The sequence below is a fragment of the Pseudenhygromyxa sp. WMMC2535 genome (assembly GCF_011083025.2).
This window is the reverse complement of the sequence record NZ_JABJWV010000001.1, coordinates 8981109-9096451: the sequence shown is the minus strand read 5'-3', so window position 1 is coordinate 9096451 and position 115343 is coordinate 8981109. Positions and strand designations below refer to the sequence as shown.

Below are 115343 nucleotides of genomic sequence, written 5' to 3'. Positions count from 1 at the left end.
ACCAACGACCCCGACGAGCCGCGCGTGGAGCTGGGCTACTCGATCCGCGGCGTGACCCCGCCGCGGCCGCACCCGGATCTCGAGCAGGCCAACGCGAAGGGGGAGTGAGCGCTAGGAGTCCGTGGTGGAACCCAGCGAGGTGTCGTGTTGGGTTTGACCACGGGCTCCTAGCCCGCGCGCGGGTGCGGCCCCGAGACGTCGGCGCCGAGGTTGATCGGCACCGGCGTGAAGTCGCGGACGTAGCCCTCGCCCGGGTGCAGCAGGTCGGTGAGCATGGCCGAGAACAGCCGGCCGTCCATGGGCTTGCGGACCGAGCGGGTCGGCCCGGCGCCGATCATCCGCTGGACCGTGGGGTCCGTGGGCTGGTCGGAGAGCAGGATCACCGGCATCTCGGGGAAGAGCTCGCGGACGGTCTTGAACAGCCGGGCGGCGTCGGCTCCCTCGAGCTCGAGGTCGAGGATCAGCAGGTCGACCTTGTCGCCCATCTCGGTCAGCAGGGGCGTCGCGCCCTTGACGTCGCTGGTGCAGATCGGCTTGCACTCGGTGGCCTCGAGCAGCTCCTCGAATTCGTCGAGGGCGTCCTGGTCGTCGGTGAGCACGACGACCACGGGGCCCTTGCCGTCGCCGCCGAGCACCGGCCAGGGCTTGTGGCTGCCCTCTTTCTTGTCCTCGGCGGCGGCCAGGGGCAGCAGCAAAGTGAAGGTGGTGCCCGCGCCCAGCTCGCTCTCGACGAGCACGCGGCCGTGGTGGCGGGTGACGGTGCCCATGACCATGGCCAGGCCCAGGCCGCTGCCCGAGCCCACCGCCTTGGTGGTGAAGAAGGGGTCGAAGATCTGCTCGATGTGCTCGGTGTCGATGCCGGTCCCGGTGTCGGCGACGGTGACCACGGCGCTGCGCTGGGTGTCGTCGCGGCTGATGTCCTCGATCTCGCTGTCCTTGTCCTCCTTGGGCGAGCGGCTGCTGGTCGCCAGCGAGATGGTGATCTCGCCGCCCTCGGGCATGGCGTCGACGGCGTTGAACACCAAGTTGGCGATGGCCTGCTGGAAGAGCACGCGGTCGACGTCCACGGAGACGTTGCGGGCGAGGTCGACCTTGAGGCGGACGTTGCCCGGGAGGCTCTTGGACAGCACGGGCAGGATCTGAGCCTGGAGCAGCTGGCGGAGGTTGGAGCGGACCGGCTGGAAGGTGCCCTGGCGGGTGTAGGTGAGCAGGGCGCCGGTGATCGAGGCCGCGGCGGCGGCCGAGTCGAGGATGCGCTGGCCGTAGCGCCGGGTCTGATCGGGGTTGGACACGCCCTCGGCGATGAGCTCGGCGTGGCCGCGGATCGGGGTGAGGATGTTGTTGAGCTCGTGGGCCAGGCCCGAGGCCATGGTGCCCACGGTCTTGAGCTTCTGGGCTTCGAAGAGCTGCTCGCGGGACAGCTCGAGCTCGTCCATCTTGCTCTGGAGCTTGATCGCCAGCTCCTCGCGCTCGTGCTCGAGCTCGCCGATGGCCGCGCGGATCTTGCCGTCGAGGGTGCGCTGGCGGTGGTGCAGGGCGACGCCCAGGCCGATGGGGACCAGCAAGAACACGATGGTCACCGGCAGCGGGTAGCTGTTGGACTCGGTGTGCAGGCCGATGGACAGCGAGGGCTCGCCGCCGCCCCAGGTGAACAGCGAGACGAGGGCGTAGCCGGCGAGGAGCGTGAGCCACTGGGGGCGGACGAGGATCGTGGCCCAGGTCAGCATGACCAGCACGCTGCTGAGCGCGGCGGCGGCCTGGAGCTCGCCCGCCACGGGCAGGACGATGTTGAGGGCGCAGAATGTGACCGCCGCGGCCCACAGGGCATGGTGCCCGCGGTCGCGGAGCACGAAGGCCAGCCACGCGACGACGGCGCTGATGACCAGGAAGACATAGCTGACCAGCATCGTCGCGTAGTCGCCACTGACGAGCTCGACCAGGGCCATCAGGGAGCAGCACAGGGCCGGGACCAGGAAGAGCAGCGAGTTGCTGCGGCGCAGGGCGGGGGACTCGACCACGTCCTCGGCCGAGACCAGATCGTCGTGGCTCGAGCCGTGCTCCTGGGAGGCTGGGCGCGCCGGCTCTCGGCTACTCGCTGGGGTGCGCGAGCCCGAGCTGGGCTCGTCTCGCTCTAGGTTCCCGTCGTCATCGGCGTGGGAGCCCGACTCCTCGCGGTTACGGGCTAGCGGAGCGTCGGTCTCGGCCATTGGCGAAAGTCTAACAGCCAAACGCGTTGTCCAGGGCACGCCGTGACCACGCTGAGTTTCGAGATCCTGCCATGTGGCGTAGTGGATCCATCATGGTCAAAAGACCGCGATGATCACAGCGGCGGGCGGCGATCTGGCACTGGGCGATCCCCTCGGCGCACGCGGACGAGGGCGCCGGGGTCGGCGGCGTGCTCGTGGACGATGAGCCAGCCGGGGGGCAAGGCGGGCGTGGCGAGCTCGAAGACTCGCCTGGCGTCCCTCGGCGAGAGGTTGATGCAGCCGTGGCTGGCGCGGTGGCCGAAGAGGTTGTGCCAGTACGACGCGTGCAGCGCGTAGCGTCCGTCGAAGTACATCGTCCAGGGCACGGCCTCGACGTAGTAGGGGTCGTCGGCGCTGGGCAGGCTCGCCATCTTACCGTAGGCCCACTTGGTCTCGACGCGATAGAGGCCCAGGGGCGTGCGATCGCCTGCGCGACCCGAGGAGATCAGGGTTGCAAAGATCGGCTGATCTTCGCGCCAGATCGTGAGCACCTGCTGGTCGAGGTCGATGTCGAGGAGCAGCTGGCCGGCGAGGATCGGCGCCTCGGTGTCGGGGCCCTGGGGGAGCAGGCGGCGGATGTCTTCGGCGGACAACCAGCCCGCGGGGGAGCCGTGGTCCGGCGCGACTTCGAACCACTCGGCGTCGGCCTGTGCCTGGCCGTCGGCGGCGCGCAGGTAGACGGTGTCGTGGTAGCGCACGCGGCCCACGGCGGGGGCGTCGGGATCGGGGCGCTCGCGGATCTCGGTCTTCCAGCGCACGGCCCAGGCGAGGGTCAGGCCCGCGGGCACGGGGGCGGCGACGAGGTCGCGGCCAGAGAACTCGCTGGGCTCGAATTCTTCGAGGCCCTCGGCGGGGACGACCCGGCGGCGATCATCGACGAGCACGGGGGCGCCGCGGTTGTACTTGGTGCGCACGAAGGCGTAGCTGCCGTAGGCCGGGCGTTCGTCGACCGGCGCCTCGCCGGCGTTGTACTGGCGCAAGCTGCGGTAGACGGGCAGGGCGGGCGTGCCTTCGCGCTCGTGGTCGCGGTGGCGGACGTAGATGAAGGGCAGCAGCGCGTCCTCGGCGAGCTCGGGCAGGGCGCGAGGGGCCTGCTCGCTGGGCTCGGTGCGGTCGAGGCAGGCCCAGCCGGCGTCGGCGACCTGGGCCCAGCGCGCGCGGCAGTCGGGGCCCTCGCTGGTCGCGTAGACGGCGAAGGTCTCGCGCGCGGGGATGCGCCCGCGCCGGGCCGCGTCGGTGCTGGGCTCGGCGTAGACCAGGCGGGTGCGCTTGGCGAGGCGATGCTCGATGGGCGCGCCGAGGGTCGAGGGGGGCTTGTAGGGCCGGCGCGGGGCTTCGCTCTGAGCCTGGGTGTCCGCGGGCTGGGCGTCCGTGGGCTGGGCGTCCGCCGCTGGGCGCTCGCGCTCGGGTGCGCGCGATGGCTCGTCGCCTGTATCGCCGGCCGAGCGCGAGCGCGAGCCGTCGTGGTGGCAGGCGCTCGCGAGCGCGAAGGAGACCAGCCAGGCGCCGAGTCGAAGTCCTCCCCTGGCGGCCGAGCTCATGCGTGCGCGCGCGTGCACCCACTGGGTATGCCACACGAGGCCGCGGCAGTGGGAGCCAGCGCCGTCAGGGGGACGGCCGCCGGTTTAGGCCGATTGTTTGACACCCTCGGCGTGGCCTGCGGCGTGGCGCGCCCCGAGGTAGCCAAAGATCAGCGCCGGGCCGATGGTCGAGCCCGCGCCGGGGTAGGTGCGGCCCATGACCGAGGCCGTGGTGTTGCCGGCGGCGTAGAGCCCTTTGATGACCGCGCCCTTCGTGTCGAGCACGCGGGCGTGCTCGTCGGTGAGCAGCCCGCCTTTGGTCCCGAGGTCGCCAGGGACGAGCTTGATGGCCATGAACGGCCCCTTCTCGATCGTCCCCAGGTTGGGGTTGGGCGCGACCGAGGGATCTCCGTAGTAGTTGTCGTAGACCGTGCGCCCGCGGCCAAAGTCGGCGTCGACGCCCGAGGCGGCGAAGCCGTTGAAGCGCTCGATGGTCGCCGAGAAGGTGTCGACGTCCACGCCCATTTTCTCGGCGAGGGCGGGGAGGGTGTCGGCCTGGACCGCGATGCCCTCCTCGAAGTAGGGCTTGGCGCCGGCCATGAAGGGGTTGAAGAGGTAGCGTCGGCGGTTGCGGGCGTCGAGGACCATCCAGCTCGGGTTGGTGGTCGCGTCCTTGGCGTGCTCGAGCATGGCGTGGCCAAAGTCGACGTAGCTCGTGGACTCGTTGACGTAGCGCTGGCCGTCCTGGTCGACGACCAGGCAGTAGGGCATGGAGCGCTCGGAGACGATGAACACCGGGCCCGTCTTGCTGTTGGCGGGCACGGCCGGTCCCCACCAGGCGTCGTCCATCAGCGCCAGGTCGGCGCCGATCTCGATCCCCGCCGCGATCGCGCTGCCGTCGTCGGCCTTCGATGCCGACGAGTAGCCGTCGATGCCGTGGTACTTCTGGCGCCAGGCCTTGTTGTGGGCGAAGCCGCCGGCGCCGAGCATCACGCCCCTGGTCGCGCGGATCCGGCGGACACCTCGCGCGCTCCCGACCTCGACACCGACGACCTCGCCGTCCTCGAGCACCAGCTTCTTCACCGGCGTGTTCAGGCGGATCTCGGTGCCCTGGCCGTTGCGCGCGATGTGCATCAGCGACGACGAGAGCGCCAAGCCGAAGCCGTAGAGCTTGCGGAAGGTGAGCAGCCCGGCGAGCGTGCGCAGCACGAGCTGGACCCCGCGGACGAAGCCGCTGACCGTCGACCACGCGCGCGCCAGCAGCCACACGTCGTCGGTCTTGATCGGCAGGGGCGGGAGCTCCTTGCGCGCGTGCTCGAACCACGGCCCGAGCTTGCGGACGTTGAAGGGCTCGCTCTCGATCGAGCGCCCGCCCGCCATGCCGCCGGGGAGGTCCGGGTAGTAGTCGGGGTAGTTCCTGGACACGGACCACCGCATGCCCAGGCGCGCGAGCAGCTCGTAGACCCTGGGCACGGCCGCGATGTAGGCCTTGCGCCGCGCCAGCGACGACGCAGGTCCGACCTCCTCGGGGGAGCCCACGCAGTGATCGAGGTAGGTCAGCGCGGCCTGCTCGGAGTCCTGGAGCCCGATCGTGGACATCCCGGGGTGCGTCGGGAACCACACCCCGCCGCCGCTCATCGCCGTGGTGCCGCCCCACTTGTCGGAGGACTCGACGACGAGCACCGAGAGCCCCGCGTCACTCGCGGTGATGGCGGCCGCCATGGCCGCGGCGCCGGTGCCAGCTACCAAAAAGTCGATCTCTTCATCCCACTCGCGCATCTCGGCCTCTCTCGCTCTCTCGTACGCCTTCAAACGGACACATGTGTCCGCTTCGAGTTCTAGCGCTGCGCGCCGCGGCCCGCCACGGCAAAACGCTCGCTGCGGCGGGTGCCAGGCAAATGGCGGGTGGTGTCGTCTGCGCGGCTTAGAAGCGTGCGCCTATCCGTGCCATACTCCGCCGCGAATGAGCGGCTTCTCCAGCAGCGACAGCTACATCGTTTCCGACGAGCTCGCCAAGGCCGTGGACGTGGCCGTGGCCATCGGGCGCCCCTTGCTGATCAAGGGTGAGCCGGGCACGGGCAAGACCCTGCTCGCCGTCGATCTCGCCCGTCAGCTCGGCCTCGACCTCCTGCGCTGGCAGGTCAAGTCGACGACCAAGGCCGTCGAGGGCCTCTACCAGTACGACACCGTCAAGCGCCTGCACGACAGCCGCTTCAACGACGGCGACGTCGGCGACATCGAGAAGTACATCGAGCTCGGTCCCCTTGGCCGCTCCTTCGAGCTCGAGCGCCAGACCGTGGTGCTGATCGACGAGATCGACAAGGCCGACCTCGAGTTCCCCAACGACCTGCTCCACGAGCTCGACGCCATGAGCTTCACCATCGCCGAGACCGGGCGCACGGTGACGGCGGGCAAGCGGCCGATCGTGGTCATCACCAGCAACAACGAGAAGGAGCTCCCCGACGCCTTCTTGCGCCGCTGCGTGTTCCACTGGATCGCCTTTCCGGAGCGCGAGCTGATGGCCCAGATCGTCGCCGTGCACCACCCCAACATCGAAGACGAGCTACTCGCCGCGGCGCTCGAGTCCTTCTACCGCCTGCGCGCGATCGAGGGCCTGCGCAAGCCGCCGAGCACCAGCGAGCTGATCGACTGGATCGCCGCGCTGCGCCACGCCGACATCGACCCCGCCAAGCTGCTCGGGGCCGGGCTGCCCTTCATGGGTGTGCTGCTCAAGAAGGAGCAGGACGTGACCTTGGTCGAGCGCGAGGCCCAGGGCGGCGGCTCGCGGCGCGGTGGCGGCCGCGGGTGGTCGTGACCAGGACCGACGCCAACGCAGAGGCAGCGAGGGGCCGGGGCGTCCCGCTCTTCCTCGACTTCTTCTACAAGCTGCGCGCGCGCGGCCTGAAGGTCAGCGCGCACAACTGGCTGGCCCTGCTCGAGGCCCTGGCCGCGGGTCTGCACGACTCGAGCCTCGACGGCTTCTACGCCGTGGCGCGCTGCATCCTCGTCAACGACGAGGGCGACTACGACGGTTTCGACCTCGCCTTCGCCGAGACCTTCAAGGGCCTGGTCGCCGACCTCGAGCAGGTCGCCAGCCAGCTCGAGGCGTGGCTGCGCGACCCCAAGCAGCTCGCCTTCCTCGACCCGGCCCTGCGCGAGGCGATCGAGACCATGGGCATCGAGGAGCTGCGCCGTCAGCTGCTCGAGCGCCTGGCCGAGCAAAAGGAGCGCCACGAGGGCGGCAACCGATGGATCGGCACGGGCGGGACCTCGCCCTTCGGGACCGGCGGCCAGCACCCCTCGGGCGTGCGCATCGGCGGCGGCGGCGGGCGCTCGGCCATGGCCGTGGCCGACGCGCGGCGCTTTCGTGAGCTGCGCAAGGACCTGATCCTCGACACCCGGCAGATGGGCACGGCGCTGCGTCGCCTGCGTCGCCTCCAGCGCAAGGGCGCGATCGAAGAGCTCGATCTCGAGGGCACCGTCGACGAGACCGCGCGCAACTGCGGCGACCTCGAGATCGTCATGCGCCCGCCGCGAAAGAACGACGTGCGCATGCTGCTGCTCCTCGACGTGGGCGGGAGCATGGATCCGCACGCCGAGACCGTCAGCCGGCTGTTCTCGGCGGCGCACCAGCACGGCGGCTTCAAGGAGCTCGAGTCCTACTACTTCCACAACTGCGTCTACTCCAAGGTCTACGAGGACGCCGCGTTCTCGAAGCCAGTGACGATCGACTCGCTGATCCGCAGCAAGGACGCCAACTGGTACCTGGTCCTGGTCGGCGACGCGTGGATGCACCCCGGCGAGCTGCTGATGACCAGCTCGAGCTTCTGGAGCATGGACGCGGCGCCCAGCGGCCTGCGCTGCCTGGCCAAGCTCTCCGATCACTTCACGCGCTCGGCATGGATCAACCCCGAGCCGCCGCGGCTGTGGGAGGCGCCGACGATCAGCGAGATCCGCCGGGTGTTCGAGATGTTCCCGCTGACCCTCACGGGGCTCGGGGAGATGGTCGAGCACATGCGCCGGCCGCCGCAGCCAGCCCGGCGGGCGCACGTGGGGCGGGTCCTGCGGGACGGCGAGTGAGCCGCCCGCGGCCGCGCGCACGGGTTCTCGTCAGTAGCGCGTGCGCTCGAACTTGAAGCGCCGCCCGGTGGAGAAGACCTTGTCGAGGTCCCCGTCAGCGATGAAGTACTGGAAGATCGAGCCCGAGCCATAGGCGGTGTTTGCTCGGCAGACCCCGACCGCGGCGGTCAGCGGGAGGTCGACGACGTACTCGATGATCCCAGAGCGGAAGCCGTGCTCGGGGTGCGGGCGGACCTGCGCCATGCGCCAAAGGGTCTCGGCGAAGCGGTAGGCCTGGGTCTCGGTGTAGGCGCCGGTGACCTCGCGCGCGTCCTGCTCGCTGAAGAAGTAGTTCGAGATGTTGACGTTCCCCTTGTTCGCACCCTGCCAGAGCTTGGTCATGGGCGGGACCTCGAGGGCGATCCACGTGTCGACGGAGTAGCCTCCGCTGCGCTGGTTTTGGGCTGCGATGGCGGTGACGTCCATGCGCAGATGGTCTCACCGTGCTCGGGAGGCCGTCGAGATCCGTCTTGGGTCACAGTCGGATCTCGACGGCTCTACAAGTGGCACTTGCTGCACCTCGAGCTCGGTGGCAGGTCCGGCCCCGAGCCCGGAGGAGGGGCCGGCTCAGACCTGCCCGGGCAGGTCGCCGCTGTGCTCGAGGTAGCGCACGCGTGCCTCCTCGATGACCTCGCGGGCGCGCAGCGGCCCGGCGATCACGTCGACCTCGACGGTCTTGCCCTCGAGCTGCTTGTAGTCCTCGAAGAAGCGCTGGAGCTCGCGCTGGCGGTGCCCCGGGAGCTGATCGATGTGGGTGAAGCTCGCGTACTCGGGGTCGTGGACGTGGACCGCGATGATCTTCTCGTCGGCCTGGCCGTCGTCGAGCATGTTCAAGATGCCGATCGGTCGGGCCTCGAGCAGGCTCATGGGCACGACGGGCTCCTGCATCCACACGAGCACGTCGAGGGGATCGTCGTCCTCGCCGAGGGTCTGGGGGATGAAGCCGTAGTTGGCCGGGTAGACGACCGAGGAGTAGAGGATGCGGTCGACCTTGATGAGCCCCGTGGTCTTGTCGAGCTCGTACTTGACCTTGCTGCCCTTGGGGATCTCGATGATCGTCCGAACTTCGCGTGGCGCGTCAGCGCCGATGTTCACGTCGTGCCAGGGATGGGACATGGGAATTCGGGGAGGATACTCCCTCGTGTGCGAGGGGCATGCGCCAGCTCTCGTCAACATGGCTAGGAGGCTGCTGACGCACACCTAGAGCCCGGCGCGGTCCCCGGAAGCGCACAAAGTGCAGTGGAAGGCGAGGCGCTGCGTGGCAAAATCCGCGGGATGTCCGAGGAACGTGACGACGCGCCCGCAGGGGAGTCGCTGGAGGCGCCGGCCGAGCCGGCCTCCGCGCAGGGGGAAGAGCAAGCCAAAGCGCAGCTACATGAGACCTTGCTTCATGGGGCGCCGACCTCCGTCGAGCGTCGGCCCGACAGCCGCTGGGTCTACCCGCTGTGGGGCATCTTGTTGGTCAGCCTGTTCGTGGCCTTCCACAGCGCGACGCTGCTGGTCTGGAACCTGCCGGGCAAGGGGCTCTCGAAGCAGTTCAACAAGGACTTCCTCGACAAGAGCTACGGCCGCAAGTACGTGAGCGCGGCGCGGCTGAGCCAGAGCTGGGCGATGTTCGCCCCCAACCCCAACCGCAGCAACACCTTCATGCGGGTGTTCGTGGAGGACCAGGACGGACAGCTGTGGGACTTCGAGCAGGACATCTGGGAGGAGGACCGCTACCCCTACTGGTTCTACGACCGGCGCGGCAAGGTCAACCGCCGGCTCGACGGCAAGAAGCACTACCAGCGCATCTACGGCGCCTGGGTGTGCCGCGAGTGGGAGCGCCAGCACGAGGGCGTGCCGCCCAAGTCGGTGACCTTCATCAAGCGCTGGACGAAGATCCCCGCCCCCAATCAGGTGATCGAAAAGGGCGGCTGGAACCAGTGGGAGGCGGAGTACAAGCAAAAGGAGCAGGAGACGATCACCTGCAAGACCACGGTCAACGCCCAGCTCCCGCCCGAGCTGCGCGAGCGCTACGGGCTCTCGCCCGAGGGTGAGAACGACTTCCGCCACGTGCGTCACAAGACCTGGTGGGACAAGGCCGAGGACGAGCGCAAGAAGGCCGAGCGCCAGGCCGAGACGGAGGCCCGCCGGGCCAAGTGGCAAGAAGAGCGCGAGGAGCGAGAGGCTGCCCGCGAGGAGCAGACCCCTGGGAAGGGGAGCCGTGGCGCGCTCCGGGCCAAGCGCGTGGGCTCGGCGCCCATCGATCCCCGCGGACCGATCGCCGAGCCGGACAGCGACGACGAGGCCGAGGTCGACGAGCCCGAGGCGGAGCAGAGCCCCGACGAGGGCGACGCGGACGTCGGCAACTAGCGTTCGCACGAAGAAGAAGAGGCCGCGGATCGATCGTTCGCGGCCTTTTCTTTTGGTTTCCCGCCGGACCAGCGGATCCTCGGGTCAGTGGAGGTCGAGTTGGATGGCGTCGCATCGAGTACACTCGGTGTCAATGTCTGCGATCTCGTTTCGACCTTGGCCGCGTTGGCTCCTGCTCGGGTGCGCGACCTTGCTGTCTGTGTCTTGCCGTGGGGACGATCCCGAGGCGGAGGGATCGAGCTGTGGCGCGAGCGGCTCGAACTGTGGCGAGAGCGGCGAGAGCGGCGGAGATGAAGAGGTTGGCAGCGACACCACGGGCACAGGCACGGAGACCGGGGAGGGCACGGAGACCGGGGAGGGCACGGAGACCGGGGAGGGCACGGAGACCACCGGGTCCGAGGGCGACGCGCGGATCTGGGGGCGCTTCGAGTCGGGCGGGCCGGTGCTCGAGTGCGGTCAGGTCAAGGACGACTGGCAGGCGGCGGACGGCCCGCTGCTGCGCATGGCGTTCGACCTGTGCGGGGACGACATGGACGCGCTCGCGCAGACGATCGTCGCCAACCTCGACGCGATCGCTGCCCGCGACGGCCGGGCTCTGCTCGTCCTCTACCAGGGCATCAACTTGCCCGAGAGCTGGCTGGCGCAGTGCGAGACCTTCGCCCTCGACAGCGGCGACTTTCAGGGCGATCTCTGCCTGCCCTGGGACCCCAGCTATCAGCAGCTGCTCGGCGAGGCGCTCGAGGGCCAGCTCGGGCCGGCGCTCGCGGGCCACGAGGCGCTGGCGGGGGTCTATTTCACGATCTCGACAATGACCAACGGGGCCGAGATGCACTTTCGTGTCGAGCGCGACAGCTTCCCCGCCGAGCCCGAGGCGGGGGCGCTGACCGCCGCCTACCTCTCGGTCATGGACGCTTACCAGGCCGCCTTCGACGCGCCGATCGTGTTCGAGGCCGGGCACTGCATCTTCGACATGCCCGGGGCGGACGAGGCCGACGTCGACTGCGACACGCCGCTGGCGCTCTATCACCACGCCCGAGACAATTACGGGGCGGCGGCGACTGGGATCGCGCTGTGGAATTGCGCGGAGCGCTTTTGGCACGGGCCGACGGCCAGCGAGGATCACGTCCGGCCGCTGCTGGAGGAGGCGACGGCCGACGGCGTGAGCATGGGCTGCCAGACCGTCGGAAACTTCACCAACCAGGCCTGCCGCTTCAGCGACCCGGCCGTGGGCGACTACGGCACGCTGATGGGGGTCGGGCAGTCGGCGACCTGCATACCCACCGGAGGCAACGACGCCGAGGCGGCGTGCGTCGACACCTTGAACTGGTTTGCCGGGGCGTCGTCGCAGTCGCCGACGAGCGTGGCGCTCGAGGGGACCTGGGTGGAGTCGTGGTCCGCCGACACGCAGCCCCAGACGGGGATCAACGCCACGAGCGCGGCCTGTGAGGCGGCGGTCGATGTGTTCGCGCAGCCATTGCCGTGAGGGCGGCGGCGAGAGAGCGCGCGGCCCCGGGTTGCGGCCTGAATTTCGTGGCACAATCCGCGGCGTGGCTGCTTCCCACGCCGACACCGCCGCCCCTGCGCGAGCGGAGCCCTCGCTGCAAGAGTCCCTGCTCCACGGCGCGCCGACGCCGAGCGAGCGCAAGCCCGAGCGTCGCTGGGCCTACCCGCTGTGGGGCATCTTGCTGGTCAGCCTGTTCGTGGCCTTGCACAGCGCGGCGCTGCTGGTCTGGAACCTGCCGGGCAAGGGCCTGTCGGGGAAGTTCAACAAGGAGTTCCTCGACAAGAGCCACGGCCGCGACTACATCGACGCGGCCTGGCTGAACCAGAGCTGGGGGATGTTTGCCCCCAACCCGCCGCGCAGCAACACCTTCGTGCTGGTCTTCGTCGAGGATCAGGACGGGCAGATGTGGGACTTCGAGCAAGACATCTGGGGGGAGGATCGCTACCCTTATTGGTTCTACGATCGGCGTGGCAAGATCAACCGGCGGATCGACGGCAAGAAGCACTATCAGCGCATCTACGGCGCCTGGGTTTGCCGCGAGTGGGAGCGCCAAAACGGGGGCGTGCCGCCCAAGTCGGTGCTCTTCGTCAAGCGGTGGAGCAAGACGCCCACGGAGGACCAGGTGATCGAGCAGGGCGGCTGGGAGCAGTGGGCCGAGTGGCGGCAGAGCCAGCAGGAGACGATCACCTGCAAGACCACCGTCAACGCCCAGCTGCCGCCCGAGCTGCGCGAGCGCTACGGCTTCTCGCCCGAGGGCGACAACGAGTTTCGTCCGGTGCGCCTGCAGACCTGGTGGGACAAGGCCGAGCGCGCCCGCTCCCGCGCCGAGGCTCAGGGTGACGATGAAGACGAAGACGACGGCGACGGCGACGGCGAGTAGGGCAAGGGCATAGGGGGCCACCGGGCGGACCAGGGAGTCGATCGTGTTGGTCGCTACCCGGCGCCAGGCCACGTCGTCGACGTAGACCGTCAGCGTCGGCGACGTAGGCGAGCGGCGACTTGGCGAGGGGGAAGCGCTGGAACAATCGCCCATATCCACACGGAGTCATGCATACCCCCCAATTGTCCTGGCAAGAATCCACGGACCATTTTGAACTCTCCTCCGTGGGCTGGTACCCTGACAGAGACATGTTCACATCAAAAGCTTGGCGCGCGAGCGCGATCCTCTCTGTGTTTCTCTTCTCGGCCTGCTCAGACGGCAGAGGCGATGACTCGTCCTGCCAAGTCGGGACCCTCGACTGCTCCTGCAGTCCCGAAGGCCAGTGTTTCGGCGAACTCAGCTGCCAAAGCGGAGTCTGCGTCGACCCTGCCTCCAACGACTCGGCAGAGCCGAGCGCCGACACATCAGGTGGCTCTGATACGTCGGACAGTTCTGACACTTCGACTAGCTCTGGCACCACGAGCAGCGCCGACACATCGGACACCAACAGCTGCGCACCCGAGTTGACGAATTGCGATGGAGAATGCGTCGACCTAATGTCGGACAGCAACAACTGCGGAGCATGTGATAAAATCTGCGACATAACTATCGAAAGTGGTGGATGCGAGAGCGGAGTCTGCCTTCCCGCACTAACTGATTGCATCGAGGCAGCCGACCAAATCCTCAGCTGCGATCAAATCTGTGCGAATGAAGGAAAGACCTGTGCTGAAAGTGGGTGCAAGTTCAATTGGAACACATCCACATATGTCTGGCATATCGCTCTTCCGGTTTGCGAAGATGGAGAACTCGGTCAATTCGTCAATGCAGCCTGCACACACCCTCAGGAGAAATTCGCGGACTACTACCGCTGCTGCTGCCAACAACCCTGACATCACACCACCTCCCGAGCCCGGACCTTCACCGTCCCCCGCTCCGGCAGCGCCCGGTGGTCGTTGTCGCTCGGCGCTCGCAGTGGGTCCACCACAGCTTCGGCCTCGCTCCTCGCCACGGAGCCGCCAAGACGCACCTGAGGGCGCGCCTTCAAACCGGTCGCCGCTCTAGAGCGGTCCGAGGACCAGCGCCCAGAGATCGAGGATGATGAACACCGCCATCCCCGTGGCCAGCGCCGAGATCGCGGTGCGCCCGGCGGTCCACGGCTCGTCCTCGTCGATGCGCGCGAACATCGGCACGCTGACCACGAAGAAGCAGGCGTAGAAGACCGAGCCCCAGGCGAGCATGCGGCCGCGGTCGAGGTATTCGAACACGTCCTCGAGGGCGGGGATGGCCATGAAGAAGGTCTCGGCGAAGGCCGTGGCGTAGGCGAGCACGACCAGGGCGACCACGCGGCCGAGGGTGCCGAGCTCGAAGCGCGTCCGTAGCCAGCGCAAGGTCACGGTCATGGCCACGTGGTAGGTCATGAAGTAGGCCAGGGTCAGCGGGTACAAGAAGAGCGGGACCTCGCGGCCGCCGCCGAGCAGGCCGGGGTCGAGGGGGTCGCCGGTGCCGACGAGCGCGGCCTGGAGGTTCCACTGCGTGGGGAAGCGGTAGCGCATGCCCAGCACGTCGAAGAAGTAGTGGGTGAAGAAGTAGCTGCCGATGAACACGAAGATCGCGTTCCACAGGTTCAGCCGTAGCCAGACGCTGCGCCAAAAGGGCTGGGCGGGCTGGGCGGGCTGATCAGGGCCGGGCTTGCGGGCGCCCAGCATGGGCACGAGGATCATCGGCGCGGCCACGGCGGTGCCGAAGAGCATGAAGCCCGGATCCCCCCAGCGGCGATAGATGCCGCTGAGCATGACCACCGCCATGAAGGTGATCCAAACGGGGGTGTAGAACAGGTAAAAGCGCTCGGCGGCGGCTTTTTGCGGGTTGCTGGACAACCATCGCGCGCTGGATGACCTGGGGAGCTCGTCCACGCTGCGAGGGTAACAGGCGTAGGCGCTCCCCGAGCTGGCTTCAGTGGCTACTGGCGGGCGACGGGCACCAGGTTCTTGCGCGCCGCGTCCTCGGGCGGCTGCTTGGCGGCGGCGATGTGCGCCAGGACCTTGGGCATGGCCGCCTCGGGGCAGGCTCCGTCGGCCCAGCTGACCTGACGGACGTGCTCCCAGCCCGGCAAGAAGGCCCAGTTGATCCCGTTGGCCCGGCTCCACATCGCCCCCTCGACCCCGGGGATCGGCTCGGACGCGAAGTCGGGCAGGCGCAGGTGCTTTTTCATGCGCAGGTCGTGGTCGGCCACGGCGTCGCTGATGGAGGTGGCCTGGACCCGGGAGGCGCGCAGCGACAGGGGGGAGCGGTCTTCGACGCCGTGGAGGTAGTAGTAGCCGCAGCTTTGTTGCAGCGACTCGCCCAGGTAGAGCTGGTGACCGCAAAGCTCGCGGATCACCTCGGCGTCGAAGCCGGTCTCCTGGGGGCAGCACTCGGGCTCCGGGAGCTTGGGGGCGTAGAGCCGGCACACGCCGTTGCTCTCGTCGGGGCGGCCGCTGCCGGGGGCGGGGCCCTCGGGGAGCTGCGTGGGGGCGTCCTCGCTGACGTAGAGGTCGCTGGTGTCACGGACGACCCGCTCGTCCTCCTCGGAGACCACGGGGACCGGGGAGCCCGGCTCGTACTCGGGCTTGTCGACCTTGGCAGGGCAGGCGCTCAGGAGCAGGGCGCCGGAGGCCGCGAGGAGCACGCGAGCCGCACCTGCAGGTCGGCCTGCAGGTCGGGAGGATTCGATGGATCGGGGGGCTGCCGCGGCCATGGTCGGTGTTGTGAGTAGCGCTCTTGCGCGCGCGGGCGCAAGGGGGCGGCATCCAACGCCGGCAGGTTCGCGCGCTTACGCCTCCCCCGCCTGGGCTCGGCCGGACGCGGTGGGCTCAGCGGGTGAGGGGTCCGCGAGGTCGCCGCCGCCTCGGCGCCAGCGCAGGGATGGCCAGGAGCAAGAGCAAGAGGCCGCCAGCGCCTCCGAGTCCGCCGAGTCCGCCGAGTCCTCGGCGCGCGGCGGAGCTGGCAGCGCAGGCGCAGCCGTCGTCGAGCACCGGGGCGTCCTCGCCGATGCTCACGTCGAAGCTCAGCGTGGCCTCGTTGCCGGCCGCGTCGCGCAGGACCAGGTCGAAGGTCCACTCGCCCACGGGCATGCCCTGGATCTCGAAGCTCGGGTCCGCGGCGCGGCGCAGCTGGGGCTCGTCGATCAGCCCGGGCACGGCGATCTCGAGCTCGTAGACCTGGGGGTGGAGGTCGTCGTGGACCTCGAGGATCACGTCGAAGGTCGCCGGCCCCTGGGCGTAGTAGCCGTCGTAGGGCGAGACCAGCTCGAGGGTCGGCGCGCGATCGTCGACGTAGGGGTTGCCAAACAGGAGCTTGAGGGTGGCGACGTCGTTTTGAAAGTCCGAGAGCCCGCACAGCTCGAGGTTGATCTCGGGGCAGCTGGGCTCCTCGGTGGGCGTGAACTGCACGTCGTCGACGATCTGCGCGCAGCCGTCGAGGTATTTGACGAGGGTGTTGTCCCCGGCTGGAGACATCATCGTGTTCTCGAGGCCGAGGTGGTCGAAGCCCCAGGTGTGCGCCGACTCGTGCATCGCCGTGGACGCGCCGCCGTTGACCCAGTCGGCCCGCTCGCCGTCGAGGAAGACGTAGGCGATCTGGTTGGGCAGGTCGTCCCAGCAGTCGCCCGCCGGCGCCCGTCCGAGGGCCTCCTCTTCGACCGAGTCCCCGCCGTAGACGACCATCATGTAGGGCTCGTCGTAGGGCGGCCGCTCGCCGGTGATGCGGATGCCGAAGTCCGTGGCCAGCGAGCGCATGGCGTCGAGGATCGCCACGCGCTGGGCGAAGGTCCCGCTCCAGGGATCGAAGGTGGTGTTCTTCTTGAGCCAGTGGCAGTTCTCGTGGCTGTTCGAGGGCGAGCACTCGCCGATCTCGACGCCGTCGAAGTTGACGAAGATCGTGGTCGAGGTGCCGACCTTGCGACGCGGCGAGGCGGCCTGCGGGGCGTAGTCCCGCGGCTCGAAGGGCAGGGGGACGGCGTCGTCGTAGGGGACGGGGGCGCGCTCGGGAGACACACTCGCCGATGAAGGCGCGCCCGCCGATGGAGATGAAGAGGTGGAGGCCGCGGCAGGGACCGAGCGCTGCCCGTGCTCCGGCGGGAGCGGATGCAGCATGCGGAGCTCGGGCTCGCCCGCGAGCAGCGCGGCGAGGGCGAGGGCATGCGAGAGGACCGCCATGGGCCCGTGCACGATAGCAGGCTCTCCCCCGGCGGCCCATGCGAGCGGGGGGAGAGCCCGGGGCAGGGGGAGACGCGGCGCTCGGACGCTCAGCCCTCGGCCTGGGCGCCGTGCTCCAGGAGGTAGCTGGTGAGCGCCTGGATATAGGGCGCCCACGCCTCGAGCTGCGGCACGTGACCGACGCCGTCGATCTCGACCAGGGTCGCCTTGGGGATGGCGCGCTCGGCCGCCCGACCCAGCGCCGGGTAGTCACCCAAGGTCGCGGCGACCTCGGGCGAGGCCGCGCCCTTGTTGAGCGCGGTGCGATCGCGCTGGCCGATGATCAGCAGGGTCGGGACGCGCAGGTCGGGGAACTCGTGGACCACGGGCTGCGTGAAGATCATGTCGTAGTGCAGGGCCGAGACCGTGGCGATGCGCTCGCGGTCGGGGCCGGTGGCCCACCCGGCCTGGATGTCGAGCAGGGGATCGTACTCGGGCTTCCACTGCCCGTCGAAGTAGCTGGTCTGCATATAGGCCTTGATGCTCTCGGGCGTGGCCTTCAGGTTGCGGGCCTTCCACTCGTCCACGGATACGTAGGGGACCTCGCGCTTCCAGTCCTCGAGGCCGATCGGGTTGACCAGGGCCAGGGCGCTGACGCGCTCGGGGAACATCAGCGCCATGCGGGTGCCGACCATGCCGCCCATGGAGTGGCCGACGAGGGCGGTCTGCTCGATCTCCAGCGCGTCGAGGAGCGCGAGGGTCAGCGAGGACAACATTTGAAAGCTATATTGGACGTCGATCGGCTTGCTCGATTTGCCAAAGCCGAGCTGGTCGGGGATGACCACGCGAAAGCCCTGCGCGCTCAGGGCCTTCGCGGTGTCGGCCCAATAGGCGCCGGAGAAATTCTTGCCGTGGAGCAGCGTGACGGTGGCGCCGTTGGGCTCGCTGGGCTCGATGTCCATATAGGCGATGGACACGACCTGGCCCTGGACCTCGGCCGAGAAGGTCTCGACCGGGAAGGGGTAGTCGTAGCCGCTGAGCATCGCGTCGAGGCCGGCGGAGGGCTCGGCCTGGGAGGGCTCGGCGGCGTCGGCAGAGGGCTCGCCTGCCTCGGCCTCGCAGGGGCAAGCGGGGGCCTCGGTGGTGGGGCAGGGGGCAGCGCAGCCGATCACGGCCAGGGCGAAGAACGCGGGCAAGAAACGCACGCGCCCGTGATGCCAGCTGAGCCGGGCCTGTCAACGCTGATCCAGTTTGTCCGCCCACGAGCGGCGCGCCGGCGTCAGCAGCGGGCTTCGATCCACTCGTAGACGCTGCGCATCACCGGCGCGCGCAGCTCCTCGGGCTCGTTGTGGAGCTCGTGGTAGTAGCCCGGCCAGACCTCGAGGCTCTGATCCCGGCCGACGGGGTCGGGCAAGCTGGCGAAGATGCGCTCGGTCTCCCGGTGATCGCAGATGAGATCGCCGGTGCCCACGTACCAGTGCATGGGCACCTCGATGCCACCGACCTCGGCGTCGACCCGGGCGATCCCGTCTTCCATGGCCACGGCCCAGCCGGGGGTCACGGGGCGGACGCGCCGGGGGTCGGCGGCGTAGCGGGCGACCTCCTCGGGGTCACGACAAATTGTCTCGGGCTCGAGGCCGGTGGGGACGGGGAGGCGGGGGAGGAGCTTGGCGGCGAGGCGGGTGAGCTGGCGCTTGAGCGGCCCGACCTTCAGCGCCAGGCCGAGCAAGGGTGAACTGATCACCACCCCGCGAAGGTCGATCTCGTGCTGGTGATCGAGCAGGTAGGTGAGGGTGATGAGGCCCCCCATGCTGTGGCCGAATAGAAACCAAGGTAGGGACTGAGGGCCTTGGGCCTCCCCGAGCGTGTCGACCTGGTGGCGAATGACCGCGAGGAGATCGCTCGCGTAGGTCTCGAAGCGATCGACATAGCCAGGGGCGCCGCCGCTGCGACCCTGGCCGCGGTGGTCGACCCCAAACACCAGGCCCCCCCGCTCGCCGAGCTCGCGAGCGACGCGGTCGTAACGGGAGACATGCTCGCCTTGACCGTGGACAGCGCACACGACGAAGCGGGGGGTCCCGGCGGGAGACCAGCGCTCGCCGTGGAGCCTGACGCCGTCGTTCGTGGTGAGGTGAAAGCGCTCTGTCACCGAGGGAGTATGCCACGCAATTTCGACCTAGGAAGATCGTGCTGTTGGACCTGTAGCCAAGCTCATGGTCGCAAGGCTGGGACATGGGGAAAAAGACGGGGCTGGTCAGACTGCGATACTCTGTGCACCCCCTACGAGGAGAACCCCCACCGATGAAGGACACACTGATCAAAGCGTTGATGTTCGCGCTGCCCCTGGGCATCGCTGCCCCGGCCATGGCCGCGCCACCCAAGATTATCGCCGAGGACTTCGACGCCGCGCCGACCGAGGAAGAGGCCCTCGACGACAACATCTTGCTGGTCATCGAGCTGCCGATCGCCGCCGACGGTGCGCGCGAGGCTGGCCTCGACGAAGAGGAGCTCGCCGAGGCCCTCGAGGCCGCGCGCCAAGCTGCGCTCTCGGCCGGCTACATGGCGCAGGCCATCGACGAGGAGGCCACTGAGGTCCGGACCAAGGGCAAGGGCAAGCGCAAGGCCTTCGGGCATTGGGTCAAGCATCAGATCGCCGAGGGCGCGCGCGGCAAGGACCTCGCCGATCGCGTCAAGGATCGCGAGATCGAGCCCAAGGAGCTGACCGACGACGAGAAGGCCGAGCTCGACAAGAAGATCAAGGCCGTCGGCGAGAAGCGTCGCGAGCGTCGCAAGAAGGTCGACGACATGCGCGAGAAGCTGCGTGAGGAGGGCAAGAAGCCCGAGCTCACCGGGCGCGAGCGCCACGAAGAGATGATGAAGAAGGCCGCCGAGCGTCACGAAGAGGCGCGCGAGGCCTACAAGAAGCACAAGAAGACCCCGGGCAAGCCTGGCGCCCAGCCCGACGACAAGAAGCCCGAGGATCACCCGCCCGGCGAGAAGCCCGAGGGTAGCCCCGACGACAAGGCTGGCCCCGGTCCCGAGGGCAAGCCCGGCGAGCCCGACAAGGCCCCCGGCGACAAGGTCGACGGCAAGCACGACGCTCACCAAGAGCACGTCGACGATCGCCGCGGCAAGGTCGACGACAAGAAGGACGCCAAGAAGGACGACAAGAAGGACGCCAAGAAGGACGACAAGGCCGGCCCCGCTGGTCCTGGCAACAAGAAGGCTCCGGGCAAGAAGTGAGGACGGAGGACATCATGCGTACGTCGATCAAGACCATCATCTTCGGGTTCGCGCTGACCCTCGCCGCTTGTGACGGCGGAGAGAAGGCCAACAACGACAAGGGCGGCGAGGCCAAGACCGCCGCCAAGGCCGACGGCGGCGACAAGGCTGCCGCCGAGGCCGGTGACCAGGCCGCCGCGGGCGAAGAGGTTGCCGCTGCCGAGGAGGCCGTGGCCTTGGATCCCAAGGTCGAGAAGGCCGTCACCGTCGCCAACAAGATCGCCGCCGACCCGAGCTCGGCCGACGACATCCTGGCCGAGGCGGGCATGGACCGCGAGGGCTTCGAGGAGCTGCTCTACGAGATCGCTCGCGACCCCGAGCTGTCCAAGAGCTACGCCGTGGCGCGCGAGACCTAGGCGCCGCCTGCCCAGGTCTTCCACTTGGGCCGATGCGGCCAGCTCGCGGTGCGTTCGCGGGCTGGCCGCATTTCTTTTGTGGCGCGGCCGGATCTTCATGGGTCTCCCCGCGCCACCCCGCGTCCTGGCTCCGCTATCGGCACCGTGGCTGTAAAGTTTATGAAAAGTTAGTGATTTCAGGTTCTTGGCCAGGAGGGCGTGATCTTTGGCGAGGCCTTGCTTAGCTTTGTCCCCTTGGCCCGGAAGAAGAAGAAACGCCAGCTCGGAGACGAGCTGCTCGAGGACAACCGCAAGGCCCTGCACGACTTCGAGATCATCGAGGAGCACGAGGCTGGGATCGTCCTCGAGGGTAGCGAGGTGAAGTCGATCCGCGACGGTCGGATCAGCCTCAAAGAGGCGTTCTGTCAGTTCCGCAAGGACGAGCTCTACCTGCTCCAGGCGCATATCTCCGAATTCCCTCAGGCCCACGCCCGCAACCACCCGCCACTGCGTGCCCGCAAGCTGCTCTTGCACCGTCGCCAGCTCGACACGCTCTTCGACGCGGTCAAGCAGCAGGGCCTGGCGATCATCCCCCTGGCCGTCTACCTCAAGGATCGGCGGATCAAGCTGCTGATCGGCCTCGGTCGCGGCAAGAAGGTCCACGACAAGCGGGCGGCGATCAAAGAGCGCGAGCAGAAGCGAGAGATGCAGCGGGCGATCCGCGAGCAGGGGCGCTGAGGAGCGAGATGCCGGCCGGTGATCAGGCGGCGGGGTCCGAGGCAGCGCGGCCCGAGCTGGGCGAGGGCGCGCTCGAGGAGCTCGACGCTCTGCTCGCGCTGGCGAGCGCGGGACCCCTGGGTGTCGACGCGTGCCTGCGCATGGCGGCCCTGGTCGAGCAGGTCCCCGGGCGCGCGCCGAAGGTCGCCAGCGCGCTCGGGCGTCAGCGCGACGCGGCGGCGGTCGAGGGCCTGCTGGCGCTGCCGGTGGACACCCGCGGCGTGGTCGAGGGGCTCTACGCGGCGCTGCGCTGCGGCGCGCGTCGAGAGCAGGCCGCCGGCGGGCAGGCGCCGAGGATGATCGCCCTCGAATTTCGCAGCTCACGATCCCGGCGCTTCCCGCGTCTGGTCGAGCGCGCGCACGAGGCCTTTGGTGGCCGCCTCGAGCGCCTGCGCATCGATGACGTGATCCACTACCGCGTCGCGTTGCTCGACGCCGAGCCGGGGGGCGAGGGCGAGGGCGGAGAGGATGCCGACGCGCTTGCCCCGGCGGCCTCGCTGCGCCGACGGGTGCAGCCCCTCGAGCTCGATCTGCTCGGGCTGCACCGCGACATGCAGCGCCTGCGCGGCGTCCGGCTGTGGCTCAACGGCTGGCGCTTCGACGACGGCGGCCCGCTGCGCCCGGCGGCCCGCGAGCCCTTGCTGCGCGGGTGGTTGGAGGGAGTGCTCGAGGGGTGAGCGCCTACGCCGGACGGGCGATCGTGGACCTCGCGCTCGAGCGTCGGCTGCGGCGAGGGCTGCGGGCAGGGCAGCGCGCGCTGGTCTTGCTGACCGCCGAGGACCAGCGCGCGCTGGCCGTGGGCGAGCGCCTCGGCGAGGTCTTGGACTGGCCGGTTCACACCTGGTCGGCGGCCTCGGGGGTCGACGGCAGCGGGCGCGAGGCCGAGCTCTCTGGCCTGCTGGCGCGACTGCTCGACGGCGTTGGCGTTGGTGTTGGTGTTGACGCCGAGGGCGGGGCGGACAGCCTGTGGCTGCTCTTCGACGCCGGCGAGGCGCTGCGCGGCGCGGCGGATCTGCGCCGCGTTCGCGAGCTCGCCCAGCGCAGCGCCGGCCCTACCTTGATCTTCGTCGAGCGCGAGCCCGGGCGGCTGGCCGCGCTGCCCGAGCTCGGCGTCGAGCGCCTGGCCCTGCCCGACGCCGACCAGCTCGGCGAGCGCCTGGCGTGGATCGCTGGCCAGCTGCCCGAAGAGCACGCCGAGCTGAGCGCCTGCCTGCGCGCGAACGAGGCCGCGCTGGCCCGAGCCGGCGTGGGTCTGGAGCTCGCGCGCTTCGATCGCCTGATCGCCGAGGCCGCGCTGGCCTGCCCGCCCCAGGCCGCGGCGCTGCTCGAGTTCATCGCGCGCCACAAGCCCGACGCCCTCGCCCACGACGGCCTGCTCGAGCCCACGCACTCGGTCCCCGCCGCCGAGCTCGGCGGCCTCGATCGCTACCGCAGCTGGCTGGCCCGCCGCGCCCTGGCCCTCGCGCCCGCGGCCCGCGACGCCGGCATCCCGGCGCCCCGGGGCGTGCTCCTCGTCGGCGTGCAGGGCTGCGGCAAGAGCCTGGCCGCGCGGGCCTCGGCGGACCTGCTCGGCCTGGCGCTGGTCCGCCTCGATCTCGGGCGGCTCTTTGGCGGCACCGTGGGCGAGAGCGAGGCCAACCTGCGCCGGGTCACGGCCACGGTCGAGCGCATGGCGCCGGTGGTCTTGTGGGTCGACGAGATCGACAAGGGCCTCGCCGGGGTCGAGGGCGGGCGCAGCGACGCGGGCACGGCCGCGCGGGTCGTGGGCGCCCTGCTGACCTGGCTGCAAGAGCGCGAGCAGGCCGTGTTCGTGGTCGCCACCGCCAACCGCGTCGCGGGCCTGCCCCCGGAGCTCCTGCGCCGCGGTCGCCTCGACGAGCTCTTCTTCGTCGACCTCCCCGACGCGGACCAGCGCGCACAGATCCTGGCGATCCACCTCGAGGCCAAGGCCATGCGCGAGCTCGGCGTGGCCCCGCCCCTGGCCGATCCTCGCGCGCGCTACCTCGAGCTCGCCCGCGCCGCCGATGGCTACTCCGGCGCCGAGCTCGAGGCCGCGCTGATCGAGGCCCGTCTGGCCGCCTTCGCCCGCGGGGAGCCGCTGGCCGCCGCCGATCTCGAGGCCGCGCTGGCCGAGGCCGTCCCGCTCTCGCGCAGCCACGCCGAGGCGATTGCGAGCCTGCGGGCCTGGGCCGAGGGCCGCGCTCGCCTGGCCTGAAGCGCGGCCGAGCCGACGCAGGATCCTCGCGCGCGCTTGGTCCCGCCGCGAGGATCGTGCACCCTCGCGGTGTGGGGGACTTCTTCAGCAACCTCTCCATCGGCTCGGAGCACCTGAGCCAGACCGAGCTGGTCAGCCGGATCCTCGGCACGCTGGTCACCTTGGGGGTGCTGTGGATGCTGCGCAAGCTGGTGCTGCGCGTGGCCAGGGCGCGCCTGGGTGAAGAGCCGACCAAGCTCTACCACTGGCGCAAGGGCACGGCCTACACCGCCTACGGCCTGGCCTTCTTGATGGTCGGGGTGATCTGGCTGGAGAGCTTCGCCTCGCTCGCAACCATCGTCGGTCTGGTCTCGGCGGGCCTGGCCGTCGCCCTCAAGGACCTGCTCATGAACCTCGCGGGCTGGGTCTTCATCTTGTGGCGCAAGCCCTTCGTGCCCGGTCAGCGCATCGCGCTGGGCGACTTCCGCGGCGACGTGGTCGATCAGGGCGCGTTCACCTTCAGCTTGATGGAGATCGGTCAGTGGGTGAACGCCGACGAGCGCACCGGCAGGCTGCTCCACGTGCCCAACGGCCTGGTGTTCACCGAGGTCCTCGCCAACTACAACCAGGGCTGGTTCGACCTGATCTGGAACGAGCTCTCGGTGACCGTGACCTTCGAGAGCGACTGGCGCTCGGCCAAGGCGATCATGGTGGAGATCGCCGAGCGCCGGGGCACCGTGCACAGCGACCAGGCCCAGGCGGCGATCCGCGATCACGCCTCGCAGTATCTGGTCTTCGACACCAGGGTCGCGCCGCGGGTCTATTCTTCGGTCCTCGACTCCGGCGTGGGCCTGACCCTGCGCTATCTGTGCAACCCCTTCGAGCGCCGGCGCACGGCCGAGGTGATCTGGGAGGACGTGCTCGACGCCTTCCACGAGCGCGCGGACATCGACTTCGCCTACCCGACCACGCGCTTTTACGACAACGTGCGCGAGGGCAAGGACGAGGCCCGGGCCGCGCCCTAGTGTGCGCGGCAGAGGACTTGAAGGGCCCCAGGCCTGGAGCACCGGCCGCTGACTTCGTTGCTCGTCAGTCATTTGTGCCCGACAAACTCCCTCCTCGCGCCTCGTCAGCGACCGGCGGTCCGGCGCCTGAGACCCTTCAAGTCCTCTGGCGCGCACACTAGGGATGACGAGGTCCGATACGACCGACGGGAAGGTGTCGCCGCCTCGGATGGGTACCGCGGCACAGGCCGCCGCGATGGCGGTCGAGGATGTCATCAAGCTCGCGTCCGAGGGTCGTCCGCGAATGCCGATCTTCCAGCGTGATTTCAGGTGGGAGGCCAAGGATCGTCGCGATTTGCTCGACAGCATCTACCGCGGTTATCCGGTCGGCACCTTGCTCCTCTGGAAGAACCCGCCGTCCACTGTAGCCCCGTCGAGTAGGGAGGGGGGACGAGCGCTGGGCGGAGCGGTGAGCGGGCCGCCGGGAGGTGGAGATCGATACCTCGTCATCGATGGACAGCAGCGGCTGACGACGCTCTGGGAGGGGCTTGGTCGTGCGCCCGCGCTGGGCGAGGTCGCGCTCGTGTTCGACATCGAGCGCGAGGAGGTCATCAGCCGTCCGCTCACACCCGACGAGATCGAGGGGCGCCCACCGCAGCGTGAGGGCACGGGCCTGCCGCAGGTACCCCTCCATCTGGTGCTCGACGCGGCGCTGTTGTCGGCGTGGGTTCCGCCGTGGATGTCGCTCGAGGACAAGCGCCGCTACTTTGAGCTCGGCAAGCGCATTCGCGAGCACAAGCTGGGCCTCTACATCGTCGAACACGCCGAGATCGACGCGCTCAGGCATGTGTTCGACCGGGTCAACTCGACGGGCAAGTCCATGCGCCGTGATGAGGTGTTCAACGCGCTGATCTGGTCGCAGGTATCTCGAGGGGGCAATACGGGCCTCGCGCTCGTCAACGCAGAGCTCGCGGAGCTCGGGTTTGGGGAGATCCCGCACCTCACGATTTTGAAGGCTTTCGAGGCGATTCGAGGTGGCAAGGTCGGCAAGCTCGATCCGAGGAAGCTCGAAGTCGTCGACGCTGAAGCGGATCTCATCCGCACCGCCAAGGCTCTGCGTGCGACCGTGGCGTTCTTGCGTGGCACCGCCCACGTCCCCCATGTGGCGGTTCGGCCGTACGAGCTGCCCATCGTCGTGCTGGCGCGCTTCTTCGCGCTTCACCCGGCTCCCAGTGAGCGGAGCTTGATCTTGCTGCGTCGGTGGCTGTGGCGTGGCTCGCTCGGGGAGCGCCTCGGAGGCGCCTCGGGTTCGATGCAGCAGCACGTGGACGACGTGAGGGCGGACGAGGCGGAGTCGGTGCAGGCGCTGCTGCGGCGGACGGGCTCACCCGAGGGCCTGTCCTTCGACGACGACGAGTGGAGCAAGACGAGCGCTTCCGGCATGGCGACCGCTCGCGGGAAGGCGATGGTCTGTGCGCTCATCGCCCAGTGGCCGCGTAGTCTGCGGACGGGGGAGCGGCTGGACGCGGGCGACCTGTTTCGCAACGGCTCGAGTGATGGCGTGCAGCCAATCCTGCGTGACTCGGCCAGCGGAGCGCACCGTGGCCGTGGAATGGTCAACAAGCTGCTGCACCCACCTGGTACCACCGCGAGGGCGCTCATCTTGGAGTGCACCGATGAGGCCGCGCTCGTCTCTCATGGGATCGACGCCAAAGCACGCGAGGCGCTGCGCCAGGGAAATGTCGAGGCCTTCTATGACCGCCGGGAGCGAGCCCTCCGGCGCTCGGTCGAGGCATTCTTCGCGCGGCACGTCGAGCTGGAGCGTGACGACGCTCCATCGATCGCCATGTTGGCGAGGCGCAGCGCATGAGCGCTCGCGTGCTGCTGGGGAATGTCGTCGTTGGAGAGCTTCGCCCGGACGCTGCCTCCGGCCAGACGGCCCTCGAGTTTGACGCCACCTACGCTGCGTCCGCCTCGCGTCCCGTGCTCGGGCGATGGTTCGAAGACCAGCTGATCGATCCACCGCGCACCTTTCGCGGCTCGCCGCTGCCGAACTACTTTCGAAACCTGCTCCCACCTCCCGCCGGAGGACAAGTACGCGTGGGAGGACTTCGAACTCGGGTGGAGCCACTACGGGAGCGTGGGCAGCGTCATCTATGCGCTGTGTGGTGAGGACGACTTTTTGAAATACATGCGTCGCCTCGCGTTCATGGTGCTGTCGGGAAACGCCGACGCGCACCTCAAGAATTGGGCGCTCTTTTACCCGGATGGCGTGAGGCCGCGGCTCGCTCCGGTGTACGATGTCGTCTCGACGGTCGTGTACTCGTCGATTCACACGCACACTGCGCTGCGTTGGTATGAGCCACCCACACCCACGATGGAGCGGCCGATGCAACTGGTCGACGTGTCTTTGGACGAACTCTTGACGGTAGCGTCGCTGTCGCCAGTCGATACTTCACGGGTGATGGATGATCTCGAGGCGTTCATCCGCGAGGTTCGGGGTGTATGGATAGATGTCGCGGCCACTGCGCCCGCTGTGGTGCGGGACCGGGTCACGGCTCATCTCGCCGCGTCCAAGCTTCAGTAGCTGCTGTAGCTGCTACTGTCGGCGCGGATGTCGGCCCTCGAAGCCCCCCAGGTCTCCCGCGCACGCAGCACGCTGCTCTCGATCACCTGCGCCCTCGGCCTCGCGGTGGCGGGCTGCGAGCGCGCCCAGGAGAGCCGGGCGCCGGGCGCCGATCCTGCGTCGACGCAGGACGCCTGCGAGGGCGCGCAGCTGCTGTCGCGCGAGTGGACGCTGGCGCGCCGCGACGCCCTGGCGGCCGCGCTCGCCGGGCTGCGCGGGGAGTGGCCGGGCGTGGCCCTGGCGAGGATCGACGCGCGCGTGGCCGCGGCCGAGGAGTCGTGGTCGGCGGCCTATCGCCAGACCTGCGCGGGCGAGGACCAGGCGGAGCTCGAGCGCGCCGAGCAGGCGCAGCGCTGCCTGGACGCCCAGGTCTGGGCGCTCGTCGCCCTCGCCGAGCTGATCACCGAGGCGCCGGAGCAGCGTGGCGCAGGGCTGTGGCCCGAGGTCGACCGGCTCTTCGAAGACCCCGCGGGCTGCCTCGAGAGGGCGGAGGTGGACGCGGGCAGCCCAGACCTCGAGGCTGCGAAGGCGACGCTGCTGCGCGGAGCAGGCGAGGCGAGCGGAGCAGGCGAGGCGAGCGGAGCGGGAGAGGACCAGGGGATCGACGCGCGCCGCGAGGCCCTCGCGCGGGCGCGCGAGGCCGGTGATCCCTGGGCGATCCTCGCGGCCTCGCGCTCGCTCGCCGCGGCCCAGCGCGAGGCCGGTGATCTCGGGGGGGCGCGCGCCACCTTGGCCGAGGCCATCGCCGTGGCGACGCGCCTGTCGGGCGCCAGCAGCCCGCACACCGCGGTGCTCCAGCGTCAGCTCGCCCAGGTCCAGCTCGACGCGGGTCGCTTCTCCGCGGCCCAGGACCTCCTCGTCGACGCCCGAGACGCCTTCGCCGAGGCTTTGGGCGCGGACCACCCCGAGACCCAGGCCGTGCTCGAGCTGACGGGGCAGGTGCTGATGAGCGCCGGCCAGGCCGCCGACGCGCACTTCGCCTTCCTCGACCTGCTGGAGATCTGCGACTCGCTCTACGGCGCCCGCGACTGGCGGACGGCGCGGGTCAAGCTCGCGCTCGGCGACACCTTGCTGGTGATGAAACAAAATCGCGGCGCGCGGACGCTCTACACCGAAGCGCTCACGCCCCTGACCCAGGCCCTGGGCGCGGACAGCCGCGACGTGATCCGGACGCTGATCAGGCTAGGCACGGCCGAGCTCGCACTCGGCGAGCTCGAGGCCGCGCGCCAGCACTGCGACACTGGCCAGCGCCTGAGCAAGGCCCTCGCGCCAGAGGATCCGCTACGCGCGGAGGCCCAGGTCTGCGTGGAGGACGTCGCCAAGCGCGAGGCCGAAGCGGCCAAGGCCAAGACCAAGCGCTGAGGATGTTCGAGCCGGGCGCGCCGAGCAGGCGCGCCCGGTCGCTCGGGTCATTGCTGCTCGAGCGAGGTCCAGGAGAACCCCGCGCAGCCCGCCGCGAGGTCGTCGGCGTCGGCCGATCCGGCCACGGCGTCATCGATGGTCGCGCCGTCGTAGACGGTCTGGCAGTAGTAGAGCGCGTCGTCGGCCCAGGTCCAGTCGAAGCGGCTCCACAGCTCCGGGAAGTACTCGTTTTGGGCGTCGTTTTGGGCGACGAGGTAGGTCGCCTCGTTGTCCCAATGATCGATGAGGAACGTCCCGGCGGCGTTCTCCCACTGCTCGGCGGTGATGACGTGCATGTCGCCCCACTCGTCGATGTACTCGCCGATGATCTCCAGGTCGTCGGCGTTGCCGGTGTCGGTCTCGGTGCCGGCGTCGGTCTCCGAGTCGGTCTCGGTGCCGACGTCGGAGTCGGTCTCGGTGCCGGCGTCGGTCTCGGTGCCGACGTCGGAGTCAGTCTCGGTGCCGGCGTCGGTCTCGGTACCCGCGTCGGTCTCTTCGGTGCCTTGCTCGTCGCCACCTTCGGCGGCGTCGTCGGAGCAGGCGGTGAGCGAAGCAAAGGCGAAGAGCGAAGTAGCGGCGAGACGAAGCGTGAATTGATGCATGCGAACCATGGGATCCTCCCCTCGAGGATGTGACGGTGACGTCGCCCGGAATTGGGTCGACGGCGTCCGGCAGGTCTTCGGACTTGCGGGTCGTCCTACTCACCGCGGCTTCCCAACGCCTGTGGGCGCCAGTACCTGGTGCGGTTTTCGTCGCCGCTCACCGCTGCGGGGGCAGCCCCGGAATCTCACCGGGTTCCCTCTTGCGACGCCCCATGGGGCGAACCGGAAGCTGGGCGTGAGTAGCGGCTGGGTCTGGCGCTGTCCAGCGCTGGCCCTGGAGGCGACTCACTCGTGCATCAAAAGCCCGCGGGGATCTTGCCTGTCAGGAAGCTGACCGTGTTGGGCTCGCCGCGGGCGGACCAGCGCGCGAGCCGAGGCTCCTCTGGCGTGCCCTCGACCAGGCCTTCATCTTCGGACCAGCGCGGCGCCTCGCCGGGGGCGAGGGTGTGCAGCCCGCTTTGCCATGGACCGATGATGTACGTGTGCCCGGCGGCGCGGCAGCCCATGAAGCCCACGAACTCGCGGGCGAAGCGCTGACCTGGCGCGGCGCCAAAGGTCTCGCAGGTGCGAAACCACCACTGGCTCTGGCTGGGCGCCATGCGATCGCGGATCGCCGCGAGCGGTCCGTGGTGCGCGTGCCGTGCTCGAAGCGAGCCGAGGTCGAGGCGCTCGGCGTCGACGCGCGCGCAGCCCCACTTGCCGTGGCCCCAAAACTGGACCTCGGCGATGGGCCGAGGATCGGGGTAGTCGGCCAGCCAGCGCAGGGCGCTCCCCCAGTCGTCGAAGCCGCGCCAGTCGTCGAGGCGGCCGAGGCTCGAGTAGAGCGCGCCGCCGACGGCCCAGGAGTGGCTCAGGCCAGGGCCGGGGACGCGGGTGAATCGCTCGCCGACGCGCCGGGCCAGCCGCCCCCCGAGGCCGTCGCCGGATCGATGACGCAGGCCGGGGACGAGGTCACCGGTGCAGGTCCGGTCGTAGATCATCAGCCGCAGCGGGCGCGTCACGGCGGGAGCATAGCGCGGTAGCATGATCCGTGATGGACGCCGACGAGCCGCCCCTCGCGCTGCGTCGCTTCGTGCTCGAGCAGCTCGGCCCGGTCGCCAGCTGGCGACGCCGCGACGACGGCCGCGGGCACACGCGGGTCTGGCTGGTCTCGACGGTGGCGGGGGAGGGGGTGGCAGGGGAGGGGGTGGCAGGGGAGGGGGCGTCGGGTAAAGGGGCGGCGGGTAAAGGGGCGGTGCTCAAGCATCACCTCGGCGCGCGGGGCTTCGCCCAAGAGCGCGAGGCGCTGAGTCGATGGTTCGAGGGACCCGGGCCCGATGGTGGGCGTTGGCCGGTGCCGCGACTGCTCGCCTTCGACGTGGCCACGCGCGCGCTGCTGCTCGAGCAGCTGGTCGGCGAGGCCGCCGATCCGAGCGCGCCGGGGATCCACGAGGCGGCGGGCCGCTTCCTCGCCGCGCTCCACAGCCTGCCGATACCGGACCGCGATCCCATGCCGCTGAGCGAGGCGCTCGAGCGGCGCTGGCGTGGATGGTTGGCGGGCTGCGCCGACGCCCTCGATTCAGAGCTGCGCGCGGGCCTCGAGGCCATCGCCCCCGCGCGCGTCGACCTCGAGGGCGTGGCCCGGGTGCCCTGCCACCGCGACTTTGGCCCGCACAATTGGCTGTGGACCGGCGAGCAGCTCGCCGTCATCGACTTCGAGCACGCCCGCGCCGACCTGCCCGCCGTCGACTTCGCCAAGCTCTGGGCAGGCGCATGGCGGAGCAAGCCCGAGCTCGGCCAGGCCTTCTCCCGCGGCTATTTTGCGTCGTCGTGTGGTAGGCAGAATATTGCGCAGATCAGCGAGGGTGCATTCTCTTGCGCACTGGCGCTGCATGGTTTGGCGAGCTTGGCCTGGGGCATGCGCCACGCTGATGCTGATTTCGAGGCCGAAGGTCGGCACGCGATTGCGCTGGCTGTGGCCAAAGCGTGCACATTTTTGGACCAATGAAGGGCACGGCGTGCCGATTGCTCATGTCGCCGGGAGACGAGAACAACCGACGTTTTGTGTGCCTATGAGATGTGGTGTGAGGGTGTTTAAATAGAGGTCTGAAACCTACAAATAACGCAGGCTGATATGCCTTCAGAAACACATTTCATAAAAAACAAATATAATTGTTGCAAAGTGAGTGTCCCATCTGCATAGACTGGCAGCGACCATCGCCACTCATTCATGGCGGTGAGGAGGGGGGCCTTCGTGACATTTCAATTTTCCGCAAAGCCCGGGCTTGGACCCGCCTTTGGGCTGTCTTGCATCTTCATGTTCGGGTCCGGTTGCGTGGATGACGAGCTCGATCCCTCGATGCCAGGTGCCGACGAGGTCGGTGAGGAGGGGGGCACAGGGGGCGACGACGAAGATGGTCCCTCTGACACCGAGGGCCCATCTGACACCGAGGGCGAGTCGACCTCGGGCGAAGAAGGCACGGGCGAAGAAGGCACGGGCGAAGAGGGCACGGGCGAAGAGGGCACCGGCGAAGAGGGCACGGGCGAAGAGGGCACCGGTGAGGAGGAGGAGTACACGCCCCCGCTGGGCGGCATGCGCAGGCTCCTCGACTACCAATACGTCAACTCGATCGAGCTGATGTTCGGCCCCGAGGCCGCGGCCGTGGCCGCGCCGCCCGGGGACCAGGCGCTGAGCGGCTACACTTCGATCGGCGCGGCTGAGCTCTCGCCGGGCCTCGACCTCGTCGAAAACTACGAGACCTCGGCCCTGGCCGTGGCCGACGCGGTCGTGGCCAACCCGCAGACCCTCGCGTTGATCGCCCCTTGCGTGATCAACGACAACTCGGACGCAGAGGCCTGCTACGCGCAGGTCGCCACCAACTTGGCTCACCTGGCCTGGCGGCGGTCGCCGAGCGCCGAGGAGGTCCAGGCCATCGTCGACATCTCGCTTCAGGCGCGGACCTGGGGCGAGGGCGCGTTCGGCCCGGGGCTCAAGTACGGGATCGTCCGGGTGCTGCTCTCGCCGCACTTCATCTACGTCAGCGAGCTCGGAGAGCAAGATGTCGAGGACCCGACGGTCTACTGGCTGACCGGGCCGGAGGTCATCACGCGGATGTCGCTGCTGATCAACGGGCGCATCCCCAGCCTCGCGCTGCTCGAGGCCGCCGAGAACGGGCTCTACGACGAGGTCTCGGCCCTCGACTCGCTGGCTCGGGACATGGTCGCGGATCCGGGCGCGCCCGAGGCGGTCTCGGAGTTCTTCGCCGAATACCTGGCCCTCGACGAGATCTCGGCCAAGGATCCGGAGCTCTTCCCGCTCTACAGCGAGGCGCTCGTCGCCTCCATGGTCGAGGAGACCGAGCACCTGCTGCGCGCGGTGATCTGGGAGGACAACACGGACTGGCGGACCTTCTTCGACGCCGACTACACCCACGTGGACGCGGCCCTCGCCTCGTTCTACGGCATGGAGGCGCCGGTCGAGGACTGGGCGCGGGTCCAGCTGCCGGAGGATCGCGCGGGCTTCTTGACTCAAGGCAGCGTGCTCGCCCGCAACTCGCACAGCAACATCAACTCGACCACGCGCCGCGGCCAGTACATCCAAGAGCGCATGCTCTGCTACACGGTCCCGCCGCCGCCGGCCGACGTCAGCCCGGTGCTGCCCGAGGTCCCCGAGGACACGCCGATGACCCTGCGCCAGCTGATGGAGGAGATTCACCTCTCCGACGACAGCTGCGCCACCTGCCACGTCCACCTCGACACCCTCGGCTTCCCGCTCGAGCACTTCGACGCCCTGGGCGCGTGGCGAGAGCTCGACAACGGCCTGCCCATCGACCCCGTGTCGGAGTACGGGAGCTTTGGCGTGATGAACGACGCCATCGACCTCGCGACGAACGTGGCCATGGACCCGCGCACGCCCGAGTGCCTGGCCAACAACCTGCTGCGCTTCGGGCGTGGCTCCCTCGAAGACTACAGCACCGAGTCCGCGGCCCTCGAGGCGCTCTATCTCGACTTCGAAGAGTCGGGCTTCAGGGTCCAGGAGCTGCTCGTCTCCTTCGTCACCAGCAAGCTCTTCCGCCAGGTCGGGGAGCCCAAATAGGAGGAATTCATCATGCGCAAATATCTCGAGCGACGAACCTTCCTGCGTGGGATCCTCGGCGGCGGCGTGGCCTCGGTCGCCCTGCCTCCGCTGGACGCCATGCTCAACCTCGAGCAGACCGCCTACGCCGACGGCACGCCGGATCCGGTCCGGCTGATCACCTGGTTTTACGGCGACGGCTTCATGCTGCGCAGCTTCGAGCCGATCGGCGTGGGCGCGGACTGGCAGCTCAACACGCACATGGAGCCGCTGGCCGGGGTCAAAGACTATCTCAACGTGGTCACGGGGGTGCAAAACCGCTGCCAGCAGCAGATCACCCACCACGAGGGGATGACGGTCTTCAACGGCTACACCATGGCCGACATCGGCGAGGGCCAGGGCTTCTTCTCGAACCCCGCGGGCCCGACCATCGACCACCTCGTCTCCGAGGCGCTCGCCGGGCAGACGCCGATCAGCGGGATCCACCTGGGCATCTCCAAGGCCCAGAGCCCGGCCGACTACGGCTGGACCATGCACGCGCTCTCGCACCGCGGCTACCTCCAGCCCAACGAGCCGATCACCAGCCCGAGCGCGGCCTGGCAGGCGCTCTTTGGCGCGCTCTCGGGCTCCAAGGACGACAGCGAGCTGCGCCTGAGCATCCTCGACTCGATCAAGGGCGACGTCGCGACCTTGGAGAGCAAGCTCGGGGCCGCGGACAAGATCCGCCTCGAGGCGCACCTCGACAGCATCGCGGCCCTCGAGGCCAAGCTGGCCGTGGTCGACCCGCTGTGCGCGATCCCGCCGGATCCGATGTTCGAGAACAGCGAGGCGATCAACAACGAGCTGCTCACGCAGGTCAACGAGATGATGAGTGACCTGATCATCTACGCCTTCTCCTGCGACCTCACCCGGGTGGCCACGGTGATGTTCCTCGAGGGCGCGGCCGAGCCGACCCTGGGCGAGGTCGAGGGCGCCACGGGATCGTGGCACGTCGCCAGCCACTCGCCGGGGAGCTGGACCGAGGGCAGCTACTTCGACCACGGCCAGCGCTACATGATGGAGCGCTTCGGCTACCTGCTCGAGGGCCTCAAGAACACGGTGGAGATCGACGACACCAACCTGCTCGACAACACCATGGCGCTGCTGAGCTCCGACGCCTCCGACGGCTCGACGCACGCGATCTCGCGCCAGCCGATGCTGATCGCCGGCCACGGCCGCGGGCACCTCAAGCACCCGGGCATCCACTATCAACCCGAGCCGCTCAGCGACAGCTACAGCTACGGGTCCCAGCCCGGGCCGTCCTCGGGCAACACCAGCGACGTGCTCCTGGCCCTGCTCCAGGGCTTCGACCCCGACGCCGCGTGGATCGGCGAAGAGGACGAGGGCGGCGCTGGCTCGGGTACACCGCTGACGGACATCATGGCCTGAGCGCGCGCGAGCCGGGCTCCCCAAACGGGTTTTGGGGAGCCTCGAAATATTACGAAATATGAAGCAGAGGCGGTCGTAGGTGCGCGTACGGCCGTTTTTGTCGCGTGGTGTGGACGAACCCTGCGTGGGGCTTTGCGACGGATGTTGCGAAGTGCGACGCTCGGTGCCGCGTCAGCGCCGAGGAGCGCCGCTGACAGGGGGTGTCGGCGGGCGGCACGGTCCTTGCTCGACTGCCGGGCATATGACGACTGAGCGCACGACCCCGACCCGCCGTTTCACCTCCGCCGCTGGCTGGCTGCTGACCGCCAGCATGGGCTTGGGCCTGGGCGCGGGCTGTGACCGCGGGATGGACTGGACCGAATTTCGTGAGGCCCTCGACGAGGCGGTGGTCCAGGGCGAGGCCCAGGCCATGGCCAACGACGTGATCGAGATCAGCACGAGCTTCACCATCGGCCAGGCCGTGGCCGAGGCCCGCGAGGAGATCCGCGCCTTCGCCGAGTCCCAGATCCCCTGCAGCAGCGTGACCCTCGAGGGCGAGACCGGCCTGAGCATCGACTTTGGCGAGCTCGGCGACTGCTCCTACAACGGCAAGACCTACGCCGGGGTCATCACCCTCGATCTCGAGGCCAACGCCGACGCCAGCGAGGTCATCGTCCACCACGGCGCCGAGGCCTTCCGCAACGAGGACATCCAGCTCGACGGGAGCATCGACGTGACCTGGGGCGGGGGCGCGCGCAAGGTCGTCTCGGACCTCAGCTTCTCCGGCGAGGGCGGCGTCAGCCTCGAAATTTCGGCCAACCGGACCATGACCTTCATCGACCCCGCGCTCGGCCTCGCCGGCGGCGTCGAGATCTCGGGCTCGCGGACCTGGGAGAGCGCGCGCGGCCAGTGGAGCCTCGACATCGACGCGGTCGAGGTCCGCGGCCAGGACCCCGTGCCGCAGTCCGGCGAGTACGTGCTCACCAACCCCGACGACGCCGTGGTGACCATGTCCTTCGAGCGCCTCGACGAGGACACGATCCAGGTGACCATGACCGGGTCCGGCTCGCGGCGCAGTCGTGAGCGGGTCTACGAGGTCAGCTCGACGGGGAGCGTGGACGAGGCGTAGTCTCGTCGGGTCATGAGCGACGAGCCCTACCTGTTTTACTACTGGCCCGGGCTCCCGGGCCGCGGCGAGTTCGTGCGCCTGATCCTCGAGCAAGCTGGCGCCGCCTACCGCGACGTCGTCCGCGAGCACGAGGACGCCGGCGCGGGCATCTCGGCGATGTTCGAGTGCATGGGCGCCGAGGGCCCCGGCCCGCGGCCGCTCGCGCCCCCCTTCCTCGTGCACGGCGAGCTGCGCCTGGCCCAGATGCCCAACATCTGCGCCTACCTGGGCGCCCGCCACGGCCTGGCCCCCGCCGACGAGGCCGGGCGGCTCACCGCCATGCAGCACCAGCTGACCTTGGCCGACCTCGTCAACGAGGCCCACGACACCCACCACCCCGTGGCCGTGGGCCAGGTCTACGAGGAGCAGAAGGTCGAGGCCGCGCGCTACACCAAGCAGTTTTTGGCCGCGCGCATGCCCAAGTTTCTCGGCTACTTCGAGACCCTGCTCCAGGCCGGGGGCGGGCGCTACCTCGTCGGCGACGCGCTGAGCTACGTGGATCTGAGCATGAACCAGGTCCTGCGCGGGCTCGAGTACGCCTTCCCGCGCGGCTTCGCGGCCCTGGCTGGCGAGCTGCCCGGCCTGCTCGCGCTGCGCGATCGCGTGGACGCCCTCGAGGGGATCGCGGCCTATCGGGCCTCGCCGCGCTGCCAGCCCTTCTGCGAGCACGGCATCTTCAGGCGCTACCCCGAGCTCGACCTCCCCGGCTGATCAGCCCAGCTCGAGCAGCTGCTTGGCGAGGGCGATCACCGAGAGCGGTGAGCAGCCCTCCGCCTTGTTGTTGGCGATCAGATAGATCTCGCGCGCCGGCGCGGCCTTTGCCTGGGCGAGGATCATCTCCGCGAAGGCCTGGCGGACCTCGAGGTTGGGCTCGGCCAGGCGGTGAAAGGGGGCATAGGCCTCGCGCCCGGACTCGTAGGTGTGGTGCCGAGCCAGCATCCAGCGCATGACCAGGGCCGGGCGATCGACCCCGCCGCTGGCCTCCCACTGGCGGCGCAGCGGCGGCATGTCGGGGAGCTCGACCACGCAGTGGCTCGCGCCGACCTCCTCGAGGGCGCGGACGTAGCGAGGCGTGAACAGGTCCGCGTTGCGGATCTCCACCGCGTACTTGGGCCCGGCGGGCAGCGCGGCCAGGAAGTCGCGCAGGCGACACGCAAAGCTGCGCGCGCCCCCGGGGACGCGCTGCGGCGGGAACTGAAACAAGATCACCCCGCCTTGCTCGCCGAGGCCCTGGACGAAGGGCTCGACCACCGCCGCGCTCGCGTACTCGGGCTCGAGGAAGCGCTCGTTTCGCTGGCCGGCGCGGCTGCGGTACCACGACTCGTCGCCAAAGCGGACCGTGGTGCACTCGGCGTGGGCCTTGGCGAGCACGCGAAAGTCGGCCGGCAGGCCGTCGCGCAGCGCCGCGAATTGCTCGGCGCGCATCGGCCCGTAGTAGGTGCGATCGAGGCCGACGGTGCGCAGCAGGGGGTGGCGGGCGTAGACCGCCAGGCCCTCGCGGGCGAGCAGGCGGTTGTTGGCCGGGCGATCCCACAAGATGCCCTCCCAGCCCGGAAAGGACCACGAGGACGTGCCCAGGCGCAGCCCGGGGGCGAGGGCGCGCAGCTCTTCGCCGAGGGCGCCGACCTCTGGCGGCTGCTCGGCGAGGTCCAGGCGGCGCGTTGGATCCGGGGCCGGCGCGCCGAAGAAGTCGAGCTGGGCCACGACCAGACGCTATCCTGAATCGGCCGATGACCCAAGACATCACCTCGACCGACGCGCTGCTCGAATTCATCGCCGCAAACGGCCACCTGCGCGAGCAAGTCGTGCAGGAGCTGGATCTGCGCGAGCTCGGCCCCAGCTTGCAGGGGATCTCCGGCGAGCGCTCCGCCTTCTTGGGCTGCCGCATGGACGCCGAGACCATCGTCCACCTCTATCGCAGCGGCGCTGACCTCTTTCCGCCGCTCGCCGAGGGCATGCGCCTGCCCTTTCGCCCCTACCGCAGCGGCCTCTACACCGTCGACGAGCTCTACGAGGGCTTCGACCCCGCGGTCTCCGGCTCCTTCGAGCGCTCGGCCCGCGACAGCCAGATCTACCGCTACTTCACCGCGCGGCGCGAAGCCGAGGGGCCGATCTCGATCATGGAGGCCCTGGCCATGCGCCTGCATGACCACGCCATCGAAGACGCGCTCACCGGCCTGCTGCGCGACTACCAGGCCCCCGGCGAGCACCGCGTGGCCGCGATCATGGGCGGCCACGCCATGCGCCGAGGCGAGCCGGCCTACCGCGAGATCGCCGAGCTCGCCCGCGGCCTCGCGCGCCGCGGCTACCTCGTCGCGACCGGCGGCGGCCCCGGTGCGATGGAGGCCGGCAACCTCGGCGCCTACCTGGCCCCGCGGGCCGACGACGCCCTCGACCAGGCCATCGAGCTGCTCGCCCGAGAGGTCGACTACCACGAGCACCACTATCTCCAGCTCGCCCTCGAGGTCCGCGAGCGCTGGCCTGCCGAGGGCGCCGGGAGGAGCTTGGCGATCCCGACGTGGTTTTATGGCCACGAGCCCAGCAACATGTTCGCCTCGGACATCGCCAAGTACTTCGCCAACAGCGTGCGCGAAGACGGGCTACTGGCGATCGCCACCGCGGGGGTGATCTACGCCCCGGGCAGCGCTGGCACCGTGCAGGAGATTTTCATGGACGTCTGCCAGAATCACTACGTGACCTTCGAGGTCGTCAGCCCGATGGTGTTCTTGTCGAGCGAGTACTGGACGAAGACGCTGCCGGTGTGGCCGCTGCTGGAGGCGATGAGCGCGGGGCGGGCCTGGGGAGGGCATATTGGGCTGGCGGATGGGGCCGAGGAGGCGCTGGGCTTTCTGCTGGGGCATCCGCCTTTTGTGCCGGGGTGAGCCTGCGAAGTGGGTCGATCCTTCGCCAAGTCCGGGAGACGCCCGTGATCCACACTCGCCATGTGCTCGTTGCCGTTGCGGCAGTAAAAAGGGGCCGCTCCGAAAGCGGAGTCGGCCCCTTGGGTAATTTATTTGCGAGGTGGGTTGTTGCCACGCCCTCCTCCAGAGGGCCGGCCGGATGTGCTCGGGGCGTTTGATGGACGTGGGCGGGCAGCACCGCCACCGCTCTTGGTTCCATTTCCGCCAGAACTGCTTTTGCTTCCGCTTTTGGGCATTCTTTTTCCTTTGCGTCGAGAGAGGAGGTGTGGACCGATAAACGTAAGAGATTGCCAGGCGATGGCAAGCAGATTCTGGTGGCGTGTTTTGAGAGGGGGCTGTGAGTTAATGTTGTTATTAGATATTGAATATATGTATTTGTTGATGTGGCGTTCTCAGAACGCCGTATGAGTTGGTTTCATATGCAAGAGAGGCCCCTATTTTGGGGCGGTCAGCTCGCCCTGCGGCGCGGCCGAGGTGTGGTCATGGACGATCACCCACCCGCCCTCCTGACGCTCGAGGATCACCGAGAACACCCCCTCCCCAGCCTCGGGCGTGTCCTCCAGGCGCCAGCGCCCAAGCACGATGGCCGCCTGCGGGCACTCGCCCAGCCCGCGCACGTCGAGGATCTCGAAGGCGAGGGTGCCCATGGTCTCGGTGCTCTCGCCATAGCGCGCCAGGTACTTGGCGTGGGTCTCGTCGTAGCCGCGGCGGATCTTGGCGCCGGAGGTGAAGAGCAGGCGCTCGGTCTGCTCGTAGCTGGCCAGGAAGCCGGTGAGGTCGCCGCTGTTCCAGGCTTCGCGCTGGCGCTCGAGCACGGCGCTGACTTGGTCGGGGTCGAAGCTCTCGCAGGCAGGGGCGGGCTCGGGCTCGGGCTCGGCGCAGTCGGCGGCAGCGGTGGCTGGGCTGGGGGAGGTGGCGCAGGCTGTGAGGGGCAGCACGGCGAGGGCCAGCGAGCGCGGGCCGGCGGCGCGGGGGAGGCGGGGGAGGAGGCGAGCCATGAGCGTCGATTGTACGCGTAGGCGGTCACAGGGGGCGGATTTCGATGGTGGTCGGCCAGCGTTTATCATCCGCCCGCCATGGTCTTGGGACCCTCCTCGCGCAAACTGCCCGAGCAAAACCGCCTGCGCCCGCGGGAGCTCTTCTTCGTGTTTCTGGGCACGACCACCGGGGCTGCGTTGGCGGTGTTCTGGTTTCGCCTGGTGCCAGAGGCCCTCGCTCAAAAGGGCATGACGGTCGCGGACCTCGACGGCCTGGCGCGCTTTTTGTGCCACATGGGCTTTCAGATCCCGCTCCTGGTCGTGGCGGCGGTGATCCTCGCGGCTGGCCTGGCGACGCGGGCGAGCTCGGGCAAGGACACGGCCACGTGGATCTTGGCGGGCGGCTCGCTGCTGATCTTTGCGACCCTGGCGTTCAGCTTGCGGGTGCTCTACGAGCCGGTGCTCGGCGATGGGGTGCCCGCGACCAGCGAGGACGCCGAGGCGACGCCACCGGACGATGACTGGCAAGACTGAGGCGCCCGGCGAGGGCGAGGGGCTCGACTCGGAGGTCGTCGACGTCAGCGGGGGCGCTTCGGCGAGCTCGAGGCCCGCGGTCCAGGCGGACGAGGGCCCAGGAGCCCGTGGTGAAACCCAACACGCCCTCGACGAAAACCCCGGCGCCAGGAGCCGCGCTGGGTTCCACCACGGGCTCCCAGGGTCGCTGCGCGAGGTCGAGGACGAGCCGCCGATCGTCGCGCGCATGGTCGTGGAGATCCGCTCGGACGGGAGCACGACGATCGCCCGGGGAGCCGTCGAGGATCGCCTCGGGGATCAGCAGGTCGCCGTGGAGGCCAAGGCCGACTCGCCGATGGCGCTCTCGCTGGCCCTGGCCAAGCTGCTCTTTGGCGCGGCGGGGCTGCGGGGGAGCATTGGAGGCGGGAGCGGGAGTGAGAGCGCCGGTGGTCGTGCCGTCGACGAGGCGCCGCGCTCACGCCTGGGTCGCCTGCGCGCGCGCCTCGAGCAGGAGATCGACGAGCGGGTGGGCCGGGAGCTCCAGCGCCGGCTGCTCGGGGGGCTTGGGAAGCTCGGGGACAAAGACGAGGAGCCCTGACCCGAGCTCGGATCAGGGCTCGGATCAGGGCTCGAGCTCGTTTGACGGGTGATCAGTCGAGGCCGTCGGCGACGCGCATCAGCTCGATGAGCTCGCGCCGGTGGCCGCCGCGGTCTAGGCCGAGGGCGCCCTCGGCCAGGGCGATGGCGGCGAGCCAGCTCGCGCTCCCGGCGTGCTCGGACTTGCGCAAGAGCAGGCCGAACTCGGCGACGGCGGCGGCGAAGCGGAAGTCGTCGGAGCTGTCCTCGAGCGCGCGGCCCCTGTCGCCGATCGCCTTGGTCAGCAGCTGGCTCTGCTCGCCGTCGGGAGCCTTGTAGCGCAGGCGAAGCTCGCCGAGGGGAGCGGGGACCCTGTCGCCTTCGTCGGGGCCGGTCTGCACGTCGAAGGGCGGCTGCTTGCCCGGGATGAGCTCGTAGAGCGCGGTGACGCTGTGCCCGGCCCCGATCTCGCCGGCGTCCTTGCGATCGTCGTCGAAGTCCTGGGCGTCGAGGAGGCGGTTTTCGTAGCCGATGAGGCGGTAGGACTCGACCCACGCGGGGTCGAACTCGACTTGGATCTTCACGTCCTTGGCGATGGTCACCAAGGTCGCGCCGCCCTCCTCGATGAGGACCTTGCGGGCCTCGGCGATCGAGTCGATGTAGGCGTAGTTGCCGTTGCCCTTGTCGGCGAGCAGCTCCATGGTCTCGTCTTGGAGGTTGCCGGTGCCGAGGCCGAGCACCGAGAGGAACACGCCGGACTCGCGCTCGCGGGTGATCAGCTGCTCGAGGCCGTCGCGGCTGACCTCGCCGACGTTGAAGTCGCCGTCGGTGGCGAGGATCACCCGGTTGATCGCCTGGGGATCGAAGTGCTCGCGGGCGAGGGCGTAGGCGCGCTCGATGCCGGCGCCGCCGTTGGTCGAGCCGCCGGCCTGGAGGCGATCGAGGGCGGCCATGATCGCCTGCTGCTGGTCGCCGGTGGTCGGCTCGAGGACCATGCCGGAGGCCCCGGCGTAGACGACGATCGACACGTGGTCCTGGTGCCCGAGGGTGGAGACGAGCAGCTTCATGGCCCGGCGCAGCAGCGGGAGCTTGTCGGGGGACTCCATCGAGCCGGAGACGTCGAGGAGGAACACGAGGTTGCGCGGGGGCAGCTGCCCGGCGGCGAGGGCCTGGCCCTGGATGCCGATGTGCAGCAGCCGGGCCTCGCTGTTCCAGGGGCAGTCAGAGACCTCGCTGAGCACGGAGAAGGGCGCCCCGGCTTCGGGTTTGGGGGCCGGGTAGTCGTAGCTGAAGTAGTTGATCAGCTCTTCGACGCGCACGGCGTCGGCGGGGGGGAGGGTGCCGTCGCGGAGGAAGCGGCGGACGTTGCTGTAGGAGGCCGTGTCGACGTCGGCGGCGAAGGTCGACTGGGGGACCTGGGCGGCGTCGAAGAACTCGTTTTCGTCGATCTTTGCGTAGCCTTCGCCGTCGGCCTCGGCCATGGGCGCGGCGGGGGCGTAGGCCAGCCGGTGCTCCTCGTCCTTGGCGTAGCCGGCGGGGGAGGACTTGGCGCAGGCGAGGGCGCCGCCCGAGGCCAGGGCTCCGATGACGAGGAGGCTGGAGATGCGGGGGAGGGCGTTCTCCGGGGCGGGGCGTGACATGCGGCCCCAAACGCCGGCCAGGAGGGAGCCCTGACACCAGCGGCGAAAAATCCGTGGAGGAATGGCTGGAGCGGCGCTGCGGTGCTCTCTCGCGTGCGAAGCGACCGGCTGGGCCATAATCCTTCGGTGAGTGCGCCCTCGAGTCGACCCTGGCCGCTGCGCCTGGTGATCGCGCTGCTGCGGCTGGCGTGGACCTTGCTGGTGATCAGCGCGCCCCTGGCCGGGGTGTGGATCGCCAGCTCTCTGGCGGCTCTGGGAAACGGCCCGCTGTGGCTGGTGGCGCTGGCTGGCGCGCTGGCCGTTCCGCTGCTGCCTCTGGCCTGGGAGGGGCTGTCGGCGGCGCTGCGGCGCCGACGGATGGCGAAGAAAAAGACGATCTCCAAGCTGCGCAGCCGCGGCGCAGGCAGGGTCGAGACCGACGCGCGGATCTCGAGCCTGTGGGATCGCCTGGTGCTGCGGACCTTGGCGGTCAACCTCGTGTTCGTGGGCGGGCTGCTGTGGTCGCGGCCGGCGACGGTCTACGAGGCGGTCTCGGCCCGGGGAGACTGGATGCTCGAGGGGGTCGAGGCGCCCTGGGCCGAGGCGCTGCGCAGGCAGCTGCATGCGGCGGCCGAGGGCTTCGAATGGCTGCACGAGCGCACCCACGAGAACGCCTACGAGGACCTGCTCGACGAGGAATTCACAGCGCCGCCGCCACCTCGCCCTGGCGCGCAGCACGAGCCCGGCAAAGCCAGCGGCCAAGCTGCGGAGAGTGGGTCTGGGCAGGAGTCTGGGCGGGCAGGTCAGGGCGAGGCGCTGGTCGAGGAGGACGAGCCCGTCGACCTCGAGACCATCGCCGACGCGGTCGAGGCCGAGCGCTGGCCGATGTGGCCGCAGGCCTCCGAGCCGCACCCGCTGATCGTGGACCTGCCCTCCGCGGCCGAGGTGTCGATCGAGGCGCTGGCGGCCTACGTGGTCGAGCACGAGCGAGACCCCTTTGGCCGGGTCAAGGCGCTGCACGACTACGTGGCGACGCGCGTGGCCTACGACTACGAGACTTACAAGGCCGGGGGGCCGTTCCCCTCGCAGTCGGCCGAGCACGTGTTCGCCACGCGGACCAGCGTATGTGCCGGCTACGCGAACCTGCTGGCCGCGCTCGTCACCGAGGCCGGGGGCGAGGCGGTGGTCGTGAGCGGATACTCGCGCAAGCTCGGCGGCGGGCTCTCGGGCGAGGGCCACGCCTGGAACGCCGTGAAGATCGAGGGCGAGTGGTACCTCGTCGACGCGACCTGGGACGCGGGCGGGGCGAGCCCCGAGGGCGACTGGCGCTTCGAGTACGGCAGCGATTATCTGTTCGCGCCGCCCGAGATCATCGGCCTGACCCACTTCCCCGATGACCCCGGCTGGCAGCTGCGCACGCGCCCGCTCGAGCGCGGGGAGTTCCTGCGCCAGCCGATGCTGCGCCCGCGCTTTTTTGCCGACGGCTTCGAGCCGATCACCGAGCTGCGCTCGCACTTCGACGTGGACGAGGCGCTGAGCGTGAGCCTCGCCAACCACGACGGCCAATTCGTGCTCGCGCACGCGGTGTCGAGCGAGGGCGCGGTGGACTGCTCGGTGCTCGGCAGGCAGACGCTGGAGATTCGCTGCGAGCTGCCGCGGCGCGGGCAGTACGAGGTCCAGATCTTCGCCAACGACGAGCGCTACGGCGACTTCCACTATGTCGGCTCGCTGGCGGTCAATCGGGTTTCGTGAGTAAGATTTGGCCGTGACCGTCGGCGAAGACGACCTGCCCGCAGCGCACTCCATGGACACCCAGTGGTTCGTTGTCGACGAGGCGGGCCACGTCGCGGTGTTCGACTCGGGCGAAGGTGGCGGGGTCGCCGACGCGCACTTCGACTGGTGGGGCGCGCAGAGCGTGTTCGAGGAGCTGCTCGTCGAGCTGCTCGCCGCGGCGGAGCTCGGTGGGGTGCACTTCTACAGCGAGGGGCTGTTCGAGGAGGGGCACGAGGACGAGGGCGAGGACTACATGACCACGGTGATCGCCGATGAGCCCGGCGCGGTCCCGGTCTGGAACTACGCGCCCGACGTGGTGCTCGAGCTGGGCGAGGAGGTCGGCCACGACGAGGTCGCGCGGGCGCTGAAGGTCGAGCCCGCGGCGCTGTGGCGGCTGCCCAGCAAGGGCGCGCGCCTGGTCTATGTCGCCGAGTGTGACAACGAGCAATTGCGGGCTGGCTGGCAGGCGGCGGGGATCCGCCGGGCCAAGGTGGGCTACACCCCCACGCCGGCGCGCATGGGGCTTTGGGTCTACGACTGCGAGACCTACGACGACGGGGTCTACGAGCGCGTGAGCGGGCCGCGGGGCCCCGCGCTGCGGCTCGAGGGCTTGCCGACGCACTTGCGCCACCGCCTGGGGGAGGTCTGCCTGGACGCCGTCGAGTTCTCTCGCGATGAGCAGGTCGATCCGCTCGAGCATCTGCCGGGGAGGACCTGGGGCGACATCTGAGCCGAGGCTGCATCGCCGGCTCGCGCCTGGCGGCGGACACCGACGATGGCGCGCGCGCGAGTGATCTCCGAGCAGCGCTGCGCGCGGGGGGAAAAGCACCGCGCAAAGCGCCCCTGATGGCCGCTCGCGGGGCTTTGGTGGCTTGACAGCGATCCCCCCCTTCGTAGGCTGCGCGCCCCGGACTCCGAGACCCGCATGGCCGCCTCCCGATCCTCGTCCAAGACCCCGCCCGCGCCCGAAGCCCTGCTCGCCCTCGACATCGGCACCGCCTACTGCCGAGCCTGTCTGATCATCGATGGGCGCCCTCGGGTGGCCACGTGGCCGCTGCTCGGCGGTCGGGTGCCGACGATGGTGGGGCTCGACGGCGCGGCGCCGGTGCTCGGCGACGTGTCTCGTCGGCTGACGATCACCGAGCCGCGCAAGCAGATCCAGGCCGCGCCGCGTCTCGCGGGCTCGCGCTACGAGCTCGCCCCCGTCGAGGGCGGCTCCTGGCGGCAGGTGCCCGTGCGCCGGGGCCCCGGCGGCGACGTGCACATGCTCCTGGCCGAGGACGTCTGGCCGGTGCCGCGGGTGCTCGCGGATCTGATCCGGGCCATGGTCTCGGAGCTGTGGCGGGACCACGACGTCGTCTTCGAGCGGATCTTCGTGGCGGTGCCCCCCGGGGCGAGCGACGCCCGCCGCCGGGCGGTGCAGCAAGCCCTGGTGATCGCGGATCTACCCGAGGCCGAGCTCGTGCACGGGACCACCGCCGCGGCCCTGGCCTGGCTGATGCTCGAGCGCGAGGGCCAGCGGGCGCTGGGTCTCGATCGCCTCGAGGAGGCGCTGGGGGCGATGCACTCGCCGGTGCCCGTGGCGGAGATCGAGGACGAGGAGGACGAGGACGACGAGGACGACGAGGACGACGAGGACGAGGAAGACGACGAGGACGCGGAGGGGGAAGACGCCGGCGCGCGAGAGGGCGAGGAGAGCGAGGGCTCCGAAGCGGCCGAGGGCGAAGAGGGCAAAGAGGGCGAAGACGGCGAGGAAGGCGAAGAGGACGAAGACGAGCAGGAAGAGGTCGCCAGCGAGCAGACCGTCCTGCTCCTCGATCTCGGCGCCGGCAGCTTCGACGCCTCGGTGCTGCGGGTCGACGCCGGGGGCGTGGAGATCCTCGCGGGTCGCAGCCGCACCGACCTCGGCGGCCTCGACATCGATGATCGTCTTGTCGAGTGGCTGGAGGATCGCTTCGTCGCGGATCACGAGATCGAGCTGGCGGGCGACGCCACGGTCCGGGCGCGGATGCAGGACGTGGCCGAGAAGGGCAAGCGGGCGCTCTCCGACGAGGAGCGCGTCGAGCTGCGTCTGCCCTACCTGTGGGCGGACGCCAGCGGCCCCAAGCACCTCTTCGTCGATCTCGAGCGCGAGACCTTCGAGCGGCTGATCCGCGATCTCGTCGAGGAGACCGCAGCCCTGGCCGCGGCCGTGGTGGCTGACGCCGGGGTCGACGGGCGCGAGCTCGACGGGGTGATCATGGTGGGCGGCAGCAGCCGGGTGCCGGTGCTCCAAGACCGCATCGAGGCGCTCTTTGGCCGCGTCCCGGACACGGAGCTGGCCAACCCCGCCTTCGACGAGGACTTCGTGGTCCGCGGCCTGGCCCTCGAGGCCTACCGCCGCGGTCAGCGACGCCCGACCCTCCAGCTGGTCGAGGTCGCCAGCCACGACGTCTGGCTGCGCCGCCTCGACGAGGGGGTGGAGGGCGCTGGCGAGGCGCGGCGAGTGATCGAGCGCGGGACCCCGCTGCCGGTGCACCACACCGTGGCCTTCGAGCGCCCGGACTGGCGCCCCGCCAACTTCGAGCTGCTCGAGGGCGACGACGACGTGCGCTGGCCGGTGATGCGCCTCAACGTCGCGGGTGAGCGCCGGAAGATCGAGCTGCACCTCGAGATCGATCGCAGCGGTCGCCTGGACGCGCGCATCGACGAGGTGGTCCGCAAGAAGCGGGCGGCGCTGCGCCGTATCCAGCGCCTGGGGCTGAGCGAGCGGGCCGTGCTGCGCCTGCGCGAGCTGGCCCGCCGCGACGCGCACGAGCAGGCCCTGCGCGACCGCGCCGATGACGTGCGTCGTCGGGTGCAGGAGCTCGGGCGAAGCATCGAGAGCTGGCTGACGGATCCGCGGGTGAAGATCGACGATCTGCTCCAGACCAGCCTGCGCCAGTGGCAGCGCGACGCGGAGGCGGCGCTCGAGGTCGGGGACTTCGAGATCCTGCTGGCGGCGCTGCAGGCCTTCGATGGCCTGGTGGATGCGCTACCGGAGTCTGTGCGCGGGGGGCTGCACGCGGCCGACGAGCACGCTTGGGATCTGCCGGAGGAGCCGGACGAGCCGGTCGATCTCGGGGATGAGGCGGAGGACTACGGAGAGGACGACCTCGTGCCGCGGCTGCGTGTCGAGGGTGATGAGGATGAGGACGAGGAGGACGAGGACGAGGACTCGGACGAGTCTGACGACGACGGCGAAGGTGAGTCTGACGATGAGTCTGATGACGATGACGAGTCTGACGATGAGTCTGATGACGATGACGAGTCTGACGATGAGTCTGATGACGATGACGAGTCTGACGATGACGAGTCTGACGATGACGAGTCTGGCGACGACGAGTCTGACGATGACGAGTCTGACGATGATGGTGTGGATGAGTCTGATGATGACGAGTCTGACGATGACGAGTCTGAAGGGTCCGATGACGATGATTCGTCTGATGACGCTGGGGCGGGTGAGTCCGGCGATGACGAGGACGAAGTCACCGGCGAGCCCGGCGACTCGTCTGACGAGTCTGGCGATGACGAGTCTGGCGATGACGAGTCGGGTGACGACCTCGTCGGTGATGAGGCTAGCGATGAGTCCGACTCGTCCGATCACGACGTAGAGGCTCCCGAGGTCTCCGAGCCGGAGGACTACGAAGAGATCGAGGGCGCTGATGCGCCGAAGGATCTCGAGGGGGAGTCGGATGAGTCCGACAGCCTGGAGGGATCTGAAGAGGCGCCCGAGGAGGACGGCTCGGACGCTGCGGAGAGCGACTTGGAGCAGCTGGAGGCGCTCGAGGAGGGCGCTACCGACGAGGTGATCGCGGGTGATCAGGAGCCCGAGGCCGTCGCGGAGGATGAGGGGGAGGAGCTCGAGGATGACGCGCCCGTCGCTGGCGATGACGCGTCCGGCGATGAGGCGGAGGCGTCCGTCGAGGATGAAGAGGTCGCTGCGGATGAGCCTGGCGATGAGGCGGAGGCGTCCGTCGAGGATGAAGAGGTCGCTGCGGATGAGCCTGGCGATGAGGCGGAGGCGTCCGTCGAGGATGAAGAGGCCGCTGCGGATGAGCCTGGCGATGAGGCGGAGGCGTCCGTCGAGGATGAAGAGGTCGCTGCGGGTGAGCCTGCGAGCGAGGTGGAGGCGCCCGCCGAGGGTGAAGAGGCGGCCGCGGATGACGCGGATGAGCCTGTCGTAGCGGTGGAGGCATCCGCGGCGGACGAAGAGGCGCTCTCCGATGACGCGACTGAGCCCGCGAGCGAGGTGGAGGCCTCCGTGGCGCATGGCGACGAGCCCTCGGACGACTTGGAAGAGCCTGCTGAGGCGCTTCCTGTCGAGGACGCGGCGGAGGCGTCCGACGAGGCCGAGGCGCCTGGCGATGACGTCGAGGTGGTCGCTGACGACGTGGAGGTGATGCCCGAGGATAGGGAGGCGCCCGTCGAAGATGAAGAGGCGACCGCCGAAGATGAAGAGACGCCCGCCGAGGATGAAGAGGCGACCGCCGAGGATGAAGAGGCGACCGCCGAGGATGAAGAGGCGACCGCCGAGGATGAAGAGACGCCCGCCGAGGAGGATGGCGAGCCCTCGGAGGCCGCGCAGGGGATGGACGAAGAGCCGGAGAAGCCCGAGCCCGAGCCCAGCTGAGCCCGGCGGCGCTCAGACCCGCCGCGCCAGCACCAGGGCCTCGGCGAGCGCGGCCACGAAGTCGCGCTCGTCGTCGTCGACGATCTCCTCGGCGAGCTCGTTCATCGCCCGGTAGACGGCGGCGACGAGGAAGGCGAGGTCGACGGGGTCGAAGTTCGGGGCCTGGCCGAGCAGGCGGGTGACGATGGGGTGGTCGCGGCGCAGCAGGAGGCCGCCGAGGTCTGCGCCGACGATGCCCTCTTCTTCGAGCGGGCCGATGTCGATCTGTGCGAGCGCGAGCTCGTGGAGTAGGGCCTCGCCGTGGCGCTTGCGGGCCCAGTCCAGCTGCTCGTGGAGCGCCCGAAGGAGCGCGAGCTGGGGATCGACGCGGGCAGGCTCCGCCGGGAGAGCTTCGCTGCTGGGCTCGGGCTGCGGTGAAGGAGCCGGGGTGGCCTTCGGGGGGTCGGCGTCGACCTGCTTTGGGGGGAGAGTCGCGTCGACGCTGGGCGCGGCCGGCTCGGGCGCGGCGCGCAGCGACTGGGTGAGGGTCGGCGGGACGCAGTGCGCGAGCCTGCGCTGGAGCTTGTACACGCGCTTGCCCAGCTGCTCGAGGCGCTCGTCCCTGGCGGCCAGCCCGGCCTCGAGGCCGACGGTCGCCCGCGCGAGGTAGGCGAGGGCGAGCTCGTGGTCCGTGGCGCTCAGCTTCTTGCTGAGGACCTGCGCGCACAGATCACCGTAGAGCACGACGAGCTGGCGCTCGAGGCTGCTGCGCTGGCGGTCGTCGAGGATCGGGCGGCCGCCTTCGGTGGTCATCTGCGGCCCGGTCACGACGCCAGCGCAGGTCAAGGCGGGGAGAAAGTCGGGGTGCTCGGCGGCGACCATCTGACCGTGGGCGAAGTGCAGGGGCAGCGGCGGCGCGCGCAGGGGATCGTGCTCGCGCGGCAGCCACAAGGTGGCCTCGAGGTCGCCGGCGACGTGGGCCTTGCGGACGATCAGGGCGTCGGCGCCGAGGCGAGAGAGGTCGAGGCGCGGGGCGTCGCGCAGGCGCTCGAGCTCGTCGCGGAGCACCAGCCAGCGGCCGTCGCTGCGCAGCACGTTGAAGCGAGTCTCGAGCAGGGTGTTCTCGAGCTCGCTGGTGACCAGCACCAGGCGCCCGAGCGCGCGGGCGCCCTCGGACTCGGGCAGGGTGTGGGGGCGACGCTCGAGGACCTCGAGGCGGGCGCCCTCGCCGACGAAGGCGAGGATCGCCTCGAAGCTCCACGCCTCGCCCCACAGGTCGCGAAAACCGGCGACCGCGAAGGCGGCCGCGAGGGCTTGCTCGCGGACCTCTCGGCGATCCTCGTCGCGGCGCAGCTCGTCGTCGATGTGGCGCACGAGCATGGCCCAGGCGGCGTCGTGCTGCTCGCCCTCGAGGGCGCGAAAGCGCCGGCTCAAGGCGAGGATCAGCTCGGGGCGCTTGCGTCGACAGTGGCGCAGGTGCGCGCGGACCTGGCTGGCGTCGGCGTCGAGCTTGGCGCCCGGGAGCAGGGGCAGGCGGTCGTCGAAAACGATCGCTTCGATGGGCAGGGGGTTTGGGCGCTCGACGCTGCCGACCAGGCGCCCGGCGGTGCACAGAGTCAGGCGCAGGCCGGGCTCGCGCCGCCAGGCCAGGCCGACCTCGCCGCCTCGGACCTCGACGCGCACGAGGATGTCGTCGTGGTTGCCGTCGAGGCGGGGGGCGTCGATGGTCGGGAGCGCGAGCAGATCGTTGCGCACGCCCACGCGGCTGATCCGGGCCGCGCCGTCGACGAGCCGACCGTCGAGGAGGGCCTCGACGAACTCGCGCTGGACCGAGTCGAGGGTGAGGATCGCCGGCGGCTCGATCTCCACCGCGCTGAGCTCGGGGGAGACGACCTCGAGCTCGCCGTGCTTGGCGATGATCTCGGCGGCGTCGAGGAGGCTGAGGTGGCGGCCGTCGATGGTGGGCAGGAGCGCGGCGGACCACAGCGCCTCGGGGCGCGTGGACGGCTTGGCGTCGAGCTGCTTCCAGGCGGCCTCGAGCAGGGCAGTGCGAATGTGTCGGTGGCGGGCGCCGTCGGCGTCTGAGATGTCCGCGAGCGTGGGCAGGCCAGCGCAGAGCTGGTCGCGCAGCGCCTCGGACTCGTCGCGCAGGGCCTCGAGCAGCGCGTCTTGGCTGGCGTCCTCGACCAGCTGCGACCAGCTCGTGTCCGCGCGCAGCTGCGGGTCGACGAGGGCGCAGACCAGGGGGCCAAAGCTGGCGGCGAAGGGGACCTTGGCGATGACGCGCTGGTGCAGGAGCACGGTGGCGAGGCCGCGCGCGCTGGGCTCGTCGAGGTCGAGGGTGTCCGCGGCGGCCTCCGAGGCCAGGGCGATGTAGCCCTCGCGCCCGGCCGCGTCCACGAAATGGCGGGTGAAGGTGGGCCGAGGATCGAGCTCGGCGAGGGCCGCGTCGAGGGAGCGGGCGGGCCGGCGCATGAACGCCTGCTCGGCCCGGTGCGCCTCGAGCAGCTCGGTCCATGGGCGCAGCGCGTCGTCACCGAGGAGCGCGCGGAGGACCGTGAGGTCGTCGGGGCCGAGGCGGGCGAGCCGGGGGAGCTTGGACAGGCCGCTGATATCCGCGCCCCAAGGCAGGTAGGCGACGCTGCCCTCGCGCTCGCGCCACTGGGCGAGCTCGCCGAGGCTCAGGCGCGCGCCGGCGAAGTCGAGGAAGAGCGGGAGCTCGGCCAGAGGCGCGAGCGTGTTCTCGGCGAGGCGCTCGCGGGAGAGCTCGAGCGGGAGGCCGGGGGCGGCCCACTTGGGCAGGGGCGCTGGCGGAGCCTGCTCTTGGGTCTGCACGCCAAGGTGGCGCATGGCCGCGACGCGCTGCTCGGGCACGAGCATCAGCGTCAGCCAGCGCTTGACGATCCCGCGGGCGTTGGCGGCGTCGCCCGCCTCGACGAGGCGGTGGTAGAGCGTGGGCAGCACCCCGGCGAGGGCGGCGAGCGAGTCGAGGATGACCGTGGCAAAGCGGTCGTCGCGGACGGCGTCGTCGTAGTACTCGCTCGGGCAAAAGTCGGCTGCGATCGCCAGCCGGGTGCTGGGGATGCCGAGGTCGAGCGTGACCTCGCCGAGGACGTGGCCATCCTGCACCAAGGTCGCGCGCATCGGGGGCGGCTGACTGGGCAGCCCGAGGATGTCGTCGACGACGGCGATCTCGCCGAGCATGCCCTCGGCCTGGATCGAGGCGCCGGCGAGGATCGAGAGCTCCTTGGCCAGCAACGGCTGCCCTGGGCGCCCGCGCCAGGCTCGGCGCCCGGCCTCGCGGCGCTGGAGGTGGCTACAGTGGCGCTCGTAGTTGTCGAGGCCGCCGAGCAGCTTGGCGAGGCGCTTGGCCTCGACGTGGCCGTCGAGCTGGATGATCGGCGGGCCCTCGGCGGGGATCAGCGGATACTCGCGCACGACGAAGCGGGGGGTCTCGCCGCCTTTTTGCAGCTCGATGAGCTCGCGCAGGCTGACCCAGCGCGCGTCTTGACCCCCGCGGGCGTCGGGCCAGCACACCTGCTCGCACAGCGCCAGGGCGTCGGGGTTGTCGCGCAGCTCCTCGAAGCTGGCGTGGTCGAGGAGCTGGGTGCGGACCCAGGCGTTGACCTGGGCGCGGAGCCACTCGAGGCTCGAGCGCTGGGTCAGCGCGCCGCCGTCCTCGCGCTGGGCGAGCTCGAAGGCGGTCCACCACAGGCGCCAGCGCTGCGTTTTGATCGCGGCGACGATGGCCTCGAGGGCGGCGTCGCTGACGATCTTGGCCTGCGAGACGTCCTTGCGCAGGTGCTCGCCCTCGACGATGGCGATGATGTTGGTCCCGCACTCGGGCAGGCGGCGGTGATCGATCCACACCCCGTCCTTGACCAGGCGCAGCTCGGTGGCGTCGCGGGTCTGGGCCAAGGCGATGGTGCCGAAGAAGCCGGGGCCCTCGATGGGCAGCTCGAGCAGGCTCTCGGCCACGGCCTTGGGGCGCGGGCTGAGCTGCTCACCGTCGAGCTCGATCTTCATCCGGGCGTGGGCGCAGCGCTCGCGCAGGTGCTCTTCTTCGTCCAGGCGCCCGCGCAGGCTGCGAAAGAACTCGAGGATCAGCCGCGGGTGCAGGCGCTGGCGCACGTGGATCTTGGTGTGGCCGAGGGCGGGCTCGAGCGGGCTGAGCTCGTCGGGCTGGCCGGGGCGCATGGTCAGGCTCGTCGCCCCGCTGTGGACCGTGATGAACTTGGGGTTCATGCCCATCGCGGCGTTGAGCGCGAGCGCGAGCTGGCGCTGACCGTCCACGCGCCGCCCGCTCGCGTCGTTGAAGAGCGAGCCATAGAGGTCATCGAACTCCGCGGGGGTGAACACCTCGCCGGCGAAGCTCAGGCGCATGTCGTCGGTGTCGATCTCGAACACCAGACGATCGGCGCCGCGCAGGCTCGCGGCCTGGACCAGCTCAAGCACGTAGCGGCGCGCGTCGGCGAGCTGGAACTTCTGCATCTTGGCTCGGGCCTGCTCGCGGTCGAGGGTGAACTGACCATGCGAGTCGAGCTCGCCCTCGGCGCGGAGCGCCGAGACTAGTTGATCGAGCGTTGCCATCGGGCCTCTGCGGCGGCGGTCGCCAGCGCGCTGTCGAGCTCGGGGCTGAGGGCCGAGCGCAGGTAGAAGAGCTTGAGCATCAGGTAGGCGGCGAGCTCGGGCTCACCGGCGTCGCCGGGGCCCGCGAGCTCGAGCAGGTGGGCGACGGTGGGGTGGTCGGCGTTGACGACGACGACGCGCTTGCTGGCCAGCCAGCCCTGCTCGAGCTTGCCGATCTCGGCGACGGGGGTGAGCGCGCCAAAGCTGGCCTGGGTGATCGCCACGTGCCCGGCCACGGGCGAGCCGGGGTAGGCGAGGTGGCCGAGCTCGATGGCCGAGATCCTGGCGTCGCGGCTTTGCAAGAGCGCGCGCAGGGCCGCGACCAGCGGGCGCCAGCGGGCGAGCTCGTGGGTCGTGGAGGGCGTGGCCGTGCACAGCTCGTCGAGCCTGCGCGGGCTGTGCTCGGCGCCGACGCGGACCAGCGCCTCGAGGACCTGGTCGTTGTCGACCTCGCGCAGCAGCGGGGCACCCTGGGCGAGCAGGGCCTCGCCGACGGGGCCGGGCTCGGCCGTGGGCGTCAGCCAGATGTCGAGCTTGCGCTTGCGCGCGCGCAGGTCGGCGATCGAGCAGGGCGGTCCCCCGACCCGGGGAAAGATCGCTGCTCGCCACACGCTCTCGTCGAGGCTGAACTCGCCCGCGCGCGCGCCCACGACGTAGTCGAGGGCCCGCGCGCGCAGGAAGTCGACCTGCGGCCCCTGGTCGCCGGCGGCGGTGCGCGCGGCCAGCTCGGCGAAGAGCGCCGCCGGCAGGCGCGTGGCCGCGAGCTTGGCGATGATCGCCATGGCCTTGTCGTAGTTCTCGTCGCGGATCACGTTGTCGCGGGTCAGCGTGTGCTCGAGGTAGCGCGAGTCGATCTTGAAGGCCACGAAGGGCAGGCGGTCATCGTACTCCTCGTGCAGGGTCAGGCCGCCGTGGTAGTAGCCGCGCAGCGGCTCGATGTCCTCGACGAGGCCCAGGAGCAGGCGCGTGCCCTCCTCTTCGTGGGTGAGCACGCAGGCGGCCTCGAGGGTCATGGGCCGGGTGATCAGCTCGTCGTCGAGGCGCAGCTCGACCTTGGCGTGCTTGCACCAATAGTCGAGCACCGCGCGGGCGCGGGCGCGGGCGTCCTCGACGGCCTGCTCGTCGGCCTGCTTGTAGATGCGGATCGTCGTGCCCTCGACGGGCATGTCGAGGGCGATGCGCTCGAAGCTACGATCCGCGCGAAAGAGCACGCGCCAGTACTCGCCGGCCCGGCCGGTGTCGACACAGACCAGATCGGGCTCGATTGCGAACACCGAGACGAAGCCGATGCCAAAGCGACCGATCTTGGTGTAGTCGCCGTCCTTGGCCGAGGAGAACAGCCGGGTCAGGCGAGTATCGATGATCTCGCGATCCATGCCCTCGCCCGAGTCGACGATCTCGACGAGCATCAGCCCAGGGCCGCCATCGCCCTCCTCGTCTGGCGGCTCGTGCTCGATGCGCACGTCGATCTCGCGCGAGCCGGCGTCGATGGCGTTTTGGATCAGCTCGCGCAGAAAGGACCAGGGATCGGCGAACTGGTGGACCAGGTTGTCGAGGGCCTGGCCGACGTTGACGGCGTCTTCGCTCATTCGCTGCGCGATGATAGCGCGGCGCGCGGGCCCACTGGCTGAGCTTCGCTAGTTCGCTCGGTTTGGGCCACCAGCGGCGAGCATGCGCTCTTTCTCGGCGATGATCTGCGCGCGGACGTGGTCGCGCAGGGCCTCGACGTCGCCTGCGAATTGCCCTGGGTCGACGGGATCGAGCACGCGCACCCAGCAGTTGGCGGGGGGGCTGACCACCAGGCCGTGCTTGGGGAGGGTGTCCGCCGTCCCCGTGAGCGCGATCGGGTACACCGGGCAGCCAGCCTCCACGGCCAGGCGAAAGGCGCCGTCCTTGAAGGCCTTGACCTCGGTGTCCGGGGAGCGCGTGCCCTCGGGGAAGAGCAGGATCGGTACGCCTTTTTTCAACCAGGCGTGGCAGCGCTGGTTCATTTCGATGATGCTGGCTTTATTACCCCGGACCAGGGGCACGTAGCCGTTATATCGCATGTTCCAGCCCAGGAATGGCGACTTGAACACGGCTGCCTTGGACACCCACTTGTAGGGGCGATAGAGCCCAAAGAGCACCAGGATGTCGCCCAGCGACTCGTGATTCGAGACCAGCACGGCGGCGCCGCGCCAGGGCAGCTTTTGGCGGCCGTCGATCCGCAGCCGCCAAAAGGGGTTGATGTAGAACATGATCTGGGCCCAGAAGCACGAGTAGAGGTGCTGGACCACGCGGCGCTCGTCGAAGGGCGCGGTGACCACGAAGCACAGCGTCGCGCCCACGAACATCAGGGCGCAGACCGTGGCGAAGGTCGCCCACCACAGGCTCGCATATGCCACCCGCAGGGCCCCGCGCATGGCCCGAGGGTATCACCGGCGCGGGTACCCCGAGCTGCACGCGCGGGCCCGCGCGTGGGATCTCGTCGAATCTACCTCTTCGGGCCGACTCGGGCACGCGCAGGGAGGGGGCTGTTCGCTCGCCTGGGGATCGGATGCCATGGGCGATGTCGCGCTGGCAGGCGATGCCGGCGGGGGCTCCTCCTGGCGCACCCCGTCGGCTGGCGACTGGTCACCAGGCGTCGCGAACTGGAATTTGGGGATCCTGGTCCCAGTGACGAATTTTTGTGCGTCAAAAAGCAACACTGATCCATGAAAATGCGCGAATCGCAGAATCCTATTCGCGAATAAAATTACATTACTATGGAAACGCCTGCTCGTCGGTCGGAGCCGGCGTACGCGCTTTTGAGGGCTGGATTACCAAGAATTCGGTTCTGTAAATAGAACCGTGGTGATAGGCTGAAGACACTGAGAGGTCGTGGTGTACAAAATCAACATCGACGAATCGCACTCCATCATCGAGTTCTACCTCGCGGGGCTGGTTCGCAACGCCGAGATCGACGACTTCATCGCTGATCTCGAGAAGGCGACCCGGGCCTTCGCGGGGCGCAACATCAAGATCAAGGCCGATCTTCGCGCGTTCTCGCCGGCCTCGCAGGACGTCGCCGACAAGATCAAGGCGGTTCAGCAGTTCGGGATCGAAAATGGCGTGCAGCGAGTCGCCGAGATCGTCGAGAGCGACGTGGTCGCCTTGCAGCTCAACCGGGTCGCGCGCGAGAGCGGGACGGACAAGATCCTGCGCCGCTTTTGGGAGGACGAGTCCGCGCTCTACTGGCTGAAGTACGGGGACACCGAGCGAGTCGCCGTCTGAGTGGTTGGGCTGGGCAGCGCCCGAGGCTTCAGCGCTCGCCCCGGCGCAGGACCTCGCAGTAGCCGTGAGCCCGGCCGTCGGGTGTCTCGAACACCCACTCGTCGCCCTCGCGGGCGCGCACCCAGCTCGGGCCGAGGGGGACCTTTCCATCACCCCCGGGGAGATCGAGCACGTAGGTAGGTTGGCATAGTCCGGAGAGCTCGCCCCTGAGGGCGCGCATGATCTCGAGTCCGGCGTCGATGCTCGTGCGAAAGTGCGAGACGCCGCGGGTGAGATCGCAGTGGTGTAAATAGTAGGGTTTGGCGCCGAGGCTGTAGACGAGCTCCTCGAGGAGGGCGCGCATGGTCTCGACGTCGTCGTTGACGCCGGCGAGCAGCACGGTCTGGTTGAGGAGCATGAAGCCGGCCTCGCGCAGGCGCCGGCAGGCCACGACGGCCTCGGGGCTGATCTCGCGCGGGTGATTGAAGTGGGTGACGACGGCGGTCATCATCCGCCCGCGCAGCGCGTCGACGAGCCCGGGGGTGACGCGCGTGGGCAAGGTGACGGGCACGCGGGTGTGGACCCGGAGCAGGCGCAGGTGGGCGATGGCGTCGAGGCGCGCGCGCAGCCAGCTCAGCTGGTCGTCGGAGAGGGTGAAGGGATCGCCACCGGTGAGGATGACCTCGCGCAGCGCGGGGGTGCTGGCGAAGTAGTCGAGGGCGGGGCCGAGGGCCTCGCGGGAGAAGCCCGCGTTTTCGTCGTTGATCGACTCCTTGCGGAAGCAGTGGCGGCAGTAGGCCGAGCACACGTAGGTGGGATAGAGCAGCGCGCGGTCGGGGTAGCGGTGGGTGACCCGGGGCGCGGGGCTGTGGGCGAGATCGCCGATCGGGTCCTCGCGCTCGCCTTCGAGCACGACCAGCTCCTCGGCGCTGGGCAGCAGCTGGCGGCGGATCGGATCCGCCGGGTCGCGCCAGTCGATGCGCTCGAGCTGCGACGCGGGCACGCGGACCTTGAAGCGCTGGGCGACCTCGCGGTCTGCCTCGGAGATCGGCAGCTCGTCGAGGTCCGCGGCCCGCGAGACGCCAGCGCGAAGATCCTCGCGCCAGCGCTGATCGTGCTCGGTCATGGCGCTGGTTTGGCATAAAAGCCCGGATCCGCCAACGCCTGGGCAAGGGGCGCCGAGCCGCCGGCGGCCTGGCTTGCCAGGGTCACGGGTGGGCGGCAAGCTCCCCGCCATGGCCAGCCGCGCTCAGCTCGCCCACCGTCGCAAGCAGTCGGACACCGCGCTCGAGCTCTCGCGCATCAACCGAGAGATGGAGCGGCGCGTCCAGCAGCTGCTCGAGGCCGAGCGTCTGCGCGACGTGACCCCCGCGCAGGCCAACGCGATGACGATCCTCTTCCAGGAGAAGGCGCCGATGACCGCGCGCCAGCTCGCCCGGCAGATGAACCTGTCCGAGGTCACCGTCGGCCGCTTCGTGCGCGCCCTCGCCAAGGCCGGCTGGGTCACCCGCGAGGCCGACCCCAAGGACACCCGGGCGATCTTGCTGCGCCCGTCCAAGAAGGCCTACCGCGCCTTCCCGCGGTTTTTGAAGGTCAGCAACGCCCTGCTCGACGTGTCCTTCGTGGGCTTCACCAAAAAAGAGGTGGAGACGCTGTGTCGGCTGGTCGAGCGGGTGCGGGCGAATGTGGTGATCGAGGAATGAGCGCGGCGTGATCGAACGCGAAAAAGCCCCAGGTCGCGCGGACCCGGGGCTTTTCGCGTTCAGGGCTCGGTTGGCTGATCAAGCTGATCAGTCCTCACCCCGACGCGGCCGACGCGGCCGACGCAGGGCCATCACGAACATCGGCAGGGCGAGCAGGGGCGGGAGCAGGCGCAGGACCTCGAGGGTGAACTGGGCCCAGTCGAAGGGCTCGTCCTGCGCGGGCGCCGGGTCCTCGGGGCAGCCCGCGCTGCACTCGTCCTCGGGGGTCGTGGCCACGGGCGTGATCGGCTGCGAGGGGGTCGTCGGCTGGGGCGCCTCGTCGCAGCTGTGATTGGGCTCGGGGAGGGTCTCGCCCGAGATCGTGGCGGCCTTCCAGACCAGCTCGAGGAACTCGTGGCGGTAGCAGCCGGGGTCGTCGGCGAGGGCGCCCTCGGCCAGGGCGAGGATGTCGGCGTAGCTGTTCTCGGACTGGTCCTCGACGCCGCGCAGCTTGTCGCCAAAGGCGGCCACGGCCGCGGAGAAGCGGTAGTCGGCGGAGCTGTGGGCGAGGTCGTGGCCGTCGTCGAAGACCTCGACGCCGAGCTTGCGGCTGCGGCTGCCCCGGGGCTGCTTGTAGCGCAGGGCGAGCTGCATGAGCGCGTCGCCCTCATCGGGGTTGGCTCGCTCGGCCTGGTTGCTCGCGGCTGGCTCGATCTCGTAGATCGCCGTGACCGTGTGCCCGGCCCCGATCTCGCCGGCGTCCTTGCTGTCGTCGTCGAAGTCGCGGTGGGCGAGGACGCGGTTTTCGTAGCCCAGCAGCCGGTGGCGCGCGACCTGGTCGGGGTCGAACTCGACTTGGATCTTGACGTCCTTGGCGATGGTGTCGAGGGTGGAGCCGGCCTGCTCGACGAGGACCTTGCGAGCCTCGCGGAAGCTGTCGATGTAGGCGTAGTTGCCGTTGCCCTCGTCGGCGAGCTGCTCCATGGTGTGGTCGTTGAGGTTGCCGGTGCCGAAGCCGAGCACCGAGAGAAACACCCCGGTCTCGCGCTTGGCGGCGATCAGCTCGATGAGCGCGTCGTGGTCGGACAGGCCGACGTTGAAGTCGCCATCGGTGGCGAGGATCACCCGGTTGACGCCGCCCTCGGTGAAGTTGCGCTCGGCGAGGGCGTAGGCCGCCTCGATGCCCTGGCCGCCGTTGGTCCCGCCGCCGCTCTCGAGGCGGTCGAGGGCGGCGAGGATCGTCTGCTTGTGATCGCCCGAGGTCGGCTCGAGCACGGTCCCCGCGGCGCCGGCGTAGACCACGATGGCCACGCGATCGTCGGCGTCGAGCTGCTCGGTCAGGGCCGTGAGCGCGCGCTTGACCAGGGGCAGCTTGTCGGACGCGGACATCGAGCCCGAGACGTCGAGCAGGAACACCAGGTTGCGCGCGGGTGTGTCCGCGGCCGGAGGCAGCTTGCCCTGGAGGCCGACGTGGACCAGGCGGTGGCTGGGGTTCCAGGGGCAGGGGCCGACCTCGGTGGTCAGTGAGAAGGGCAGGTCGCCGCTGGGCTGGGGGTAGTCGTAGTCGAAGTAGTTGATCAGCTCTTCGCTGCGCACGGCGTCGGCGGGGGGGAGCTGACCGAACTCGAGCAGGTGGCGCCTGGAGTTGGCATAGGAAGCCGTGTCGACGTCGATGGAGAAGGTCGACTTGGGATCCTTGGCGGTGGCGATGAAGCTGGCCGGGACCACGTGGGCGTAGCGATCCCTGCCGCCGGTCCAGGCCTCGCCCGGGAGCGCGTGGTTGGGTGCCGCCCTGCGTTGGCCCTTCGTGCCGGGGCCGCCGACGCCACCGCCACCGCGGCCCGTGCCGACGAGGCCGAGGCCGCCGACGCCGTAGGCCTCGCCGACCTCCGAGCCGCTCAGACCGCCCCAGATGTCACCCTCGCCCTCGTCTTTGCCGACGGCGAAGGCCCCACCGTAGGGAGAGGCCAGAAAATTGCTGTCTTTCTCGGCCATGACGCCGAGGATCCCCTGGCTGCGCGCGGCGGCCTCGGGGTCGAATTCACGGGCCGTCTGGGGCTTGGCCGAGCTCGGCCCGCCCATGGCGTAGAGCCCGGACTTGGACTTGGCGGAGGGCTTGCCCATCTTGCCCTCCTCGCCAGCGTGGAGCCGCCCGGGGGATGACGCGTCGGCGTCGGCCTCGACCCCGGCATCGGCATTGGCATCGGGGGAGGCGACGCGCGCGCCCTCGTCTTTCGCAGGTTCGAACTCGAGGCCGAGGGCGTCGGCGTTGAGAAAGGCGCCCAGGGTCAGCAAGGACACGCCCGAGAGCAGCAGCAGCGGCCGTCGCCAGCGTGGAGTGGGCGTGGAGGAGGTGTCGGCGAGGTTTTGGTCCATCGGTGAGCTCCGCCGGCCTCAGACCGACGCGCTCACGAGAGGTTCCCCGACTGGGAGGAATTTGCCTGCTCGTCCTCTCGCTCGTCCTCGTGCTCCGCTTCGTGCCGAGCCTGGACCCAGGCCGCCGCCGCGCGGACGCTGGGGTAGGTGAGCAGCGCCGCGCTCAGGGCACAGACGAGCCCGCCCAGCGCGAAGGCTGGGAGCAGGTCGAGGAAGAGATCGACCCAGGCGTGGCTGTCGAAGGCTCGGACCTCGGCCCAGCTCGGAGCCGCGACGCCCAGCAAGCGCGCGCCGATCCACAGCTCGGCGAAGTAGAAGAAGGCGCCGGTCAGCGGGTTGACCACGGCGGTGCCGGCGTAGGTCGCGGGCATGCTCGCGCGCAGCAGCGGCGCGAGGGCGAGGGCCACGAACATGCCCACGAAGGGCAGGGGGATCAGCGACAGGCCCAGGCCGAGCGCGAAGCCCAGGGCGATGCCGTGGGGGGACGCGTTGAGGCGCAGCAGGCGGAGTACGCCCTGTCGCAGGCGAAGGAGCACCTCGGTACTTTAGAGCGGCAGCCAGTTGGAATCCACGTCCGCGCCGCGCCTCCTCGCTCGCCGCCGCTCTCGCAGGGTCTCCAGCGTTCGCCAGGGTACATCGTTGTCGGTACCCAGCAGGCGGCGCGCAGGCCCAGCCGACTCGGGCGGTGATCGCTGATAGGCTAGGAGCCCGTGGTGAAACCCAACACGACACCTCGCTTGGTCTTTTCGCCGAGGGCTTTGTCGCCAAAACTTGCAGTACACCCGGTACAGCGGCGTTTTGGCTTCGCGCCCTCGACGAAAATCCCGGCGCCAGGAGCCGCGCTGGGTTCCACCACGGGCTCCTGGGTGTTCACGCTGGCTTGCTACCTCATGCAACGTCTATCCACGATCTCGATTAGCGCCTTTTCTCTGCTCACGCTCGCCTGCAGTGGCGACCGCGGCTCCGACACGAGCGAGTCGACGGGCATCTTCACCGACACCGCTGCCGATGACCAGGACACGAGTGCCGACGAGGTCGGCAGCAGCGACGACGACCAGGGCACGGGGCCGCTGCTCGACATGGGCAGCGAGGGCACGGGCACGGGAAGCGCCGACGACGGTGGCGACGACGGGGAGTGCACCCAGGCGGACTGGCCCGACATGGACGCGACGCTCTCGGGCACGGTCTACGCCCCCAACATGGAGCTGCCGATCAGCGGCGCGCTGGTCTACCTGACCGACGAGGTCGTCGAGGGCGTGCCCGATGGGGTCTACTGCGCCGAGTGTGTCGAGCTCGACTGCGACGTGCCCTTCGTGCTGACCGAGGCCGACGGGAGCTTCTCGCTGCCCGCGGTGTCCGGCTCGGGCCAGCAGCTGGTGATCCAAAAGGGGCAGTTCCTGCGCGTGGTCGACATCGTGGTCGACCCGGGCAGCAACGCCGTGGCGGTCGACCAGAGCAACCTCCCGGGGGAGTGGAACCCCGGCGCGGGCATGTGGATCCCTCGCATCGGCGTGTACGAGACCTACCCCGACGCCGTCTACAACGTGCTCGCCAAATTCGGCATGGGTGAGGTCGACGCCTCCGGTCAGCTGGTCGCGGGCACCGAGCAGTTCACGATGATCTCCGACACGGATCAGGGGGCGAGCCTCGACGACCTCGACTACATGAGCCAGTTCCACATCATGTTCGTGCCCTGCGCGACGACGAAGTACTGGGACATCGCGCCCACGGTGCCGGAGGCTCGCGCGCAGAACATTCGTGACTACGTCGAGGCGGGGGGCAAGTGGTACGCCACCGACCACTCCAACGAGTACATCGAGGAGCCCTTCCCCAACTACCAGGAGTTCTACAACCCGGACGCGCCCGACATTCAGCCGGCCTACGAGTCGATCGCCATCGTTCAGGACGCGGAGCTGCTCGCCTGGCTCGAGGCCCTGCCGCCGGCGCTCAAGGACATCGGGGGCGGCAACCCGACCTTGAACATGCTGCCGGCGATCACCACCCGGCTGAACTACTCGGGCATCAACGAGATCGCCGAGGTCCTGGTCGAGAACGACGAGGGCGAGCTCGTCGACGTGGGGCACCAGGCCTGGGTCTCGGGCCCCTGCGGCTCCTGCGATGACGCCAACGTCATGCGGCCGATGGCGATCAGCGGCGAGTACGGCTGCGGCCGGATGATGTACAGCACCTTCGAGACCTCGAGCGTGGCTCACCAGGGCCTCAACCCGCAGGAGCTGGTGCTGCTCTACATGATCCTCGAGATCGGCGTGTGCTTTGGCGATCCGCCCCCGCCCCCGCCGCCGATCGGCTAGAGCGGCGACGCGTTCGCGCGTGATGCACGGTGAGGGCGCTCCCAGGCGCCGCCTTCCCGCGCGCTGGCGAGCGTGGGCAGGGTCCTCTCGGCTCGCCTGGACGCTCGAGTCGGTGCATGCTCCCACCCGTGAACGCGGGCGCGGGACGGGGCCATGGTGCGCAGGGCGTCGAGGCGAACGCGGCTGGCCCCTCGGTGATCGCCGAGGTCCTGCGGCTGACGGGGCCGGCGGTGCTGACGAGCCTGCTGCAGACGGTGGTCTTCCTCGTCGACCGGATCATGCTCGGTCGCCACAGCGAGGTCTCGCTGGCGAGCATGCAGATCTCTGGCTCGGTCTGTTGGTCGGTGTTCAGCGTGTTCTTTGCCGCGCTCGTGGGGACGGTGGCGTTGATCGCCAGGCGCGTGGGCGCCGGTGAGCTCGAGCAGGCGCGGGTGGTCGCGCGCACGGCCGTGCGCCTCGCGGCGGGGATCGGGGCCGCGGTCGGGGTGGTCGGCTGGATCGCCGCGCCGCTGATCAGCGCGGCCCTCGGCCCGCCCGCGGGCAGCCTGGACGCCGCGCAGATCGAGGGCGCGGCCCTGGCCTATATGCGCTGGGCCTTCCCGGGCTTCCCCTTCGTGTTCATCGGCGCTGCCGGGGCGATGATCCTCAACGGGAGCGGGGACACACGGACGCCCTTTCGCGTGGGCCTGGCCGCCAACCTCGTCAACCTGATCGGGGACTTCGTGTTCATCTTCGGCGTCGAGCTGGGGCCGCTGCACATCCCCGAGCTCGGCGCGGCCGGGGCGGCGCTGGCCACGGGGATCTCCTACGTGGTCCAGGCCGGGTTGATCCTGGTGATCCTCCAGCGCCCGAGCTGCCCGGTGCGCGTGGCAGGGTTGCTCTCGCTGCGCAGCGATCCCGAGGAGACCGCCGCGCGGCGTCGCTTGATCCGCCTGAGCGCGCCCGCGGTGGTCGAGCGGCTGATCATTCACGCCGGCTACCTGGGCTTCGCCGCCCTCGTGTCGAGCCTGGGCGCCGTGGCCATGGCCGCCAACCAGGCCCTGCTGACCCTCGAGTCGATCTGCTTTTTGGGCGCCGATGGCTTCGGCGTGGCGGCGGCGACCGTCGTCGGTCAGCGCCTCGGTCGCGAAGACCCGCGCGGCTCGACCCAAGGCGGCGCCGTGGCGGCGGTCGCCTGTGCCTTGGCCCTGACCCTCGCCGGGCTGGGGATCTGGGCGACGGCGCCGTGGACCTTGCCGGTGTTCGTGGCGCCGGGAGAGTCCGCGGCGGGGGCCGAGCTGCTGATCTCGACGGCCATGTCCGCCATGCCCGTGCTGGTCCTCGCGCAGCCGGCCATGGGCAGCACGGCGGTCCTCGGTCACAGCCTGCGCGGCGCCGGAGACACGCGCTCACCGGTGATCGCCGCCCTGGTCGGGGGCGTGGCCGTGCGCGTGCTCGGGGCCTGGACGCTCGGTGTGGTCTTGGGCATGGGCCTGCGGGGGATCTGGCTGGCGACCTTTTGCGACTGGTTCGTGCGCATGTTGATCCTCGCGCGGATCTTCGCGCGCGGTCGCTGGCGCTCGCTCGAGCTGTGAGCGGGCGGGCGCGACGCCTGGCTGGCCGCGCCGCCTGAGAGCGGGGTGTCACGCTGGCGGCACGAGTCGGGCGTTTCCCGTGACGCGGGGCTCTCATGCTGCGGGCTTCCCCGTGACGCAGGCTTCCACGTCACGGGAAAGCCCGCGCAGCTGGGCCTCCCGTGCTCGCGCAACGGGCCGCCAGGACGGGTCTTACAGCCTCGAGGCAGGGTCGTGGCGTGCGCCTTGGTGGAGAGGCGAAGGTGCGCCATTGCCTCGATCTGCGGCAAAAATCCGATACAGTGAGGCCATGCTCGCGCTCGTGTTTGGTGGCTCGCTCGTGCTCGGTCCTCCCACGCTCCCGCAGGAGGTCGAGGCGGAGCCTGCGGCGGTCGAGCCTGCTGCGCCGGTGGGCGAGCTCATCCCGGTCGCGGTGGATCCCGAGGCGGGGGTCGAGGCCGGGCCGGTGGCGGCCGAGGCTGCGCCGGTGGCGGCCGAGGCTGCGCCGGTGGTGGTCGACGCAGGCGCGTCGACCGAGGCGTTCGTGATCTCGCCCGCGCCCGCTTCCGCTGCGCCTGCGCCCGTCGGTGCCGCGCCCCAGCCCAGCCTCGCGCCGGCCGTCGTCGTGGGCGTCGCTCCGCCGGCGCCCGCGGGCCCAAGGATGCAGATGACCCCCGCGCCGCCGTGGTCGGGCAGCGGCCGCTTCGTGGGCGGCTCGGTGTTTCTGATCGCCGGTGCGGGCCTGCTGGTCGCGGCGACCATGGAGTTCGCCGATCGCCGCGACACCACGGCGCCGCTGATCAGCAACGTCCCCGCCGGCGTCGTGATGCTCGTGGGCGGCGGCTTGATGCTGGGCACGGCGGCCCGCGACCAGCATCGCCTCGCCGAGTGGGAGGCGGCCACGCGGGTGCACGCGCCCCCCTCCGGCAACGGGCTGATCGTCGGCGGGGTCACGGCCTCCGCCCTCGGGGTGATGAGCGCGGTCGCCACCTCGATCGCCGTGGACTACGGCCTCGACGCGCCGCGCAGCATCCCCGCGGGCTGGGCCACGGCGGGCCTGGGCTTGGGGGCGGGGACCGGGATGCTGATCGCGGGCATCGTCCGGCGCTCGCGCTACGGCGCCTGGCGGGACCGGACGGTGGGGATGCCGATGGTCGCGCCGACGCGCGCGGGGGCCTCTTTGAGCCTCTCTGGGCGGTTCTGAGCGCGCTCTTGCCCGCGTGGGCTCCGCTTGGGCGCCGGGTGACGAGCTCGGCGCTCAAAAAATTTTCGGGCCGCGCTAACACTCCGGTGGGTGGTTCTTCTGGACCATCCGAAGATGCGGGCAGTGGCCACAGCGAAGACCGACGCGAGCGCGGCAAAGAGCCCGGCGCGAGCCCCGAGGCCGACGGCGGCCGAGCACCTCGCGTTGGTCGAGGCTGCCCAGGCAGGAGACCGTCGGGCCTTCGCGCGTCTGTATCGCAGCCACGGACGCCTGGTGCACGGGGTGCTGCTCAGCCGCCTGCCTCGGGCGGAGCTGCGCGACGCGATGCAGGAGGTGTTCACCGTGGCCCTGACCAAGCTCGGAGAGCTGCGCGAGCCGGGGAGCTTCGCCGCCTGGCTGGCCGCGATCGCCCGCAACTACGCCCGGGACTGGTTCAAGCGCCACGCCAACCGTAGCGAGATCGCCCACGAGCCGCAGGCGGTCGAGGGCGCCGCGGGGTCCCCAGACATCGAGCTCGGTGGTGCGGGGGGGCAGCAGCGGCTGGCCGACGCCCTGAGCCTGCTGGGCGCCATGGGCGAGCTGTCCGAGGACTACCGCGAGATCTTGGTGTTGCGCTTCGTCGAGGGCTTCAGCGGCCCGGAGATCGCCGCGGCGCTCGATATGACCCCGGGCTCGGTCCGGGTCAAGTTACACCGCGGGGTCAGTCGTCTGCGGGATCGGCTGTCGGCCGAGCCGGCGTCAGGGGGGTGCCATGAATGAGGACTATCTGTGGGAGCGCGAGGGAGAGCCCGACGCGTTCAGCGAGGCGCTCGAGCGCGGGCTCGCGCCGCTGGGCGAAGAGGCCGACGCGCTGATCGAAGGGCTCGACCTGAATTTGGACGGGGATCTGGACCTGAGTCTGGACGGGGAGCTGGGGGGGCCGCGCGACGAGGGCGTGGTGGTGCGGCTGCCCTCTGCGGGCGAGCGAGCGCTGGGAGAGGGCGAGGCGGCGCTGGGAGGGGGCGAGGGCGTGGCGGGGCGCAGCTGGCTGTGGATGGGCGCCGCCGCTGCGCTGCTGCTCGCGCTCAGCGCGAGTGTGCTCGTGGGTGAGCAGCGGCGACGCGCGCAGCTGCGCGAGCCGATCGGGGTGGGCGGCGGCGCCTCGCCGCGGGCGAGGATCGGCGTGGCGGTCCAGGCGTTCGAGAGCGACGGCCAGGCCGGGCGCCTCGATGGTCTCGTGGCGCTGCGCCCCCTGCATCACTCGCTGGCGACCTGCGCCCGCGCCTGGGCCGAGGCCGAGGCTGGCGAGCAGTCGGTGGCGCTGCGCCTCGAGCTGGATCTGAAGCCGGGCGCGGTCAGCCTCGTGGGCAGTGAATTCGACGGTCGCCCGGGCCCTGGTGCCGAGGCGCTGGCGCGCTGCATGAGGTCGGCCGTCGAAGCTTGGCAACCCCAGGGCCTGGGCGCTGGGGTGATGACGGTGCGTGTGACGATTGAGGAGTGAGAGGAGTCGACGAGCTAATCATGACAAAACAACGCGATAAACATGAGCTGGTCAGGCTCGGTCTGGCCTTTGCTGTGGGGGTGTCGTTGTCGGCGGGCTACGTGGCCCTGGCCGTGCAAGACCAGGGGCCCGAGGTGGTGGTCATCGAAGAGCGCTGCCCCGAGGCCGAGGCGAGCACGACGCCGAGGCCGAGCCCCGAGGTCGAGTTCGAGGTCGAGGACGAGCTGCGACAGGGCAGGGGGATCGGTGAGCGCTCGAGCGGCGAGCACTCGGATGTGGTCCTCGCGGCGCTGCCAGGCGACAGCGCGATCCCTGCTGGAGTGGTGATCGACGTCAGCCTCGACAAAATGTGGATCGAGGGCGCCGAGGCCGAAGGGATCGCGCTACGAGACGGCCGCCTCGAACCTGGCGCCGTGTCTGGCAACCAGATCGTCGCGCTCGCGGAGTCCTTCGCCCGCGGCGCGGACCTGCGGAAAGAGGTGGTGCTCTACATCGACCACCGCGTGCCCGGGGCGACCTTGAACGACCTGGTCCACACCCTCGGCCGCGAGGGCTTCGACGGCCTGGCCGTCGTGGTCGCAGGGGAGGCCGGGCCCGCGGCCTATCGCTTCTCCCTCGAGCACACCCGCGGCTTCGTCGAGGAGGACGAGGGTCCGTGGTCTTTCGGCCTGTCTCTTCGCCTCGGCGAGGACTCGACCATGGCCTGGGCGCTGCCGCTGATCGACGGCCAGCTGCGCCTCGCGGCTCCGAAGTCGCAGCCCTTCGACCTCGGACAGGGAGACTGTCGCCTGGCCGGCGGCGCGCTGCCTCGGGCGGAGGCGCTCGCCGAGCTCGAGGCCGAGCTGTGCGCCTCGCAGGCGCCCCTCGGCGTCCAGTACATCATCGACGACTCGCGCAGCGTCGGTGAGCTGCTCGAGCTGCGCGCCCTGGACGGGCGGACCGAGGCCTGTCGTGGACAGACCTGGATCGCGGGCCCCAAGCGCGACGGCGACGACGCGCAGCGCAGCTGCGAGGGCGCGGGGACGGTCGAGGCTGCCCTCGCTTCCTTTGCGGCGGCCCCTCGCCCTGGCGCGGCGAAGGGCGGGCCGGGCGTGAGGGTCGATGGCGAGCTCGAGCGCGAGGTCATTCGCAAGATCGTCGCGGCGCACATCAGCGAGGTCCGCTTTTGCTACAACGAGGGGCTGAAGGACGACCCCGAGCTCGCGGGGCGGGTGAGCGTGGACTTCGTGGTCGGCGAGGACGGTGAGGTGGAGACGGCCGAGCTGGGCGAGGAGACCGACGTGGGAGATCGCCGGGTCACGCACTGCATCGTCGAGGCCATCGAGCGCTGGCGCTTTCCGGCGCCCAAGGGAGGTGGCGAGGTCGAGATCCAGTACCCCTTCGTGCTGCTTCCGGGCTGAAAAAGAACAATGTTCCAGGCCGAGAGTCTACCCATGGGTAGGCTCTCGGACTTCATCTATTGGTTTTAACTTGCAATTCTACTCGTGAGTCGAAAATAATCGACTCGTGGGTAGGCCCATCCAGAGCGCCGCCAAGGTCTCGACCCCCGAGCGCATCCTCGCCGCCGCCGAGGCGGAGTTCGCCGCCGTCGGCTACGCCCCCGCGCGCCTGGCCGACATCGCCGCGCGGGCAGGCATCCGCCGGCCCTCGCTGCTCTATCACTTCGCCACCAAAGAGGTGCTCTACCGCGCCGTGGTCGAGCGCGCCTTCGATCAGCTCGGCGTGGCCCTGCTGTCGGCGATGCAGCAAGGCGAGGGCTTCGAGGCCCGGCTCGAGGCGGTGATCCGCGGCTTCGCGGGCTTCTTGGACGAGCGCCCAGGGCTCGCGCCGATCATCGTCCGCGAGCTGATCGACGACCCCGAGCACGGCGACGACCCGAGCCGCCGCGGCGGCGCCCACGGCCAGGCGATCCTGCTCGAGCGCGTGGTCCCGCTGCTGAGCGTCGTCGAGGACTTCGTCCGCGAGCAAGGTGGCGAGCGCCTGCGCCCGGGCCTGCCGATCCGCGCCGCGGTCGTTCAATTTGCCGGAGACCTGCTGCTGCGCAGCGCCGCGGGCAGCCTGCGCGCCCCGCTGTGGGGCAGCCAAGACCACGCCCTGACCCTCGCGCGGCTGCTCTTCCTGCGCGACTGAGAGCCGACCATGTCACGCCTGCTGCCCTATTTCTTGATCTTCATGCTCCCCCTGATGCTGGTCCTCGGCGTCGAGCAGGGGGGCGGGTGGAGCTTCGCGCCGCTCATCTTCATCTTCGTGGCGGTGCCGCTGCTGGACGCCGGCCTGGCCAGGGACACGAACAATCAAAGCGAGGCCCTCGGCCATCAGCTGCGCTTCGACGCCCCGATCTTGCTGTGGATCCCCGTGCAGCTCGGGACCATCGCCTTCGTGTTGGCGCGGGCGAGCAGCGGGGCGCTCACGGGGCTGGGCCTGGTCGGCGCCGTGATCTCGCTGGGGGTGCTCACCGGCGGCGGGGGGATCAACATCGCCCACGAGCTGATGCATCGCAAACAGCGGCTGCACCGGGCGGGCGCCGAGGTCCTGATGTGCTCGGTCAGCTACACTCACTTTTGCGTCGAGCACATCCTCGGCCATCACCGCAAGGTCGCGACCTCCGAGGACCCGGCGACCTCGCGGCTGGGCGAGAGCTTCTACGCCTTCTATCCGCGCACGGTGATGGGCGGCCTGATCAGCGCGTGGCACCTCGAGGGCGCCCGCTGTGCCGCGCGAGGCGTGCGTGGGCTGGGGGATCGTCGGCTGCGCTACACCCTCGAGCTGGCCGCGCTCTACCTCGGCGTGGGCCTGGCCTTTGGCGGCCGCGGCCTGGCGGTGTTCGTGGCCCAGGGGGTGATCGGCTTCAGCTTGCTCGAAGTGATCAACTACATCGAGCACTACGGCCTCGAGCGGGCGCAGCTCGAGAGCGGGCGGCCCGAGCGGGTCCGGCCCGAGCACTCGTGGAACTCGGCGCATCGGGTGTCGAACTGGTTTTTGTTCAACCTCGCTCGGCACAGTGATCACCACTACCTGGCCAGCCGCGAGTACGATCGCCTGCGCCACCACGAGGGCGCGCCGCAGCTGCCCTGGGGCTACGCGGGGATGGTCTTGATTGCTCTAGTCCCCCCGCTTTGGTTCCGCGTCATGAACCCGCGCGTCCGGGCCTGGCGAGCCAGGCGAGCGCGGGCCGAGGGCTCGCAGCACGGGCGCGCGAGCTGAGGCGCTCGCCTGCATCACCGCGTTCTCGGGGATTCGGGCGCGACTGAGGGAGAGGAGGGCGGGGTTCGCCCGTGGGGGGAGAGGCCGTGCGGTACTCGCGGGGTCATCTGCGCGGGCGCTTTGGTGTATCACTGCGTCGCCCCGCGATGCCTCTCTACGCTGCGACCATCTTCCTGTCCGCGTTCTTGTTGTTCTTGGTCCAGCCGGTGATCGCCAGGCAGATCTTGCCGTGGTTCGGCGGATCGGCGGTGGTCTGGGCGACCTGTCTGGTGTTCTTCCAGTCGGTGCTGCTCGCGGGCTACGCCTACGCGGACTTCGTGATCCGCAAGCTCACGGCGCGGCGGCAGCTGCTCGTGCACTGCATCTTGCTGGGCGTCTCGCTGCTGTGGCTGCCGATCGCTCCCGGGGCGCAGTGGAAGCCCACGGGCGAAGAGCAGCCGGCGCTACAGATCCTCGGCCTGCTGGTCGCGACCATCGGCCTGCCCTATATGGTGCTGTCGACGACCAGCCCGCTGATCCAGGCCTGGTACTGGCGGCGCTACGAGTCGAGCGTGCCCTATCGCCTGTTCGCGCTGTCGAACTTCGCCTCGCTGCTGGCGCTGCTCGCCTACCCCGTGGCCATCGAGCCGTGGATCCCCACGCGCGGGCAGACCTGGGGCTGGTCGGGGCTCTACGTGCTCTTTGTCGCGGTGTGCGGCGTGACGGGCTGGGTCAGCACCCGCGGGCAGGAGGCCGCCGCGCCGGAGCCGGCGGCGGCCGAGCCCGAGCCGGCGGCGGCCGAGCCCGCCGCGCTGCCCCTCGAAGAGGAGGCGGCGCGGCCTGGGCCAAAGAAGATGCTCGAGTGGCTGGGGCTCTCGGCCACGGCCTCGTGCCTGCTGCTCGCGGCCACCAACCACATCACCCAGAACATCGCCGCGGTGCCCTTTTTGTGGGTCGCCCCGCTGGCGCTCTATCTGGTCACCTTCATCCTCGCCTTCGACCACCCGCGCTGGTACTGGCGCCCGCTGTTTTGGACGCTGCTGGCCGCGGCGCTCCCGGCCATGGCCTACTTCGTCGATAGCCACGGCCTGGTGCTGGTCGGGCTCTACACCGGCGGAATGTTCGTGGGCTGCATGTTCCTGCACGGCGAGCTCGCCGAGGCCAAGCCGGCGCCGGCCTACCTGACGACCTTCTATCTGATGATGTCGCTCGGTGGCGCCCTGGGCTCGGTGCTGATCGGGATCCTCGCGCCGATGGTGCTCCCGGGCTACTACGAGCTCGGCATCCTGCTCGTGGTCGTCGGGGTGATGGCGCTGATCCAGCTGTGGCGGCGGCACTGGGCCGTGCGCGCGGTAGCGATCGCGGTGATCGTGGCCACGGCGGTGCTCACCGGCCAGGCCTTCTCGCGCTACGCCGGCGACACCCGGGTGATGGAGCGCAACTTCTACGGCGTGCTGCGGACCCGGGACTTCGACGAGCCCTCGCCCTTTCGGGTCATGTACCACGGTGGCATCAACCACGGCGGCCAGCACCTCGAGCCCGAGAACGCGCGCCGGCCGTCGAGCTACTTTGGGCCGACGAGCGGCTACGGGCGGCTGTTCACGGCGCTCGAGGCCCTCGATCCAAAGCCGCGGAAGATCGGCGTGATCGGCCTGGGCGCCGGGGCGCTGGCGGTCTACGCCGGCGAGGGCGACGAGATCGTGTTTTATGAGCTCGATCCCCAGGTCGTCGAGGTCGCGCGCGAGGAGTTCAGCTTCATGGACGACGTGCCCGGCGAGCTCGAGGTCGTGGTCGGCGACGGGCGGCTCTCGCTCGAGCGCGAGCAGCCCCGGGGCTACGACGTGCTGGCCATCGACGCGTTCTCCGGCGACTCGATCCCCATGCACCTGGTCACCCGCGAGGCCATGGCGATCTACGTCGAGCACCTCGCCCCCGACGGGGCGATCGTCTTTCAGGCGACCAACCGCTACATCGACCTCGCCCCGGTGATCGCCGCGCTGGCCGCCGAGCAGGACATGCAGGCGGTGATGGTCTCGGACTTCACCGGCTCCGACGAGGGCATCGACTACTGGCTGTCGTCCACGGACCAGATCATCGTGACCCGCAACCAGGCGATCCTCGACGCCCCGCAGCTGCGCGTGGCCGAGGCGCTCGTGGCCGATCCGGACTTCCCGATCTTCACGGACGACTACACGAACCTGTTGCGGATCCTCAAGTAGGTCCGCCTGGCCCGTCTGGCTGGGCTCGCTCGCTCGGCTGCGAGGGAGGGCGCAGCTCGAAGCGGTGGATCAGCTGGTCGAGGCGCTCGGCCTGGCGCTGGAGCTCGGCGGCGGCCGTCCGCGTCTGGGTGGTCGAGGCGCTGGTCTGGGTGATCGAGCGGGCGAGCTCGCTGGTGCTCTGCGAGACCGAGCTGGTGTCGCTCGACTGCTGGCGCAGCTCACCAGCGATCTCTTGCGCGGCCTTGGTCGTGCCCTCGGCCAGAAAGTGGCCGAGGCTGATCATGTTGACGGCGTCGGCGCTGGCCTTGGAGATCGCGTTGACCAGGCGGCGGACGTCGGCCACGGTCCCCGTGACGCGCTCGGCGAGCTGGCGCATCTCGGTGGAGACGATCGCGAAGCCGCGGCCCGCCTCGCCGGCGCGGTTGGCCTCGAGGGCGCCGTTGAGGGCGAGCAGGTCGCTGCGCGCGGCGACCTCGCGGATGTTCTCGAGCAGCTTGGTGATGCCCTGGCAGTGGAGGTCGAGCTCGGCGATGTGTTTGTCGAGGGCGTCGGTGGTCGCGAGGATGCTCTCGGTGTTGGCCGAGACCTCGCTGACCGCGCCGCTGACGTGCTCGGCCGAGCGCGCGAGGGAGCCCATGGCCTGCTCGATGGTGTGCATGCTGCTGGCCTGCTGATCCGTGACGTGCTCTTGGTGGTGGGTCGCGTCTTGGATCTCGGTCGCGGCCTTGGCCAGGCCCGCGGCGGTCTGGCGCATGCGCTCCACGACCAGGCGAATCTCGTCGATCATCGCGCGCAGGCTCTCGGTCAGCTCGCCGCGGCCAGGGAAGGTCACGCTCAGCTGGCCGCTGGCGATGGTCCGCGCGGCGAGGACCAGGTGGCTGAGGTCCGCGAGCAGCCCGTTGACGGCGCGGGTCAGGGCGTCGAGCTCCTCGTCGTGGGTGGGCGGGAGCGCCTCGATGGCGGAGAGATCACCGACCTCGACGATGCGCTCGAGGGTCAGGCGGATCTGCTGGAGCGGGGCCCGGCGGGCGTGGGAGCGGGCGAGGGCGCCGCCCATGGTCCACAGCAGGCTGGTCGCCAGGGCCGAGCCCGCGGTCAGCCAAAACCACATCAGGTCTCGCTGCGCGCCGACGCGAGCGCACCAGGCCACGGCGAACATCAGGCTCAGCGGGCCGAGGGCGGCGAGCAGCGAGCGCGTCGTGGGCTCGTGGGCGAGGACCATGCGGCTGCGCAGCGCCCCAGGGTCACCGGCCTGGGTATAGAGCGGGCGGAGCAGGGCTCGCAGGCCGAGGCTGACGGCCAGGGGCACGCTGGTGCAGGTTGCGAGCAGGACCAGGACCATGGCCAGGGGGCCGGCGACGCCGAGCTCGGCCGCGTCGTTGATGGCGACACACAGCGCCGTGCCGAGCGGGATGTAGATCAGCCAGGCGAGCGCGTGGAGCTGGGCGTGGCGGCGGGGCAGCTGGGCGAGGGTCTCGAGCTCGAGGCCCTCGCGGGGACTCAGCGCGCGGCTGAGGTGCAGCTGTAGGGCGGTCGTGCGGGCGGCGAGGAGGGGGATGAAGATCAGCGCCACGGTGGGCAGCTCGTCGACCTCGAGCATGCCCAGCCAGGACGCGGTGAGCAGCGAGGTCGACGCGAGATCGAAGGGGAGCAGCAGCGCACGCGCGTGGCGGGCGATGGCTCCGGGCTCGATCTTGTGCGACTCGGCCATCGCCGAGAGCATCGCACAGCGCGTGGCCGAGGTGGTCGTCGGGGATCAGAGTTCGACGTAGATCGGGTTGCGTAGATCCACACGAAGGACTCGTCGATCAGGTCCTCGTAGTCACCCAGGAGTCCCGCGAGGTGCCGGGGCAGGATGCGGACCTCGGCGCGGTAGGCTCCCGGATCCGTGGCGAGGTAGCTCAGCGTTGGCACGGCGCCCTCGGGGCCGGAGCTGGTCGCGAGCTCCTCCCAGCCCTCGGCCGAGGCCCGCAGCAGGCGTAGCTCGACGGTCGGGGCCGCGGTGCTCGGATCGCGGTCCTGGATCGTGGGCGCGCTGACCTCGAGGCTCACGGCGCCATCGGTCAGCGAGGGCGCGCCGCCGATCTCGAACACCTGGTCACCCAGCTCGGCGTGGAAGTCGAAGCCGATCGGCGCGCCGAACACCTCGAAGGCCCCGTAGAGGCGGCCGGCGGCCAGGGCCTCGTCGAGGGCGGCGGGCTCGAGGCGATCGGGATCCTCGAGGGCCTCGGCGGCGACGAGCAGGTGGTTCGAGAACCACTTCATCATGCGCTCGTAGCTGTCGACGCGCTGGCCGTCGGGGAGGGCGTCGGGGAAGGTGTTGCGGTGGCAGTCGGTCCCGACCGTGGTCAGCTTGTGCACGCCTGTGGCGAGGACGGCGGACCAGGTGTCGAGGTAGATCGGGTCCTCGCTGATCAGCGCCAGCAAGATCAGGTCCGAGTGGGGCAGGGTCTCGGGGTAGCCGATCTTGGTCAACAAGATGCCAGCCTCGACGATGTTGAGAAAGAGGTTGGCGTGGAGGTTGTACATCTCGAAGCCGTCGAGGGGCAGCTCGACGAGCTCCTCGACGCTCCAGTCCTCGGTGTGGGCGACCAAGGTCACGGCCCCGGCCGCGGCGAGGGCCTCGATGGCCGCGGGATCGCTGCTCCCGAGCAGGGCCTCGCGCGCCTCGACGGTCTCGGCCGCGTGCGCCGGCAAGCCGATGGGCATGGTCTTGCCCTCGCTGCCGGCCTGGATCAGCGCGCTCACGAAGGGCGCGGGTCCGGTCGCGCCGACCTCGAAGCCCTCGCAGCCGGTGTAGTTGGCGATCGCCTGGCCGTCCTCTTCGAGCAGGGCGTCGCCAAACTCGGGGCGGTGGAGCAGGGTGTCCGGGTACTGCCGGCCGTGCTCGAGCCGCTCTCGTCCACGCTGTCCTCGGCCGCGTCGGCGCTCGGGGTGTTCGAATCTGCGCAAGCCAAGGCCGGGGTGAGGGCGAGGAGCAGCGCGATATGCGAGCGACGTGCGAGGTCGTGCCGGAGCATGGTGAGAGTGTAGCGAGCTGGCGGCCTGGTTTTGATATTGTTCGCGTCGATGCCTCGATCGCTGCGCTCGCCCGCTCCTTGGACTCGCTACTCCCACATCTTTGGCGCCTTCGCGCTGGCCTCGAGCCTCGCGGCTTGCTCGGACGACGGCGGCGGAGCCGACGAGGCCAACTGCGAGGGCGAGACGACCGCCGGCGGCAGCGATGAGAGCAGCACCGACGAGAGCGGCTCGGGGGAGAGCGAGGTCGGCGAGACCGGGACCGAGACCGACACCGGGACGGTCGCGCCCGAGCACTACGAGGTCGCCTTCGACGTCGTCGATCTCGCCCCCGATGACGTCGAGATCGCCGAGGACTTCTACCTCGGCGGCTACGGTCTCTACACGGCGCGCGGCCCCGCCGAGGGCACCCACGACGGGGTCTACGCCCGGACCATGGCCGTGGGCTACGGCGAGGACGATGGCCTGATCGTCACCGTCGTCGACACCGTCGGCTTCGGCAATCAATGGACCCGGGAGATCCGCGCGGCCGCGGCCGCGGCCACGGGCCTGAGCCCCGAGCAGCTGATCGTCAGCGCCACCCACACGCACTCGGGCCCTGACTTTCAGGGCCTGTGGGGTGGCGTGCCCGAGGTCTACCGCGAGCGGGTGATCTCGGCGATCGCGGCGTCCATGGCCGCGGCCTGGGCCGCGCGCGTGCCCGCCCGCCTCGAGGTCGCGTCGACGACCGCCGACAACCGCAACCGCCGGGGCTGGGAGTTCACCGACGAGACCCTCGTGGCCCTCCAGGCCTTCTCGCTCGAGGACGACTCGCGCCTGGGCCTGACGACGATCTTCGCCGCCCACCCGGTGATCCTCGACGATGACAACCTGCTGATCTCGCGCGACTTTTGTGGCTACACCGTCGACGCCCTCGAGGACGAGCTCGGCGCGCCGGCGCTGTTCATCAACGGTGTCCAGGGCGACGTCAGCCCCAAGGTCGCCGACGGCGACTACGCCGACGACTTCGAGCGCGCCGAGGCCTACGGCGGGCACGTGGCCGAGCGGACCCTGGCGATCCTCTCGGAGGCCGAGGAGGTCGGGGTCAGCTTCCACCGCGACTACAGCGACTTCACCATCCCCGTGGAGAACGAGAACTTCCTGTTCGCCTCGCAGGCGGGGATCCTCGACTTCGACTTCGAGACCGACGCCGACGGCGTCAGCGTCCAGACCCAGACCGCCTACTTCCGCCTCGGGGACAACCAGGTCCAGCTGATCGCCTTCCCCGGCGAGTCGCTCACGCGCAACGGCCTGGCCGTCAAAGAGGTGATGAGCGCCCCACACCAGGCCATCATGGGGCTCTCGGGGGACGCGCTGGGCTACTTCGTGCCCAGCGACGAGTGGATGACCGGGCTCAACGACAGCTACGAAGAGTCGGTCTCGATGAGCATGTCGGCGGGCGACACCGCGCGCGACGTGATGATCGAGCTGATCGCCGCGGACCCCTGGTCCGGCTGAGCGCGCCGGGCTTCACGGCGATTCGGTGGTGCCGCGCAGTGGCCGTCGCGCATGGACGGTCACCGCGTAGGCACACTTTCACCTGGTGCTCGGATACCCATTGGCCGCGAGTCATGGGTACATTTGGGGTGATGGCATTTACCGAGGTCCGGGTTACAGGCGCATCATGTGTCGTCATCGCTTTGGGCGCTGATCGAGGTCAATACGGTGGTTTTTGGACCGTATCCTGGATTGCGCGAATGTCACATGATGACTATGGGTCAGCGTGGCTGCGCAACTTGCGAAGATGCCGCTAGGACGCTGTGGGAACCCATAGAGGGCTCGCGGGCTATGCGTATGAGGCCGAGTGTCAAATCTGTGAAGTGGATTACATGATTTGAATACTTCTAAAAATTGTCGAGTCTTGGCCACTTGGACAGTTGTGCATATCTGCAATGGAGTGTTAGTAGGCATCCGCCTACTGGATGCACATTGTCGATGACGCTGATGCTGGTCATTGAATTCGTTGTTTGCATTTAGGCGCTAGAGGACAGGACATGCTGAAACGATCGTACGGAATCGCCATTCTCGCTCTGTTTGCAACCACGGTTGGTTGTGGCTTGGAAAACACCGAATCGGGGCCCGAGGCCGGGCTCGACGCGGACCTCTTCCACGCGAAGGACGACGCGGCGCGCACCCTGGCCGAGGGGATCGCCTACGAGTACGTGTTCGAGGGTAAAAATGGTGTGTTGGACGGGGTCGACGACATCTTCGTCGAGCGCGTGCACTTCGACGAGCTCGGTCAGGCCCACGCTCGCGTGCAGCAGGTCCTCGGTGGCGTGCGCGTGATCGGTGGCGAGGCCATCGTCCACCTCGACGCCAACGGCCGCGTGCGCAAGCTGACCGACGCGCTCGTCCGCGACCTCAAGGTCGATACCACGGCCACGCTGACCGAGGACGACGCCATCGACGTCGCGCTGATCGAGACCGGCGCCGAGGGGCGGATCAGCGCCTCCACGGCCGACCTCGCCATCCTGCCCAACGCCAAGCTCGGCGCGCGTCTGGTCTACGAGGTCCGCCTCGAGCACTTCGAGCCCGGCGCCCAGCCCTCGATCCCCACGCTCTTCGTCGACGCGCGCAGCGGCGAGGTCGTGTGGGAGTACGACGATCTCCAGACCGCCTCGCTCAGCGACGACGGCTGGATCACCTACGACCTCAACAACAGCACCAGCTACAACAGCGCGAGCGTCGCGGACAGCAGCGACGTCGACGCCAAGGCTGCCCACGATCACGCCGAGCTGACCCTCGACTACTTCTCCAGCGCGTTCAACCGCGCGAGCTTCAGCGGCTCGGGCACCACGGTCAAGTCCTACGTCCACTACTACACCAACTACGTCAACGCGTTTTGGGACGGCTCGCGCCTGACCTACGGCGACGGCGACGGCTACTACTCCGACGCGCTCGTCAGCCTCGACATCGTGGCTCACGAGTTCTCCCACGGCGTCACCGACTACAGCGCCGACCTGACCTACGCCAACGAGTCGGGCGCGCTCAACGAGGCGACCTCGGACATCTTCGCCGCGGCGGTCGAGGCCGCCCAGAGCGACGCGACCTCGAACTCGATCTGGTGGGTCGGCGAGGACTGCTGGCTGCAGGGCAGCTACCTGCGCAACATGGCCGACCCCTCCGCCGACGGGAGCAGCACGGACTACTACGCCGACCGCTACACCGGCAGCCAGGACAACGGCGGCGTGCACTGGAACTCGGGCATCGCCAACCTCTTCTTCCACCTGCTCGCGGCTGGCGGCACGCACCCGCAGGGCAAGAGCGACGTCGAGGTCTCGGGCATCGGCGTCGAGGATGCCGCGCAGATCTGGTACCGGGCGCTGACGGTCTACATGACCTCGAGCACCACCTTCGCGCAGGCCCGCACGGCCACCGTCAGCGCCGCGGAGGACCTCGGGCTCTCGGTCGCCTCCGTCGAGAACGCCTGGGCGGCGGTCGGCGTCGGTGACCCGAGCGACGAGGTGGACGACGGGACCACGAGCACCGACGATGGCGGCAGCAGCACCGACGACGGCGGCAGCAGCACCGACGACGGCGACAGCAGCACCGACGACGGCGGCAGCACCGACGACGGCGGCAGCACCGACGATGGCGGCAGCGAGGAGCCCTCCGACGACTGGAGCTACAGCGACCTGAGCGGCAGCAAGAGCTCGACCGTCTACTACGGACCCTTCGACGCCTCGCAGGCCGCGTCGATCGCCTTCACCATGTCCGGTGGCAGCGGCGACGCCGACCTCTACGTCCGCTACGGCGCGCAGCCGACGACCTCGAGCTACGACTGCCGCCCCTACCTCAACGGCAACAACGAGTCTTGCGAGTTCGACCCGGCCGACCAGGGCGACTACTACGTGATGATCCGCGGCTACTCGGCCTATAGCGGCGTCTCGCTCGACGTCGAGATGGTCGCGGCCGAGGAGGACCCGGAGCCCGATCCCGAGCCCGAGCCCGAGCCCCAGGAGTGGAGCTACGACGACCTGAGCGGGAGCAAGAGCTCGAAGACCTACTACGGTCCCTTCGACGCCTCGGAGGCCTCGTCGATCGCCTTCACCATGTCGGGCGGGAGCGGCGACGCCGACCTCTACGTCCGCTACGGCGCGCAGCCGACGACCTCGAGCTACGACTGCCGCCCCTACGTCAACGGCAACGAGGAGTCCTGCGAGTTCGACCCCTCGAGCGCCGGCAACTACTACGTGATGATCCGCGGCTACTCGGCCTACAGCGGCGTCTCGCTGCTCGTCGAGGCCGACTGAAGTCAGCCCGAGGGCCCATGAAGAGGGGAGCCAGCGTTTGCTGGCTCCCTTTTTCTATGTCGTGCCCCGAGGCGATGCAGGGCTCAGCGCTCGAGGTACTCGGCCAGGGCAGCCGCTCGATCGCGCACGGTCTGGCGCCCGATCTCGATCGCCGAGAGGATCCGCGAGCGCGAGCGGCTGAGGCGGCCGACGGGCAGCTCGCCGGGCGGACGGACCAGAGCCACGCTGCCGGCGGCCTCGAGCGCGTCGAGGCTGTCCATGGTGGCGTTGTAGTGGCGCCACTTGGAGCGGATCGCGTCGTGGGTGTTGGGCAGCCCGGGGTAGGAGCGGCACTGGAGCCACTCGCTGACTCGCCGCTGCTTGCGGCGATGGCCGCGGGGCTTGGTCAGCACGACGATGACCTTGTCGGCGCCGGCGGCGAGGGCCTCGCGGATCGCCACCGGGGCCCGGAAGCCGCCGTCGATGTAGCGCCCGCCGGCGACGGGCACGACCTTGCCGTAGGCCACGGGGATCGCCATGGCGGCGGCGAGCAGATCGAAGATGTTGTCGCGGGTCGCCTGCACGAGGGCGCCTTGGCCCGAGTCGACCTCGGTCAGCGCGATGTGCAGGTCGATGGGAGAGCGCTCGATGGCCGCGGGGTCGAGCTTGATCTCGTCACGGAACACGCTGACCAGCTCGTCGATCTTCATGACCGGGCGCGTGCCGACGAAGTTGCGGTAGTCGACGAGCTGGGCCCCGTGGGTGCGCTGCTGCCAGATGCGCACGCCGTCTTCGATCTGCCCGGCCGCGAAGTAGGCGGCGTTGGGGGCCCCCGAAGAGGTCGCGTAGACCTGGTGGACGGGGACCGGGAGCACGCGAGCGAGCTCGGCGAGGGCGCCAACGGCAAAAGCTCCACGCAGGCCGCCGCCTTCGATGACGAGGGAGAGCTTCATCGCGGGTCGCTAGTAGGCGGGGGCGAGCGGCGCGTCAAGAGCACGCGAGCTCGCATGGATTGCGAACTCGTGATCGACCGCCATGATGAGGGCTCGTCATGGGAGGGCGCCGTGCTCGTGGTCTCGTGCGAGACTGCTTCACCACAGCATCGCGTGCCATGGGGGAATTGATCGCTAGCAGCTTCTTGGACCCGGTGCTCGGCGTCGATGTACAAGCGATGAAGCCCGGCGCGGCGTTGCTCGAGCTGCTCTCGCGTCTCGGCGAGCGGGAGCTCGACGAAGCGCAGCTCGAGGCCGCCGCGCCCGAGCTGCACGCGGCCCTCGAGGCGCTGGGTGACCCGGGGCTCAGTCAGCGCTTCGAGTACGACTGCTACGAGGTCGATTGGTTCGGCCTCGGGCCCAAGCAGATCCAGGGCCTGGCCATCTCGAGCTCGCAGCTGCTGGTGAGCGAGATCGTCGACCAGATCGCGGCCCTCGATGACGGCGAGCTCGAGGCTGTCTTCGCGCAGACTGAATACGCCCTTGTCCAAGGTCATGGCGCAGCTGGCCGAGGCCGAGCTTCCCGCAGGCTTGGCCGAGCGCGAGCCCGATCTCGATGGCGAGGACTACCGCGCCGCGATGCGTGTGGTCGCGGCGCTGCTCGGCGCGCTGGAGCGGGAGCAGGACGCGGACGAGGCGCTCAGCGATCGCGGTGCGTGAAGCTGCGCTTGCCAGGCCCGTAGTCGGCGCTGACCTGGCCGTGGCCGCGCAGCAGCCAGCGGTAGGTCAGCAGCCCCTCGACGCCCACGGGGCCGCGGGCGTGGAGCTTGCCCGTGGCGATGCCGACCTCGGCGCCCAGGCCAAAGCGGTAGCCGTCGGCGAAGCGGGTGCTGGCGTTGACGAACACGCAGGCCGCGTCGACCTCGGCGACGAAGCGCGCCGCGGCGGGCGAGTCGTCGGCGCAGACGATCGCCTCCGTATGCCGCGAGCCGTGGGCCTCGATGTGCGCGAGCGCGGCGTCGAGGTCGTCGACGCGGCGCAGGGCGAGGATCATGTCGCCGTACTCGAGGTCCCAGTCGCCGCCGGGGCCCTCGTCGGCGGCCGCGACCTCGCCGGCGTCGAGCAGGGCGGCGCTCGCCGAGTCGCCGCGCAGCGCCACGCCGCGCTCGCGCAGGGCGAGCAGCGCGGCTCGGGTCGCGGCCTCGGCCCCGCGCTGCCACAGCAGGGTCTCGATGGCGTTGCAGGCCGCGGGGTAGGAGCACTTGGCGTCCACGGCGATGGCGGCGGCTCGCTGGGGGTCGGCGTCGGCGTGGATGTAGAGATGGCAAAGGCCCTCGGCGTGGCCGAGCACGGGGATCTTTGTCGTGTCCATGACCCGCTGGACGAAGGCCCCGGAGCCGCGGGCGATGATCAAATCGATCTCGCGCTCGCACTCGAGCAGCGCGGCGAAGGCCGGGCGGTCCTCGAGCAGGACCACGCAGGCGGGGTCGAGGTCGCGCTCGGCGATGACGCGGTGGATCACCGCGACGACGGCTCGGTTGCTGCGCAGGGCCTCGCTGCCGCCCTTGAGCACCACCGCGTTGCCGCTCTTGAGCGCCAGGCCGCTGATCTGAACCACGGCGTCGGGGCGGGCCTCGAAGACCACGCCGAGCACCCCCAGGGGGCAGCTGATGCGCTCGAGGATCAGGCCATCGTCGAGCTCGCGCTCGAGCTGGCGGATGCCGACCAGGGCGGGCATCGCCGCGAGCTGGCGCAGGCCGTCGGCGAGACCGGCGAGCTTGTCGGGGCCGAGCTTCAGCCGGGCGACGAGGGCCTCGGACAGCTCGCCGCGGGCCTGGGCGGCCCTGGCTTCGGCGAGATCGAGGGCGTTGGCCGCGGCGATCTCCGCCTGGGTCTGGGGGGCCTCGAGGGCGTCGGCGATGGCCTCGAGCAGGGCGCCGCGGGGCGCCTGGGCCAAGCTAGCGAGGGCGCGCCCGGCCTGGCGGGCGGCGGCGGCCCGGGCCTGGACGCTGGAGAGGGGGGCGGTGGCGGGAGCGGTGGGCGTGGTGTTCATGGATCGACTTCGCCGAGGACCAGGTTGTCGCGGGTGATCAGGGCGTCGTAGCCACGCCAGCCGAGCACGCCGGAGATCTCGCGGCTGTGCTTGCCGGCCAGCTTGGTGCAGGCCTCGCTGTCGTAGTTGACCAGGCCACGGCCGCGCACGAGGCCGCTCTGGTCCCGGAGCTCGACGAGGGCGCCGGGGCCAAAGCGACCCTCGACGGTGAGCACGCCGATGGGCAGGAGCGAGGCCTTGCGCTCGAGCAGCGCCGCGACGGCGCCCTCGTTGATGATCAGCGCGCCGTCGCAGCGCGGGGCCAGGGCGATGCGCCGGCGCCGACGGTTGGGGCGCTCGGGGCTGGCCACGAAGGTGCCGAGGTCCTCGCCGGCGAGGGCGCGCTCGACCAGGCCGACGGCGTGGCCGTCGACGATCAGCACGTCGACGCCCGCGTCGCTCGCGAGCTTGGCGGCCTCGAGCTTCGAGCGCATCCCGCCGGTCCCCCCCGCCGAGCCGCCGACCGCCCGGGCGAGGGCGTCGTCGTCGATGCTCGCGAGCGCGGGGATGCGCTCGGCCTGGGGATCGTCGCGGGGGTTGGCCGTGTACAGCCCGTCGACGTCGGTGCACAAGATCAGCAGGTCCGCGTCGACGGCCGCGGCGATGCGCGCCGACAGCCCGTCGTTGTCTCCAAAGGTCGGGGTGGGGTCGTCGCCGCGCTGCTCGACGATCTCGCGCACGCTGACCGAGTCGTTCTCGTTGAGGATCGGCACGGCGCCGAGCTCGAGCAGGCGCAGCAAGGTGGTACGCAGGCACAGCGCGCGGTCGGGATCACCGAGGTCCTCCGCGGTCAGCAGGACCTGCGCGACCTCGACCCCGAGCTGGCCAAAGGCCTGGGTGTAGAGCGCGATCAGTCGACCCTGGCCAGCCGCGGCGCAGGCTTGGCGCAAGCCGAGGGATAGCGGCCCATCCTCGAGGCCGAGGGCCCGGCGGCCGAGGCCGACCGCGCCGCTCGAGACCAGGAGCACGTCCTTGCCCGCGCGGCGCAGTACCGCCAGCGACTCGACCAGCGCGAAGACCCGCCCGAGGGCGAATTCACGGCCTTCGTGGGTGACCACGTGGGTGCCGAGCTTGACGACGATGCGCTGAGCCTCGGCCAGGCGGTCTCGGCTGGGGGCGGCCTCGGGGCTGGTCACCGCGGGAGGGTATCCCAGCACGGCGCTCGCGGTGAAACCTCGGGCGAGCGCGGCCCAAGACCGAAACTGACGCGGACAAACGCCGTCTTGGCGCGTTGGAAGCTCGCGGGTCGGAGGTGGGCAGGCGAGGTGGGCGCCTGGATGCAGGTGGGGATGCGCTACATGCGGACGGTGCCGCCTGGGAGCGTGCGCCACGGCGCGACGCGAGATCGACTGCTCGCGCGCGGGTGCGTGGCTTTTGTGGGTAGCGGTGGATCTTCGAGGAGAACGCGTGAAGTTGGCGCCCTCGATGTGCGATCGTTCGAGCGGCGAGCACTATCCGGCGTGCCTCCGCACGACTGGCCGAAATTAGCGAACGCGGGCGCGCGAAGAGTACTCTTTAAATTAGTAAAGTACCCGTTTGATTGTCAGTTTGATTGCAGGTGCCGCTCACTCTCGCTTCCTTCTCACGAGCTCGCGGAGTGTGCGGCGTTCGATTCTCCCATGGCGGAGCTGGCTTTGACCCCATGGACCGTAGATACTCCCGACCGAATGCAGCAGGAAGTGGACCTCACCAACTGCGACCGTGAACCTATCCACATCCCAGGTGGGATTCAGCCTTTCGCGGCGCTGTTGGTATTTGATGAATCGGGGCGGTCGCTGCTCCAGGCTTCGGCGAACCTCGAGGCGCTCATGGGTCTGCGTGTCAGGGCCGGGGCGTCGGCGGAGGAGGTGCTGCCCGGGCCGCTGCTCGTGGCCATGCGCGGGGCCTTGGCCCACGCCGAGGTGCTCGAGGAGACGCCGCAGCTGATCTACTCGGGTGTCATCAGTGAGGGCGTCGAGGCCGACTGTGTCGCCCACATTCACCTGGGGCGGCTGCTCGTGGAGCTCCAGCCGCTCTCCAGTGACGCGCCAGAGACCAATTGGCTCGCGGTGCTCAGCCAGGGGACGCGTGCGCTGGGCGAGGCCGAGGGGCTGCGCGGGCTCGCGGACCGCCTCGCCAAGGAGATTCGCGCGCGCATCGGCTACGATCGCGTCATGGTCTATCGCTTCGCCGGGGACGACTCGGGCTGGGTCTACGCAGAGGCCCGGCGCGAGGACCTGGAGCCCTTTTTGGACCTCCATTATCCGGCCTCCGATATCCCCAAGCAGGCGCGGCGGCTCTTTCTCACCAATCGTGTCCGGGTACTCCAAGATCGCGCGGCGTTGCCCTCGCCGATGGTGCCGGCTGCGCCGGGCGGCGTCCCCACGGACATGACCCATACTTTTTGCCGCGCGGTGAGCCCAATTCACTTGGAGTACCTGTCCAATATGGGCGTGCGCGCGACCTTGTCTCTAGCGCTGGCGGTCCCGGGTGAGGATCGGCTTTGGGGTTTGGTCGCCTGTCACCATTACGCGGGGCCAAAAGGGGTCTCCTATTCCCAGCGTGTGGCCTGCGATGTGCTGACCACGAGCGCCTCCTTTTTGATCGAGGCTCTCGAGCAGCGCGAGCGCCTGGCGGTCTACGAGCAGATCAGCGCGCACCTCTCGGAGGTCGGGCGCAGCCTGGCGAGCCACGCTGACATGCTCGAGGGCATCCGCGGGTGCGTCTCGCGGCTGCGCGCGCTGTTCGACAACTGCGGCATGTGTGCCGTGACTCGCGACGGGATGTTCTGCAGCGGAGAGACGCAACCTGACGAGGGCTGGGTTCGAGCGCTGCTCTCGCAGCTGCCCGAGGAGGAGGGGGAGGTCGTCGCGGTGACCAACCTGCGCGCGGGCTTCCCCGCGCTCACGCCCCAGGACGAGGTCGCGGGCTTCATCGCCGTGCCATTTTCCTACCCGCTCGGCGCCTGGCTGCTGTGGTTTCGCAGCGAGCAGTCCCGCGAGGTCCGCTGGGCGGGGAATCCCACCAAGCCGACCGAGATCGGTCCGCTCGGCGACCGCCTGACCCCGCGCAAGTCCTTCGATCTCTGGGTCGAGTCCGTCGAGGGCGAGTGCGCGCCCTGGACCTCCGCGGATCTCGCCACCGCCGAGCGCCTGCGCGTGGTCCTCAGCGACGTGGTCTACCGCGAGCGCGAGAAGCTCGTCGAGATCCAGCAGGAGCTCGTCGCGCGCACGCGCGATCTCGAGGCTTTCAGCACCATGGCCTCCCACGATCTGCGCCAACCCCTGCGGGCGATCGGCAACTACGCGGCGTTCTTGAGCGAGGACAACGCGGAGCTCCTCGACAGGGAGAGCGTGGCCAACCTCGAGCACATTCAGCGGCTCGTGCGGCGGATGTACGGGCTCATCGAGGGCATGCTCGTGCTCTCGCGCCTCGGTCGGGTCAAGATCTCCGAGGCGGAGGTCGACAGCCTGGAGCTCGTGCGCGAGATCATCGATGATCTCAGGGAGCCGATCGCCACCAGCGGCGCGACCATCGAGGTCGCCGAGGACCTGCCCTGCATCCGCTGCTGGTCGGCCGGTTTACGCACGGCGTTGACCAACCTGATCACGAACGCGCTAAAATACTCGGAAGCCCCCCCGCAGATCTGGGTGGGCTCGATCGCTGCCTCCGATGCCCCTGCGCGACCTGCACATCTCGACGGTGACTTCACCGTGCTCTTCGTCCGCGATCGCGGCATTGGCATCGATCCGGCGCACAAGCGCTCGATCTTCCGCATGTTCCATCGCCTGCATCCCGACGACAGCTACGGCAAGGGTACCGGCGTGGGCCTGCCGATCGTCCGCCGCGCAGCGGAGCGCATGGGCGGCGACGTGTGGGTGGACTCGACCCCGGGCGAAGGCTCTTGCTTCTACCTCGCGCTCCCTGGCAAAGGAGTCTGAGCGGGGATGAAGAAGCCGGAAATTTTGGTTGTCGAGGACTCCGACGACGACTACTACGCCTTCGTGCGTGCCTGCCGGGGCATCAGTCACGAGATCGAGCTGCGGCGCTGCTGCACCGGAAGCGAGGCCCTCGAATACCTGATCGATCTCGCACACAAGAAGCAGCCGCGGCCTGCGCTGGTGTTCCTCGATCTGAACATGCCTGGCCTCGACGGTCGTGACGTGCTGCGCGAGATCAAGTACTCGGACGAGCTGAGTTCGCTGCGGGTGGTGGTCTACTCGACCTCCGACAGCCCCGCGGACGTCGAATTTTGCTACGCGAACCATGCGAACGCCTACCACGTCAAGCCCATGGACTTCGCCCGGATGAAGACGGACCTCAAGGCGATCATCGATTACTGGCTGACCATGGCCACGGAGCTCAGTCCATGAGCTCGAGGGAGGACGATGAGGTCGTCGTCTTGGTCGTCGACGACAGCGCGGACGACCGCCGCGTGGTCATCCGCTACCTCAGGCGCGGCGAGGACCACCGCTACCGCGTGTTCGAGGCCTCGTCCGGCAAGGAGGCCCTGGCCCTGGCGGAGGAGCACACGCCCGACGTGTTCATCCTCGACAACCACATGGGGGCGATGTCCGGCGTGGAGCTGCTCGAGGCGCTGCGCGAGCATGGCCACGGTGAGGCCGCGTTCGTGATCTTGACCGGGAGCACCCGGGACCCCGAGGTCTTCCTCGAGCTCGGCACGGACGACTACGTCAACAAAGACGAGCTGTCCGAGCGCTACTTCCAGCGCGTGGTCTCGAACGCGCTGATCAAGGCGCGCCTGCGCGTGCAGCTGGCCCAGCGCGCCGCCTTCGAGGAGCGGCTGATCAGCATCGTGGCTCACGATCTGCGCTCGCCGCTCCAGGCGCTGATCGTCGGCAGCGAGCTGCTCCAGCAGGAGGTCGGCTCCCCGCAGCTCGATCGCTACCTGACCACCTTGAAGCGGAGCACCAAGCGCATGCACCGGATCGTCGAGCAGCTGCTCGACCTCGCCCGCGTGCGCCAGGCCGGCGGCTTTCCGCTCGTGCTCGAGACCCTCGACCTGTGCGAGCTCGTGCAAGAGAACGTCGACGAGCTCGTCGAGGCCAACCCCGATCGCAAGATCGAAGTGGTCTGCGAGGGCGACGGGACCGGCTCCTTCGACTCCGGGGCCGTGGCGCAGATCGTCACCAACCTGGTCAGCAACGCCCTGCGCCACGGTGACCCCGAATGCCCGGTCAGCGTGTGGGGCAAGGCCGACGAGGGCAAGGTCGTGCTCGAGATCGTCAACTACGGCGAGCCGATCCCGCCCGCGCAGCGCGAGCAGCTGTTTCGCCCCTTCGTCCGGGTCGGCAGCAAGGAGCGCGAGGGCCTGGGCCTGGGCCTCTACATCGTCGGGGCCATCGTCAAGGCGCACCACGGGACGGTCGAGGTCGAGTCGAGCGACAACCGGACGACCTTCACCGTCGTCTTGCCCAAGTGTCGTCGCGAGTCATGAGCCAGGCAGGACGAGAGCCGGGGGAGCAGCCGACCCTGGACGCGCTGCGAGCAGCCACCGGCGCCGCGCACAGAGAGCTCGACGAGCGGCTGATCTTCGTGCGCAGCCCCAGGCGCGAGGCCACCGTCGCCTACCTCGCCGCCTTCTTGGCGTTCCTGGCACCGCGTGAGCGGCGGGTCTGGGCGCAGCCGCAGCTCGAGGATCTCGATCCGCGGCGTCGCCTGGCCAAGGCTCGCTGGTTGCGCGAGGACCTCGAGCGCCTCGGGGGCATGCCGGTCCCGGAGGACGACCCCGGCGATCTCGGGCCGTGGCCGCGTGCGCTCGGGGTCGCCTACGTGCTCGAGGGCTCCACCTTGGGCTCGCAGGTCCTGCGCCGCCGCCCGGGCCTCGATACGCTGCGCTATCTCGAGGGCTACGGCGAGGCGACGGGGCCGATGTGGCTCGCGTTGATCGAGCGCCTCGAGCGGGAGGGTCGAGATCGTGCGGCCCGCGAGGCGATCGTCGACGGGGCGGCGTCGACCTTCGACGATCTCCACTCCTGGTTGGAGGTCGCCGGCTGCATGGCGCCCACGCGCTCCGATCGGGCCTCGTGACCCGTCCCTCACGCTGAGTGAGTGCTACGCCGGCTGGCTTGACAAGCGCCGGGGCCCCCTGGGAGATCGGGGGGATGGCGCAGGAACGTCGCGGTGAGTGGGGCTCTCGGCTCGGCTTCATCCTCGCCGCCGCCGGCTCGGCGGTGGGCTTGGGGAACGTGTGGAAATTTCCCTACATCACGGGCGAAAACGGCGGCGGGCTGTTCGTGATCATCTACCTGATCTGCATCGCCTTCGTCGGCCTGCCGATCATGATCGGCGAGGTCATGCTCGGGCGCATGACCCAGCGCGCCCCCGTGGGGGCCTTCACCAAGCTCGCCGGTGAGACTTCGCCCTGGCGGGGCGTGGGCTGGATCGGCGTGGCCGCGGGCTTCGTGATCCTGTCCTACTACAGCGTCGTCGCCGGCTGGGCCCTGGACTATACGCTGATCGCCGCGCGCGGCGAGATGTCCTCGGGGGATCCGGCGGCCATGGCCGAGCGCTTTGGCGAGGTCGCCGGCGACGGGCTCGGGGCGACGCTGTGGCACGTGGCCTTCATGGGCCTGAGCGTGGCGATCGTCATCGGCGGCGTGCAAAAGGGCGTCGAGATCGCGGCTCGGGTGCTGATGCCGCTGCTCTTTGCGATGTTCGTCGCGCTGCTGATCTACGCGACCCGGCTCGAGGGCTTCTCGCGCGGCTTCGAGTTCGTGTTCGGCTTTCACACCGACAAGCTCGGCCCGGGCAGCGTGCTCGAGGCCCTCGGCCACAGCTTCTTCACGCTCAGCGTGGGCATGGGCGCGATGCTCACCTATGGCTCCTATCTCAAGCGCGACGACGACATCGTCGGGGCCTCCGTAGCGATCGCGCTGCTCGACACCGCGGTCGCGCTGCTCGCCTGCCTGGTGCTCTTCCCGATCACCTTCACCTACGGCATGGAGCCCGCCGCCGGCCCGAGCCTGGTGTTCACAAACATCCCCATGGCCTTCGCCCAGCTGCCGGGGAGCACGATCTGGGCCGTGACCTTCTTCTTGCTGCTGGTGTTCGCGGCCCTGACCTCGGCGATCTCGCTGCTCGAGGTCACCGCCTCCTACTTCATCGACGAGCGCGGCTGGTCGCGCTCGGTGGCGGTCCCGGTGTGCGGCGCGGCGATCGTCTTGCTCGGGATCCCCTCGGCGCTCACGGCGTCCAGCGAGACCTTTGGCGCGGGGATGGAGGCCTCGTTCATCGGCATGAGCTGGTTCGACCTCTTCGACTACGTGTCGAGCAACTGGATGCTGCCGCTGTGCGGCCTGGGGATCTCGGTGTTCGCGGCCTGGCGCCTGGGCGACCCCGAGCGCCGGGCGCAGTTCGAGGCCGGCTCGAAGCTCGGGCGGATCGCCGGGCTCTACCTGACCTGGCTGGGCGTGCTGCGCTGGCTGGTGCCGGTGGGGATCGGCCTGATCATGCTCCACGCGCTGGGAGTGTTCGGCTGATGCCGCGGAGGAAGTGATCCCGTTTGCAGCGTGAGCTTGGACTGCTTGCAGCGGAGATCTGCTGGGGTTAGGCTCGCTGAAGGGCAGCAATGAAGCCAAAATTCAAGCCCAAGCTCGCTCGCAACCTGCCAGCGCCAAAGCCGCTCTCCCAGGAGGACTTCGAGCGGATCGGGCGTGAGGCGCGTGCCAACTTGGTGAAGGTGGACGAGAAGCTTCGCTCGCTCGAGAGCCTCGACGCTGACGACATGAGGATCAAGCTTCGCTGACTCGAAGCCTTTGATAGGTGAGAGATGGAGCGGTTGAAGCAGCATGTTCGCTGTCTTCCCTTCGTGCCTCTGGAGTTCGGAGAGATCATAGGGGATCTGTCTGGAAGAAGAGAGGCAGGGGAGGTCGATCAAGTTCGTTACTTGTCGGCCTACCTTCAGGCTGAGGACTCTCGGGCGCGTACGCTGATCCTCGAGAAACCATATGTGGATCGCCACTTCATGGAGGAGTTCAGGGGCTACTACGCGGCCTCATTGAGAGCACCTCCTGCCCACACCGCGCGCGTACATGTGTTCTCCGAGAGCATCTCTCGAGAGAAGCTCGAGGGATGGCTCGAGTCGGAGGAGCGAGGTGTTCGTGAAAAGGCCCGAGAGAAGCTGCAAGGCTGTTATCTGGGCTTCATCGTGATTCGGCCGCTGCCCGATGCGCCGATCGGTAGGACGATCCTCGCGCCCTACAGGAGCTGCGAGAGTCGTCGCTTCGCGACGCTACAGAAGTACCGGGTCCACCTCCTCGGGTTCGAGCTCAGCGTGGATGGCGTCCCATTTCAACAGCAAGAGCAAGCTGTCGGTGCGTGCGCAACGACGGCGCTCTGGTCCGCGCTGGCTTCGAGCGCCCGTGCGACTGGGCAACGTGCACCAACTCCCTACGGGGTCACCGAGGCCGCGACCCGACACGTGCTCAATGACCGGCAATTCCCCGCGCGCGGAGGGCTGGAGCTTCAGCAGCTGTTGGCGGCGATCCGAGCAAGTGGTTTCGCGCCCTCTGTGCTCAAGGCGAGCGAGGACTACGCGCTCTTCAGCCACTCGATCAAGTGCTATCTGACGTCAGGCATACCAGTCGTTCTTCTATTGCATGAGGATTCTGGTTTTCACGCCGTGACCGCCGTGGGTTACCGGGAGCCGGATGGCGCGGATGTCGATGAATTCTCTCATTGCGATGAGAGTACAGGGCTCCGCATCTCGACACCGGGGTTCGCTCGGGTCTATGTCCACGAGGACAGGCTGGGGCCCTATGCGCGGATGCTATGGGATGCCCCTGATGGCCAGGAGAGTGACTGTCCTGGTCTGCGACACCTTCGCTTCGCGTCGAGTGACTATGGCTACGAAGAGGGTCCGATGACGGTCTATGCGGCGGTTGTCCCGCTGTACCCGAAGTTGAGGCTGACGCCGGGGGGTCTGCTGCGTATCGTTTGCCAAATGATGCCCTTCATGAGGTCGGTCTTCACGCCCGAGCGCTGCTTGGAGATGAAGGTCGAGCTCCGATTCGTCTTGGGCGGAGACTATCTCGGCGAGCTGCTCGAGCTCGGCTTGGAGGAGCCTGGGCGCATCGCTCGCTTTGTCATGGAGGCATCCTTGCCGCGCTATTTGGGGGTAATTCGGTTCTTCATTGGTGACGAGATGGTCGCGGACGTGCTCTGCGACACGACGGATATTTTCAGGGCCAAGCCGCTCTTCGAGAATGTCCTGGCGGTGATCCCCGTGCAGGCGAGCTACGAGGATTCCTTTCAAAATTTCGCCAAGAAATGGCTTCCGGTATGCAGCGCGTAGGGAGGACGAGGGAGCAGGCCGAGCGCCTGAGCGTGGCGCTCGAGGCCAAGCTGCTCGAGCGCCTGGTGCTCGAGTGGGTGAGCATCAACTACACCTACTTCAACGATGCCCTGCGCCAGCCGGTGCTCCGGCTCTCGGACACGCGCGCGCGCCTTGGCCAGTGGATCGGCGGCGAGCGCTGCCTCGAGATCTCGCGCAGCCTGGTGCTCGAGCGGCCCTGGCCCGAGGTCCTCGAGGTGCTCAAGCACGAGGTCGCCCACCAGTTCGTCGACGAGTGCCTGCACGTCGACGAGTCGGCGCACGGGCCGACCTTTCAGCAGGTCTGCGCGCGCCTGGGCATCGACGGGCGGGCCAGCGGCGCCCCGCAGGCGCCCGCGGACGCCGTCGAGGACGACGCGACCACGCGGGTCGTCGCGCGCATCCGCAAGCTCCTGGCCCTGGCCCAGAGCCCCAACCTCAACGAGGCCGAGGTCGCGGCAACCCAGGCCCGGCGGCTGATGCTCAAGTTCAACGTCGCGGCCGAGCGAGCGGCGCAGGCGGGGCAGGCCGAGGGCGCGGGCGACCGGCGCTACGGCTACCGCCACCTCGGCGAGCCTTCGGGGCGGATCCTCGAGCACGATCGTCGCCTCGCGCGGATCTTGATCGAGTACTTCTTCGTCGAGGCGATCTGGCTGCCGGTCTATCGCCCGCGCGAGGGCAAGCGCGGCAGCGTGCTCGAGATCTGCGGGCTCGAAGCCAACTTGCTGATGGCCGAGCACGTCCACACCTTCTTGCGGCGCACGGCCCTCGAGCTGTGGAAGGACTATGGGCGCGAGAGCGGGCGGACGAGTAACCGGGATCGCCAGGCGTTTTTGGCTGGGGTCATGCGTGGCTTCGAGGCCAAGCTCGCCGAGCAAGACCGCGGCTTTCAGGAGCAGGGCCTGGTCTGGGTGCCCGGGGCCGAGCTGGGCGCCTATTTTCAGCGCCGCTTCCCCAAGACGGTGACCGTTCGGCGGGGCGGGGCGCGGCGCAACGACGCCTACGACGAGGGGCGCCGCGCAGGTCGTGAGATCGTGCTCTCCCAGCCGGTCGAGTCGGCGGCGCCCTCGGGCAGCGGCCGCCGGCGCGCGCTCAAAGCCGGGCGCTGAGCGAGCGCCGGTTTCAGCGGCGCACGCAGGTCGCGTGGCGCAGGGCCACCCCGGGCGCCACGCGGGCGAGCAGGCGCTCGGTCGCGGCCTGGTAGGGCGCGAGGGGATCCTCGAGCTCGACGAGGGCGGCGTCGGCGATGTCCTCGAAGCGCCCACCGCCGAGGTGCAAGGCGATCAGCGCGGCCTGCATGGGCCCGAGGGTGGGGTTGTAGGCCGCCGACTCGGCCGCCGAGCCGCGAAAGCGGCGGCCGTCGGCGAGGGCCAGGGCGACGCCGGCGTAGAACCCCGAGTAGGGCACGCTCGCGTGGGCGGCCGCCTCGAGGGCCAGGCGCGTGAGCGCGTCGGCGTCGGCGTCAGTCTGGGAGAGGGCGAGGCCCTGCTCGCTCGCGCTCAGCCGCGTGCCCGCGATCAAGAAGGTGGGCTCGCGGTCGAGCTGCTCCGGGCCAAAGTGCTGGGGGAGGAGCTCGTCGAGGCTCGCCGCCGGGTGCCCGGGGATCAGGATCATCGGGCGCGGCTCGGGCAGCTCGAACATGAACTGGCGACAGTACCCGCAGGGCGCCGCCGAGGCTGCGAGGGCGCGCAGGCTCGGCTCGCCGTGGATCCACGCGTGGACGATCGCCGCTTGCTCGGCGTGGACGGTCTCGTTGAGCGGGAGCCCGGAGAACTCGATGTTGGCGCCGAGGTAGAGTCGGCCCGAGGCGCCGAGGGCGACGGCGCCGACTTTGAAGCGCGAGGTCGGCGGGCGAGCCCAGCGCTTGGCCCAGCGCAGCCCGGCGATCACCGCCTCGTGTTCGCTGAGCGCGAGCTCTCGGCGCAAGCTGGCGAGGGTCTGCGCCTCGATCAGCGCAGGTGCGCCGCCGGGCCCCCTCAGACGCGCGTCGAGGGCCGCGACCGTCGGCGTCGTCTCGAGGGCGTCGGGGTCGATCACGACCTCCATGGTAGACCGATTTTCGCGGCCCGCAGCCTCTGTCTCAGTCGTCTTCGCGGGCGCGCACGCCATCGATGGTCAGCCTGGCGAAGAGCGGCGCGGCGATCAGGGCCGCGATGGCGCTCGCCGTGCGCAGCAGCTCGAGCTCGAGCCAGTAGGGCGAGGTCAGCAGCCCAACGCCGACACAGGTGGCGAGCAGGCCGAGGCCCAGCGCGCGGACCGAAAACGGCCGGCCCATGGACAGCCACACGCCGAGCGCGGCGCCCAGCGGCCAGGTGATCATGGTGGCGATGAGCGTGGCGGTGACGCGCGCCTGGCTGGGCTCGACGACGAGCGCGATCCCCCCGGCGCCCAGCGCCAGCAAGACGATGGCGATGAGCAGGCCCGCGGCCCAGTCGAGCAGCCAGGCGACCCAGGTTCGACGCCGACGGCCGGGCCCGTAGCGCTTGTCAGGGCGAGCCACGTGGAGCCAGGATAGCAAGCTCGGCGACCACGCAGGGGCCGCGCAGCCAGAGCGCCTTGAAGCGCGGCGAGGGGGCGCGTTAGACTGAGCTGGCCATGGAGTCGCGCACCATCTTGGTCGCGCTCGGGGCGGTGGTCGGGGTCGCTTGTGGCGGCGTCGTAACGTCTTATGGGGTCGAAGCTTCGGCACCCGTCGCCACGCGCCTCGTGCCCGAGAAGCTCGCCTCGCAGCAGGTCGCCAGGGACATCGAGGTGGCCGAGCCGATCGCGCTGGGCTCCGAGCCCGACGCTGCGTCGCAAGAGCAGGCGCTCGAGCCTCGAGAGCCCGAGCCGCGAGAAGAAGAAGCGTCCGAGTGCGCGCCGCCGGAGGAGCCGATCGACGTGCTCTTCATCGGCAACAGCTACACCAACATGCACGACCTGCCCGCGCTGGTCGAGGCCCTCGGCGAGCAGGCCGGGGTCCCGCTGCACGCCGAGAAGCTGGCCGTGGGCGGCAAGAACTTCGAGTACCACCTCGCGCGCAGCAAGACGGCCGCGGTGCTCGAGGAGGGTGACTGGGACGTGGTCGTGCTCCAGAGCCACAGCCTCGATCCCCTGCGCAACCCCGACGGCTTCTTCGAAGCTGGCGAGGAGCTCGTCGAGATGGTCGAGGCCTCGGGGGCGGAGCCGCTGCTCTTCGAGACCTGGGCGCGCAAGCGCGGGCACAACCTCTACAACTACTTCAAGCCGACCGGCGGCAGCCCCGAGGAGATGCAGGCGCGGGTCAGCGAGAGCTATTCGACCCTGGCCGAGCGCACCGGCGCGAAGGTCATCGAGGTCGGCCGCGCCTGGCGAGCGCTGCGGACCCAGGCGCCGCAGCTCGATCCCTACGCCAGCGACTCGGCGCACCCCGGGAAGCTCGGCGCCTACCTGACGGCGAACGTGTTCTTCGCCGCGCTCACCGACGTCTCGCCCGTGGGCAAGGTCGAGCCGCTGTTGGACATCGATCCCAAGGACGCGGCGTTGATCCAGCGCCAGGCCGCGGCGGTGATCCAGCCGCGCTGCGGGACGCTCTGAGCGACGCGGAGGGCGCCGAGGCCCTCCTCCACCAGCCGACTGCGAGCGATCCGCAACAGCAAGCGCGCGGGCGTCGAAGACTCGGTGTGAGCGTCAGGGTTACACGGTCGTGCCAGTGGGTCACGGGTCAGTGGAGCACGGGCGGGGATGGGCAAGCTCGACTCGAGGTGGAGGGCGTGCTCGACGGAGCGCCAGACGAGGGCGTCGCGGGCGGTCTCGAGGTCTGCTCGATCGCAGCGTGGATGGTGGAGAGGGCTCATGGCGTTGTCACGGCTTTACTCAGGCGGCGAGGGGAAAGACCTTCTCGAGTCCGAGGCGAGAGATGAGATCGTTGGCGACCAGGTGTACGCGGTCGCGTTCACGTTGGTCGAGCTCCAGGTAGTCGAGGGCGGCGTCGATCTTGCCGGGTTCGAAGGCGGCGTTGGCCTCGCGGCGAAACCAACGCAGCGCGGTGACGATGCCGCGGGCGAACACGCTGTTGGTCAGCACCGCGACCTTGACGTCGTCTTGGCCGTCCATGAGCGCGGAGAGCTGCTCGCGCTGGAGGGCCGTGGGGCCGCCGCCAACGCTGAGCACCAAGGTTCGGTGGCCGCCAGAGCCCAGGCCTTCGAGGGTCGCGATGTACTCGCTCCATTCCTCGTCGCTGGGCGGCTGCTCGCCAAATACGGCGACAGCGACGCGATCCGTGGCGATCTCGATCAGCACCTGACGAGAGAAGTCCGGGTTTTGATGGACGCCCGAGTGGCTCGACTGGAAGGGCTGGGCCTGCATGACCCTCGACTCATGCAGGAACAGTACCGACGAGGATTCGCGGTGTTCGGGCCGTCATGGGCGACCGAAAGTGCACATCCTCGTCGGGCGCTGTGTCGTCGTGGCACAGGAGCGATTTGGAACGCGGATTGCACATTTTCGGGACCACGATGTATGCGCCCGCGAACATGAAAGACTGCACGGCCAGCTCGGGGACCGCCGAGCTGGGGCCGAAGACGCCTCCTCTAGAGCGCGTCCCCATCAAGCCGGGGAAGATGCGCGTCGAGCTTCAGCTCAACGGGGGACAGCGCCGCAGCTTTGGGGTGCTCGAGTTTTGCCCGGGCGAGATCATCGTGGACGCGTTTCGTCCGTGGGCCACGGGCGGTCGCGTGCACGCCCGCCTCGAGCACGTCGGCCCCGGCGGCTTCGTCTCGCAGCTGCGCTGTCAGGTCGTCCACGCCGGCGCGACGACCAGCGGTGGCGAGCCCGCGACGCGCCTGCGCCTGCTCACCGCCAAGCGCAAGCAGACGCAGCTGCGCCGCTACTATCGCGAGCAGTGCTTCCCCTTGCTCCCGCGCCGCGACCTCGATCCGCGCGAGGTCCTGGGGCTGTTCGAGCGCTCGGGCTACCTCGACTTGTGCCGGACGCGACCGCGTCCGAGCGAGCGCTGGCTGCGGGGCGACTTCTCCGGCGAGCTGTCGAGCGACTTCGTCTACTGCGCCGAAGACGGCGCGCTGCTCGGCCATGTCTCGGTGACCCGGGCCTACTCGCGCAGCTGGATCGGCCACCAGCTCACCACCTTGCGCGGCCACGAGGAGAGCCTCGCCTGCCGGATCGCGCTCTACAAGCACTTCTCCATGGTCCCGGCGCTGCACGACGGCGACGAGCCGCACTTCCTGCTCGGCTATTACGCGAGCTCGAAGCGCTGGCACCAGCTCTTCTTCGAGGGCTTCGTCGACTGGATGGACGACGCCAGCGAGGTCGTGGCGATCCCCTTCGAGCGCTACTCGCTGATCCAGGGCGGGACCGGGCCGATGCTCGCCGCCAACCAGCGCCCCGGGGTGGTCATCGACCAGCCCAGCCCCGCCGCGCTCGTCGAGGTCTCGCGCTTCATCGCCGAGTTCATGCCCCCGCTCGCCCGGGCGGCCTTCGACATCGAGGCAGAACGACTCGATCGTGCCTTCTTGGCGCCCAGCTACGCCGCGCACCGTCTACCCCGGGACCGCCGGGTGTTCAGCCTGCGCGTGGACGGTCGCCTGCTGGGGGTCGCGCTGTGCGAGACCGGCAGCGAGGACATGTCCTTGTTCGACATCTTCAACCTCGCGCAGCTCTACCTCGTGCCGGGTCTACCGGTCGAGCTCAGCCGCGCGCTCGTCGACTTCGTGCGCCAGTACTACCGCTCCCGCGGCCACGAGCACCCGCTGATCGTCGCCGCGCCGGGCTCGCTGAGCTCGGCCGTGCAGCAGGGCCTCGAGTACATCGAGACCATGGGCTGCATGGTCTGGTCGGGGCTCTCGCTGCCGCACTATCGCCGCTACCTCGACGAGTGCTTCGCCCAGATCCGACCGGAGTCGCTGACGGGGCACGCTCAGGAGGAGGGCGCCGTGGTCCGTCCCGCGGGCGCGGGTCGTCGAGGCATCGAGCGCGGTCAGGTTCTAGCCGGTGCCGCTCCACAATAGACGGCGCATCGAGCCCTCGCGCCTCGATTTCCACCTCGCCCCTCCCACTTCCCACTCGCTCTTCTCCCTCTTCTTCGCCGAGACCGACTCATGCATCAGCATCCCTCGCTCTACATGCACTACCTGACAAACCCCCACGTCTTCGCCACGCGGGTGCGCACGACGGAGGGCCCATGGATCCGCGCGCTGCTCGATGGTGAGCTCGGCCCGGAGGCCGTGTTGGGCTTCTTGATCCAGTTTTGCGCCCTCGGTGTGCGCATGGTCGAGGGGGTCGACGGCTGGATGGTCCGCGCGGGCCAGGCCTGCGTCCGCCTCGGCCGCCGCGAGCTCGGGGAGAGCATCATCGAGCGCGCGGCCGAGGAGGCCGGGCACGACTCGATGCTGGTCGAGGACCTCTTCGAGCTCGCGCCGCTGTGGCGAGAGCGCGCTGGCCACCAGATCTCCGCCGAGAACCTGCTGAGTCAGCCGCCGCCTCGCTCCGTGCTGCGCTACGCCGAGATCCACGAGGAGGTCATCGCCAGCGCGGCGCCCTGGGCTCAGCTCGGCATCGAGTACGAGATCGAGACCATGTCGACGGTCGTCGGCCCGCCGCTGATCCAGCGCTGCCGCGAAGACCTGGGCGACGAGATCATGCAGGGCCTGAGCTTCGTGCGCGCCCACGTCGAGCTCGACGACGAGCACACGCTGACCAACGCGGCGCGCATCGACGAGCTGCTCGCTCGGGAGCCCGCGCTCGGCCGGGACATCGCCCGGGCCGGCGCGGCGGCGTTGGACGCCTACTTGGAGTTCTTGTCGACCTGCGTCGAGCTCGGGGTCCGCATGGCGGGAGATTCGAGCCCGCGCTGGTCTTGGGTGGCTTGAGGGAGGGAGACGTCGGCGGAGGTCGAGGCCAGTAGTGCCAGCGCGAACGCGAGCGTGGTAGCGGTGGTCTTGGCCATCATGATGAGTACGGTACCTCAGCAGGAGCACGTGCGAAGCCATGAGCCAACGAGGTCCAGGCGCTGGACGGCCGGCCCCTGATGCGGCGCGAGGATGGGGATGTCGGGCACAATGACCGATGAGCGCCAGAGTCAGGGGCCGGTGCTCCACGCCTGGTGCTTACCAGTCGCAGGCTTCGCCGCTGGCGGTGCCCTTTTGGCGCTTGATCTTGACCTGAAGCTTGGTGGGGCGGAGCCCACCCACGAGCGCCCAGTCTTGAGTCCAAGTGACCCGCGGGTAGGTCGAACAGTCTGTGGAAAGCTGATCGATCGTACTCGCGGGCGGCTCGGGGGGGACGATGGCGATGGAGATGAGACCACCGGATTGAGTGAAGGAGTAGCCACCTTGCTGTGGTGTGGCAAAACCCGACTCGACATAATATATGGCAGAAGAGAGGGTGATGTCTTCGCCGTTCCGAATGGCTATGGATATGTTGCTCTGGTCGAGTCCGCTGTAGGTGAACCTGAAACTCGAACACTGGTTAATTTTGCTGGTGTTTGTGGGATCTGTCCACAAAATGGAGCCAGTGTTGGGGTCGACGGAGAGGTCGCTGGCGATGGATGACCCGCTACCGGAGGTGAAGGGGTTTCCGCTGACGTCGAGGATTTCGTAGGATACTGACATCTCGTCATTCTCGAGGGGGAGGTTGGGGGATTGGTAGTGCGAGGATCTTGGTATGGAGGGGGCCCAGATCGTTCTCGAGCAGCAGGGCCCTCGCCCGCGCGGCGCGAGCGTCGAGCGTCGGGCCGGACTCGCCCCTGGCCATGTCCACGCGGACGAGCATGGCCTCGATGGCGCCGACGGTCGCGGGCGCGGTGGCCTCATCGAAGCCAGGGTCCTCGCGCAGGGCGAGCAGCTGAGCCGTGGCGGCGGCCAGCTCTCCGCGTTCGAGCGCCAGCTGGGCCAGGTTTGCGCGGGCGTTGAGGGCGACGCTCGCGTCGGGTCCGCCGAGCGCTCGCGTGAGCAGGATCTGAGCCTGCGCGTGATGGCCGAGCTGGAGCGCGAGCCAGCCCAGGGTCTCGGCGATCCCCTGGGTCTCGCTCGCGTCGAGCTGCGAGGCACGCTCGCGGGCGAGGGCGTCATAGATGGCAAAGGCCAGGGGGAGCTGCCAGCGCTGGATGGCCTGCCAGCCGAGCTGGCGCAGGGCGTCGGCTCGCGGGGCGTGGGCGTCGGGGGTGGGATCATCGATGAGCGCGGCCGCGGCGAGGCTGGTCGACGCGTCGGGCTCTCCGAGCATCGAATAGCTCTCCGCCAGGGCGACGCGGTCTGCGGCGAGGCGGACGGAGCGGGGCCCGTGGGCGGCTTCGATGGCGGACAGGGCACGCTCGAAGTGGGGCTGAGCAGACTGCGGGTCGCCGAGATCGAGGTAGGTCAGGGCCATGTTGAATTCGACGGTGGCGAGCCCGGGGTGGCGCGCTCCCAGGCGCGCGCGCTGCTCCTCGAGCAGGGACGCGTAGTCCTCGAGGGCAGCGTCGAGTTGCTCGTGGTCTTCGGGATCCTCGCACAGCGCCTCTAGCCCACGAGCGGCCTCGATATCGATGAGCTGCAAGCGCGTCGTCTCGAGCTGGGACTGGTGGTGACCGCCCTCGGCGATGTCCTGGGCGTCCCGGAGGGCGCGCTCCTGGGCCGCGAAGTCGCCTCCTTCCTCAGCGAGGTTGGCGTCGAACAAGAGCAGCTGGATCTGGCGGCGCTCGGACAGGGTCTCGAAGCTGGCGGCGGCTTGATCGCGCCAGCGCGCTGCCGCCTGCTCGCGCGAGCGCGCCGCCTCCTCGGGGTTCAGGAACTGAATCTCGGCCAGGAGCATGCGCAGCTCGAAGAGCACCTCTGGCTCCGCCGCGGGCAAGCCCACGAGGTAGCCGCGCCACGCGGCCGCGTAGGCGTCTGGGCCGAGCCCCTGTCGCAGCGCCGCTTTGGCCTGGATGGCCAAGGCGGCGCTCTCGCTGCCTCGCAGGCCCAGAGGCTCGGCTCGCGCCGCGAGCTCGATGGCGAGGGTCTGGGCGCGCTGCACCTGGCCGCTGGCGAGGAGCATGCGGGCCTCGTCCAGGCCCTCGTCGAGCTGGGAGCGGAGGGCCTCGAGCTCCGGTGCCAGCGTCGGCCGGGCGGCGGTCTGCTCGAGGCAGGCGCGGGGATCTCCGAGGACCTCGATCATCTGGTCGAGCTCGATGAAGGTCTCGCGCTCGCCGAGCTCGAGGGTGTGCGCGAAGATGCCGGCGCGGGCGAGGTGACGCTCGAGGCACTGCTGGGTCTGGAGGTGCAGCGTCTGGGTGTTGTCCTGGCTGTGGCGCAGGGCCTCACACTGCTCGAGGGTCGCCGCGCTCCAGGCCTCGCGCTGCTCCGCGCGCAGGGCCTCGACGCGCTCGATGGTGGTCTCGGCGATCGCCGGAGCTCTGTCCGCGGCGCGGGCGGAGATGGCCGCGCTCTTCTTCGTGCTCCAGACGTGGTCGAAGCGAGCGCTGGGATCCTCGCAGGGATCGGAGGGCCGCTCGCCGAACAGGGGCGTGAACGCGAGGCCGAGCAGGCTGCCGCCGACGAGCAGCGCCGCGGCCAGGCGCCGCTGTCGTCTCGAGTGAGGGTCGAGGGCCTGGAGCAGCGCCTCGAGGCTGGGCCAGCGTTGGCTGGGGTCCGCGGACAGGCCACGGATCAGCGCGCGGCGCAGCCACGGTGGGGAGATCTTCGCAGCTGGGAGCGGGAGGGGGGCTTGGGTCTTGGCCTGCCTGGCGAGCTGCCTCGGCGAGAACGGCCGCTCGCCGGTGAGCGCCTCCCACAGGCTCACGCAAAACGCGAACTGATCGCTGCGCGCGTCGGCGGGCTCGCCCGCGTAGAGCTCCGGGGCGAGGTAGCCCGGGGTCCCGGCGAGGTGGGCGGTCGCTAGCTTGGGGGGCGGGCTGTCGTCCGGGGGGCCCGTGTGCGCCTCGTCGAGGGTCTGCTCGGGCGCGTCGATGGGCGCAGAGAAGGCGGGCGTGCGGGGCGTTGGCGTATTCGTGTCGAGGCCGCTCTCGATCGCCAGGCCGAAGTCGACCACGCGCACGCGGCCGTCGGCGCCCATCAGCGCGTTGTTGGGCTTGAAGTCGCGGTGGATGATCCCGTTGGCGTGCGCGGCCGCGAGGCCAGCCCCAGCCTGGCAGTAGGCGTCGAGGATCTCCTGTCGGCTTCGATCTTCTGCGCCTTGCCAGGCGTAGAGGGTCTGGCCCTCGACGTACTCCATCGCCAGATAGAGGTCCTCCTCTTGCTCCCCGACTTCGAAGATGCCGACGATGTTGGGGTGGGCGAGGCGTGCGAGCAGCTTGGCCTCGCGCAGCATCCGAGCGTGGGCGTGGCTCGATAGCTTGCGGCGCTTGAGCAGCTTGATGGCGACCACCCGGTCGAGCTTGGGGTCGTGGGCGGCGTAGACGACACCCATGCCGCCGGTGCCCACCTTGCGGCGCAGCTCGTAGCGGCCGACGGTGGTCGGCCCCGCGCTCTCGTGCTCCTTGGAGGCCTCGCCAAAGAGGCGCTGCGCCACTCGCTGGCTCATGCCAAGGTCGCGAGAAGGCTCGGGTCGGGGGATATCGAATGATGGAGTGTGGTCAGCCACGGGAGGTCAGAGCTCAGTGGTCGAGTCCCTGTAACCATGTGATCAATTCAGGAAAATTCGAGGTGGCATTCGAAGTAGCAGTGTTATAGTCCAAAGGTGCGCTCGGACGAAGAGTTGCTCCTGGCCTGGCGGGGGGGAGATCTTCGCGCAGGCAACCTGCTCTTCTCTCGCTATTTCGAGATCGTCGAGCGCTACTTCTCCAACAAGACCACTGGCGAGGTCGAGGACCTCGTTCAGCAGACCTTCGAGGCTTGTGTGCAAGGTCGCGACCGCTTCGAAGGTCGCGCGCCCTTTCGCATCTATCTGCTGAAGATCGCGCGATATCGGCTGTACAAACACTGGTCGGCTCGCAAGAAACGCCGCGCCGAGGACATCGAGAAAATGTCACTGGCTGACCTGGGGGCAGGGCCCTCGACCTTGCTCGCACAGCAGCACAATCATAAGCGCTTGCTGGACGCCCTGCGCCAAATACCGCTGGCACAGCAAGAATTGCTGGAGCTCTACTATTGGGAGGAGCTCTCGGGCCCAGAGCTGGCCGAGTTCCTGGGCCTCAGCGAAAATACCGCACGCAGCAGGCTCCGCCGGGCGAAGCTGGCGCTGGCCGAGGCCATGCGCAAGCTCGAGCGTGGCCTCGCTGTACCGGAGAGCACAGAGTCGGATATCGAGAGTTGGGCCCGGGGGATTCGCGCGAATTCGCTCAGAGTGCGAGAAGAGCCCGTTTGAAATCGCGCAGGGCAGCTGGCCTTCGTGGTGCCAACTGACCCCAGTTCGAGCGGGTCAGTTGGCGCATTGATGAAGTGTCAGTTGGGGGGCAAAGGCCCCTCCGGGGACGGCACATTCTGCTCGGCGCTTTCCTTCGCGAAATGCCTTCGCGAATTCATGCCCCGCTCCGAGCGCGTCATAGAAGCCCTCCGAGAAGGCCAGGGCCGCGTGGTCGTCCACTGGCCCGTCCATGGCGACGACCGCGGGGACCTTGGCGATGGGCTGGCTGGCGGCCTGACTCCAGCAGGCGTTGAGGACCACGCAGCGCAACGACCCCTCGGGGGAGGCGTACTCGTCGAAGAGCGAGGCGAGGACCTGAGCGGGGACGCTGACCTGGCGACCCTCGTCGAGGATCACGCCGACCGCCTCTCCGTGGCTGGCGATGTGCACGAGGTCGAAGGGTCGCTCGAGCAGGGCTCGAGAGAGGTCGCCAAAGCAGGCGGCCACCCGGGGCACGAGCTCGATGCGCGCGCGCCCGGGGGAGCGCTCGATCGCCGCGGTGATCGTGCGTAGCTCGCGGTCCACGGCCAGCCCGTCCATGTCGCGGGGGCTGGCCGAGACGAACAAGATCCGCAGCGCGCCGCTGCTCGGCCGCCGCTCGCGTCGGGGCGGCGGCAAGCTGGGCAGGGCGCCGGGGTCCGCGGCCAGGCTGGCGAGCTGCTCGAGCAGCTCCTCCGGGGTGTCGTGGGCGATGGCGGCGATGCCCGCTTCGTCGAGCTTGGCGCGAAAGGGGCCGGTGAGCGCGGCTCGGGGGAGCAGGGCCCAGTGCCTCGGCGGCGAGCCCTGGGCCAGGCCGCGGACGCAGTCGACGACGTCGTCGAAGATCGGGTCGTCCTCGGGGGTGCCGATGAAGAGCATGGGCTGGCCGATGAAGAGCGCGCGCAGGACCTCGCGGTAGACGGGGTCGCGGACGCTCACGCGGGCGAGCTGGTCGCGGGTCAGCGCCCAGGTCCGGCGCTCGGGCAGGCTGCCGTGGAGCTTGAGCAGCCAGTCCTCGCGGTGGAGGAGGTCCATGCTCGGGCGGGTGTAGGTGACCAGGCGCGAGGCGAAGGCGCGCTCGATCAGGCGGTCGAGGTTGGGGGTGACCACGCCGGCGACGCGCGAGCCGAGGCTGGCGAGGACGCGGGTCAGCGGCGGCGGCTGGAGGTGGTCGTGGGCCAGGGCGCGCTCGACCTCGCTGCCGAAGCGGGCCGCCGTCATCTCGCGCTCGAGCTCGGTGAACACGTCGGCGAGCTCGGCTCGAGTAGCCTGCTCGCGGAGCGTCTCGCGGCGGCGCTCGGAGGTCTGCTCGGGCAGGGCGTCGATCAGCGCGTGGGCGAGCTCGCGGCGGGAGGGGAGCCCGGCGTCGAGGGAGAGCTGGGCGCCGGCGTAGACGACCAGCGGCCTGCGGTGGGCGCGGAGCTGCTCGAGGTCGATGTTGGGGCGTGCGTGGGGCATGGCGGTGGGGGGCGAGGGGGCTAGTCGATGCTCGTCGCGGCGAGGCGAGCTTCGGCGAATTCGAGGAGCGCGGCGGTGCCGATGGGGATCACGCTGATGCCACCGGTGCCGGAGCAGCCGGCGGCGAGGCGGTCGCCCGTGGGCGAGAAGCGAAGGGCGTTGACCTTGTGGCTGGCGAGGCAGACCTCGCTGGCCTCTGAGGTGGTGGGCGCCAAGATGTCTCGCCAGATCTGTACGTGGTGAGACTCTCCGGCGGCCACGCGCAGCGCTTGGCCCTCGCGCGAGATGGCGACGGCGTTGATGTTCTCGTTCGAGTCCTGGAGTTGTTTGGGGTGCTCGTGGGGAGAGTCGAGGTTCCAGACGAGAACCCGACCATCGAGATCTCCGCTGACCAGCCGCTGCCCGCTGTCGTCGATGGCCATCGCGCTGACCTTGGCGCGATGAACCCCCGCCTCGATGTCCAGCGTGCCTGCGTTCGAGAGCTGCGCGCCCTGGGACTCGATCTGCCAGACCCGGACTTCACCGGTGTTCGCGCCGAGGGCGAGCCGCGTGGACTCGGGGGGGCCGCCGAGCGCGAGGGCCGTGGGTTGGATGCCGACATCGATCTCGATCTCGGCGTCCTCCGAGCTTTCGGCGAGCGAGAGGAGGACGCGTCCGTCCTCGCAAAGCTGCGCGAGGACCCGGCCGTCGGGGCTGAATGTGGCCAGCTTGGCGGGGCAGGTCTCCCGCAGCGTCTTGGGCGCTTGGCCATCGAGGAACCACTGGACGAGCAGGCCTTCACTCGTGAGCGCGAGGTGGCGGTTCTCGGCGGTCCCTGCGATGGCGATGGCCGCCTCGAGATCGAGCGCGGTGGCGAAGAGCTCGGGAGCTTCGCCGATGGACCAGCGCTGGGTCATGTTCGAGCCCGCGTGGGTGGAGACCATCTTGTTTTGATCGACGAAGTACAGGCTCTCGATGGAGGTGAGCCTGTCGGTGGAGCCACGCCAGCGGGTGTGGGTGTCGAGGCGCCTGTCCTCGAGGGTGTTGCCTCGGGCGATCAGCAGGCGCTGCGGGTCGGCGAAGGCCATGGCGGTGGGGGCGGTGGGGGCGGTGGGGGCCGTGGTGTCGAGTGTGGAGAGGCGAGCCTGAGGGAGGCAAGTGTCCGTCGCGTAGAGCGTGAGCTGGTTGGTGGCGTCGTTGACGACCAGCCAGCGCTCATCGGGGGAGAACAGAGGCGGGGGGCTGTGGCCGGGGTTGGAGATCGTGCACTGCTCCACGAGATTGATGTCGAAGAGCCGCAGCGCAGCCTTGTCGTTCGCCAGGATCGAGTCTCCTCGCTCGGACGCCCATACTCGGCGCTCGCTGAGCTCCAGGAGGGAGATGTCGACGAAAGCGGGGGGCGCCTGTTCGTTGCTCAGCGACCAGAGCCCGAGCCCGTGGTCGTCCATGGACGCGAGGTAGTCCACGGAGACGAGCTGGAGGTCTCGCAGATATCCGTCGAGCGCCCAGGGGCTGGCTTTTTCTGGTGCGAGGCTGCCCTTGGTAGGGTCGAAGTGGAGTCGAGTGATCTTCCCGGTGTTCTTGCTCGCCGTTCCGACGATGATCTCGGTCTCGCTGACGAAGACCTTGTCGATGATCTTGCCGTCGTCGACGGGCCAGCTGGCCAGGGGGGCGCCGTTGGTCGTGTCATAGATGAAGACGCTCCCGTTGTGGTGTGTGGCCAAGAAGCTGCCCGTGGGAGAGAAGGTCGGAGCGCCGCCCCTGAGGTGAGCGGCTTCGTGGACCGGGATCCCGTGGTCGTTCAGCAGCCTCGTCTGCCCGCTTGCGAGGACCGCGAGGCGCTCGCCTTTTGGCGAGTAGGTGATGGACTGGGCGGAGACGTCGAAGCTCTCGATGCGGATGGGCTCCGCGTCGTGGGTGTCGAGGTGCCAGAGCCCAGGCTCATCGGTCACGAACCAGGCTTGTTGGGTGTCGGGGGCAATCGTCATGTCAACGATGCTGTGACCTGCGGCGATAGAGTGCTCGCGTGCTTCGCCGATAATGACCTGACAAGATATTGCTTCATCGAGGTACGGGTAATAGCTGCCTGAGGTGAGTCCGCCGAGCGCTTGATGACAGCGCGCATCGTCGAGCAAGTCTCGAATTTGGTCTTTGGTCTCGAAATTGCTCGTTGTCTTCTCCAGTTTATTATTTGTCTCCTCTAATTTGTCCGCTTGATCCTCGGATTCGGTTGTTTTTTTCGCCAATTTGGAAGTGGCGTCGTTGATTTTTTGATCGATATCGTTGTAGAGCGAAGCCCCCCAAGCCGCCAACCCCACCGCCAACCCCACAACCGCCACAGAAGACCCTGCCCGCAGCCACCCAGCCCGCCGCATGGCGTGCTGATACTCCCGCTGCACCGCCCTCGTCTCCCCGTGGACCCGGCCACGAAGCAGCTCGCGCCGCTCGGGCCCGCGCGGCAAGCTTCGCCACGGACGCCCCTGATCGACCCAGGCCACCGCGCGCCGGGCCAGGGCCTCGTCGCGGGCGAGCTGCGCCCGGTCGGCGGCGATCCACCCGCGCAGCGTGTCCCACTCGCGCAGCAGCGCCTCGTGGACGATGTCGACCAGCGCTCGATCCTGCTCGTCGTGGCGGATCACCAAGATCCGCGGCCCGCCGGCGCCGGACAGCTGACCCAGCAAGGCCTCGCCCTGCTGGGGTCCTCCGGCGAGGTCGATGGCCTCGTCGCGGGGCAGCGTGCGCCTGGTCAGGCGGCCGCCGTCGAGGTTGACCATGCGCAAGAGCAGGGCGCGGGCGCGGGCGCGGGCGTTGTCGCCGAGCTCCGCCAGCAGGGCGTCGGCGCTGCGGCTGAGCGCGCCCGAGACCCTGCCCAGGGCCTCGTACTCTGCGAAGGTGATCAGCCCGTCGTCGGCGGCGTGGGCGTCCCACAGCCCGCGCAGCACGTGAGCCACCAGGGGCAGGGCGGCGTCGTCGGTGCGCACGATCCCGTCTTCGTCTTGGTGGTTCCGACCGAGGTGCTGCTCGGCGTCGCTGGCGATGCGCTCGACCAGGTCGGCCTCGAAGCTGACCTGGAACTGCTGGGCGGGCTCGGCGATGGCGGCGCGCAGCCCCACGCGGGAGATCGGCGCGAGGGTGTAGCGGGCGGCGAGCTCGTTGAGCAAGCGACCAAAGGCAGGCGCGGCGGTGGCCAGGGCCGCCCCGAAGTCCGTGCGCAAGGTGGTGATCAGGTAGATGCGCCCGCGCTCGATCAGCCGGCTGGTGACCTGCACGAAGCCCTCGCGCTCGCGCGGCTCGGCCAGGGTGACGAGCTCCTCGAGCTGGTCGACGATGACCAGCACGGCGGCGCCGCGGGGGTGCGGGGCGTCGAGCATGGCGCCGAGCTCGGCGACGATGTCGACGGTCGAGGCGTCGAGCATGGGGCCGCGCGTGCCCAGGGCGGCGGCGAGGGCCTCGACCAGGGCGCGCAGGGGCTGCTGGCCGGGGCGCATGGTCGCGACGATCCACCGCGCGGGCGTGTGCTCGGCGAAGCCGCGCCGCAGGGCCGGGACGACGCCGGCGTGGACGAAGCTGCTCTTGCCCACGCCGCTGGAGCCGTCGACGGCCAGCCAGCGCCGGTGTCGCTCGGGCGGCCCGCCGAGCAGCGAGGCGGCGGCGCTGACCTCCGCGCGGCGGCCGTGAAAGACCTGGGCGAGGGACTGATCGAAGGCCTGGAGGCCGGGGTAGGGGCAAGGCGGGAGCAGCTCGATCTCGAGGCTGCGCTGGCGGGCCGCCGAGGCGATGCCGACGAGCTCGGCGATCTCGGCGAGCACCTCGGTGGACTGGCCGGTGATCACCTGGAGGCCGCGGGCCTCGAGCAGGGCGCGGCGCTCGAGCGAGCAGCTGGGCAGGATGACGAAGTGCTCGGGCAGGGGTCCGCTGTCGGCGATCGCCGCGGCGAGGTTGAAGAAGCGCTCGAGCAGCGGGTCGTCGGCGCAAAAGCCCACGAAGAGCACGCAGTGCGCACGCAGGGCGGCGGCGACCAGCTGGCGGCGCGGAGCACCCTCGCCGAATTCACGCTCGATGGCGGCGCGGGTCAGCGCCCAGGTCTCGGGGAACTCGAGCGTCCCGCAGAGCTTGACGATGACCTGGTGGCGGCGGGCGAGGTCGCCCTGGGCCGTGGAGAAGCTCGGCCAGGCGTCGGAGAAGGCGCGCTCGAGCAGGCGGTGCAAGCCCGTGGTGTAGACCGCGCGCAGGTGACCCCCGAGGCGGGCGAGGACGCGGGCGAAGGCCGGGGGCGGGTGGCCGCGCTCGCCCAGCTCGCGCTCGATGACCCGACGAAAGCGCGCGCCCATGCGTCGCTCGAGGATCTCGAGGGCCTGGTCGGTGCGCCCGTCCGCGACCCACTCGCGCAGGGACGCGGTGTCGACGTCGATATCGCCATCGTCGGGCTGGGCCTCGACGTCCGCGAGGAGGGCCTCGACCAGGGCGCCCAGGCCCGGGAGACCCGCGGCGAGGCCGAGCTCGGGCCCGACGCAGATGATCAGCTCGCGACGTTCGAGGGCCTCGATCAGGGCGGGGCGTTGAGTGGTGCTGGCGATTCTATCCATGGTGCCTGTCCGTTGGTGTCCGAGGGTCGAGCTCGAGGCGCAGGAGCTGGGCGCCCCAGGCGTTGTGGAGCGCCGGCCCCGTGCGCGGCCGTGGGGTCGGCAGCTTGCCGCGCCGGCGGTCGGGCTTGGGCTTGGGGGAGAGCGGGGGGATCCAGCCGGGGGCGCGGACGAGGTGCGCCAGGGAGAGCGGCCGCTTGCTGGCGAGCACGACGACGTAGATCGAGCGCGGGGTGTCGGTGGGGAGCTCGGCGGGCCAGGGGAGGGGGAGCCCTTGCTGTCCTCTGTGGTCGCGCTCGCCGATGCGCCAGCGCTCTCCAGGGCGCAGCTCGGTGCCCTCGATCTCGGCCTCGTCGATGAGCCGCGGGCGGCCGTCGGCGTCGATGAAGACGGTGTTGGCGAACCAGCCCGTGGCCGTGGCGGCGCAGCGCAGCTCGATGAGCACGCGCTCGCCCGCGTGGACATGGTCGCCCTCGCGCAGCGTCTGGATCGAGCTGCGCTCGCCCACGCGCAGGAGCTTGGCCGTGACCGCCGGCGCCTCGCTCGAGGGCGGGAGGTTGTCGTCGCCACGCAGCCCCAGGTTCAGCAGCGTCCGCGCGCGCGCCCAGTCTTCGAGGAGCTCGATGGCGCGGGCGCCGTCGGTGAAGCGACGCATGGGGAAGCCGTGCTCGAGGCTGCGGAGCTCGAGGCCCGGCTGGCCCGCGCCGTCGATCTGGCGAAGGGCCGCGAAGGCGCGCTCGCCCGGGGCGCTGTGGGAGCGGGGGGCCAGCCAGATCGAGGCCGCGACGCGCTCGCGCAGCTCGCTGGGCCCCTGGACGTCGACGAGCGCGGGCTGGCGCCTGCGCTCGAGCAGGGCGCGGGAGCTCTGCGCGGGCGAGCCGTCGATGCCGAGGGTGGGGCCGTGAATGTGGGCCGGGCTCGCGGTCTCGGGCTCGAGGCTCGCGCGGTTGAGCTCGACCTTGGTGACGCGCATGTGCGCCAGCCACCGCGGGGTGAGGGCCTCGTCGAGGGTCGGCGCGGCGATCCCCCAGCGATCGCCGAGCTGCACGCCCTGGAGCGCGCCGGCGCGGAGCCAGCCTCCGGGGCCGTCGTCGCGCGGCACGAAGCCCACGCTGCGCAGCGCGGGGCCCTCGGCGCGGGAGAAGATCAGCCGCTGGCGCGGGCCGGCGAGGCTGACCCACTGCTCCTCGCTGCCCAGGCGCCAGATCGCGCGCTCGCGGAGTTGGTGGACGAGCGCGTCCCAGGTCAGGCGATCGAGGCGCAGCTCGGACGCGCGCACGGCCTCGACGAAGAAGCGGGTGAGCCGACCGAGGTGCTCGCCCTGGACCTTGTCGGGGTAGCTCGTGCGTAGTCTGGACGAGGCCGCGAGCCGGATGATGCGCGGGTGGCTGGTGGGGTGGAGCCAGGCGTCGAGATCTCGCGCGGGCTCCTCGGCGCGCTCGCGCAGCCACGCCGGCGCCTCGTCGAGGCGAAACACCGGACCGCGGACGGTTCGCGCCGGATAGCAGCAGTCCAGCATGACGGCGACGTTTCCACAGCGGGCGTCGAGGCGGGCGAGGGCCGTGGACAGCTCGACGTCGAGCACGCCCATGAGGTGCCAGGGTCCCTTCTCGCGGTGGGTCGCCAGATAGGCGAGGACGCGCGTGCCCCAGGGCGGGGGCAAGCTGGGGATCTCGACCAGCCCGCCGTGGCCGACGAAATAGAAGAGCACGCTGTCCTCGGGGCCCAGGCGCTGCTCGAGGCGCTCGAGCGCGGCGAGGATGCCCTCGCGCGAGGCCGCGGCGTGCTCGAGGATCTGCAGGTCCCAGCCGCCGAGCTCTTCGAGGAGTTCACGCATGATCGTGAGGCTCGGCCCAGGGGAGAAGGGCTGGCTCTCATGGGTATCGGTGACTCCAATGAGTAGGGCGTATTTCATGGTCTCTGGAGGGACGGTGCAGCCTCCGAGGAGGGGGATCGATCGATGAGGAGCATTAAATCGTGAGCATGTTCACCAGCATCTACGCCACGCCTGGAAGCGATGATTGAAGCACGATTTCGTGGTGAGGTGCCACCGCGGCAGGACACGTCACTGCGCGCAGCATTGGGCGTATTCGCGCTCTTGGGCCCATCCATGGCGGTGTCTGAACACGCTTGTTCATGTGGGCTGCACGGAGCCGATCTCCTGTTCAGATTCGCGCCGGGCGAGTGATCGATATGCTCTGGTGGTGTCGGGGAACGAGTATCGCGACCGCGTCGCGGCCTATGTCCAAGACAACTTCGGGGACCACGGGCTCCTGGTCTATACGGAGGTCGGCCTCGGCAAGACGATCATCGGCAAGCGTCGGCGCATCGACGTATTCGTCCGTCATGAACGCGAGCCGCTCGCCCTGGGGATCGAGTGTAAATACCAGGCCTCGAGCGGCACGACGGACGAGAAGATCCCCTACGCGCTCGCGGATCTCGAAGCCATGTGGATCCCTGGATGCCTGGTCTATGCGGGCTCGGGGTGGTCCCAGGGGGTCCTGCACACGCTAGTGTACGATCCAGAGGACCGGAAGGGTGATCGACATCGAGTCCCCATGGTGATCTACTGGCCGGGTGACGACGCCAATCTCCGTCGACCTCCGCACCCGGATCGCCGAAGCCATCGAAGCTGGCGAAGAAAGTCAGCCCCTCATCGCCGAGCGCTTCTCCGTCTCGGTCACCACCGTCGAACGCATCTCGCGGAAGCTGCGCCAAGGCGAGAGCTTGGTGCCGAAGAGTCCACCTGGCCGGACGCCCAAGTTGAAGGAGCGCCACCTCCTGTGGATTCGTGGCGAGATGGAGAAGGACCCCTACCTCGGCTCCTACCACCTCTCGGCGCGCTTCAATCGACGATTTCCCAAGAACCGGGTCCATCGCTCGACGATCCTCCGGGCGCTTCACCAACTTGGCCTCAGCTTCAAAAAAAACTCCCTACGCTCCCCAGCGGGACCGACCTGACGTCGCCGAGGAGCGCGCCCAGTTTCGGTTGCGACAGCGGCGACTCGACATCGGACGTCTCGTCTTCGTGGACGAATCGGGCACGCATCCAGGGATTGGTCCGCGCCGGGGCTGGTCCCCACGCGGCGAGCCGCTCTACGGACCGCACGAGCCCTATTCCCGCGGTCGCCACGTCTCGATGATCGCGGCCTTACGCGTCGACGGCATCAGCGCCTTGATGACGACCGATGGCGGGGTCAAGACCGCTGACTTTCTGCGCTTCGTCCGACAGCGCCTGGCCCCCACGCTCGAGCCGGGCGACATCGTTTGCTGGGATAACATCAACATGCACAAGAATGCAGAGGTCGTGGCTGCGGTGCTCGAGAGGGGTGCGAAGGTCGTCCGCTTGCCCCGGTACAGTCCCGACTTCAACCCGATCGAGGCCGCTTGGGCGAAGGTCAAAGCTTGGATACGCCGAGCGATGCCCACAACCGTCAGCGAGCTCAAGAAGGCGATGCGTAGGTCCCTGCGTCGGATCCGAGCCTCGGACGCACTCGGCTGGCTCAAGTACTGTGGATATCGCCTTCCGTGATTCTGATCCGTACACTAGAAGGGTCGCGCAACGCGGTGTTTTGCGATCCCGAAGCCGGGGTCGGCCGGGGCGCCGCGCAGACCGTGGAGCTGGACCACGTCTTGGCGTCCGTGTTTGGGCTGTGGTCGCTGGTCATCCCCGAGTCGCGGCGCTTTGTCTCCAATTCGCAGCTGGAGCTGCCCGGAGGGGGGTTTTCACGAGCGGGCAAAAAGCAGGCGCGGGCAAAGACGCGCGAATCCGGCTGAAGGGCAGGGCTCCTAGTCCTCGTCGCCGGCGAGCTTGCGCAGCTGACCGCGCCAGATGGCATCTCGCGCTTTGCCCAGATCCTCGAGGATCGAGTCGTCACTGTGCGTGGCATCAGATGCAAAGCGTTCGATGACGATCTTGGCGAGACGCTCCCGAGCGGCGCGGAGCCGGCTCTTGGCCGTGCCCACGGCGATCTCGAAGAGCTCGGCGATCTCGTTGATGGTGCACTCGTAGAAGTGAAACAGCTCGAGCAGGTCCTGCTGCTCGGCGGGCAAGGCGCGCAGGCTGTCGAGCATGAGCTGCGTGCGCTCGGCCTCGGCGACGATCGAGGACTGGCTGCGCCCGGTGGCCTCGGCGGTGGACTCGCGCACCGGGTCGAAGGCGCCGCCGTGGCGATATTTGCTGCGCAAGGTCTCGCGGTAGACGTTCTTGGCGATGTTGAAGAGGTAGGTCTTGAAGCTCGAGCGACCTTCGAAGCGGTCGCGAGCCTCGATCATCCGCCGAAAAGTGTCCTGAATCAGGTCCTCCGGGTCCTCCTCTGGGATGCGCTGGATGAAGTAGGTGCGCAGGTTCTTGAAGTAACGCGCGAGGAGCTTGCCCCCGGCGTCTCGGTCTCCCTCCCGCCACTTGGCGAGGAGTGTGAGGTCTGGGTCGGTCCCTGGAGCGTCTTTGGGATCGGACTCGGAGGCCATCGGCGGACTTTATCACGCCGATGACCTCCAATTACCCATGCGTCAACGACGCGGCTTGTCGGGCTGTGGGTCGGTGGGGACCGTCTTGATCCCCAGGGTCAGCTGCTTGGTCTGCGCGCCCGCGGTAGCGGTCGCGGTGACGGATTGCCAGTCCGTCATGGGACCAAAGTCGCAATAGACGTGGCTGGAGTCACGCGACCAGTTCACGGTGCCGCTGCCCGGGTCGTGGCTGGCGGTGACGGTCCAGCTGACGCCGCTGGCGCTGAAGTCCATCAGCTTGACGCGAATCGTCCCGGCGTTGGGGTCTTCGAGATCGACGTGGGTGGCGTAGAGGTTGTTGCTGTAGTCGGCGAGGTTATCGCTTCCGTAGGCAAACTGCAGCCCGCCAGAGGTGTTGAGGCTGCCGTCGAGGACGATGGGATCTACTTCGGAGAGTTCGAGTTGCACGGTCACGGTCATGGGACTCCTGGGGCGTCGCCGCGGCGTATTGGGCGACGCATTCGAGTTGTTTTGGTGTTCGGTAGAGGTGGAGAGTGAGACGATAATGAAGTCTACGGTTGAATGGTGACGTGTGCGGATGCAGGGATCGGGTCGAGGGTCAGTTTTCCATGAAAAGATCGAGGGCTGCGCGCGCGCGCAGTACTTCGGGCGAGTCGGGGAGCGCGTCGAGCTCATGGCGATACTGCTGCGCCCACCCGGAGGGATCCGAACCCAGGACCTCGGGGAGGTCGTCCAGGACCTCGGTGATTTCGTCGCTGAAATTGGGTCGGAGCTCGCCGAGGTGGATGTCAGCCATGAGTGATTGCGCGCGGGCCATGAGCTCGGGCTTGCTCATGTGGTCGTCGTCGGATTCACCTTGCCCCCGCTTTTGATTCCGCCTTCGATGCTGGTCGATGAGCGCCTCGATATCTCGCCGGAGCTCGGTGAGTTCGTCGCGGTCGTCCATGAGGATTGCCAGCTGCAACAAGCTGGTCGTGGCGGGAAGGTGGAGCTCCTGATACGCGGACGCCAGGACTGCGCCTAGCTTGTCTCGGGCACGCTCGGACTCGTTGGCGGGGTAGTGCTCCCCCGCATCCTCGAGTTCGTTGACGTACATGGCCCCGAGGTTGAGCTTGGCCTCTGGATCTTCTGGATCCAGGAGTAGGGCCGTGGCGTAGTAAAATTCTGCCAGGCGGTAGCGCTCTTTGACTTGGTATAGATTGCCGAGGCTGATCAGGCGCGTGACGAGGTCGTAGCGTCGGCGGGCGAACAGGTCGCGCTGCGCAGCATGCCGCAGCAACAGGGCGGCATCGTCGTACTTGCCTTGGGATTTGAGGACAATGCCCTCCAGCTCGTCGATGTCGGCGCGGCGTCGGCTGAGGACGGGCTCGTCGAGGCGCTCGAG

At 69.5% G+C, this 115343-nt stretch carries 94 protein-coding genes and 1 riboswitch (2 of these 95 cut by a window edge); of the genes, 55 read left to right on the top strand and 39 right to left on the bottom strand.

From position 1 onward, the window contains the following. Positions 1-108, top strand: the final stretch of a protein-coding gene (locus G6O69_RS35045; RefSeq protein ID WP_172307819.1) for a DUF1573 domain-containing protein. Its footprint begins 1014 nt before the window's first position; only the last 108 of its 1122 coding nucleotides appear in the window; the start codon falls outside the window, past its left edge; the stop codon is at positions 106-108. A 59-nt stretch (positions 109-167) separates the two neighbouring features. Here the strand turns inward: G6O69_RS35045 and G6O69_RS35040 are convergent, their stop codons facing one another. The 3 genes from G6O69_RS35040 to G6O69_RS35030 form a co-directional block, all read right to left on the bottom strand. After that, a complete protein-coding gene (locus G6O69_RS35040) occupies positions 168-2207 on the bottom strand; it encodes an ATP-binding protein (RefSeq protein WP_172307818.1) in 2040 nt (679 codons plus the stop codon). Between the two features lie 113 nt (positions 2208-2320). Then, positions 2321-3805 carry a L,D-transpeptidase gene (locus tag G6O69_RS35035; protein ID WP_172307817.1) on the bottom strand — a complete coding sequence of 495 codons (1485 nt, stop codon included), beginning with the start codon at positions 3803-3805 and terminating at the stop codon, positions 2321-2323. A gap of 66 nt (positions 3806-3871) precedes the next feature. Continuing rightward, entirely contained in the window at positions 3872-5545 is a 1674-nt protein-coding gene (locus G6O69_RS35030) for an FAD-binding protein (protein WP_172307816.1), read from the bottom strand. A 184-nt stretch (positions 5546-5729) separates the two neighbouring features. On the opposite strand from G6O69_RS35030, the gene G6O69_RS35025 reads away from it, so the two are divergent. Further along, the gene (locus G6O69_RS35025; RefSeq protein WP_172307815.1) at positions 5730-6581 is read left to right on the top strand and encodes a MoxR family ATPase; all 852 of its coding nucleotides are present in this window, start codon (positions 5730-5732) and stop codon (positions 6579-6581) included. Further along, on the top strand, positions 6578-7846 hold the full coding sequence (locus G6O69_RS42555; protein ID WP_172307814.1) for a VWA domain-containing protein: 1269 nt from the start codon (positions 6578-6580) through the stop codon (positions 7844-7846). The genes G6O69_RS35025 and G6O69_RS42555 overlap by 4 nt, the downstream gene beginning before the upstream one ends. 30 nt (positions 7847-7876) lie before the next feature. Here G6O69_RS42555 and G6O69_RS35015 read toward each other — a convergent pair whose 3' ends face one another. Then, positions 7877-8311: a hypothetical protein gene (locus G6O69_RS35015; RefSeq protein WP_172307813.1), complete on the bottom strand. Its 435-nt coding sequence runs from the start codon at positions 8309-8311 to the stop codon at positions 7877-7879. Between the two features lie 141 nt (positions 8312-8452). Then, positions 8453-9001 (bottom strand): inorganic diphosphatase, encoded by a 549-nt coding sequence (locus G6O69_RS35010; protein ID WP_172307812.1) that lies wholly within the window; start codon positions 8999-9001, stop codon positions 8453-8455. 159 nt (positions 9002-9160) lie between these two features. Here G6O69_RS35010 and G6O69_RS35005 point away from each other — a divergent pair, with 159 nt between their 5' ends. The 3 genes from G6O69_RS35005 (at position 9161) to G6O69_RS34995 (ending at position 12624) form a co-directional block, all read left to right on the top strand. After that, positions 9161-10240: a hypothetical protein gene (locus tag G6O69_RS35005; protein WP_172307811.1), complete on the top strand. Its 1080-nt coding sequence runs from the start codon at positions 9161-9163 to the stop codon at positions 10238-10240. Positions 10241-10373: 133 nt separating this feature from the next. Next, entirely contained in the window at positions 10374-11723 is a 1350-nt protein-coding gene (locus G6O69_RS35000) for a hypothetical protein (protein ID WP_176397265.1), read from the top strand. Between the two features lie 64 nt (positions 11724-11787). Then, positions 11788-12624 carry a hypothetical protein gene (locus G6O69_RS34995; protein WP_172307809.1) on the top strand — a complete coding sequence of 279 codons (837 nt, stop codon included), beginning with the start codon at positions 11788-11790 and terminating at the stop codon, positions 12622-12624. 1097 nt (positions 12625-13721) lie between these two features. Here the strand turns inward: G6O69_RS34995 and G6O69_RS34990 are convergent. From G6O69_RS34990 to G6O69_RS34970, 5 genes are all read right to left on the bottom strand, one after another. Beyond that, positions 13722-14576, bottom strand: a complete 855-nt coding sequence (locus tag G6O69_RS34990) for a hypothetical protein (RefSeq protein ID WP_172307808.1) — start codon at positions 14574-14576, stop codon at positions 13722-13724. Between the two features lie 47 nt (positions 14577-14623). Next, positions 14624-15331 (bottom strand): hypothetical protein, encoded by a 708-nt coding sequence (locus G6O69_RS34985; protein WP_172307807.1) that lies wholly within the window; start codon positions 15329-15331, stop codon positions 14624-14626. A 184-nt stretch (positions 15332-15515) separates the two neighbouring features. After that, positions 15516-16859, bottom strand: coding sequence for a hypothetical protein (locus G6O69_RS34980; protein ID WP_172307806.1), 1344 nt, complete (start codon positions 16857-16859; stop codon positions 15516-15518). Between the two features lie 89 nt (positions 16860-16948). After that, positions 16949-18043: an alpha/beta hydrolase gene (locus tag G6O69_RS34975; protein ID WP_346017124.1), complete on the bottom strand. Its 1095-nt coding sequence runs from the start codon at positions 18041-18043 to the stop codon at positions 16949-16951. A gap of 74 nt (positions 18044-18117) precedes the next feature. After that, positions 18118-18987 (bottom strand): alpha/beta hydrolase, encoded by an 870-nt coding sequence (locus G6O69_RS34970; protein ID WP_172307805.1) that lies wholly within the window; start codon positions 18985-18987, stop codon positions 18118-18120. 152 nt (positions 18988-19139) lie between these two features. Between G6O69_RS34970 and G6O69_RS34965 the strand changes: the two genes are divergently transcribed. The 9 genes from G6O69_RS34965 (at position 19140) to G6O69_RS34925 (ending at position 28418) form a co-directional block, all read left to right on the top strand. Continuing rightward, complete coding sequence (locus tag G6O69_RS34965) at positions 19140-20081, top strand: hypothetical protein (protein ID WP_172307804.1); 942 nt, start codon at positions 19140-19142, stop codon at positions 20079-20081. Between the two features lie 14 nt (positions 20082-20095). Beyond that, positions 20096-20476, top strand: a complete 381-nt coding sequence (locus G6O69_RS34960) for a hypothetical protein (RefSeq protein WP_172307803.1) — start codon at positions 20096-20098, stop codon at positions 20474-20476. Between the two features lie 234 nt (positions 20477-20710). Beyond that, positions 20711-21193, top strand: a complete 483-nt coding sequence (smpB, locus tag G6O69_RS34955; RefSeq protein ID WP_172307802.1) for an SsrA-binding protein SmpB — start codon at positions 20711-20713, stop codon at positions 21191-21193. An 8-nt stretch (positions 21194-21201) separates the two neighbouring features. Beyond that, positions 21202-21909, top strand: coding sequence for a hypothetical protein (locus G6O69_RS34950; protein WP_172307801.1), 708 nt, complete (start codon positions 21202-21204; stop codon positions 21907-21909). Beyond that, complete coding sequence (locus tag G6O69_RS34945) at positions 21906-23447, top strand: AAA family ATPase (protein WP_172307800.1); 1542 nt, start codon at positions 21906-21908, stop codon at positions 23445-23447. The genes G6O69_RS34950 and G6O69_RS34945 overlap by 4 nt, the downstream gene beginning before the upstream one ends. 56 nt (positions 23448-23503) lie before the next feature. Next, a complete protein-coding gene (locus G6O69_RS34940) occupies positions 23504-24451 on the top strand; it encodes a mechanosensitive ion channel family protein (RefSeq protein ID WP_172307799.1) in 948 nt (315 codons plus the stop codon). 235 nt (positions 24452-24686) lie between these two features. Further along, complete coding sequence (locus G6O69_RS34935) at positions 24687-26300, top strand: DUF262 domain-containing protein (RefSeq protein WP_172307798.1); 1614 nt, start codon at positions 24687-24689, stop codon at positions 26298-26300. Positions 26301-26447: 147 nt separating this feature from the next. Next, positions 26448-27017, top strand: a complete 570-nt coding sequence (locus tag G6O69_RS34930) for a HipA domain-containing protein (protein ID WP_172308407.1) — start codon at positions 26448-26450, stop codon at positions 27015-27017. 27 nt (positions 27018-27044) lie between these two features. Continuing rightward, positions 27045-28418 (top strand): tetratricopeptide repeat protein, encoded by a 1374-nt coding sequence (locus G6O69_RS34925; RefSeq protein ID WP_172307797.1) that lies wholly within the window; start codon positions 27045-27047, stop codon positions 28416-28418. Between the two features lie 47 nt (positions 28419-28465). Here the strand turns inward: G6O69_RS34925 and G6O69_RS34920 are convergent, their stop codons facing one another. Together G6O69_RS34920 and G6O69_RS34915 are read right to left on the bottom strand one after the other, a co-directional pair. Beyond that, positions 28466-29059, bottom strand: coding sequence for a hypothetical protein (locus tag G6O69_RS34920; RefSeq protein WP_172301289.1), 594 nt, complete (start codon positions 29057-29059; stop codon positions 28466-28468). Positions 29060-29109: 50 nt separating this feature from the next. Further along, positions 29110-29301: riboswitch (cobalamin riboswitch) on the bottom strand. A gap of 54 nt (positions 29302-29355) precedes the next feature. Continuing rightward, positions 29356-30060 carry a hypothetical protein gene (locus G6O69_RS34915; protein ID WP_346017123.1) on the bottom strand — a complete coding sequence of 235 codons (705 nt, stop codon included), beginning with the start codon at positions 30058-30060 and terminating at the stop codon, positions 29356-29358. A gap of 32 nt (positions 30061-30092) precedes the next feature. On the opposite strand from G6O69_RS34915, the gene G6O69_RS34910 reads away from it, so the two are divergent. The 5 genes from G6O69_RS34910 to G6O69_RS34890 all read left to right on the top strand — a co-directional run bounded on the left by G6O69_RS34910 (position 30093) and on the right by G6O69_RS34890 (position 36399). Further along, the gene (locus tag G6O69_RS34910) at positions 30093-31046 is read left to right on the top strand and encodes an aminoglycoside phosphotransferase family protein (RefSeq protein WP_172307796.1); all 954 of its coding nucleotides are present in this window, start codon (positions 30093-30095) and stop codon (positions 31044-31046) included. A 309-nt stretch (positions 31047-31355) separates the two neighbouring features. Then, positions 31356-33134 (top strand): DUF1588 domain-containing protein, encoded by a 1779-nt coding sequence (locus G6O69_RS34905; protein ID WP_172307795.1) that lies wholly within the window; start codon positions 31356-31358, stop codon positions 33132-33134. Positions 33135-33146: 12 nt separating this feature from the next. Beyond that, positions 33147-34541, top strand: coding sequence for a DUF1552 domain-containing protein (locus G6O69_RS34900; RefSeq protein ID WP_172307794.1), 1395 nt, complete (start codon positions 33147-33149; stop codon positions 34539-34541). A gap of 241 nt (positions 34542-34782) precedes the next feature. Next, complete coding sequence (locus G6O69_RS34895; RefSeq protein WP_172307793.1) at positions 34783-35649, top strand: hypothetical protein; 867 nt, start codon at positions 34783-34785, stop codon at positions 35647-35649. Between the two features lie 12 nt (positions 35650-35661). Then, positions 35662-36399: a glutathione S-transferase gene (locus tag G6O69_RS34890; RefSeq protein ID WP_172307792.1), complete on the top strand. Its 738-nt coding sequence runs from the start codon at positions 35662-35664 to the stop codon at positions 36397-36399. Here the strand turns inward: G6O69_RS34890 and G6O69_RS34885 are convergent, their stop codons facing one another. Then, entirely contained in the window at positions 36400-37392 is a 993-nt protein-coding gene (locus tag G6O69_RS34885; protein ID WP_172307791.1) for a DUF72 domain-containing protein, read from the bottom strand. A gap of 26 nt (positions 37393-37418) precedes the next feature. Between G6O69_RS34885 and G6O69_RS34880 the strand changes: the two genes are divergently transcribed. Further along, the gene (locus G6O69_RS34880) at positions 37419-38570 is read left to right on the top strand and encodes a hypothetical protein (protein WP_172307790.1); all 1152 of its coding nucleotides are present in this window, start codon (positions 37419-37421) and stop codon (positions 38568-38570) included. Positions 38571-39043: 473 nt separating this feature from the next. Here the strand turns inward: G6O69_RS34880 and G6O69_RS34875 are convergent, their stop codons facing one another. Next, positions 39044-39607: a nuclear transport factor 2 family protein gene (locus G6O69_RS34875; RefSeq protein ID WP_172307789.1), complete on the bottom strand. Its 564-nt coding sequence runs from the start codon at positions 39605-39607 to the stop codon at positions 39044-39046. A gap of 78 nt (positions 39608-39685) precedes the next feature. Between G6O69_RS34875 and G6O69_RS34870 the strand changes: the two genes are divergently transcribed. Both G6O69_RS34870 and G6O69_RS34865 read left to right on the top strand, forming a co-directional pair. Further along, positions 39686-40120 carry a hypothetical protein gene (locus G6O69_RS34870; protein ID WP_172307788.1) on the top strand — a complete coding sequence of 145 codons (435 nt, stop codon included), beginning with the start codon at positions 39686-39688 and terminating at the stop codon, positions 40118-40120. Then, complete coding sequence (locus G6O69_RS34865; protein ID WP_172307787.1) at positions 40104-40697, top strand: hypothetical protein; 594 nt, start codon at positions 40104-40106, stop codon at positions 40695-40697. Before G6O69_RS34870 ends, G6O69_RS34865 begins: the two co-directional genes overlap by 17 nt. Positions 40698-40749: 52 nt before the next feature. Here the strand turns inward: G6O69_RS34865 and G6O69_RS34860 are convergent, their stop codons facing one another. Further along, complete coding sequence (locus tag G6O69_RS34860) at positions 40750-42315, bottom strand: VWA domain-containing protein (protein ID WP_255215959.1); 1566 nt, start codon at positions 42313-42315, stop codon at positions 40750-40752. Between the two features lie 126 nt (positions 42316-42441). Here G6O69_RS34860 and G6O69_RS42550 point away from each other — a divergent pair, with 126 nt between their 5' ends. The 3 genes from G6O69_RS42550 to G6O69_RS34845 all read left to right on the top strand — a co-directional run bounded on the left by G6O69_RS42550 (position 42442) and on the right by G6O69_RS34845 (position 48718). Beyond that, positions 42442-44046, top strand: a complete 1605-nt coding sequence (locus G6O69_RS42550; protein ID WP_172307786.1) for a transglutaminase domain-containing protein — start codon at positions 42442-42444, stop codon at positions 44044-44046. 13 nt (positions 44047-44059) lie between these two features. Further along, the gene (locus G6O69_RS34850) at positions 44060-44797 is read left to right on the top strand and encodes a hypothetical protein (RefSeq protein ID WP_172307785.1); all 738 of its coding nucleotides are present in this window, start codon (positions 44060-44062) and stop codon (positions 44795-44797) included. Between the two features lie 195 nt (positions 44798-44992). After that, entirely contained in the window at positions 44993-48718 is a 3726-nt protein-coding gene (locus tag G6O69_RS34845) for an Hsp70 family protein (RefSeq protein ID WP_172307784.1), read from the top strand. Between the two features lie 12 nt (positions 48719-48730). On the opposite strand, the gene G6O69_RS34840 is transcribed toward G6O69_RS34845, so the two are convergent. From G6O69_RS34840 to G6O69_RS34830, 3 genes are read right to left on the bottom strand one after another with little or no spacing between them, the layout of a single operon-like run. Then, positions 48731-53287: a hypothetical protein gene (locus G6O69_RS34840; protein ID WP_172307783.1), complete on the bottom strand. Its 4557-nt coding sequence runs from the start codon at positions 53285-53287 to the stop codon at positions 48731-48733. Then, the gene (locus tag G6O69_RS34835) at positions 53266-54915 is read right to left on the bottom strand and encodes an ATP-binding protein (protein WP_172307782.1); all 1650 of its coding nucleotides are present in this window, start codon (positions 54913-54915) and stop codon (positions 53266-53268) included. The genes G6O69_RS34840 and G6O69_RS34835 overlap by 22 nt, the downstream gene beginning before the upstream one ends. Positions 54916-54963: 48 nt before the next feature. Continuing rightward, positions 54964-55728, bottom strand: coding sequence for a lysophospholipid acyltransferase family protein (locus G6O69_RS34830; RefSeq protein ID WP_172307781.1), 765 nt, complete (start codon positions 55726-55728; stop codon positions 54964-54966). 457 nt (positions 55729-56185) lie between these two features. Here G6O69_RS34830 and G6O69_RS34825 point away from each other — a divergent pair, with 457 nt between their 5' ends. Next, complete coding sequence (locus tag G6O69_RS34825; RefSeq protein ID WP_275943096.1) at positions 56186-56578, top strand: hypothetical protein; 393 nt, start codon at positions 56186-56188, stop codon at positions 56576-56578. A 28-nt stretch (positions 56579-56606) separates the two neighbouring features. Here G6O69_RS34825 and G6O69_RS34820 read toward each other — a convergent pair whose 3' ends face one another. Further along, positions 56607-57683 carry a KamA family radical SAM protein gene (locus G6O69_RS34820; RefSeq protein ID WP_172307780.1) on the bottom strand — a complete coding sequence of 359 codons (1077 nt, stop codon included), beginning with the start codon at positions 57681-57683 and terminating at the stop codon, positions 56607-56609. A gap of 109 nt (positions 57684-57792) precedes the next feature. On the opposite strand from G6O69_RS34820, the gene G6O69_RS34815 reads away from it, so the two are divergent. After that, the gene (locus G6O69_RS34815; protein WP_172307779.1) at positions 57793-58260 is read left to right on the top strand and encodes a MarR family transcriptional regulator; all 468 of its coding nucleotides are present in this window, start codon (positions 57793-57795) and stop codon (positions 58258-58260) included. Positions 58261-58347: 87 nt separating this feature from the next. Here the strand turns inward: G6O69_RS34815 and G6O69_RS34810 are convergent, their stop codons facing one another. Together G6O69_RS34810 and G6O69_RS34805 are read right to left on the bottom strand one after the other, a co-directional pair. Beyond that, positions 58348-60615 (bottom strand): VWA domain-containing protein, encoded by a 2268-nt coding sequence (locus G6O69_RS34810; RefSeq protein ID WP_172307778.1) that lies wholly within the window; start codon positions 60613-60615, stop codon positions 58348-58350. A 32-nt stretch (positions 60616-60647) separates the two neighbouring features. After that, positions 60648-61151, bottom strand: coding sequence for a DUF2062 domain-containing protein (locus G6O69_RS34805; protein ID WP_172307777.1), 504 nt, complete (start codon positions 61149-61151; stop codon positions 60648-60650). Between the two features lie 354 nt (positions 61152-61505). Here G6O69_RS34805 and G6O69_RS34800 point away from each other — a divergent pair, with 354 nt between their 5' ends. From G6O69_RS34800 to G6O69_RS34760, 9 genes are all read left to right on the top strand, one after another. Next, positions 61506-62927: a hypothetical protein gene (locus G6O69_RS34800; protein ID WP_172307776.1), complete on the top strand. Its 1422-nt coding sequence runs from the start codon at positions 61506-61508 to the stop codon at positions 62925-62927. A 116-nt stretch (positions 62928-63043) separates the two neighbouring features. Beyond that, positions 63044-64501 carry an MATE family efflux transporter gene (locus G6O69_RS34795; protein ID WP_176397263.1) on the top strand — a complete coding sequence of 486 codons (1458 nt, stop codon included), beginning with the start codon at positions 63044-63046 and terminating at the stop codon, positions 64499-64501. A 289-nt stretch (positions 64502-64790) separates the two neighbouring features. After that, the gene (locus G6O69_RS34790) at positions 64791-65684 is read left to right on the top strand and encodes a hypothetical protein (protein WP_172307774.1); all 894 of its coding nucleotides are present in this window, start codon (positions 64791-64793) and stop codon (positions 65682-65684) included. A gap of 123 nt (positions 65685-65807) precedes the next feature. Further along, positions 65808-66443 (top strand): sigma-70 family RNA polymerase sigma factor, encoded by a 636-nt coding sequence (locus G6O69_RS34785; RefSeq protein ID WP_172307773.1) that lies wholly within the window; start codon positions 65808-65810, stop codon positions 66441-66443. Next, positions 66436-67164, top strand: coding sequence for a hypothetical protein (locus G6O69_RS34780; RefSeq protein ID WP_172307772.1), 729 nt, complete (start codon positions 66436-66438; stop codon positions 67162-67164). Before G6O69_RS34785 ends, G6O69_RS34780 begins: the two co-directional genes overlap by 8 nt. Positions 67165-67244: 80 nt before the next feature. Then, positions 67245-68564, top strand: a complete 1320-nt coding sequence (locus G6O69_RS34775) for an AgmX/PglI C-terminal domain-containing protein (RefSeq protein WP_172307771.1) — start codon at positions 67245-67247, stop codon at positions 68562-68564. Positions 68565-68670: 106 nt separating this feature from the next. Then, a complete protein-coding gene (locus tag G6O69_RS34770) occupies positions 68671-69294 on the top strand; it encodes a TetR/AcrR family transcriptional regulator (protein WP_172307770.1) in 624 nt (207 codons plus the stop codon). Between the two features lie 9 nt (positions 69295-69303). Next, the gene (locus G6O69_RS34765; protein WP_172307769.1) at positions 69304-70368 is read left to right on the top strand and encodes an alkane 1-monooxygenase; all 1065 of its coding nucleotides are present in this window, start codon (positions 69304-69306) and stop codon (positions 70366-70368) included. Positions 70369-70514: 146 nt separating this feature from the next. Further along, a complete protein-coding gene (locus G6O69_RS34760) occupies positions 70515-72566 on the top strand; it encodes a fused MFS/spermidine synthase (RefSeq protein WP_172307768.1) in 2052 nt (683 codons plus the stop codon). Here the strand turns inward: G6O69_RS34760 and G6O69_RS40940 are convergent. After that, the gene (locus G6O69_RS40940) at positions 72559-73203 is read right to left on the bottom strand and encodes a methyl-accepting chemotaxis protein (RefSeq protein WP_255216774.1); all 645 of its coding nucleotides are present in this window, start codon (positions 73201-73203) and stop codon (positions 72559-72561) included. The two genes, G6O69_RS34760 and G6O69_RS40940, sit on opposite strands and share 8 nt — an antisense overlap. A gap of 926 nt (positions 73204-74129) precedes the next feature. After that, on the bottom strand, positions 74130-75518 hold the full coding sequence (locus G6O69_RS40935; protein ID WP_255215957.1) for a hypothetical protein: 1389 nt from the start codon (positions 75516-75518) through the stop codon (positions 74130-74132). 117 nt (positions 75519-75635) lie between these two features. On the opposite strand from G6O69_RS40935, the gene G6O69_RS34750 reads away from it, so the two are divergent. Both G6O69_RS34750 and G6O69_RS34745 read left to right on the top strand, forming a co-directional pair. Then, positions 75636-77081 carry a hypothetical protein gene (locus G6O69_RS34750; protein WP_255215956.1) on the top strand — a complete coding sequence of 482 codons (1446 nt, stop codon included), beginning with the start codon at positions 75636-75638 and terminating at the stop codon, positions 77079-77081. 599 nt (positions 77082-77680) lie between these two features. Next, positions 77681-79876 carry a M4 family metallopeptidase gene (locus G6O69_RS34745; RefSeq protein ID WP_172307766.1) on the top strand — a complete coding sequence of 732 codons (2196 nt, stop codon included), beginning with the start codon at positions 77681-77683 and terminating at the stop codon, positions 79874-79876. A gap of 83 nt (positions 79877-79959) precedes the next feature. Here the strand turns inward: G6O69_RS34745 and G6O69_RS34740 are convergent, their stop codons facing one another. Both G6O69_RS34740 and G6O69_RS34735 read right to left on the bottom strand, forming a co-directional pair. After that, positions 79960-80808, bottom strand: a complete 849-nt coding sequence (locus G6O69_RS34740; RefSeq protein WP_172307765.1) for a patatin-like phospholipase family protein — start codon at positions 80806-80808, stop codon at positions 79960-79962. Then, complete coding sequence (locus G6O69_RS34735; protein ID WP_172307764.1) at positions 80805-81344, bottom strand: hypothetical protein; 540 nt, start codon at positions 81342-81344, stop codon at positions 80805-80807. Before G6O69_RS34735 ends, G6O69_RS34740 begins: the two co-directional genes overlap by 4 nt. Between G6O69_RS34735 and G6O69_RS34730 the strand changes: the two genes are divergently transcribed. After that, complete coding sequence (locus G6O69_RS34730) at positions 81331-81507, top strand: hypothetical protein (protein WP_176397262.1); 177 nt, start codon at positions 81331-81333, stop codon at positions 81505-81507. The two genes, G6O69_RS34735 and G6O69_RS34730, sit on opposite strands and share 14 nt — an antisense overlap. On the opposite strand, the gene G6O69_RS34725 is transcribed toward G6O69_RS34730, so the two are convergent. Next, positions 81488-82840, bottom strand: coding sequence for a glutamate-5-semialdehyde dehydrogenase (locus tag G6O69_RS34725; protein WP_172307762.1), 1353 nt, complete (start codon positions 82838-82840; stop codon positions 81488-81490). The two genes, G6O69_RS34730 and G6O69_RS34725, sit on opposite strands and share 20 nt — an antisense overlap. Beyond that, positions 82837-84015 carry a glutamate 5-kinase gene (gene proB / locus G6O69_RS34720; RefSeq protein ID WP_172307761.1) on the bottom strand — a complete coding sequence of 393 codons (1179 nt, stop codon included), beginning with the start codon at positions 84013-84015 and terminating at the stop codon, positions 82837-82839. The genes G6O69_RS34725 and proB overlap by 4 nt, the downstream gene beginning before the upstream one ends. A 531-nt stretch (positions 84016-84546) precedes the next feature. Here proB and G6O69_RS34715 point away from each other — a divergent pair. The 8 genes from G6O69_RS34715 to G6O69_RS34680 all read left to right on the top strand — a co-directional run bounded on the left by G6O69_RS34715 (position 84547) and on the right by G6O69_RS34680 (position 93301). Beyond that, complete coding sequence (locus G6O69_RS34715) at positions 84547-86799, top strand: ATP-binding protein (RefSeq protein ID WP_172307760.1); 2253 nt, start codon at positions 84547-84549, stop codon at positions 86797-86799. 6 nt (positions 86800-86805) lie between these two features. Further along, on the top strand, positions 86806-87231 hold the full coding sequence (locus G6O69_RS34710) for a response regulator (RefSeq protein ID WP_172307759.1): 426 nt from the start codon (positions 86806-86808) through the stop codon (positions 87229-87231). Then, entirely contained in the window at positions 87228-88316 is a 1089-nt protein-coding gene (locus tag G6O69_RS34705) for a hybrid sensor histidine kinase/response regulator (RefSeq protein WP_172307758.1), read from the top strand. Before G6O69_RS34710 ends, G6O69_RS34705 begins: the two co-directional genes overlap by 4 nt. Continuing rightward, complete coding sequence (locus G6O69_RS34700) at positions 88313-88909, top strand: biliverdin-producing heme oxygenase (protein ID WP_172307757.1); 597 nt, start codon at positions 88313-88315, stop codon at positions 88907-88909. Before G6O69_RS34705 ends, G6O69_RS34700 begins: the two co-directional genes overlap by 4 nt. A gap of 74 nt (positions 88910-88983) precedes the next feature. Next, positions 88984-90360 (top strand): sodium-dependent transporter, encoded by a 1377-nt coding sequence (locus G6O69_RS34695; RefSeq protein ID WP_172307756.1) that lies wholly within the window; start codon positions 88984-88986, stop codon positions 90358-90360. An 89-nt stretch (positions 90361-90449) separates the two neighbouring features. Continuing rightward, positions 90450-90626: a hypothetical protein gene (locus tag G6O69_RS34690; protein WP_172307755.1), complete on the top strand. Its 177-nt coding sequence runs from the start codon at positions 90450-90452 to the stop codon at positions 90624-90626. Between the two features lie 24 nt (positions 90627-90650). Beyond that, on the top strand, positions 90651-92174 hold the full coding sequence (locus G6O69_RS34685; protein WP_172307754.1) for a hypothetical protein: 1524 nt from the start codon (positions 90651-90653) through the stop codon (positions 92172-92174). After that, complete coding sequence (locus G6O69_RS34680) at positions 92162-93301, top strand: DUF2786 domain-containing protein (RefSeq protein ID WP_172307753.1); 1140 nt, start codon at positions 92162-92164, stop codon at positions 93299-93301. Before G6O69_RS34685 ends, G6O69_RS34680 begins: the two co-directional genes overlap by 13 nt. Positions 93302-93314: 13 nt before the next feature. Here G6O69_RS34680 and cdd read toward each other — a convergent pair whose 3' ends face one another. Both cdd and G6O69_RS34670 read right to left on the bottom strand, forming a co-directional pair. Then, positions 93315-94238: a cytidine deaminase gene (gene cdd / locus G6O69_RS34675; protein ID WP_172307752.1), complete on the bottom strand. Its 924-nt coding sequence runs from the start codon at positions 94236-94238 to the stop codon at positions 93315-93317. Between the two features lie 34 nt (positions 94239-94272). Beyond that, entirely contained in the window at positions 94273-94692 is a 420-nt protein-coding gene (locus G6O69_RS34670; RefSeq protein WP_172307751.1) for a hypothetical protein, read from the bottom strand. A 95-nt stretch (positions 94693-94787) separates the two neighbouring features. On the opposite strand from G6O69_RS34670, the gene G6O69_RS34665 reads away from it, so the two are divergent. Beyond that, the gene (locus G6O69_RS34665; protein ID WP_172307750.1) at positions 94788-95747 is read left to right on the top strand and encodes a DUF4886 domain-containing protein; all 960 of its coding nucleotides are present in this window, start codon (positions 94788-94790) and stop codon (positions 95745-95747) included. A gap of 279 nt (positions 95748-96026) precedes the next feature. Here G6O69_RS34665 and G6O69_RS34660 read toward each other — a convergent pair whose 3' ends face one another. Next, positions 96027-96518, bottom strand: coding sequence for a hypothetical protein (locus G6O69_RS34660; protein ID WP_172307749.1), 492 nt, complete (start codon positions 96516-96518; stop codon positions 96027-96029). Positions 96519-96685: 167 nt separating this feature from the next. Here G6O69_RS34660 and G6O69_RS34655 point away from each other — a divergent pair, with 167 nt between their 5' ends. Together G6O69_RS34655 and G6O69_RS34650 are read left to right on the top strand one after the other, a co-directional pair. Further along, positions 96686-98176, top strand: a complete 1491-nt coding sequence (locus G6O69_RS34655; RefSeq protein WP_172307748.1) for a hypothetical protein — start codon at positions 96686-96688, stop codon at positions 98174-98176. Between the two features lie 90 nt (positions 98177-98266). Further along, positions 98267-99037, top strand: a complete 771-nt coding sequence (locus G6O69_RS34650; protein ID WP_172307747.1) for an iron-containing redox enzyme family protein — start codon at positions 98267-98269, stop codon at positions 99035-99037. Between the two features lie 237 nt (positions 99038-99274). Here the strand turns inward: G6O69_RS34650 and G6O69_RS34645 are convergent, their stop codons facing one another. Together G6O69_RS34645 and G6O69_RS34640 are read right to left on the bottom strand one after the other, a co-directional pair. Further along, positions 99275-99778, bottom strand: a complete 504-nt coding sequence (locus G6O69_RS34645) for a hypothetical protein (RefSeq protein WP_172307746.1) — start codon at positions 99776-99778, stop codon at positions 99275-99277. Positions 99779-99782: 4 nt separating this feature from the next. Continuing rightward, positions 99783-102668, bottom strand: coding sequence for a serine/threonine-protein kinase (locus tag G6O69_RS34640; RefSeq protein ID WP_172307745.1), 2886 nt, complete (start codon positions 102666-102668; stop codon positions 99783-99785). 156 nt (positions 102669-102824) lie between these two features. Here G6O69_RS34640 and G6O69_RS34635 point away from each other — a divergent pair, with 156 nt between their 5' ends. Next, a complete protein-coding gene (locus tag G6O69_RS34635; protein ID WP_172307744.1) occupies positions 102825-103451 on the top strand; it encodes a sigma-70 family RNA polymerase sigma factor in 627 nt (208 codons plus the stop codon). A 54-nt stretch (positions 103452-103505) separates the two neighbouring features. Here G6O69_RS34635 and G6O69_RS34630 read toward each other — a convergent pair whose 3' ends face one another. The 4 genes from G6O69_RS34630 to G6O69_RS34615 form a co-directional block, all read right to left on the bottom strand. Next, positions 103506-104927, bottom strand: coding sequence for an SIR2 family protein (locus tag G6O69_RS34630; RefSeq protein ID WP_172307743.1), 1422 nt, complete (start codon positions 104925-104927; stop codon positions 103506-103508). Positions 104928-104947: 20 nt separating this feature from the next. Next, the gene (locus tag G6O69_RS34625) at positions 104948-109492 is read right to left on the bottom strand and encodes an SIR2 family protein (RefSeq protein WP_172307742.1); all 4545 of its coding nucleotides are present in this window, start codon (positions 109490-109492) and stop codon (positions 104948-104950) included. Further along, positions 109485-111326 carry a hypothetical protein gene (locus G6O69_RS34620; protein ID WP_172307741.1) on the bottom strand — a complete coding sequence of 614 codons (1842 nt, stop codon included), beginning with the start codon at positions 111324-111326 and terminating at the stop codon, positions 109485-109487. The genes G6O69_RS34625 and G6O69_RS34620 overlap by 8 nt, the downstream gene beginning before the upstream one ends. Positions 111327-111654: 328 nt before the next feature. Continuing rightward, positions 111655-111996: a hypothetical protein gene (locus G6O69_RS34615; protein ID WP_172307740.1), complete on the bottom strand. Its 342-nt coding sequence runs from the start codon at positions 111994-111996 to the stop codon at positions 111655-111657. Between the two features lie 70 nt (positions 111997-112066). On the opposite strand from G6O69_RS34615, the gene G6O69_RS34610 reads away from it, so the two are divergent. Genes G6O69_RS34610 through G6O69_RS34600 form a run of 3 tightly spaced genes read left to right on the top strand, consistent with a single transcriptional unit; the run spans position 112067 to position 113266 of the window. Continuing rightward, the gene (locus tag G6O69_RS34610) at positions 112067-112450 is read left to right on the top strand and encodes a hypothetical protein (protein WP_172301967.1); all 384 of its coding nucleotides are present in this window, start codon (positions 112067-112069) and stop codon (positions 112448-112450) included. After that, entirely contained in the window at positions 112398-113021 is a 624-nt protein-coding gene (locus tag G6O69_RS34605) for an IS630 family transposase (RefSeq protein ID WP_172301966.1), read from the top strand. The genes G6O69_RS34610 and G6O69_RS34605 overlap by 53 nt, the downstream gene beginning before the upstream one ends. Next, on the top strand, positions 113018-113266 hold the full coding sequence (locus G6O69_RS34600) for a hypothetical protein (protein WP_172307739.1): 249 nt from the start codon (positions 113018-113020) through the stop codon (positions 113264-113266). Before G6O69_RS34605 ends, G6O69_RS34600 begins: the two co-directional genes overlap by 4 nt. Before the next feature lie 12 nt (positions 113267-113278). Here the strand turns inward: G6O69_RS34600 and G6O69_RS34595 are convergent, their stop codons facing one another. The 3 genes from G6O69_RS34595 to G6O69_RS34585 form a co-directional block, all read right to left on the bottom strand. Next, on the bottom strand, positions 113279-113959 hold the full coding sequence (locus G6O69_RS34595; RefSeq protein WP_172307738.1) for a sigma-70 family RNA polymerase sigma factor: 681 nt from the start codon (positions 113957-113959) through the stop codon (positions 113279-113281). A 42-nt stretch (positions 113960-114001) separates the two neighbouring features. After that, the gene (locus tag G6O69_RS34590; RefSeq protein WP_176397260.1) at positions 114002-114406 is read right to left on the bottom strand and encodes a hypothetical protein; all 405 of its coding nucleotides are present in this window, start codon (positions 114404-114406) and stop codon (positions 114002-114004) included. Between the two features lie 151 nt (positions 114407-114557). Further along, positions 114558-115343, bottom strand: partial view of a serine/threonine-protein kinase gene (locus G6O69_RS34585; protein ID WP_172307736.1) — the end only. It continues 1842 nt past the right edge of the window; only the last 786 of its 2628 coding nucleotides appear in the window; its start codon lies off the right edge, out of view; the stop codon is at positions 114558-114560.

What these genes read in the sequence shown, in the direction of transcription:
- G6O69_RS35040 (WP_172307818.1), bottom strand. Translation starts at nt 2,207, where the DNA reads ATGGCCGAGACCGACGCTCCGCTAGCCCGTAACCGCGAGGAGTCGGGC.
- G6O69_RS35030 (WP_172307816.1), bottom strand. Translation starts at nt 5,545, where the DNA reads ATGCGCGAGTGGGATGAAGAGATCGACTTTTTGGTAGCTGGCACCGGC.
- G6O69_RS35025 (WP_172307815.1), top strand. Translation starts at nt 5,730, where the DNA reads ATGAGCGGCTTCTCCAGCAGCGACAGCTACATCGTTTCCGACGAGCTC.
- G6O69_RS35015 (WP_172307813.1), bottom strand. Translation starts at nt 8,311, where the DNA reads ATGGACGTCACCGCCATCGCAGCCCAAAACCAGCGCAGCGGAGGCTAC.
- G6O69_RS35010 (WP_172307812.1), bottom strand. Translation starts at nt 9,001, where the DNA reads ATGTCCCATCCCTGGCACGACGTGAACATCGGCGCTGACGCGCCACGC.
- G6O69_RS35005 (WP_172307811.1), top strand. Translation starts at nt 9,161, where the DNA reads ATGTCCGAGGAACGTGACGACGCGCCCGCAGGGGAGTCGCTGGAGGCG.
- G6O69_RS35000 (WP_176397265.1), top strand. Translation starts at nt 10,374, where the DNA reads ATGTCTGCGATCTCGTTTCGACCTTGGCCGCGTTGGCTCCTGCTCGGG.
- G6O69_RS34980 (WP_172307806.1), bottom strand. Translation starts at nt 16,859, where the DNA reads ATGGCGGTCCTCTCGCATGCCCTCGCCCTCGCCGCGCTGCTCGCGGGC.
- G6O69_RS34965 (WP_172307804.1), top strand. Translation starts at nt 19,140, where the DNA reads ATGAAGGACACACTGATCAAAGCGTTGATGTTCGCGCTGCCCCTGGGC.
- G6O69_RS34960 (WP_172307803.1), top strand. Translation starts at nt 20,096, where the DNA reads ATGCGTACGTCGATCAAGACCATCATCTTCGGGTTCGCGCTGACCCTC.
- G6O69_RS34950 (WP_172307801.1), top strand. Translation starts at nt 21,202, where the DNA reads ATGCCGGCCGGTGATCAGGCGGCGGGGTCCGAGGCAGCGCGGCCCGAG.
- G6O69_RS34935 (WP_172307798.1), top strand. Translation starts at nt 24,687, where the DNA reads ATGGCGGTCGAGGATGTCATCAAGCTCGCGTCCGAGGGTCGTCCGCGA.
- G6O69_RS34925 (WP_172307797.1), top strand. Translation starts at nt 27,045, where the DNA reads ATGTCGGCCCTCGAAGCCCCCCAGGTCTCCCGCGCACGCAGCACGCTG.
- G6O69_RS34920 (WP_172301289.1), bottom strand. Translation starts at nt 29,059, where the DNA reads ATGCATCAATTCACGCTTCGTCTCGCCGCTACTTCGCTCTTCGCCTTT.
- G6O69_RS34910 (WP_172307796.1), top strand. Translation starts at nt 30,093, where the DNA reads ATGGACGCCGACGAGCCGCCCCTCGCGCTGCGTCGCTTCGTGCTCGAG.
- G6O69_RS34905 (WP_172307795.1), top strand. Translation starts at nt 31,356, where the DNA reads ATGTTCGGGTCCGGTTGCGTGGATGACGAGCTCGATCCCTCGATGCCA.
- G6O69_RS34900 (WP_172307794.1), top strand. Translation starts at nt 33,147, where the DNA reads ATGCGCAAATATCTCGAGCGACGAACCTTCCTGCGTGGGATCCTCGGC.
- G6O69_RS34895 (WP_172307793.1), top strand. Translation starts at nt 34,783, where the DNA reads ATGACGACTGAGCGCACGACCCCGACCCGCCGTTTCACCTCCGCCGCT.
- G6O69_RS34890 (WP_172307792.1), top strand. Translation starts at nt 35,662, where the DNA reads ATGAGCGACGAGCCCTACCTGTTTTACTACTGGCCCGGGCTCCCGGGC.
- G6O69_RS34880 (WP_172307790.1), top strand. Translation starts at nt 37,419, where the DNA reads ATGACCCAAGACATCACCTCGACCGACGCGCTGCTCGAATTCATCGCC.
- G6O69_RS34875 (WP_172307789.1), bottom strand. Translation starts at nt 39,607, where the DNA reads ATGGCTCGCCTCCTCCCCCGCCTCCCCCGCGCCGCCGGCCCGCGCTCG.
- G6O69_RS34870 (WP_172307788.1), top strand. Translation starts at nt 39,686, where the DNA reads ATGGTCTTGGGACCCTCCTCGCGCAAACTGCCCGAGCAAAACCGCCTG.
- G6O69_RS34865 (WP_172307787.1), top strand. Translation starts at nt 40,104, where the DNA reads ATGACTGGCAAGACTGAGGCGCCCGGCGAGGGCGAGGGGCTCGACTCG.
- G6O69_RS34860 (WP_255215959.1), bottom strand. Translation starts at nt 42,315, where the DNA reads ATGTCACGCCCCGCCCCGGAGAACGCCCTCCCCCGCATCTCCAGCCTC.
- G6O69_RS34845 (WP_172307784.1), top strand. Translation starts at nt 44,993, where the DNA reads ATGGCCGCCTCCCGATCCTCGTCCAAGACCCCGCCCGCGCCCGAAGCC.
- G6O69_RS34840 (WP_172307783.1), bottom strand. Translation starts at nt 53,287, where the DNA reads ATGGCAACGCTCGATCAACTAGTCTCGGCGCTCCGCGCCGAGGGCGAG.
- G6O69_RS34835 (WP_172307782.1), bottom strand. Translation starts at nt 54,915, where the DNA reads ATGAGCGAAGACGCCGTCAACGTCGGCCAGGCCCTCGACAACCTGGTC.
- G6O69_RS34830 (WP_172307781.1), bottom strand. Translation starts at nt 55,728, where the DNA reads ATGCGCGGGGCCCTGCGGGTGGCATATGCGAGCCTGTGGTGGGCGACC.
- G6O69_RS34820 (WP_172307780.1), bottom strand. Translation starts at nt 57,683, where the DNA reads ATGACCGAGCACGATCAGCGCTGGCGCGAGGATCTTCGCGCTGGCGTC.
- G6O69_RS34815 (WP_172307779.1), top strand. Translation starts at nt 57,793, where the DNA reads ATGGCCAGCCGCGCTCAGCTCGCCCACCGTCGCAAGCAGTCGGACACC.
- G6O69_RS34810 (WP_172307778.1), bottom strand. Translation starts at nt 60,615, where the DNA reads ATGGACCAAAACCTCGCCGACACCTCCTCCACGCCCACTCCACGCTGG.
- G6O69_RS34800 (WP_172307776.1), top strand. Translation starts at nt 61,506, where the DNA reads ATGCAACGTCTATCCACGATCTCGATTAGCGCCTTTTCTCTGCTCACG.
- G6O69_RS34795 (WP_176397263.1), top strand. Translation starts at nt 63,044, where the DNA reads ATGCTCCCACCCGTGAACGCGGGCGCGGGACGGGGCCATGGTGCGCAG.
- G6O69_RS34790 (WP_172307774.1), top strand. Translation starts at nt 64,791, where the DNA reads ATGCTCGCGCTCGTGTTTGGTGGCTCGCTCGTGCTCGGTCCTCCCACG.
- G6O69_RS34780 (WP_172307772.1), top strand. Translation starts at nt 66,436, where the DNA reads ATGAATGAGGACTATCTGTGGGAGCGCGAGGGAGAGCCCGACGCGTTC.
- G6O69_RS34765 (WP_172307769.1), top strand. Translation starts at nt 69,304, where the DNA reads ATGTCACGCCTGCTGCCCTATTTCTTGATCTTCATGCTCCCCCTGATG.
- G6O69_RS34760 (WP_172307768.1), top strand. Translation starts at nt 70,515, where the DNA reads ATGCCTCTCTACGCTGCGACCATCTTCCTGTCCGCGTTCTTGTTGTTC.
- G6O69_RS40940 (WP_255216774.1), bottom strand. Translation starts at nt 73,203, where the DNA reads ATGGGCTCCCTCGCGCGCTCGGCCGAGCACGTCAGCGGCGCGGTCAGC.
- G6O69_RS34750 (WP_255215956.1), top strand. Translation starts at nt 75,636, where the DNA reads ATGCCTCGATCGCTGCGCTCGCCCGCTCCTTGGACTCGCTACTCCCAC.
- G6O69_RS34740 (WP_172307765.1), bottom strand. Translation starts at nt 80,808, where the DNA reads ATGAAGCTCTCCCTCGTCATCGAAGGCGGCGGCCTGCGTGGAGCTTTT.
- G6O69_RS34735 (WP_172307764.1), bottom strand. Translation starts at nt 81,344, where the DNA reads ATGACCTTGGACAAGGGCGTATTCAGTCTGCGCGAAGACAGCCTCGAG.
- G6O69_RS34725 (WP_172307762.1), bottom strand. Translation starts at nt 82,840, where the DNA reads ATGAACACCACGCCCACCGCTCCCGCCACCGCCCCCCTCTCCAGCGTC.
- G6O69_RS34715 (WP_172307760.1), top strand. Translation starts at nt 84,547, where the DNA reads ATGCAGCAGGAAGTGGACCTCACCAACTGCGACCGTGAACCTATCCAC.
- G6O69_RS34710 (WP_172307759.1), top strand. Translation starts at nt 86,806, where the DNA reads ATGAAGAAGCCGGAAATTTTGGTTGTCGAGGACTCCGACGACGACTAC.
- G6O69_RS34705 (WP_172307758.1), top strand. Translation starts at nt 87,228, where the DNA reads ATGAGCTCGAGGGAGGACGATGAGGTCGTCGTCTTGGTCGTCGACGAC.
- G6O69_RS34700 (WP_172307757.1), top strand. Translation starts at nt 88,313, where the DNA reads ATGAGCCAGGCAGGACGAGAGCCGGGGGAGCAGCCGACCCTGGACGCG.
- G6O69_RS34695 (WP_172307756.1), top strand. Translation starts at nt 88,984, where the DNA reads ATGGCGCAGGAACGTCGCGGTGAGTGGGGCTCTCGGCTCGGCTTCATC.
- G6O69_RS34690 (WP_172307755.1), top strand. Translation starts at nt 90,450, where the DNA reads ATGAAGCCAAAATTCAAGCCCAAGCTCGCTCGCAACCTGCCAGCGCCA.
- G6O69_RS34685 (WP_172307754.1), top strand. Translation starts at nt 90,651, where the DNA reads ATGGAGCGGTTGAAGCAGCATGTTCGCTGTCTTCCCTTCGTGCCTCTG.
- G6O69_RS34680 (WP_172307753.1), top strand. Translation starts at nt 92,162, where the DNA reads ATGCAGCGCGTAGGGAGGACGAGGGAGCAGGCCGAGCGCCTGAGCGTG.
- cdd (WP_172307752.1), bottom strand. Translation starts at nt 94,238, where the DNA reads ATGGAGGTCGTGATCGACCCCGACGCCCTCGAGACGACGCCGACGGTC.
- G6O69_RS34665 (WP_172307750.1), top strand. Translation starts at nt 94,788, where the DNA reads ATGGAGTCGCGCACCATCTTGGTCGCGCTCGGGGCGGTGGTCGGGGTC.
- G6O69_RS34660 (WP_172307749.1), bottom strand. Translation starts at nt 96,518, where the DNA reads ATGCAGGCCCAGCCCTTCCAGTCGAGCCACTCGGGCGTCCATCAAAAC.
- G6O69_RS34655 (WP_172307748.1), top strand. Translation starts at nt 96,686, where the DNA reads ATGAAAGACTGCACGGCCAGCTCGGGGACCGCCGAGCTGGGGCCGAAG.
- G6O69_RS34650 (WP_172307747.1), top strand. Translation starts at nt 98,267, where the DNA reads ATGCATCAGCATCCCTCGCTCTACATGCACTACCTGACAAACCCCCAC.
- G6O69_RS34645 (WP_172307746.1), bottom strand. Translation starts at nt 99,778, where the DNA reads ATGTCAGTATCCTACGAAATCCTCGACGTCAGCGGAAACCCCTTCACC.
- G6O69_RS34640 (WP_172307745.1), bottom strand. Translation starts at nt 102,668, where the DNA reads ATGAGCCAGCGAGTGGCGCAGCGCCTCTTTGGCGAGGCCTCCAAGGAG.
- G6O69_RS34630 (WP_172307743.1), bottom strand. Translation starts at nt 104,927, where the DNA reads ATGCCCCACGCACGCCCCAACATCGACCTCGAGCAGCTCCGCGCCCAC.
- G6O69_RS34625 (WP_172307742.1), bottom strand. Translation starts at nt 109,492, where the DNA reads ATGGATAGAATCGCCAGCACCACTCAACGCCCCGCCCTGATCGAGGCC.
- G6O69_RS34620 (WP_172307741.1), bottom strand. Translation starts at nt 111,326, where the DNA reads ATGCGTGAACTCCTCGAAGAGCTCGGCGGCTGGGACCTGCAGATCCTC.
- G6O69_RS34595 (WP_172307738.1), bottom strand. Translation starts at nt 113,959, where the DNA reads ATGGCCTCCGAGTCCGATCCCAAAGACGCTCCAGGGACCGACCCAGAC.